Source organism: Roseovarius litoreus (assembly GCF_900142765.1).
GTDB classification, from domain to species: Bacteria; Pseudomonadota; Alphaproteobacteria; order Rhodobacterales; family Rhodobacteraceae; genus Roseovarius; species Roseovarius litoreus.
Genome location: NZ_FRCB01000010.1, coordinates 1 through 115,343, shown reverse-complemented (window position 1 = coordinate 115,343; position 115,343 = coordinate 1). Strand labels below are relative to the sequence as shown.

Genomic DNA, 115,343 nt, shown 5'->3' with positions numbered 1-115,343 from the left:
CGTCTTGAAACCGCACGGCTTGCCCGTGACCTTGCGGATATGGTCCACAACATCCAACAGATCGCCGAACCCGCCGATCTCGCGGTGGCGGTTGGGCGACACACTGTCCTGTCCTTCGGGAATTCCCCGGATCGCGGCGATCTCGGCATTGATCTTTTCAGCGGGCAGGATCCCGCCCTTGCCGGGCTTGGCGCCCTGCGCCAGCTTCAGCTCGAACATCTTCACATGCGGGTTGGCACCGACCTCGCGCAGCTTTTCATCGTCCAGATTGCCATGCGCATCGCGCACGCCATATTTCGCCGTGCCGATCTGATAGACAAGATCACACCCGCCCTTGAGGTGAAACGGCGACAGCCCGCCCTCGCCGGTGTTCAGCCAGATGCCCGCCTTGGCCGCCCCCCGGCTCAGCGCCTCGACCGCCGGACGCGAGATCGCGCCATAGCTCATGCCCGAGATGTTGAAGATCGACTTCGCCCTGTAGGGCACCGCGGCGGTCGGTCCGATCTCCATCGGGGCGGTGGCGGCAAACTGATCGTCCAGCGGCGGGAAACAGGCATTGACGAAAATCGGAGTGCCCGCGATCGACAGGTTGCGGGTCGATCCGAAGGCGACCGTGTTCCCCTTGCCCTTGCCGGCGTGATAGACCCAATCGCGCTGCGCCCGGTTGAACGGCATCTCCTCGCGGTCCATCGCAAAGAAGTACTGACGGAAGAATTCGCCCAGCTTGGTGAAGAGCCCCCTGAACCGCCCGATCACCGGATAATTCCGGCGGATGGCGTCTCCGGTCTGTGTGCGGTCCAGAATGTAGAAGGCCAGCGCCAAGGCCACCAGCACACCAAGGACAAGAACGAACAGCAGAGCCACGATCTGCAGGGCGTTCATCGCAAAACTCATTTCACCGACACTCCGTCAAAAGACTGCGCCCCGATCAAGGGCATAATTTGGCGGGAAAATGCGCCTTATTTGACAGGTTCACAACCGGAAATAGAGAATACTTGGGTATGCAGAAATCAGGTCCGCAGATCCCCGGCATCCTGGCTGTCCAGAAACCACCGGTATGTCTCCTCCAGCCCCCGCTCCAGCGGGATCTGCGCCCGCCAGCCCATGTCCGACAAACGGCTGACATCCATCAGCTTGCGCGGCGTGCCGTCGGGCTTTGACGCATCGCAACTGATCCGCCCGTCAAAGCCCGTCACCCCGGCGATCATGCCGGCCAGTTCCCGGATGCTGACATCCTCGCCGCAGCCCACGTTGATATGACTGAGCATCGGCTCGGTATTCGCCTGATAGATCGCCTGATCCAGATCGAGCACGAAGAGCGATGCCTCGGCCATGTCGTCCACATGCAGGAATTCTCGGCGCGGTGCGCCCGTCCCCCAGATCACCACCTCGTCGCGCCCCTCTTGGGCCGCCTCGTGGAAGCGGCGCATCAGCGCTGGCAGCACATGCGAGTTCTCGGGATGAAAATTGTCGCCGGGACCATACAGATTGGTCGGCATCACGCTGCGATAATCCACGCCATATTGCCGGTTGTAGCTTTCGCACAGCTTGATCCCGGCGATCTTGGCGATGGCATAAGGCTCGTTCGTCGGCTCCAGCGGACCGGTCAGAAGCGCCGCTTCGGCCATCGGCTGCGCGGCCTCTCGCGGATAGATACAGGACGACCCAAGCTGCAACAGCCGCTTGACCCCAGCCGCATGGGCCTGATGGATCACATTGCATTCGATCATCAGGTTGTCATGGATGAACTCGGCCGGATAGGTGTTGTTGGCATGGATGCCGCCCACCTTTGCCGCCGCAAGGATCACCACATCGGGCCGTTCCGCCTGCATGAAGGCCCGCACCGCCGCCTGATCGGTCAGGTCAAGCTCGGCATGGGTGCGGGTCACGATCTCGAGCGCCTCACCCTGCGCCGCCCGCGCTTTCAGCCGGCGCAGGATCGCGCCGCCCACCATGCCGCGGTGGCCTGCGACGTAATATTTCATGCCATACCCCCGCGCTTCAGTTTTCCAGGCTCACCGGCAGGTCATAGCCGTTCGCCTTGAGGAAGGCGTGCCGCCGGGCCGTGGCCAGATCCTCGGCCACCATCTCGGCGCACATCTCGCGCGCGGTGATCTCGGGCTCCCAGCCAAGCTTGGCCTTGGCCCGGCTCGGATCGCCCAGCAGGGTCTCCACCTCGGCGGGGCGGAAATACTTGGGGTCGATCCGCATGATGACATCGCCGGGTTTGACCGACGGCGCGCGGTCGCCCTCGACTGCGGTCACTGTTGCGATCTCCTCAACGCCCTCGCCGGAAAACTCTACCGTCAGGCCCAGATCCTCGGCCGACCAGCGGATGAACTCGCGCACCGAATATTGCTTGCCCGTGGCGATAACGAAATCCTCGGGCTCGTCCTGCTGCAGCATCATCCACTGCATCCGCACGTAATCCTTGGCATGGCCCCAGTCGCGCAGCGCATCGATATTGCCCATGTAAAGGCACTGCTCCAGCCCCTGCGCGATATTGGCCAGACCCCGGGTGATCTTGCGGGTCACGAAGGTCTCGCCTCGGCGCGGGCTCTCGTGGTTGAACAGGATCCCGTTGCAGGCATAAAGCCCATAAGCCTCGCGGTAATTGACCGTGATCCAATAGGCATAGAGCTTGGCCACCGCATAGGGGCTGCGCGGATGAAACGGCGTCGTCTCGCGTTGCGGGGTTTCGGCCACCTTGCCATAGAGCTCCGAGGTCGAGGCCTGATAGAACCGGGTCTTCGTCTCGAGCCCCAGAAAGCGGATCGCCTCCAGCATTCTCAGCGTGCCGATCGCATCCACATCCGCGGTGTATTCCGGCGCCTCGAAACTGACCGCCACATGGGATTGCGCCCCAAGGTTATAGACCTCGTCCGGTTCCACCGCGCGCAGGATCCGCGTCAGGTTCGATGTGTCGGTCAGATCGCCGTAATGCAGCATCATCTGCGGGTTCGGCTCGTGCGGGTCCTGATAGATCGCGTCGATGCGCTGCGTGTTGAACGACGACGCCCGCCGCTTGATCCCGTGCACCTCATAGCCCTTCGCCAGCAGGAACTCCGCCAGATACGACCCGTCCTGCCCCGTAATTCCCGTAATCAGCGCCCGTTTGGTCATGAAACCCAAGTCTCCCCTTACCCCGATCGTTATGTCAGGCCGACGCGTTTTCGCGCTTGCGCCACAGACCGCCCGCCCATGTATCACCCTTTGCAGAACCACTCGTGAAAACGGGGCAATGAAAGGAAAATCATGGTTTTTATGCAGTGTCCGAAGGGGCTATGCAAGCGCAGCCTCGGAAAGCCGTGCGGCAGTAAAGACGCCGGAACAGCCATCTGTTGATTTGAATCAACGGGCAAGGCAGGGTCCTGCCCTAAGATGAGCGGCGGAATGACAAGCCGCGCGCTTGCAAACGACAACAAAAGGACGCCGCCATGAAACGCTCGACTCTCGCCGCCGCCCTCATCCTTGCCGCGCACACCGCGAGCGCACAGGACATCGTGACCTACACCACCGATCAATCCTTCGAGGATGTGGCCTTTGGTCTTGAGACCGCCATCCTGAACGAAGGGCTTGTGATCGACCATGTCAGCCATGTCGGCGAAATGCTGGCTCGAACCCGGCAGGATGTCGGCTCGGACGTGGAGTTGTTCGTCGAAGCCGACGCCTACAGCTTTTGCTCGGCCACCGTGTCGCGCGAGGTGATGGAGGCCAATCCGATGAACATCGCCTATTGCCCCTATGATATCTTCGTGGCCGAAATGGCCAATGATCCGGGCAAGGTCATGGTCGGCTACCGCGCCTTCCCCGAAGGTGAGATGCAGAAGGTTCAGGCGCTTCTGGACGGGATCGCGCGGGCCGCTGTCGGCATGGAATAACTCACGCGACACTCGCGCGATTTCACAAGATATTGACTGGAACCGACCAAACCGCGCGGCTTAGTCCGCGCGGTTTTTCCGTCAACCGGCATCGGCGGATTCCCCCGCTGAACCAGATGCGTTTTGGCTGCGTAATGGTCAGCGATGCCGAGAACGGCATTGCACCTGTATGACATGCATAGGAGGAACGACCATGTTTCGCAGAACCTATCTGGCACTGACCGCCGCCGCCCTGATGACCGGCCCCGCATTTGCCGGCAGCACCGACATGAAAAAAGACATCGTCGACACCGCCGTCGAGGCTGGCAGCTTCGCGACGCTGGTCGCCGCCGTTCAGGCCGCAGGGCTGGTCGAGACGCTCAAGGGCGATGGCCCCTTCACCGTCTTCGCCCCCACCGACGAGGCCTTCGCCGCCCTGCCCGCGGGCACGGTCGAAGATCTGCTCAAGCCCGAGAACAAGGATAAGCTGACCGCGATCCTCACCTACCACGTTGTCCCCGGCAAGGTGATGTCGGGTGATCTGAGCAACAACATGATGGCCGCCACCGTTCAGGGCGGCGAAGTCACCATCATGACCGAAGGCGGTGTGACCGTGGATGGCGCCAATGTGGTGCAGCCCGATATCGAAACCTCGAACGGGGTGATCCATGTCATCGACGGCGTGATCATGCCCAAGTAATCCGACCTTCGGTCGATACCCCGGGGCGCACATGACGCGCGCCCCGGGCGTCATTTCCCCGGCGCGCGGGAATTGAAACTGGCCTTGCCGCCGCAAACCCTGCATAAATGTCTCGGATCGTACACGCGGTCCAAGGGTTGGGTTTGCAGGTGGGGCCAAGATGCTCTGGATTCACATCGGAATGCCCAAGACGGGCACCACGGCGCTGCAGGGGTTTTTACATTCCAATCCGGATTTTCTGGCCTCTCACGGCATTCGTTACCTGGCAAGTGGTCGCGACCGCGGCACCGGCGTTGGGCAACTGATCTGCCATAATGCCATGGCCGTGGATATGTCCCGCAACTGGAGCCATACCCCGGACAGTCAGCCGCAGGCGTTTCGCGCCGAATATGACCGGCATCGCGACGAGCACTGCATCATTTCAAGCGAGATGTTCTTTGGCCGCGATCTCTCGTCGCTCTACGAACGGGTCATTGCGCCGATGCAGACCGAGGTCACGATCCTCGTCTATCTGCGCCGCTTCGACGACTTCATCGAAGCCGATTACAAGCAACGCGCCAAGAATGGCAGGCTGATCGGCGGTCAGGTCGATGCATTCGTTCGCGAACGGATCGAGCGGATCGAGACAGACCCCGAGTACCTGAACTTCGGGACGCTGTTCGACCGCATTCGGGACACGATCCCAGATGTCCGCATCCTGCCCCGGCTCTACCTGCGAGAAGAGATGACCGGCGGCAACGTCATCACCGACGTCATGTCGGTTCTGGGGGTGCCCTCCGATACCGTCCCCCTGCCCGAGACCAATGCAAACCGCTCCCTCTCGCGCTTGGCCAGCGAAGCGATCGGTCTCTTCGACCCGACACTCGGCTTTGACAAGAAACGCCGCCGCCGGCTGGCCCGCGCCCTGCAGGCCATGGAAGACCCCCGGCTTTTTCGTCGCAACGACGTGCTGACCACATCCGAACGCAAGTCCATCTGCGACCTTCTGGAAAAGCGCAACGCCGATATGCGCAAGGCATTCTTCCCCACCCGTCGCAAGCTTTTTCCCACAAGCGGCCGCAAGCCCACCGGCCCCGAACGCGGCCATCCCGATGAACTGGCGGAATTCCAGTATGTGATGCAAGCCGCCCTGCGTGTCATCTCCGAAGGTCGCTGAAGCGTCTCTTGCGTCAGGCCTGCTTCTTGAGCAGCCGTTCGCGCCGGTTGCGATAGCGTTGTTGATTGGGCGCGATCTCGGCCGCCCGGTCCAGCGCGGCCACGGCACCCTCTTCATCGCCCATCTCTCGGCACAGATCGGCCAGCTGCGCGTGCAGCTCGGCGGTGCTGGCATCCATCGCGCAGGCCGCCTCGAACCAGGTGCGGGCCTGCGCAGCATCACCGGCCGCACGATGGATCAGACCGGTCAGAAAATGCCAGAAGGCATGATCGGGCGCGATAGCGCGGCAGATCTCGGCCTCGGACAGTGCGGCGGCATGATCGCCCGTCATCAACAGGATCTCGGCCTGCCGCTTGCGCACCATGGCATCCTCGGGCGCCGCCTCGACCGCCTTGGTATTCATCTCAAGCGCCTCTTTCAGCCGTCCCATGCGCGCCTCGAGCAGCGCGCAGTAACTATAGGGACCAGCCCCCGGCGTGCCGCCATGATGCGCGGCCAGCCTGTCGCGCATCCGCTCCAACTCGCGTGGCGCGTTGAGCAACCGGTCGGTCTTGCCATCCATCGCGAACCACGGCCATTCGATCGCGATGCTCGACAGATCCGAGGCCCGACGCCGCAGGATCCGGCTTTGCTGCACCACGATATTGGTCTGCAGATAGCGCACGGGCAACACCAGCAATGTATCGCGGTCAAAGGGCAGCGTGGCACCGGGGCGCAGCCGCCCGCGTTTGATCATGAAGGTACCGATCACCGTGATGTCGGGAAGCATCGGCTTTTGCCAGAACGCCTGCAGGAACGATTGCCGCGCGCCCTTGCGCCGCCCGAGCGCGCCAAGCACATGCGCACGCACCGCCAACCCGGTGATGTAATTCTCCTGCCACTGATGCGGATCGGACAGCGCGATATCGATATAGCGCAGCGCCTCGTCCCATTTGCTCAGATACATGCCGTTGATCGCGTGAAACAGCGGCATAAAGGCATTGTCCGCGCCGGCATCCAGAATGGCCTGCCCGATGGTCCATGCCTCCTGCTCGCGCCCCGCCTCCTGCAGGCGTCGCGCCAGCTTGACAAAGACATGCGCCGCCTCGCTTGGCGTGATGAACTCGCCCGGCCCCTTCACGAACCGATCATACACCCGCTCATAGGCCAGATCGCGTTCGGCAACGGTCATCACCTCGTGGAAACACTTGCGCTCCTGCCCGCTCAACCGGGCGGCGGCACGGCTGAAGGCGCTGATCGGCGGCGCCACGATTTCCGAGGCGCGCGACATCGCGAACAGTTCCAGAAAGTCGCGCTGCACCGGCTTGCAGCCCGACAGATCCACCAGATCCTCGATACTGCCCACTTGCGGATGCGCCTTCGTGAACCGCGCGATGCTTTCCGGCTGGTCCGAGAACACCAGCGCCCCCGCGCCCTTGTTCTTCTCCAGATGGGCAGAATAAAGCTCGTCCGGTTCGATCTTGGCGGGCCATTCCTTGTGCTTCCACGGGTCCTCGTTCAGGATATCGCCACGCCGGATGTGATAGGCGATCGTGCGGCCGCCATTCCTGGACATGGCCTTTTCGATCTCGGCGATATGCCCTTCGACCACCGGGTTGAACCCGATCCTCGAGATGAACCCCCGGAACCGCCCGCGCAGATCCTCGCCATCCTCCCAGGCGAATTCGACGATCTCGAACCCCTCGTCCAGCACCACATGCCCGCCACTCGCCAGATGCGCCTGCAACCGGTCCGGCCGGTCATCCTTCAGAAAGACCCAGATCGGCGTCGGCGCCGGGGTCAGCGCCTCGAACGTGTCGTTGTCCATGAAATGCCGGTCGATGAACGCCGGAGTGAACAGATCCGTCGGCGTATCCAGTTTCGGCGCCATCGCACCGCGCGGGAACCAGTTGATGCGGAAATCCGTGTCATAATCCTCAGCGAGGCGGATCGCGTTCAACATCATCAGCAGACGCGCGCCCAACTGGTCTTTCCGCAATCCGATGAAGCATCCACGACCTTGGTCACCACGTACCGACATAAATCCGCCTTTCCCGACTGCCCAAAAGCTTATACACTGACGAAAAGTTGTCGCAAGCGTCCCCGCCGCAAGGCAGATGCTCAGGAATAGTCGAGTAGATGGCAGCCAATCCGAAACTGTTTCTCAGTTCCTTTGTTCTTAATGAAAGCTCGGATTTGCTGGAATGGATTTCCTATCATAAATCCATTGGCGCCAGTGACATTCATATTTTCGTCGGCAGCAAGTCGGATGGCGAACGGCCCCTTCTGGACGCCTTGGCAGATGCCGGGGTGGTCACGCTGCAACCCGTACCCGTCGATCCCGAAACCTCCGAGGAAATGCGCAATTCGGCCCTGCGCGCCGCCACGCTCGAAGCCCGGCAAAGCGGCGGTTACGGCCTGTTCCTTGCCCCCGATGAATATCTGCGCATCACCGCCAAGGGCGGCACCGTTCAGGCGCTGATGAAAGCGTGCAAGGATGCCGATGTGCTCTGCGCCCCGGTGTTGGAGTTCGGCACCGGCGGGCGGCACAAGCATATGCCCGGCCCGGTTCTGAGCACCGCCACGCACCGCGCGCCCCTGCCCGACGCCGTGCCCGAGTGCAGCTTTCGCAGCATCGTGCGCCTTGGCCTTTACCCCTCCCGCACTCCGGACATGCCCACAGGTCCCGCCCAGAAGCCCGATCCGAAATGGGTCAACGGCAGCGGCAAGGCCATGCCGCGCCCCTATAGCCGCGCGGCATGGAGCGACGCAAAAGGCGTGATCGGCACCGACAAGGCCACGATCCTGAAATTGTCCGCGCCCTCGGTCGAAACCTACCTGCTGCGCATGAACGCCCTGCCCGAGAAGAACAGACCGGATGCCGCAACCGTCGCGGCCCGCCTGCAGGGCTTCGCCGCCATGACCGAGCCTGACCCCGGTCTTGCCAGCCACAGCGCCACCATCGACACGCAGATCGCCGCTCTTCTTGCCCTGCCCGGCATCGCCGCCGCGCAAGAGACGGTTTGCGCCCGGGAACGCGCCGCGCTGGAAAACCTGCGCATGTCGGAGCCGGTCATCCTCGCGCCGGCACCGGCCAAACAGACCACAAGCCCGGACGAGGCCATGCCCGATGACACAGAGGCTGATGACGGTCTGGGAGAGACGCCCGACAGCACGCCTGCCCAGGGCCCGGGCCTTCCCGCATGGTTCGCCGAAATCCACACCAGCGGCGACCGGCAAGGATTCTACACACGGCTGGCCAATCACGCGCTTGTCTGTATCCGCCGCGACGATGCCCGCCTCGTGGTGACCTTCGACAATCTCTCGAACGTCAATGACCTGTCCTTCACCCGCGAACCCTGGGCCTACAAATTCGTGCGCGACAACAACTGTTCGCACCTGTCCGTCATGGCCCGGCGCAAGGACTGGTTCCGCGATCCGCAACTGATCGAGCATCTGCAGACCCTCGCCGCCAACGGCTTCTTCCGCGAGTTCGGCAAGGTCTTCATGACAGGCACCTCCATGGGGGGCTTTGCCGCCCTCGCCTTCGCATCGCTGGCCCCCGGCGCCACCATCATCAGCTTCAACCCCCAGACCACGCTGGACGAAACGCTGGTGCCTTGGGAAAAACGCTTTCGCATGGGCCGCCAGCGCGACTGGTCCCTGCCCTTCAGTGACAGCGCCTACGAGATAGACGACATCGAAAAGGCCTTCGTGCTTTACGACCCGTTTTTCGAACCCGACCGCCGCCATGTGGAACGGCTCGAAGGCGACAACGTGCATCTTCTCAAAAGCTGGTGCACCGGGCATTTCACGCCGGTGTTCCTGCGCCGCGCCAACCTTCTCAAGCCGATCATGCAGCACGCCATCGACAACACATTGACACCGGAATTGTTCTACAGCCTTTACCGCGCGCGTCGCGGATTGCCCTGGTATCGCAAATCGCTCGAGTCCTACCTTCAGGATCGTGGACGCCCCGAACTGGCTCTACGGGCAAGGTCAGCCTTCCGGAAACTCAGAAAGCAGGCCGCCGAATGACGACTCGCCTTCCGGACTTTCCCATTGCACCCGCCAATGGCGGGCCGCGGGTCATCATGACCACCATGAAGAACGAGGGACCGTTTCTTCTGGAATGGATCGCCCATAACCTCACCCTCGGCTTCACCGGGTTCGTGATTTTCACCAATGATTGCGAAGACGGCACCGACCTGCTCGCACAAAGGCTGGACGAACTGGGATATTGCAGCCACCGCCCCAACCCCGTGGGCGACGGCTCTCCGCCTCAGCACAAGGCACTGCGCCGGTCGGCGGCGCACCCTTGGGTCAGACAAGCAAACTGGCTGATGTGCCTCGATGTGGACGAATTCATCAACCTGCGCGCCGGGCTGACCACGCTGGACGAGTTTCACGACCAGATCGGCGATTGCGACGCGGTGTCGTTCACCTGGAAGCTCTTCGGCTGCGGCGGCATCGAGGCCTACAGCGACGCGCCCGTGACCCGCCAGTTCCTTCTGGGCGATGCCGAGGACGATCCCGCCAATGGCCGCGCCACCGGGTTCAAGACGCTGTTTCGCAACAACGGGCTGTTCCGCAAGTACAACCCCCACCGCCCCAAGGCCGTGCCCGACGGGCTCGAGGATGATGTCCGCTGGTCCGATTGCGGCGGCAACCTTCGCCCGATGCAACAGGTCAGCTGGCGGGCCTGGCCCGGCTTCAGCCACCGCTATGCACGGCTGCATCACTATTCGGTCCGCTCGCTCGACAGTTTTCTGGTCAAGCGCGATCGCGGTCGCACCAATCACGTGGCACGCGAACAGTCCGAGCATTACTGGTCCGACATGAACGTCAATCGCACACAGGATAACAGCATCCTGCCCCATGCCGAACGCGCCCGCCCGATGCTCGATGCGCTGCTCGCCGATCCGGTGCTCAAGATGCTCCATACCCGCGCCTGCGACTGGCACCGCGCCAAGATAGCCGAGCTGAAATCGCGCCCAGACTGGACCGATTTCCGCCGCTGGCTGCACGACAACAAACTCGAGACCAAAAGCCAGATCATGCAAAAAGATTACTGAGCGCGCGTCCCGCATCGCCGCTTTCCAATAAGGACCGGAATGTCGTCATGTCAAAGTTCGTCTCTGTTACCCCGATGAAAAACGAAGGCCCCTTCATCGTCGAATGGGTCGCCCATAACCTGGCCATCGGCGTGGACGAGATCACGATCTTCTCGAATGACTGCACGGACGGATCGGATGCCTTGCTTGACCGGCTGGATGCGATGGGCAAGGTCCGACATTTCGACAACACCGCCCGCAACGCCGCCCCGCAGCGCCGCGCCTATCGGCGGTTTCTCAAGATGAAGCTGGCAGCAGACGACGATTGGGTCATTCCGATCGACGCCGACGAATTCATCAACGTCAAGACCGGCGACAACACCCTGCGCGCCCTGTGCGACGCGATCCCGCCAGCCCGCACCATCTCGATGACGTGGCGGCTCTTCGGCAATGCCGGCGTGCAGGACTATGCCGACGGGTTCCTGACCGATCAGTTCCGCATGGCGGCCCCCGAAAACACCCGCAACCCGCCACAGGCCTGGGGTCTCAAGACGATGTTCCACCGGGGGCTCTGGGGGCATATCGGCGTGCACCGGCCCAAACGCCCGACGGTCGAGGCGTTTGCCGATCTGCACTGGTATAACGGATCGGGTGACTTGATGCCGGACCGCTACCTCAAAGGCAGCTGGCGATCGGGACCGGATTCACTGGGCTACGATCTGGTGCAGATCAACCATTACGCCCTGAAATCCTGCGAATCCTACCTTGTCAAAAAGGCTCGCGGCCGGGCGCATCACGACGGAGAGTCGCTCGGGCTGGAATACTGGACCACGATGAACCACAACGATGTCGAGGACCGCAGCATCGACGCGATCCGCCCGGCCAAATCCGCCATCTACGACGAGCTTCTGTCCGACCCCGAACTGCGCCGCCTGCATGACGCCTGCTGCGAGAGCCACCGCGCCGCGATCAAGGACCTGCACGCCAAGCCCGAAACCAACGCCCTGTTTAAAGAGATGGTGGCGGTGTCCTGAGGCGCGCTTGCGCCGCCGTCACTCCGCCGCCAGCTTGATGTCGCGCAGCTCGGTCACCTTGGCCAGAACCTCCGAGGCGCGGGCATCGAAACTGTGCGTCTCGCGCATCTTTCGGGCAAACGCATCCCTCGCGGCGCGCTGCTCCTTGGTTTCGGCACGAATGGCCCGTACGGCTTCGGTGAACTCCTCCGGCGTCGACACTTCGGTCACGAAGGGCCGAAAATCCTCGGGCAGGCCACCCGTCGGGGTGGTGACCACCGGCGCACCGCAGGCCAGCGCATCGAAAATCCGGTTCGAGACAAGTCCCGCCTTGCGCATGATCCGGGTCTGGTCGTTCAGCACGATCTCGGCGCCGGTATAAAGCCCGCCCAGGTCGTCATTGTCGATCCGGTCTGCGACAACGTATTTCGCTGCCTCCGTTTCGCGCCAGCCATTTCCCCAAAGCTTCAGGCTATAGCGGGTCTGCATCGCGATCTGCACGATCGGCCGCATCTTGCGGGCGATCCCCACAAACACGATCCCAGTGCGCTTGACACGCTCGGGGGGCATCGGCATCCGCGTGGCATCGAAGGCCTGCCACATGACCGAAACCTTGTCGGCGCCCACCTGCCGCGACCACCGGTCCGCCAGCGCTTTACCTGCCACGAAAATATGGTCCGCCTGTTCGAGTTCCGGGCGCGGCACATGCTCACCGCCGGATATCACCCAATAAAGCGTCGGCGTGCTGCCGCGCCGCGCATAGTCGGCCCGCCCGCGCAGCACGATGTCGATCTCGCCCGGCGCTTCGCTCACGTTCCAGCGGTTTCGCGCCTGGATGCGGGCCTTGTGGCCCTGCCGTTCCAGCGCCTCGGCAAGACCCTTGGCAAAGAAATAATCGCCCCAGTTCGGCATCACCCGCGCATTGGGCGCGGCGGTCTGGATCACGAAGGACAACGGCCCGTCGCCCTTGGGAAAGACCGGCGCAGCCGCCACGGAAGATGCAGACGTCACCGCAGTCAGGGCCGGCGCAGGCAGCGCCATGCGGCGCGGCGCGCTTGTCTTGGCCGCTGCCCCGCCCTTCCATGGGCTGCGGTCGGTCGACACCACCTCGAAGGCCCGGACCTGCGTGGTGACATCTGTGATCTGGTCGTATTTCGCGATGATCTCGTCATAGCGATCGCGCAGCACCGTGTTGCCGGGATCGAGATTGCGGATGATCGTAAGCCCGGTGGGCGCGGCATCATACACGGTGATCTCCAGATCGGGCCGGTACTCGCGCAGGATCGGGATCACCTTCCACACATCCCCGGTCCATGCCCGGGTCTTGGCGTTGCGCCTGTCGCGCTCGGCCATCGACGGCTCGAATGGCAGGCAGTCATGCATCACCACCGTGCCGCCCTTGGTCATGTAGCCCTCGGCATTCATGAAATCGCGCAGCAGGTATTCATACAGATGCATCCCGTCGAGGAACGCCAGATCGAAGCGCACCCCCAGCCGGTCCAGAAAACCACTCTCGAAAAAGCGGTCGCTGGTGTCCTGAAACAGCATCAGGCCGGGCTTGGCGCCCATGATCTCGTGCTTGAGGGTGAATTCCGGATCGACCGAGACACAGGCACAATCCGCCGCCAGCAGGCTTTTGCCCGTCTGCGTGCCCACTTCCAGATACCAGTCCGGGCCAATGGCGCCGTGCATATCGGCGAGAAACTCAAGATATGCCTGCCCTTTGGCGCGCTTGCCCGCAAGCGGATTGGCCCGCTCGTCGCCTGTTGCGTTGGTCACCACCGCCACCTCACTCATTGCCTTAACGCGCAATCATTTGCGCACCATTGTCACCGGATCGGCCGGAAAATCAATTCATCATTGCAGAAAACCCATGCAATGCAGCCCTCGATAATGCGGCCCCGCCTATTCTGCAGCCCCAAGCCACCGCTCGGGTACCGGAAGCGCGGGCCGGCGCGGGTTGTGCTTGCGATCCAGCGAATGGGGCAAATCCTGTGCCATGATCGGGCGCAGGCCGCTTGCCCGGTCACGGCGCAACAGCGTCGCCTCCACCACCCTCGGGATCGCTTGGCCATCGATCTCGACACTGCCCGAGACGTTGTTGGGGTGCAGATGGACGGTCACGAAATCGTCCCGAAGCTTTTCCACCACCTCCAGAGCAGGCCCCAGAAACCGCGGCTTGCTCAGAACCGAGGGCAGGTGATGCAACTCGATCACGATCATCCGGAACCGCCGCAGCAGATCGCGCGGCGCCGCCGCCAGCGTGATGTATTCCGCCCCCTCGATATCCATCTGCAACAGCAGGTCTTCGCCCGGCGCGGGGTCCGTATCGCGCACCCAAGTCTCAAGGGTCATGGTGTTGCCCTTGTCCTTGTTGCCCAGAAACTTCGGCACGAACTGCGCGCCCGGCACATCCAGCGGCGGCTTCTCGACCGAAGCATCGGCCATGAAGGACATGATCCCGCGCTTGGCCAGATCCATCTCGAAGGTCGCCTGTTCCGAGACACCGGGCGAATAGCAGGCCGCGATCCCGCGCAGATCGTCCGGCACCAGATAGCCCCCGTCCCCGAACTCGCCCAGCCGGATCAGCGGCGTATCGATGGCTTGTGGCCGCAGAAAGCGGTCGATGACCTCGACGCCATCAAGCGTATGGATCGTTCGGGCGGCGGAACTCGTATTCGACATGGGTACTCAATCTTTGCGTTTGGGGCATTGTTACCGGATCGGGCGCAAAATCAACCGATGAGTGCGCCCCGCCGCAAAACAAAACGGCCCCCGGATGGTCCGGGGGCCGCTTCAATTGCGTATGCAACCCGTCAGTGAACCACCGCATCCTGCGGCGGCTGGCGGTCCGATGTGCCGACCCGATCACCGATGATCAGCCCCTCTGCCCCGGCACTGACCGGAACCGTGGCGCCATCCTTGATCTCGCCGCTCAGGATCGCCTCGGCCAGCGGGTCCTGCAACGCCTTCTGGATCACCCGCTTGAGCGGGCGCGCGCCATAGACCGGATCATAGCCCTGATCGGCCAGCCACTTATGCGCAGCCTCGTCCAGATCCAGCGTGATCTTGCGGCTGGCCAGACGCTTGAGCAACCGGCGCATCTGGATATCCACGATGCCCCCCATCTGGTCGCGCGTCAGACGGTCGAAGATCACGATCTCGTCGAGACGGTTCAGGAATTCGGGCCGGAAATGCGACCGGACCGCATCCATCACGTCGCGCTTGGCCTCCGCGGCATCCGCGCCCTCGGGCATCTGGCTCAGCGCCTGACTGCCAAGGTTCGAGGTCAGGATGATCAGCGTCTGCTTGAAATCCACCGTCCGGCCCTGCCCGTCGGTCAGCACACCATCATCGAGCACCTGCAAGAGCACGTTGAACACCTCGGGATGCGCCTTTTCGACCTCGTCGAACAGCACCACCTGATAGGGCCGGCGCCGCACCGCTTCGGTCAACACCCCGCCCTCGTCATACCCGACATAGCCCGGAGGCGCGCCGATCAGACGCGAAACCGAGTGTTTCTCCATGAACTCGCTCATGTCGATCCGCACCATCGCCTGATCGTCGTCGAACAGGAATTCGGCGACCGCCTTGGTCAGCTCGGTCTTCCCGACACCCGTCGGACCAAGGAACAGGAACGACCCAAGCGGGCGGTTCTCGTCGTTCAGCCCGGCGCGCGCCCGGCGCACGGCATTGGCAACGGCCTTGACGGCCTGATCCTGCCCGATCACTCGGCGATGCAGGTTGTCCTCCATCGACAAGAGCTTCTCGCGCTCGCCTTCCAGCATCTTGGCGGTGGGGATACCCGTCCAGCGTTCGACCACCTGGGCGATCTGTTCCGGGCGCACCGCCTCTTCGACCATGACACCGTCCTCTTCGGCCTGCTCGGCCTCGGCCAGCTGCTTTTCAAGCTGCGGGATCACGCCATAGGACAGCTCGCCCGCGCGGGCCAGATTGCCCTCGCGCTTGGCATGGTCCAGCTCGATACGGGCGCGGTCCAACTGCTCCTTGAGATCGCGGGCACCAGCCAGCTTGTCGCGCTCGGCCTGCCATTGCGCAGTCATCTCGGCGGATTTCTCCTGCAGCTCGGACAGCTCCTTTTCCAGCTTTTCCAGACGGTCCTTGCTGGCGGCGTCATCCTCTTTCTTGAGCGCCTCGGCCTCGATCTGCTTTTGCAGGATCTCGCGGTCCAGCGCGTCCAGTTCCTCGGGCTTGCTGTCCACTTCCATCCGCAGCCGGCTCGCGGCCTCGTCCATCAGGTCGATCGCCTTGTCCGGCAGGAACCGGTCGGTGATATACCGATGGCTCAGCGTCGCCGCCGCCACCAACGCGGCATCCGAAATGCGCACCCCGTGGTGCAGCTCGTATTTCTCCTTGATGCCCCGCAGGATCGAGATCGTGTCCTCGACCGTCGGCTCCTCGACCATCAGAGGCTGGAACCGCCGCGCCAATGCCGCGTCCTTTTCCACATGCTTGCGGTATTCATCCAGCGTGGTGGCCCCGATGCAGTGCAGCTCGCCGCGCGCCAGCGCGGGCTTGATCAGGTTGGCTGCATCCATCGCGCCATCCGCCTTGCCCGCGCCCACCAGCGTATGCATCTCGTCGATGAACAGGATGATCTCACCGGCCGCCGACGTCACTTCGTTCAGGATCGCCTTCAGACGCTCCTCGAACTCGCCGCGGTATTTCGCACCGGCGATCAGCGCGCCCATATCCAGCGCCAGAAGCCGCTTGTTCTGCAGGCTTTCGGGCACGTCGCCATTGACGATGCGCAGCGCCAGGCCTTCGGCGATGGCGGTCTTGCCGACACCCGGCTCACCGATCAGAACCGGGTTGTTCTTGGTCCGGCGGCTCAGAACCTGCATGGCGCGGCGGATCTCGTCGTCGCGGCCGATGATCGGGTCGATCTTGCCTTCGCTCGCCGCCTTGGTCAGGTCATGGGCGTATTTCTCAAGCGCCTCATAGGTATCTTCCGCCGAGGCGCTGTCGGCCTTGCGCCCCTTGCGCAGGTCATTGATCGCCTCGTTGAGGCTCTGCGCACTGACGCCACCCTGATCCAGCGCATCCTTGGCGGGGGATTTCACGATGGCCAGCGCGGTCAGCATCCGTTCGACGGGAACGAAACTGTCCCCGGCCTTGCCCGCCAGCTTTTCGGCCTCGGCCAGAACCTTGCCGGTCTGCTGATCCATATAGGTCTGTCCGGCATCGCCGCTCACCTGCGGGATCTTGCCCAGCGCCAGATCAAGCGCCTGCACCACGCGTTCGGGCGTCCCGCCCGCGCGCCGGATCAGGTTCGAGGCAAGCCCCTCGCTGTCGTCCATCAATGCCTTGAGAAGGTGCTCGGGCGCCAGTTTCTGATGGCTTTCCCGCATCGCAATCGTCTGTGCCGCCTGGATGAATCCGCGCGACCGCTCCGTGAACTTGTTCAAGTCCATGGTCTGTCTCCTTTGTCACAAGCGTTACCCCGGTCGCGCACCCTGCACGAGGCATGCGGCGGTCGGGAACCTCGCTTATGAAAATGGGTAACGCGCCCGTGATGTTCAAGACGGGCCGCGCAAAACCTTGCGGATTATCCGCCCACCCGACAGACACCCGGACCAGCCTCGGATCAGTCGCGCTTTTTCGCCTTGAGCAAGGTCTTGGGGCGGATCGCCTCGGCGGCCTTGAACAGACCGAATGTCTGGTTCACGTAATTCACCACACCAGACAAGCTGTCCATATACTCTTGCAATTCGGGCGTGCGGTCCGCCTCGATCATCTGGATCGGGCGCTCGGGACCGGAGGCCTCGAACTGGCAGTAGAACAACGGCTCCCCACGACGCAGCACGATATCCTTCTTGGGGTCGTGCCATTCAAAGGCCCACATCAACGGGCGCGGCCAGATGTTGATCGGAAAACGCCCGCCAAAGATCGTGCCGGGCAACGGATCGGGACGGTAATGCGCAAATGGCCCAAGCTGGGTCATGTACAGCGTCTCATCCGCGACAAAGCAATACGGAAGCATGATCTGGATGGTCGGCCGGTCCGGATAGCGCCATTCCTCCTCGTTCACCAACGTGATCAAATCAGGCAGCTTGGCGCGTCGCACCGCACCCGAGGCCCCCGCGCGGTTGACCAGCACGGCACGGCCATCGTCCTTGCGATTGAACCCGATATGCAGGTCGTAAGGGCATTTGACCACGAAATACCGGCTTTCCATCTGGATCACGCTCGGACAGCGCGATGCCGACTTCGCGTGTCCGGTATTGGTCTGCCGCGAGGTCAGACGCTCGGGCGGATCGAACAGCACGCCAGCTTTGTTAGATGTCAGAAACCAACCGACCTGCACGGGGCCACGTTCGGGGCCGTTTCCCTGATGATCCAAGGTGATATTGATCTGCATAAATCGCTCATACTCTGTACCAGGGGCGACAATGCCGAACCAGCCTGCCCCGGTCAACTCGGAGTTGACGCACCCATCCAAAGACAGAACGCAAGCTCTCCTTGGTCCCCCGACGCCTCTCGGTGCCGCGCCCTGCAGGCTTGACGCCGCCGCCCGCTGCCGCGACAAGGACAACCGATCCCTGACCCCGCCAATCACCAAAGGCAGCACCCCATGTCCGATGACCGCCTGATCGTCGCCCTCGATGTTCCCAACGCGCTCGATGCGCTGTCGTTGACGGCCCGTCTGGGCGATGCCGTCTCGTTCTACAAGATCGGCCTTGGCATGTTGACCGGCGGCGGGCTCGCGGTGGCCAACGAGCTCAAGCAAGAGCACGGCAAGCGCATCTTTCTCGACCTCAAGCTCTTCGACATCGGCGCCACCGTGGAAAAGGCCGTGCGCGGGCTGGTGCAATACGATCTGGATTTCCTGACCGTTCATGGCGACCCGCATGTCGTGCGCGCCGCCTGCGAGGGCGCATCGGGCAGCGCCACCAAGATCCTTGCCGTCACGATCCTGACCTCTCTGGACCGGGCCGATCTGGATGCCAGCCTGATCCGTCCCGGCGCGGTGCCCGATCTGGTGGCCGAACGCGCCGCCCGCGCCTTCGACGCCGGCGCCCATGGCGTGATCGCCTCGCCACAGGAAGCCTCCATGATCCGCGCCCTGCCCGAAGCGGCGGGCCGGCTGATCGTCACGCCGGGCGTGCGCCCCGCCGGGTCGGATCTCGGCGATCAGAAACGCGTGGCCACCCCCGCTCAGGCCATCGCCGACGGTGCCGATCATATCGTCGTGGGCCGCCCGATCTGGGCCGCATCCGATCCGGTGGCCGCCGCACGATCCATCCTGACGGAACTCGCTGGCTGATTTTCGTACGAAACCGCGGTACAAACCGTCCATGTCGTACGCAACCCCGAGGCCCGGATGCCAGCCCTTTGCCGCGATTGCCTGACCCGGTTCGACGCCGGACCGCGCTGCCCCTCCTGTCGCAGCCCCCGTGTGACCTCGCACCCGGAACTGTTCGACCTGTCGATCGCGCATATGGATTGCGACGCCTTCTATGCCAGCGTCGAAAAACGCGAAGACCCAAGCCTTGCGGACAAACCCGTGATCATCGGCGGCGGGCGGCGCGGTGTGGTCTCAACTGCTTGTTATATCGCGCGAATTCGCGGCGTCCGCTCGGCGATGCCGATGTTCAAGGCGCTGGCGCTCTGCCCTGATGCGGTGGTCCTGAAACCCCGCATGGACCTCTACGTTCAGGTCTCCCGCCAGATCCGCGCGATGATGGAAGAACTCACACCTGCGGTCGAACCTCTGTCGCTGGACGAGGCGTTTCTCGACCTCACCGGCACCGCCCGCCTGCATGGCGCGCCGCCTGCGGTGATGCTGGCCCGTCTGGTCCGTCGGATGCGCAGCGAACTGGGCGTCACCGGCTCTATCGGCTTGTCGCACAACAAGTTTCTGGCCAAGGTCGCCTCCGATCTGGACAAACCGCATGGCTTTGCGGTGATCGGCGCCACCGAAACCGACGATTTCCTGCGCGACAAGCCCGTCGGCCTAATCTGGGGAGTGGGACAGGCCACGCGCACCGCGCTCGATGCGGCGGGCATCCGCACGTTCGCTGATCTTCTCAGATGGGAGCGTCAGGATCTCATTGCGCGCTTCGGCTCAATGGGCAACCGGCTGTGGCATCTGGCCCGTGGTCAGGACGCGCGCCGCGTCTCGGCCAATGCGCCGGTCAAATCGATCTCGAACGAAACCACCTTTTCCGAAGACACCGGCGCCACCGACATCCTCGATGGCCATCTGTGGCGGCTGGCCGAAAAAGTCTCGGATCGTGCCAAGGCCAAGCGGCTTGCGGGCCGGGTCGTCACCCTCAAGCTCAAGCGCGCCGATCATGCCGGGCTGACCCGGCGCATCGCCCTGCGCGACGCCACCCAACTGGCCGACACGATCTACCGCACCGCGCGCGCCCTTCTGGATCAGGTCGAAGGTCAGGCCCCGTACCGGCTGATCGGTGTGGGCCTGTCCGAACTGGTGCCCGAGGAAGGCGCGGATCTCTCGGGCGATCTTCTCGATCCTAATGCCGCCCGCCGCAGCGGGGCCGAGCGCGCAACCGATCTCATCCGCGCCCGCTTCGGCCCTGGTGCGATCCTCAAAGGTCGTTCGCTACGGTAAATCTGGCCCCGGTCACTCGGCCGCAAGCGGCTGTTCAGCGGCGCGTCCGATCCGGGCGATCTCCGCGATCACCCCGTCCAGAAGCTGCTGAAACGCCTCGAAATGCCCATTGGGGCGAATAAGCTGCTCGTTCATGTAAAGCGCGCGATCGATCTCGATCTGGACCGCGTGACGCCCGCGTGACGGTCGCCCGTAATGCTGCGTGACATAGGCCCCCGCGAACGGCGTGTTGCGCGTCACCACAAGCCCCGCCGCCGTAAACGCCTCTTCGATGCGGTCCACGATCTCGGGCGCAGAAGCCGCGCCGAACCGATCCCCCAGCACCACTTCCGGACGGCGCACGCCGGTGCGCGCCATCGCATCCATCGCCTCATGCGGCATCGAGTGGCAATCGATCAGAATCGCCTGACCGAACATCACATGCGCCTGCGACAGCTGCGTTTCCAGCGCCTCGTGATAGGGCCGCCAATAGGTCTCGATGCGCCGCTGCGCCTCGGCCAGTGGTATCTTGCCGGAATAGATCGCCTGCCCATTGGCCACCACGCGCGGAATCACCCCCAACCCCGAGGCGATCCGCGGATTGTGCCCCGACCGCCGCACCCCTTCGATCAGCGCGGGATCAAGCTCGTCCTCGCTGCGGTTGAGATCGACAAAGGCGCGCGGCGCCCCGGCGCGGATCAACGGCGCGCCATGGCGCGGTGCGCTTTCGAACAGCTGATCGACAAAGGCATCTTCCGAACTGCGCACCGAATGCTCGTTCAGCGCGGTGCGCCGCAGGAAGGACCACGGATAATCCCGCCCCGAATGAGGCGATGCGAACACCACCGAGGTGGTGCGCCGCTGTGGATGTGTCAGATAATAGGCGGCTTTCGGCATCGTCTCTCCTGTTGTCGCCATCATAGACCGAAATTAGCGTTCTAAAAGCCCTTGATCCCTATTCCGACTCCTTTTATAGACCGCTCTCACCGGCGCGGCTTTCCGCGCCCCTATTGTTTGGGGCAGGGTCCGTATCGGTATTCATGGGCGATTAGCTCAGTGGTAGAGCACTTCGTTGACATCGAAGGGGTCACAAGTTCGAACCTTGTATCGCCCACCATGAATTCCTCGCCCCGCGCCCCGGCGCTAGGCACCCGCAACCCCAGGCGCTGGCCCGCGCCGCGACAGAGACAGGAGACGACCATGAAGGTTCGCAACTCGCTTCGTTCGCTCAAGAACCGGCACCGTGATTGCCGTGTCGTGCGCCGCAAAGGCCGCGTCTACGTCATCAACAAGACACAGCGCCGTTTCAAGGCCCGTCAGGGCTGAACCCCGTCACAGGGTTCGAACGCGACAAGGCCCCGCCAATCGGCGGGGCCTTTTCTTTTCAATCCTTCGCGCGCAGCCCCTCAGCCGCCCATGATCCGCTTGCGCCGCTCCTTCATGCGCGCATCCGCCCGCGCGGTGCCATCGTGGAACGACCCGAACAGCTTGTCCCACGGCACCTCGAGCGAGCCGTAATTGCATTCGAAATACCGGTGATGCATCTGGTGATGGAACGTGCCCAGCTTGAGCCGGTTCTCATCCCTGATCGCCACCCCCTCGAACCCGCAATGCGTGGTGGCCGCCGTCAGCGTCAGATATTGCATATGATAGAGGATATGCACCGGATGCGCGGCAACGACCCAGTGAATCAGCACCGATCCAAGGAAGATCGCGTGCTCCACCGGGTGCATCGACAGCCCTGACCATGGCCCGACATTGATATTGCGATGATGCAGCGCATGCACGTGCCGATACAGCACCGGCACATGCAACAGGCGATGAATCCAGTAGAAATAGAAACTCTCCCAGACCGGGATCAGAAAGAACAGCGCCACGAACCACACCGGATGCGCGGCCCATGTCAGAACCGGCGCATACCCGTTGGCCATCGCCCAGAACATCAGCACCTCATAGGCGGTCCAGAAAAAGACGCCGCTGCCCAGGGTCCAGAACATGTTGTCGCGAATCTGGCCACCAAGCGTGAACTGCTTGCCGTTCACCATCAAAGGGCGCGGATCGTATTTGAGTTTCTGGCCCTGCGCGGTGAACGTGTAGAAATAAAGGTGCAGCCCGCCCGCAACCAACGTCATCAGACACAGGTTGCGGATATAGAGCTCGGCGATCCAGCCCACCGCCAGCGTCCTGGTCTCCTCGAGCGGCGGCTGAAACCAGTAGAACGACGCAAAGGCAATCCCCACAAGGATCAGCTTTTCCGAAATCAGGAACCACGAATTCCACACCCACCGCAGCATCTCGAGCGGGCGCAGGGGCCATGTGAAAAACGGGGATACGGTCAATGGCACGGCAGGGTGATGGTTCCAGCCTTTCACGGGGTCGTCCGACATCCTGGCCTCCTTCGCGTGTGGATCGATGGGTTGCGGCCAAGTATCGCCCGGCGTCGTTTATGTGAAAAACAGAAAATACTTTGCATTTTCCCCGAAAATTCCGAGGATACTCCCGGACCGGAGGGCCAGCATGACCGTCAGCTTGAAAGCCATGCGCTATTTCACAGTCGCCCTGCGGCACGGCAACATTTCGCGCGCCGCAACCGAGCTTCGGATCGCCGCCTCGGCGGTGTCGGCCGCCATCGACCAGATCGAGGCGCATTTCCAACTCAAGCTGGTGACGCGGCAACGCTCGCGCGGGATCACACCCACCGCCGACGGTCAGGTTATGCTGCGCAAGTTCGCGACGCTGCTGGAAGAGTTCGATACGGTTCTCAAGGATGGCGCGGAATTGAAACGGTCCTTCACCGGGGCTTTGCGCGTCGGGTATTATTCGCCCGTCGCCCCAGCGTTTCTGCCGGGAATCCTGTCCAACCTGATGCAGCCCCGCCACGACCTGACCCTGCACCTGCACGAAGGCGACAACGACGCGGTGCAGCTTGGCCTGCACCGGGGCGAATATGATGCGATCCTCTTCGTCTCCGACGCGGCAGCACCCTGGATCGACCATGACCCGTTGATCGAGGCGCCCGCCTATTGCCTTCTGGCGGCGGATCACCCTCTGGCCGCGCAGCCGGCGATCCATCTTGCCGATCTGCTGGAGGAACCGGTCATCACCCTGGACCGGCCTGTGGTCACTGACTATTACAGCCGGCTCTTCGACATGGCAGGACAGCGCCCAACCATTGTCGCCCACGCCAATTCCACCGAAATGGTCCGCAGCCTTGTGGGCAGCGGCGCGGGCTGCGCGATCCTCAACATGCTGCCGCTGACCGATATCAGCTATGCGGGCAATCGCGTTGTCGCGCGTCCGATCCTCGATCCTCTGCCCACCCTCACCTTGTCGGTCGGCTACAACAAGCAGGCGCCGCGCCGGGCCGTCAGCGAATTCGTCGCCCGCTGTCAGTCCTATTTCGCCAATCCCGGCGCGATCATTTCCCGGGCCTGACCGCGCGGCGCGTTAACCCTCGCCTGCACCGTCCTCGATACCGACGCGATACCGACGTGATACCGACGCGATACCGAGGCCGGTTTGGCCTGTTAACCAAGGGCTTTGGTGGTGATTCGCGCCTCGCGCGCGAAAACACCCGCTTGCCCCGGTCCAAAACCTCGGATTAGGTGCCTTCAGCACAACATTCGGACCCCACCATGACCACACCCAGAAAGATCATCGTGATCGGCGCCGGCATCTGCGGCCTCAGCTCCGCGATCTGGCTCCGCCGCGCCGGCCATGACGTCACGCTGGTCGACCGGGACGGACCGGGCGCGGGGGCGTCCTATGGGAACGCGGGCTTGCTGGCGCAATGGGCCATGGTGCCGGTGAACACCCCTGATCTTCTGACTACAGGCTTGAAATACCTTGTAAATCCCAACTCACCGCTGTTCATGCAATGGGGCTATCTGCCCCGGCTCGCGCCCTGGCTGGCGCGTTTCGTGGGCAATGCCAACCCCCGCGATTGCCGCCGCATGATCGACGCGCTGATCCCCATTGTCACCGACAGCGTCGATCAGCATATCGCCCTGACACGCGGCACCCGCGCTGCGAAATGGGTGATTTCCAGTGATTTCGGCTATGCATACCCCTCGCGCAAGGCCTTTGACGCAGATGCCTTTGCATGGGGCATCAAGCGCGAAGTGGGCATGATCCCCACGCTCCATGAAGGACCACAGGTGCAGGAGATCGAGCCGATGCTCGGCCCCTCCGTCGGCTGTCTGGCGGTGCTCAAGGGGCATGGCCATATCGCCGATCCCGGCGCATACATGGCCGATCTGGCCGAGGTTCTGCGCGATGAAGGTGGCCAGTATTTACAACGCGAGATCAAGGACATAACCCTGACCGACGGGCGCATCACCGGGGTCGAGACCGATCAGGGACCGATGCCGTGCGACCATGCGGTTCTGGCCGCTGGCATCTGGTCGAAACCGCTGATGCGCAAGCTGGGGATCAAGGTTCATCTCGAGGCCGAGCGTGGCTATCACCTGCATTTCGTCAACCCCTCGCAGATGCCCCGGCACCCGCTGATGATCTCGGCCGGCAAGTTCGCCGTGAACCCCATGGCTACCGGCCTGCGTTGCGCCGGCACGGTCGAGCTTGGGGGGATCGAAAAAGGCCCCTCCGCCGCCCCTCTCAAGCTGATCCGGAGCCATGTAAACAAGGTGTTTCCGGACCTTCGCGCCGATCATGTCGAGGAATGGATGGGCTTTCGCCCCTCGACGCCGGACAGCCTTCCTTTGGTCGGCGAATTGGGCGGAACGGGGGTCTTTGCCGCCTTCGGTCATCAGCATGTCGGCCTGACTGCCGGTCCCAAGACAGGCCGGATCATCGCCGGGCTGATCGACGGGCAGCGCCCCAACATGGACCTGGCCCCATACGACGCCAACCGCTTTCACGCATCAGCGCGGTAGCGTTTCACGAAATTCCTCAAGATCCGCTCGGGTGCATGCACCTCGGCGGCGCGGCACATGGCGATCAGATCCTCGGCGGTATCGGGCGGAAAATATCCCCTGTACCGATAGATTTTTATCCTTGTTTCAAAGCCTTGCGCGTCCGCCTCGGGATGAAACTGCGTGGCATAGACATGCCGCCCATAGCGCACCATCTGGAACGGACAGGCCGGGGAATGCACCAGATGCGCGCAGCCCTCGGGCAAGGCCTCGAGCGCCTCCTTGTGGCCGACGAACGCCTGAAACCGATCGGGCATATCCGCCAGAAGGGGATCGGCGCGCCCCGCGTCCGTAAGGCTGCAATCCGATGTTCCCACAGGCTCGCCATAGCGCCCTTTGCCGACCTCGCCATCAAGATGCTTGCCAAGGATCCCGATCCCGTAACAGCACCCCAGAAAAGGAAAATCCCGCTCGGTGATCTGCGGCATCAGGGACAGCACATCGGCTTCGATCCGCGCCTCGATCGGAGATTTTTCCTCGGGCGCATCGCTGACGCAGCCCGGCCCGCCCCCCACGATGACACCGGCATGATCATCGAGCGACAGATCACTTGGCAGCCGCTGCTGATCAAGGCGGATGCGATGCGCCTCGTCCGGGGTCAGTCCCGCCTTGCACAGGATTGCCGCGAATTCATCGTCGGCGGCCTCGGCCTCGGGGCGCAACTGCAGGATAAGAAAGGGTTTCGGCATGGTTTTGTCCGCATAAGGAGCCTGTCTGGTGGCCCGTTTTACCGCCTGCGTCAAGACTGCGGGGGCGGCGAGGGCCATGCGCTTGACGCTGCGCGGCAATAGAATACCCTGCATCTGAACACAAAATCGACAAGGACATTCCCGATGGCCCATAGCTTCGATCCGGCCTGCGGCAGAACGCTGCTGGACCACGGGTGCGGTGCGTTCGGGCCTTTGGAAAGACTTGATTTTCCTTGCAGATATCGCGCCCGCGACCGGGTCTCCGGCAGGGGGAAAACGGCCCCTTCGGCGCGCACGGAGCGCGGGTAGACCCCATGCGGCGATCGCTCAGCCTTGCGGCGTATCTGGCCTATTCCCGTCGGTCTTCTCAGGATATCACCCGCCCCGAGATCGAGCGCCCCGAGGGAGAGCTGATCTGGGCCTATGCTGTAGAGCCGCAGCATGTCGACGCTCTTCAACAACTTGCCGGACGACTGGCAGCACAGCGACCGGGGCTTGTCATGCTGCTGACAACCCCGGACGAGCCGATCGGGCAAACGCGCTCGAAAAACGTTCTGAGACAAAGGCTTCCGGCGGATACGATCGCCAATGCAAAAGCGTTTCTCGACCATTGGAAGCCGGATATATGCCTTTGGGCCGGGGGCAACCTGCACCCTGCGTTCATTAGCGTGGCGGATGAAAACGAGGTGCCGCTTTATTTGGTGGACGCGACCGAAGCCTTGCTTGACCATTCGGCTTGGCGCTGGTTTCCCGACCTGCCCCGCGCGCTGCTGGAACGGTTCGCGCTGATCATGGCGCGATCGGGTACGACTGTCCGCTTTCTCAATCGTATTGGCGTGAAGGACACCGAGGTTTTGGTCACCGGCCCGTTTCAGGAAGGCGCCATTGCCCTGAATTACAACGAGTCCGACCGCGAAGAGATGGCTTCGCTGCTGCGCGGGCGGCCAGTATGGCTGGCCGCGATGATCCAGCCGGGCGAATTGGACACGATCATGGAAACGCACCGGGTGGTCAGCCGCCTCGCGCACCGGACTTTGCTGGTGGTCGTGCCGGACGATCCGGCTGACGGGCCGGGTTTCAAGACCCGCCTGCAGGAGAAGGGCTGGCGGGTTGCGGTGTGGTCGGAAGGAGCCATGCCCGAGGAAACGACACAGATTTTGCTGGCGGATACCTTTGGTGAAATGGGGTTGTGGTATCGGCTTGCGCCGATCACCTTCATGGGCAGCTCGCTGGAAAGCGGGCAATGGGGGCGCGATCCGAATGAGCCGGCGGCGCATGGATCGGCGATCCTGTATGGGCCGAACGTGCGGCGGTACCTGTCGAGCTACTCACGGTTCGCCGAGGCCGGAGCAGCGAGAATCGTCAAGGATTCCGAGACGTTGGCGGCGGCGGTGCAGCGGTTGATCGCGCCGGACCAATCGGCAGCGATGGCGCATGCGGCATGGGACGTGGCCTCGCAAGGCTCTGAAGTCACTGACAAAATCATGGATCTCGTGCAGGATACGCTTGATGTGATGGGGGCAAGGTGATGCGCGCGCCGGATTTCTGGTTCACGGACCCCGACACACCGGCGCTGAAAGCGCGGGTCCTGGCGCCCCTGGGCGCGCTTTACGCCACCGCAACGGCCCGGAGGGTTGCCGCGAAACCGAAATATTTCCCAGCAATTCCAGTTATTTGCGTGGGTAACATCAATGCAGGCGGCACCGGGAAGACCCCAACGGTCATCGCGCTTGTCCAACATCTGCAGGCGATGGGCAAAACGGTGCATGTGATCTCGCGCGGGCATGGCGGAACGCTGGATGGACCCGTGGAGGTGGACGAAAAAACTCATACGTCCCAAGAGGTTGGAGATGAACCACTGCTGATTTCGGCCTTTACGCGGATTTGGGTCGGGAAGGACCGGGCGGCGGCGGCCAAGGCGGCGGAACTGGCCGGGGCGGATGTGATCGTGATGGATGACGGGCACCAGAACCCGTTGATAAGAAAGGATATATCCCTCATCGTGGTGGACGCGGTGCAGGGTTTCGGCAATGGGCGCTGCATTCCGGCGGGGCCATTGCGCGAACCGGTGGCCAAGGGGCTGGCGCGGGCGGATGCCGTCTTGTCGATCGGGCCGAAGGCGGCGCAGGAGAGCTTTGTCGACAGATGGGGCAAGGCGATCGCTGTGCCGCATGTCAAAGGCCGTCTGGCACCGCTGCAAACCGGGATGGACTGGACCGGGACGCGCTTTCTGGCCTTTGCGGGCATCGGCAATCCCGCGAAGTTCTTTGCGACTTTACAAGGGCTTGGAGGAGAGGTCGCCCGCGCGGAGGCGCTGGAGGACCATCAGCCGCTGACCCAGGCGCTGATGATGCGGCTGGAGGCCGAAGCCAAGCTGATCCATGCCCAACTGGTCACCACCGAGAAGGATGCGGTGCGGCTTCCGGCGGAGTTTCGCAAGAAGGTTCTGACCCTTCCGGTGCGGCTGGAGCTGGAGGACTGGACCCCGCTGGAGGAGGTGCTGGCGCGGGTCGGGCTGCGGCGGGAGTAGATGTGTAGGTTTCGTACGAAACCTACACGCGTTCAGGACGACCTGCGGAGAGATTTCCGGAATTTGTGTCCATCCCGTACACAAATCACCCGGCTCAGCCCTCGCCGGGGTGGCGCGACATGCCGCGTTCGATCGCCATCACGAGGGCCAGACCGGCGCGGGTGCGGGCCGTGAGTTCGATCGCACCGAACATGCAGACATCTGCGCAAAGACCGCAATGCCCGCAACGGTCAGCCCCCCGCAGAACCGGGTAGCCATCGGGATCGAGCGACAGGATCGAGGCCGGGCACACCGAGACGCAATCGCCGCATCCGGTGCAGCGGGCTGCAAGGCCGTCTTCGGAACGCGCACCGGGAGGGCGCGGCGGACGGCGACGGGCAGTCGGAAGGGGATCGGGGGGAGTGTGATCGTCGGTTGTGTGATCGTCGGTATGCAGCATGGTGCCCTCATCTCAGGACGGACGCCGGAACCGGATCAGGTTGCACACGGGGAGGAGACGGGACGCTATCCGAAACAGGCGCAATGACCCAAGGTAAACCGAATCGGCACCGCCACTCTTGATCTGAATCAATGCGGCGTCGGCAGTGCCGCGGTGTCAGCCGTCTTCGTCAAGCCGGGGCGAGGGGCGGACAAGCGCCAGCTCGGCGCCGGAAAACCGGAACGGCGAGCGCACACCGGGCACGCCGTCAAGCTCGACCTTCATGCCGCGTGCCTTGATCTGCGGGTCTTCGAAGACCTCGGCCAGATCGTTGATCGGGCCTGCGGGCACGCCCTGTTCCTCGCAGGCGGCCAGAAGATCGGCCTTGGAAAAGCGTTTCGTGCGTTCCGTTAGCAAATCATCAAGCTTTTTGCGGTTGGATACACGGGCGGGATTGGTCGCGTAGTCCGGGTCATCGGCCAGATCGGGACAGCCCAAAAGCGCACAGAAACGGGTGAATTGCGCGTCGTTGCCCACGGCGATGATGATGAACCCATCGGCGCAGTCGAAGACCTGATAGGGAGAGAGATTGGGATGAAAATTGCCAAGACGGCCCGGCGGCGTGCCGGTGGACAGGTAGTTCATCGCCTGATTGGCGGTGATCGATACCGCCACGTCCAGCAATGCCATGTCGATATGCTGCCCCTTGCCAGTGGCGCCGCGCTGGTGCAGCGCGGCAAGGATCGCGGTGGTGGCATAGACCCCGGTGAAGACATCCGTGACGGCGACGCCCACCTTGGTGGGCTGGCCATCGGGATGGCCGGTGATCGACATGAGGCCCGACATGCCCTGAATGATGTAATCGTAGCCGGCGCGATGCGCGTAGGGCCCATCCTGACCGAAGCCGGTGATCGAGCAATAGATCAGGCCGGGATTGATCGCGGCGAGGCTGTCGTAATCAAGGCCATATTTCGCCAGACCGCCGACCTTGAAATTCTCGATCAAGATATCGGCGTCGCGGATGATGTCGCGCAGATGCGCCTGCCCTTCGGGCGTGCGGAAATCCACCGCGACACTGGCCTTGCCGCGATTGGTGGAATGGAAATAGGCGGCGGAGCGATCACCATCGCGTTCGATGAAGGGCGGGCCCCATTGGCGGGTGTCATCGCCTGCGGGGCTTTCGATCTTGATCACCTCGGCGCCCAGATCGGCAAGGGTCTGGCCGGCCCAGGGACCGGCCAGAATACGGGCGAGTTCGACAACCTTGAGGCCGGCGAGTGGTGCACTCATCAGTTGCCCAGCTTCTCGTCGATGATCGCCTTGAGGTCGGCATAGGCCATGTTGGAGTATTTCTGGCCATTGATGACAAGTGTCGGCGTCGAGGTGACATCATCGGCTTCGGCGTTCTTCTGGTACCATGCCACCAGCGTTTTGGCCTTGTCCTGATCGGCGAGACATTCCTCGATGCGGTCCTCTTGCAGACCGGCGACCTTGCCGATGCGGCGCAATTCATTGGCGATGCCCACCGGATCACCCTTGCCGACCCAGTCCTTCTGCTTTTCGTAGAGCATTGCGGTCAGGCCGAAGAACCGCTCTTGCCCGCCGCAGCGCGCGAGCATCGACGCCCAGAGACCGAAGCGGTCGAAATAGACATCGCGGTAGATGAAGTTGATCTTGCCGGTGTCGATATAGTCGGACTTGAGCTGCTTGAACTGACCGCCGTGAAAATCGGCGCAATGCGGGCAGGTGAACGAGGCGTATTCGATCACGGTGACCGCCGCATCTGGATTGCCGATCGACATTTCGGTGATCGAGGAGGTGTCGATCTGGGAGGCTTCCTGCGCATTGGCGGCGAAGGTGAGATCGGGCGGAGTGGTGCTGCCGGAGGTCAGCCACCAGCCGGCGCCGGCGACGAGTGCGAGACAGAGGGCCGCGATTGCGGTCAGTCGGGTCATGCGTGATCCCTTTCGGTTTTGTCAGCGTTTGGATCTGGATAGAACGTTCCGCCCCAGGGCTTCAAGCGCCGATCTGAGACCGGCATCGCCGATCGGAGCGGCCAGATCGGCGGCGCGGGCCTGCGTTTGCGGATCGGGGGCGGCTTGTTCCGGTTCGGCGGGCCGGTGTTGGAAGCTGGCCTGCCCTTCGGCGAAGCCGGTGGGCGCGGTCTGGGTCACCCGGATACGGGCGATGGCGTTATAGCCGTAAACGGCGTTGACCTTTTCGCGCAGGGTTTCCTTCTGCATCTCGAGCATGGGGGCCTGCGCGCCGGTGGTCAGCACCGTCAGGGTCGCCCCGAACCCCTGCCGGGTGTAGGAGATGTTGACGGGCCGGGCGATGGCGGCGATATCCTCGCCCACGATTTCGGGCCAATGGGTGAGCAGCCGGGTCTGTGCGAAGCCGCGGCTTTCCGAGGCATGGCGGATGCGCCCCTGCACAAGCTGTGCGGTGCGCTTGAAACCCCGTGTCGTGCTTTCGCGCCTTGTCATGCTGGCTTCCTCGACTTGTCCGCTATCTTAAGGCATGTGTCGGCTCTTGCCAGCCGGAAAGCCGAAGGTGGAGATAAAGAATGCGTGACAGCGATGGGTGACGGGCCGGATCCCGCCGATCTTCTGGCGTGGTATGACGCGCATGCGCGCGATCTTCCGTGGCGCGTGGCGCCGGCGGCGCGATTGGCGGGCGCGCGGCCCGATCCCTATCGGGTGTGGCTGTCCGAGGTGATGCTGCAACAGACGACGGTGGCGGCGGTGCGCGCCTATTTCGAGCGGTTCACGGCGCTCTGGCCCACTGTCGAGGCGCTGGCGGCCGCGCCCGATGCGCAGGTGATGGGCGAATGGGCGGGGCTTGGATATTACGCGCGGGCGCGCAACCTTCTGAAATGCGCGCGCGTGGTGGCCGAGGATCATGGCGGGCGCTTTCCCGAGACACGCGAGGCGCTGATGGCGCTGCCGGGGATCGGCCCCTATACCGGGGCCGCGATCGCGGCCATCGCCTTTGACGCGCCCGAGGTGGTGGTGGACGGCAATGTGGAGCGGGTGATGGCGCGGGTGCATGACATCCGCACGCCGCTGCCCGCCGCCAAGCCCGAACTGGTCCGCGCCGCCGCTGCGCTGACGCCCGAACGCCGGCCGGGATGCCATGCGCAGGCGGTGATGGACCTGGGCGCCACGATCTGCACGCCGCGCGCGCCGGCCTGCGGGATCTGCCCCTGGTGGGGGGCCTGTGCGGCGCGCAAGGCCGGGGTGCAGGCCGAGTTGCCGCGCAAGACCCCGAAAAAGCCCAAACCCCTGCGCTTCGGCATCGCCTATGTGGCGCGGCGTGCCGATGGCGCCTGGCTGCTGGAAACCCGCCCCGACAAGGGGCTTCTGGGCGGGATGCTGGGCTGGCCCGGCAGCGACTGGACCGAAAGCGCGCCGATCCCCGCCCCACCGATCGAGGCGGATTGGACCGATCTCGGCGAAGAGGCGCGCCATACCTTCACGCATTTCCATCTGCGGCTGGCGATCAAGGTGGCGCATGTCCCGCAGGACGCCGCCCCTCTGAGAGGCGCCTTCACCCCTGCCACCGCGTTCCGCCCTTCGGATCTGCCCACCGTGATGCGCAAGGTGTTTGATCTTGCCCGGTCAAGTCTGAGACACTAATTGATCCCCGTGCCGTTCGAGTATCTCATGCCATGACGGGAGCCTATGCATGACCACGTTGCGAACCCTTCCAGCCGACAAGGTGGCACAGATCCGGCGCGCCCTGCCGTTCTGGCTGTCGCTGGTGCTGGTGCCGCTGGCCGTTATCGGCGCGCTGCATGGCGGCTGGACGGTGCTTTTGCTGCCGCTCGTGACCTGGTATTTCTTTTCGATCCTCGATGCGGTCCTGGGCCTCAACCTCGACAATGCCGATCCTGCCACCGAAGAGCACAAGCTCACATGGTACCGGGCGATCACCCTGATCTGGGCGCCGCTGCAATTCGGCCTGCTGTTCTGGATGATCTGGTATGTGACCGGGCCCGGTGGTGCGCATCTGTCGGTGGTGGAAACCCTGCTGCTGTTCTTCGGCATGGGGGTGATTTCCGGCACGGTCGGCATCAATTATTCCCATGAGCTCATGCATCAGAAGGACCGCCGCGAACGGTTGCTGGGCGATCTGCTGCTGTCCATGGTGCTTTATTCCCATTTCAGGTCCGAGCATCTGCGGGTGCATCACATTCACGTGGGCACACCAAGCGATCCGGTGACCGCGCGCTACAACGAGGGGTTCTATCGCTTCTTTCCCCGGGTTCTTCGGCAATCGTTGCTGTCGGCCTTCCGGGCCGAGCGGGCGTTTCTGGCGCGCAAGGGGCTGCCCTGGCATGATCGGCGCAACCCGTTCTGGCGCTACTGGGCGCTGCAGGGGGTGATGCTGACGCTGGCCGCGCTGCTTGGCGGATGGGTCGGGCTGGGGCTGTTCCTTTGGCAGGCCTTCGTCGCGATCTGGCAGCTGGAACTGGTCAACTACATCGAGCATTACGGGCTGACGCGGCGGCATCTGGGAGGCGGCAAATACGAGCATGTGAAACCGCATCACAGCTGGAACGCGTCGCAGAAGGCGTCGAACTGGCTGCTCATCAACCTGCAGCGCCATTCGGACCATCACTACAAGCCCGACCGCCGCTTTCCGCTGCTCCAGACCTATGCCGAGGACGAGGCGCCGCAACTGCCCTATGGCTATCCGATCATGACCATGGCCGCGATGGTGCCGGCGATCTGGCGGCGGGTGATGAACCCACGGGTGCGCCAGTGGCGCAAGACCTATTACCCCGAGATCACCGACTGGGCGCCCTACAACAAGGCGCTCAACCCCGCGCCACGCTGATCAGCGCACCAGCACCGGTGCGGCGTGCAGATGGCTGCCCTGCTCGATCGCGGTCAGGATGAAATCCGCCACATCGGCGCGCGGGATAATGCCGTTGCGCCAGCTATCCGGCGACACCAGCACGCGGTAGCGCCCGGTGCCGCGGTTCGAGGTCAGAATACCCGGACGCACGATGGTCCAGTCCAGATCGCTCGCCTCGATCATCGCCTCCTGCCGGGACTTGTCGTCATAGGCCCGCCCCATGATCGCCTTGAAGGGCAGCTTTTCCAGCGCGCTCAGGGCGGCGCGGCTGCGCCCTGCGCCAAACCCCGTCACCGCCACAAGACGGCGCGGCCCGTGCGCCTGCATCAGCGGCAAGAGCGCCTCGGTAGCACTGGAAAACAGGCTCACGGGCCCCAGCACGAAGCGGAAATCCTTGGCCACGCCAAGGGCCAGAACCACCGCATCGACCCCGTCGAGCGCAGGCTCGAGATCGCGCGCATCGGTGGCGTCGCCCGGCCTCTTCTCAAGGCCCGGATCGTCGATGGCGATGGCCTCGGCCCCGCGCGCCATCGCACGGATGCGGTGGCCACGTTCGAGCCCCTGCCGAACCACCTCGAGCCCGATCCCACGGCTTGCCCCGATCACCAGAATATGCGCCATGTGATGCCCTCCTGCAGGATGCTTCCATGGACCACATAGAGCAGGATGGTGCGATGTCCCGTGGCGGGGCTGTCGGTTTCTTCTGGCCTCAAATATCCCGGGGAGCGCGAGGGGCTGGCCCCTCGCCCCGCGCTGACAGCGCGCGCCACGCCGGCCCATCCGGGCGCTCACGAAAAAAGCCCCGCCACAAGGGCGGGGCACGAGGTAGATGCCCGTGATGTCAGGCCACAGGCACCGGCGGTGTTGGAAAAATCAGTTGGGGCGATCCGCCATTTCGGCGCGGATCTGCTGGCGCAGGATGTCGATCGGCACGGTCTTGCCATCGCGCTTGAAGCACCAGTAAGTCCAGCCGTTGCAGCTTGGCGCGCCTTCGAGGGCGGCGCCGACCTGATGGATCGAGCCCTTGACGTCGTCGCCGATCAGCGTGCCGTCGGCGCGCACCTTGGCCTTGTGACGCCCGTTCATGCTCAGCAGTTCCTCGCCCGGGCGCAGCATGCCGCGCTCGACCAGCTGGCCGAAGGGCACGCGCGGTTCGGCACGTTTCGAGGTCGAGACCTCAAGCGCCGCGCGGTCGAATTTGCGGATGCCGGCGAGCCGCTTTTCGGCCACCTTGCGATAGGCGGCCTCGCGTTCGATGCCGATATAGTCGCGGCCCAGCATCTTGGCGACAGCGCCCGTGGTGCCGGTGCCGAAGAACGGATCGAGCACCACATCGCCGGGATTGGTCGAGCCGACCAGCACGCGGTGCAGCAGGCTTTCGGGTTTCTGGGTGGGGTGGGCCTTGTCGCCGTGTTCGTCCTTGAGCCGCTCATGACCGGTGCAGATCGGCAGCACCCAGTCCGAGCGCATCTGCACGCCGTCGTTCAGCGATTTGAGCGCCTCGTAATTGAAGGTGTATTTCGCGCCTTCCTGCTTGCTGGCCCAGATCATCGTCTCATGCGCGTTGGTCAGCCGCTTGCCACGGAAATTGGGCATCGGGTTGGATTTGCGCCAGACCACGTCATTGAGGATCCAGAACCCGGCATTCTGCAGGGCGGCGCCCACCCGGAAGATGTTGTGATAGGACCCGATCACCCAGATCGCGCCATTCGGCTTGAGCAGGCGGCGCGCGGCCTTGAGCCAGTCATTGGTGAAGCGGTCATAGACTTCGAAACTGGCGAACTGGTCCCAGGCGTCATCGACCGCGTCGACGGCGCTGTTGTCGGGGCGGTGAAGATCGCCACGCAATTGCAGGTTATAGGGGGGATCGGCAAAGATCAGGTCGATGGAGCCTTCGGGAAGGCTGTTCATCACCTCGATGCAATCGCCGTCGAGAATCGTGTTGAGTGGAAGCGCGGCTGCGCCTTGCGACTTGGTCTTCGTTTTCATCATCTGCCTCTGGTCCCCGGCGCTTATGCGCTCTGGTTCGTTGGGACCAAGATGAGTCAAAGCCGAATCGCCGTCAAATTCTTTTTTGAATCAGTTACTTACAGTTTTGTCTTGATACAAGATATTGTGGACGGGTTTGAACGAACGTCTATGGTGAGGGGTCAGCCCAATATTTTGAAGCGCCGCGATGTGGCTTTTTGACGGGTATCCGGCGTTCGTCTCCCAGCCATAGCCGGGGAACTGTTGCGCCAAATCCCACATGATCCGATCGCGGGTGATTTTCGCCACGATCGAGGCCGCCGCGATGGACAGGGATTTGCCGTCGCCCTTGACCACGGCCTGCGCCGGGATCTGCAGGCCACGGGGGATCAGGTTGCCGTCGATCAGCGCCATGTCGGGCGGTGTGGCCAGCCCCGCGATCGCCCGTTCCATCGCCAGATGCGAGGCGCGCAGGATGTTGAGGCTGTCGATCTCCTCGACCGAGGCATGGGCGATGGAGACCTCGGCCATGGCGAGGATCGCGTCATGCAGAACGGCGCGGCGTTTCGCGGTCAGGCGTTTGGAATCGTTCAGACCCTCGGGGATGCGCGAGATGTCCAGCACCACCGCCGCCGCCGTGACCGGCCCGGCCAGGGGTCCGCGGCCCACCTCGTCCACGCCGGCGACGCGCAGATGGCCTGCGGCATGGGCGGCGGTTTCGAGGGTGAAATCGGGAAGGGTGCTCATGGCCTTCCATGCCACCGCGCCGCGGAAAATGCAAAAGGGAAGGGCATGGGCGCCCTTCCCTTCCGACTGCTTCTGTTTTTGACTGCTCGGGTCGGGTCTGCCTCAGTAGCCCATGCGCTTGAGGCAGCGGGCGCTATAGACGGCGCGGTTATAGCCATCGCGGATCAGGCAGGCCTGGGGCAGGACAACGCGGTTGCCGGCGCCGTGCCGCTTGCCGTGACCGTAATAGCCGTGGCGCTGCTGTTGATGGACATTCCGATGGGGAATGACCCCGGCATGATTGTAGCGGTTCTGCGCGACATAGGGTTTGTAGCCCTTGTGGTGCGGCTTGGCGTGGCCGTAGCCATACACCTTGCCACGGTCGTTCTTGTGGGAATCGGCCACGGCGGCACCGATGATGGCCAGCGCCGCGACACCGGCGATGATCTTGGCGGCATCATTGTCGGCGCGGGCGGGCGCGGCGGTGAAGCTGGTCACCGCCAGAGAGGCGGCGAGGATGGTGGCGATGAAATGACGGTGCAGCATGCTGGGTTCCTTTCGGGATGCAGAAGGCGTCTTGCGGTCGGCAACAGCGCCGATCCGTTCATGACCCAAAGCTGGGCCAACCTGCCGCGCACAGGCAATAACAGCGTCCTGTTATCGGATAACCGCCCTGCGCGGCGCGGCTTTGGCGCGTTGGATATTGAATAGCCGGGGGGCTTGGCGCATCGTGACGCCATGACACCGCAAAAGCGCATCCCCTTGAGCCTTCTTGGCGCCGCCACCGGCCTGATCCTTGCGAGCCTTGCCACGGGCGCGCAGGCGGCCTGCTATGTCGAGTTCAAGGCCAAGAAGGACAACCCCCTGCAACTGTTTCACGAGGTGGTGCGGATCGAGGGGCCGTGCACGCAGGCCAATGCCCGCGCACAATTGCAACAGCGGCTTGCGCGACAGGGCATCACATTGTTGAAGGTGATGTCGGTGAGGGACGAGTGAAAGGGGACGCAGCGTGAGGACCAGCAACGGCACCGCCGCGGAAGCGCGACGTTCGGGCAACCGGGTCGTGGTGTTCGGGATCATCGCCATCGTGGCGATCCTGTCACTGGCGGCGCTTTTTCTGTTCCTGAACCTGCCGGATGCCAATGCCTTCAACGCGCGGGTCGAGCGGATTTTCGTGGAGAACGACGCGCTGACCGCCGAGGCGGATATCAAGCTGCTGGAAATCCTTGCGCTGTCGGGCACGGCGTTTTCCGAGACGCTGAAATCCTATCGCATGGTGATGTTCGTGCTGCTGGTCTTTGCCGCGGCGCTGCTGGTGGCGTCGCTGGTGTTTCTGGTGATGCTGGTGGCGATGAACCGGCGCATGGCGCAGATCGAACGCTCGGGCATTCAGGTGAGTTCGTTGCTGATCAGCCGCGAGGAAAACACCGTCTATCTGAACAACATGGGGTTCAAGCTGACCGATGCGGCGATGGAGACGCTGGCGGTGCTGGCCGAGGCGCGGATGGATGACGACGTGCTGACCGGGGCCGAGATCGAGGCGGTGATCTCGGGGCGGCAGGCGGCGGATTGCGACGAGGCGGCGGGGGCCACGCGCATCAAGCGGCTGCGCGACACGCTTGGCAACCAGATGGTGAGCGAATTGCTGGTCAAGAACATCGCGCGGCGCGGCTATATGCTGGCCATCGACAAGGACGTGATCCAGGTGTTGTGAGCGCCGGGCGTGCCGGCGCCCTGCGATGCAGGTCTAGCTGTCGGGTCGAAGGATGATCTTGGGCGCGTCGGTCACACCCTTGCGGATATCCGAAAACGCCCCCTGCCCTTCGGAGAGACCACGGGTTTCGACCCAGTCGAGCGCACCGAGGCGGCCATCGAACATGGCTTGGGCCGTCTGGCGGAAATCCTCGGCGGTGTAGGTGTAGGTGCCGATGAAGGTGATTTCCTGCAGGGTCATGCGCCGGATATCCAGCCCGCCTGTCGCCTGCCCCAGCCCGATATGCAGGATGATGCCACCGGGGCGGGCAGAGGCCGACGCCTGCGCGCGGGTCGCTTCATAGCCGACGCCATCGATCACGATATCGAAGAGCTGCCCCTCAAGCGCGGCCGGCTCCAGAGCGTGCTGACCGCAATTGAGCGACAGGTAGCGCCGCCGCACCACGTTGGGTTCCACCACGGTCACATCCGTGATCCCCTGCGCCGTAAGGCTGAGTGCGGCGCCCAGACCGATGGCGCCGCCGCCGATTACCAGAGCGCGGGGTGTGTGGCCGGTATCGAGCGAGGCCAGCCCAAGCCGCACGGCATGCCAGCCGCACGCGATGGGTTCGGCCAGTGCCGCCTGATCGGTGGTGACATGATCGGGCAGCACCACGAGATTGCCTTCGGGCATGGCGAGATGCTGGGCGAAGGCGCCTTCGCGCGGCGGCATCGAGATGATCTGACGGTCGGGACACAGGTTGTCGCGCCCGGCAAGGCAGGCCGGGCATGTGCCACAGGTGACCAGCGGGTTGACGGTGACGCGGGTCCCGGCGCGGGGGCCGGTTTCGATCACGCCCGCCGCCTCGTGACCGAGGATGAGGGGAGCGGGGCGCCGCTCGTCATGGCCGAGAAAGGCGTGCATGTCCGAGCCGCAGATGCCGACGCTTTCGACGCGGATCAGCACCTCGCCATCGCGCGGCGTGGGATCGGGGGCGTCGCGATAGGCCATCGCCTCGGGTCCGGTGTAGATCAGGGCCTTCATTTCGCGGTGAACCCCCCATCGACCATGAGCACCTGTCCGGTCACGTAATCCGAGGCCGGGGCGCAGAGAAACAGAAGCGGGCCGTCCATGTCGGCCATCGTGCCATTGCGCCCGATGCAGGTGGTGGCCGCGTTGCGCGCGGCAAGCTCGGGATCGGCAAAGACCGGCGCGGTGAGTTCGGTGGGGAAAAAGCCCGGTCCGATGGCGTTGGCGGTGATGCCGTGGGGCGACCATGCTTCGGCCATGGCGCGGGTCAGTTGCGCCACGCCAGCCTTGCTGGCGCCATAGGCGATGCCGCCGGGAAAGGCGCGGAAGGTCTGGAGCGAGGCGAAATTGACGATCCGGCCCCAGCCCTTGGCCTTCATCGCCGGGACCAGTTGCTGTGACAGGAAAAACGGCGCCGACAGGTTGAGCGCGATGGTGGTGTCCCAGCCTTCGGGGGTGACATCGTCGGCCCGCTGGCGGGTGTTGATGCCGGCGGCATGGACCACGATATCGGGGGCGCCGAAGGGGGCTGCGACGGCGCGGGCGAGATCGGGCAGGCTGTCGCGGTCGGCCACGTCATGCGCGACGCAAGCGGCGCGCGGGCCGGTTTCGGCCTGCCACTCGGCCAGGGCCTCGGCGCGGCGCGCCACGCCGACCACCTGCGCGCCGGCACGGGCGAGCAGGCTGGCGGCGTGACGGCCAAGACCGGAGCTGGCGCCGGTGACGCAGGCCACCTTGCCGGTCAGATCGAACAGCGCAGAGAGGTCAGCCATTTGCGGAGAGGTCGAAGTTCTGGCCGGGGAAGTATTTGCGCAGCCGGATGTCGGCGGTGCGGGCGTGGCCCTCCATGCCTTCGAGCCGCGAGATGCGCGCGGTGGCTTCGGCCACGGGTTTGCAGCCTTCGCGGGTGGCGCGCTGCCATGTGACGATCTTCATGTATTTGTGCACGCTGAGCCCGCCGGTATAGCGCGCAGCGCCCGAGGTGGGCAGAACGTGGTTGGTGCCGGACGCCTTGTCGCCGAAGGCCACGGTGGTTTCCTCGCCCAGGAACAAAGAGCCATAGCAGCTGAGCCGTGACAGCCACCAATCCAGATCTTCGGCCTGCACGGTGAGGTGTTCGGGGGCATAATCATCGGAGGTGGCGGCCATTTCCTCGCGGTCGGCGCAGAGGATCACCTCGGCGTAGTCGCGCCATGCGGCGGCGGCGTTGTCGCGGTTCACCTCGGGCAGATCGTCGATCAGGCGGGGAACAAGCTCCATCACCTGCTCGGCGAGCGCGCGATCATCGGTGACCAGCCAGACGGGCGAGTTGTAGCCATGCTCGGCCTGCCCCACGAGATCGGTGGCGACCACTTCGGCGTCGGCGGTGGCATCGGCGAGGATCAGGCTGTCGGTGGGTCCGGCGATCATGTCGATGCCCACACGGCCGAAGAGGATGCGCTTGGCTTCGGCGACGAACTGGTTGCCGGGGCCGACGAGGATGTTGGCGCGCGGCAGGCCGAAGAGACCGAAGGTCATCGCGGCAACGCCCTGCACGCCGCCCATGGCGAGGATCGTGTCGGCGCCGCACAGATCGGCAGCATAGATGATGGCGGGGTTGATGCCCACACCGGGGCGCGGCGGAGAGCAGGCGACGATATGCTTGCAGCCCGCGACCTTGGCGGTGGTCACGGTCATGATGGCGGAGGCGATGTGGCTGTAGCGCCCGCCCGGCACGTAGCAGCCGGCGCCGTGGACGGGGATGCTTTTCTGTCCTGCGATCAGGCCGGGCACCACCTCGATCTCGATGTCGCGGAGGGTTTCCTTCTGGGCCTCGGCGAAGGCGCGGACATTGGCATGGGCGAACTGGATGTCCTGCCGCAGTTTTTCAGGCACGAGCGCCTTGGCGGCTTCGATCTCGTCGCGGGTGAGGACCACGTTGCCGTCGTACTGATCGAACTTGGCAGCGTAGTCGAGTGCCGCCTGATCGCCGCCCTTTTCGATATCATCGAGGATGGTCTGCACCGTCTGGTGCACGTCGGAGGCGCCGGATTGCGCGGTCAGGGCAGCTTTCTTGAGATACTCTCGGGCCATTGAATGTGAGTCCTATTTGTAGATGTCAGGCAGGAGCGACGTGGACAATGCGGGCACATAGGCGATCAGCAGAACCACGATCAGCATGAAGAACACGAACGGCACGGCCCGCACGGCGATCCTGAGGATGGATTCGCCGGTGAGGCCGGACACAACGAACAGGTTGAGACCAAGCGGCGGGGTGATGAAGCCCACGCCAAGCGCGGTGATCATCATCACGCAGAACTGGATCTCGTTCATCCCGATATTGTCGGCCAGCGGCTTGAGGATCGGGGCGAGGATCACGATGTTGGGCGTCGTCTCCATCACGCAGCCGGCAGCGATCAGGATGAAGATCATCAGCAGGATCAGGATGGCCGGTTCATCTGTGATCGAGGTCACGCCCTGAACGAAGCCCTGCGGCACGCCGAGGATCGCCAGTGCCTGAGCGAGCGGCAGCGAAAAGGCGATGATCGGAAGGATCACGCCATTGACCTTGGCGGAACTGACCAGCATCGCCGGGAAATCCGCCAGCTTAAGCGTGCCCAGAACGAAGCCCAGGAAGATCGTGACGATCACGGCGGTGGCGCCGGCCTCGGTCGGGGTGAACTTGCCCGAGAAGATGCCGCCGAAGATGATGACCGGCACGATGAAGGCATACCAGCCACGCGCCAGCGCACCGCCCAGATTGCGCAGCCATTCACCGAAGCCGATGCCGCCACCGCCTTCGTAATTGTAGATGCGGTTGACCACGATATTGGTGATGAGGATCGACACGAGGATCGCGATGCCGGGGATCACGGCGGCCAGAAAGAGGGTCGAGGCGGAAATGCCCAGAACAAGGCCGATGATGATATAGGCGATGGAGGGCGGAATGAGGATGCCGGTACAGGCGCCCGCGGCCACCAGCGCACAGGCATAGGGGCGCGGATAGCCGGATTCCACCAGCCGGTCGATCGTCATGCGGCCCACGGCGGCAGCACCTGCCGCATCCGAGCCGGAGATTGCCGAGAACATCCCGCAGACCAGCACCGTGGCCGAGCCGAACCCGCCCTTGGCAAAGCAGGTCAGCGCCTCGGCCACATCCAGAAACTTGCGTGACAGGCCGGTGCGCACCAGCACGTCGCCGGTGAGGATGAAAAGCGGGACGGCGGTCAGGGCAAAGGCGTCGATGCCGTCGAACAGGCTTTCGCCCACCAGCGAGAGCGGCAAGGCGCCGGACATCAGGAGCATGACAATGGCCGAGGCGCCGATGGCCGCCCAGACGGGGATGGCCAGCGCGCAGAGCACGACGAAAAGGATCACCGGAACGTAGAAATCCCAGCCCAGTTCGACCGATGTGTTGAGGGTCTGCCACATGTTACGCGCCCCCTCAGTCGAACAGCTTGTCGCCTTCGTAAACGGGCGTGCCGTCACGAAGGGCGCGCAGATCGCGCAGGAAGGATTGGGCGAGGCGCAGCAGCATCAGGCTGAACCCGATGGGCACCGCCAGCAGGAACCAGATCATCGACACGCGCAGACCGTGGCTGACCGATCCGAACTTGGCCGAGACCATGACGGTTTCCCAGGACCAGTAGACCGCGATCACGGCAACGGCGGCCATCACCATGTCCCCGAAGATATAGAGCAGCGCCTTGGCGCGCGGGGGCAGGTAATGCATGATCACGTCGATGCGGATATGGCCGCGTTCCTTTACGGCGGCGGCAGCCCCAATCCACGCGAGATAGATGAAGGAATAGCGCACGATCTCTTCGCCCCAGATCGAGGAATAGGAGAAGAGTTCGCGGCGCAGCACCTCGACCGCCATGGTCACCACGAGCATCACGTAGAACACCAGCAGCGCCCATCGTTCCGCGTTTTTGTCCAGTGCCTGAAGCATGTCGTCCTTTCCCGTCCGGACGCCGTGACGCGGACCCGGTGCATTGATCGACTGTTATGGCAACGCCGGGCGCAGAACGCGCCCGGCGGCGATGGGGATCAGGCGTCGTGCACGTAGTACTTGCCTTGTGTGCCCGCGGCTTCGGCCAGCTTGTCGAAGGTCTCCATCGAGCCGGCCAGCTCGGTCTTGAAGGGATCCCATTCGGAGCGCTGGAAGCCTGCGGTTTCCTTCCATTCGGTCAGCTGATCGGCGCTGAGCGAGTGGAATTCGACCCCGGACTTGGCCATTTCGGCCATTGCGAAGGCGCGCGAGGACGGCACCTTGGCGAGGTTCTGGTGGAAGGTCATCTCGGACGCCCATGCCAGCCCGTCCTGCACGTCGCCGGGCAGGGAGTTGAACCATTCGAGGTTGCAGGCGTAGCACTGGCTGTCGGGAACGGCCTGCGTGAAGGTCACGTGGCTGAGGATGTCCTTGAAGCCGAAGGCATAGAGCGCGCCCACCGAAGGATCGAGAGCATCGGCCACGCCCTGCTTGATCGCCGAGGGGGTTTCGCCCCATGCGACCGGCGTGGGGTTGGCACCCGCCATGCGGTAGAACTGCTGGAGCATCTGCGAGCCGGGCACGCGGAACTTGACGCCGGCAAGGTCGCCCGGTGTCATGATCGGGCCGCCGCCGCCCTTGCGCACGGCCATCACGCGCGGGTCGATGCAGAAGTAGAAGAGCGGCTTGAAGCCACGCTGCTCGACCATGGCGTTGACCTCGGCGTTCCAGATGTCGGACGTCACGAGGTTCACGAAGCGCTGATTGGCGCCGCAGAAATAGGGCATGTTGATCAGGTCGACCGCCGGGGCGAAGGGGGCGAAGTTGGACAGCGAGAACTGACCGGCATTGACCGTGCCGCCCTGCACCTTCTGGGCCAGGGCCGAGCCGACGCCCAGCTGACCGCCGGGGGCCAGTTTCACATAGACCTTGCCGTTGGTGGCGTTCTGGATGTTCTCTTTGAAGTCCAGCTGCATCATCGGATAGCTGCGCGTTGTGCCGATGACATATTCGGTGGCCAGCGTCATGACGTGATCGGCGGCCTGTTCACGCTCGCGCTCTTCGTTTGCGGTCTGGGCCGTGGCCGCGGATGACCACAGCACACCGCTTGCACCTGCCACGAGAGCCGCCGTGAAGCTGCCGGTGGCGGCGAGCTTCATGAAATTGCGGCGCTCTTGCGAGGCAAGTTCCTTTTGTTCTTTATTCATTGTCGTTCCTCCCTTGGATGTCCTGTGCGTGTCTTTTGCGGTTGCGGGCGGCTTCGCTGCGCAGGACGGCCACAACGAAGGATGCCACTGCTGCGAACAGCATGAGCATTTCCCCCACATCGTTCAGGAAAACCACGCCGCGGGCCGAGCCGATCGCCACATTGGTCGCGAAGACGCCGAAGAAGACGGCCGCCAGCAGCAAAAACATGAAGTACCTCCCTCTCACCGGTCAGGACCGATGATTCGAGAATAATGTAAGCGCTTACAAAATTGCATGCAAGCGCTTACATAATGTGCTATCACTCAGTCTCGGTTGCCCCTATGCAGCGACGGACGCGCGACACGGGATGCGCCCGAACCAACGGACACGAATGAACGACGACAAGAGCGATACCCTACCCGGCCTGCCGACGCTGGCCGATGTGGCCGAGCGGGCGAATGTGTCGACCGCGACGGTCTCGCGCTGCCTGAATTCGCCTGACAGGGTGGTGGAGGCGACGCGCGAACGCGTTCTCAAGGCGGTGCAGGAATTGGGCTATTCGCCGAATTTCGGCGCGCGGGCGCTGGCGGCGCGGCGCACAGGTACCGTGGGTGCGATCATTCCGACGATGGAAAACGCGATTTTCGCCCGCGCGATGCAGGCCTTTCAGGAAGAGTTGCGCGACAATGGGCTGACGCTTCTGGTGGCGTCCTCGGCCTACAGGCCGCAGGTGGAGGATGAGCAGATCCACGCGCTGGTGGCACGGGGGGCGGATGCGCTGTTGCTGATCGGGCATGACCGCAGCGAGGCGCTGTATCAGTTTCTGGAGCGACGGGGCGTGCCGGTTCTGGCGGCCTGGGTGCATGATGCGGACAATCCGCGCCCGTCGATCGGTTTCGACAATCGCAAGGCGATGCGGATGCTGGCCGAAGAGGTGATCCGGGCGGGGCACCGGGATCTGGCGATGATCAGCGCGGACATCAACGGCAATGACCGCGCCCGAGAGCGGGTGGCGGGGCTGCGCGAGGCGATGGCGGCGCGTGGTCTGGATGCCGAGGCGCTGCCGCTGATCCAGACGCGCTATTCGATCGAGCATGGGCGGCAGGCCTTTGCCAAGCTGATGCGGCGGGTGCCGCGCCCCACGGCGGTTATCTGCGGCAATGACGTGCTGGCGGTGGGCGCCTTGCAGATGGCGCGCGAGATGGGGCTGCATGTGCCCGGAGACGTGTCGATCACCGGCTTCGACGATATCGAGATCGCGACGCTTGTGGAGCCGCCGCTGACCACGGTGCATGTGCCGCATCGGGCCATGGGGCGGCAGGCGGCGCAAATGCTGATCGAGGCGCTGCGCAGTGGCGTCCCCGTGGCTGAAAGCGTGGAATTGCAGACCGATCTACGGCTGCGCGGCACGCTTGGGCCGCCGCCCGCCTGAACGGCGGCGGGGCGGCTCAGGCCGGCGCGGTGGCGGTGGCAGCGGCGTGGCGCTGGCGCATGGTGTCGGCGGAACGGCGGACGATTTCGGCGATGTCCATCAACTGACCGGCCAGGGGGCTGGTCTTGCGCCAGATCATGCCGACGGTGCGGGTGGGGCGCGGATCACCCAGATCGGCCACCGACACATCTGCGGAGCGGGTTTCGACAGGCACCGCCATTTCCGGAACCAGCGTGACGCCCATGCCCGCGCCGACCATTTGCACCAGGGTGGACAAGGAACTGCCATCCAGACCGTCGCGGGGCACCGCCGATTGCAGGCTGCAGAAAGACAGCGCCTGATCGCGGAAGCAATGCCCCTCTTCGAGCAGAAGAAGGCGCATTTCACGCAGGGCGTCGCGGCAGGGCACGGGCTTGTCCGCGTCCGATCCGGGGCGCACCAGCATCATGGTCTCGGTGAACAGCGTCACCTCGGTGAAGGATGGCTCGGACACCGGCAAGGCGACGATGGCGCAGTCGATACGGCCCTCGGACAACTCGCGGATAAGCCGGGGGGTCAGGGTTTCGCGGACATGCACATCGAGCCCGGCATGGGCGGTGGTGAGATCGCGCAGGATCGTGGGCAGAAGATAGGGTGCGATGGTCGGGATGACGCCGATGCGCAAACGGCCGATCATACCGTCCCGAGAGGCGCGGGCCAGATCACCCAGTTCATCGACCGAGCGAAGGATGCCGCGCACATGCCGCGCGATCTGATCGCCGAAGGCGGTCAGCCGCACCTGCCGCGCACCGCGTTCGAAAAGCGTGGTGCCAAGCGACTCCTCGAGATCGCGGATCTGCACCGACAGGGCGGGTTGCGAGATGGCACAGGCCTCGGCGGCGCGGCCGAAATGGCCATGCCGGGCGAGCGCCTCGAAATAGCGGAGCTGTTTGAGGGTCAGGTTCTTCATAATATAAAATTATCGTAACAATCACTAAATGCAACTTAAACCAATGGCCGCGATTTGCTAGAAGCACCTTCATAGCCCTTGGGGAGATCGTCTGCCGGATCGCTGCGCATCATCAGTGCAAGGGGATCGAAGGCGAATCATACTCCTCGGGGACACAAGCCCGGTCCCTGACCGAAGCCAAGCAAGATGGAGAGAGAATATGGACGGAAACGACGTGAACACCTCGGGCAAATGCCCGGTCATGCACGGTGGCCTGACCGCTACCGGCACCTCGAACATGGAATGGTGGCCCAAATCCCTGAACCTCGACATCCTGCACCAGCATGACACCAAGACCAATCCGCTGGCCGAGGTGAATTATCGCGAGGCGGTCAAGGAGCTGGATTTCGACGCGCTGAAGGAAGACATGAAGGCGCTGCTGACCGACAGCCAGGACTGGTGGCCGGCTGACTGGGGCCATTACGGCGGTCTGATGATCCGTCTGGCGTGGCACTCGGCAGGATCCTACCGTCTGGCCGATGGCCGGGGCGGCGGGGCTGCGGGCAATATCCGTTTCGCGCCGCTGAACTCGTGGCCAGATAACGGCAACCTCGACAAGGCACGCCGCATCCTGTGGCCGCTGAAGAAGAAATACGGCAACAAGCTGTCCTGGGCGGACCTGATCCTGCTGGCGGGCACCGTGTCCTATGAGGCGATGGGCCTGAAGACCTATGGTTTCTCGTTCGGACGCGAGGATATCTGGCATCCCGAGAAGGACACCTATTGGGGCGCCGAGAAGGAATGGCTGGCGCCGTCCGACAGCCGCTATGGCGATGTCGAAAAGCCCGACACGATGGAAAACCCGCTGGCCGCCGTGCAGATGGGTCTGATCTATGTGAACCCCGAAGGCGTCAACGGCCAGCCCGATCCGCTCAAGACCGCAGGCCAGGTGCGCGAGACGTTTGCCCGGATGGCGATGGACGACGTGGAAACCGCCGCGCTGACCTGTGGCGGTCACACCGTGGGCAAGGCGCATGGCAATGGCGATGCGGCAACGCTTGGCGCCGAGCCCGAAGCGTCCGACATCGAGAACCAGGGCCTTGGCTGGATGAACCCCAATCTGGGCGGCAAGGCGACGAATGCCGTCACCTCGGGGATCGAGGGCGCGTGGACCACGCATCCGACCCAGTGGGACATGGGCTATTTCGATCTGCTGTTCGGCTATGAGTGGGAGCTGACCAAGTCGCCCGCAGGCGCGTGGCAGTGGCGTCCGATCGACATCAAGGAAGAGGACATGCCGGTCGACACGACCGATCCGACCAAGCGTGTCATGCCGATGATGACCGATGCCGACATGGCGATGAAGATGGACCCGGTCTATAACGAGATCTGCCAGAAGTTCATGGCCGATCCCGAGTATTTCGCCGATGCCTTTGCCCGCGCCTGGTTCAAGCTGACCCATCGCGACATGGGCCCGCGCACGCGCTATATCGGGCCGGACGCGCCGCAAGAGGATCTGATCTGGCAGGATCCGATCCCGGCCGGTTCGACCGGATACGATGTGGCTGCCGTGAAGGCGAAGATCGCCGATAGCGGTTTGTCGATCGGGGATATGGTTGCCACCGCATGGGACAGCGCGCGCACCTTCCGCGGCTCGGACCTGCGCGGCGGTGCCAATGGCGCCCGCATCCGCCTTGCCCCGCAGAAAGACTGGGAAGGCAACGAGCCCGAGCGTCTGGCACGTGTGCTGGGTGTGCTGGAAGGCATCGCCGCCGAGACCGGCGCGAGCGTGGCTGACGTGATCGTTCTGGCGGGCAATGTCGGTGTCGAGCATGCGGCCAAGGCCGCGGGCGTCGATATCGAGGTGCCGTTCACGCCGGGCCGTGGCGACGCGACCGACGAGATGACCGATGCCGCATCCTTCGACGTGCTGGAGCCGCTGGCGGACGGGTTCCGCAACTGGCTGAAGAAGGATTACATCGTCACGCCGGAAGAGATGATGCTGGACCGCGCGCAGCTGTTGGGGCTGACCGCACCCGAAATGACCGCCCTGATCGGCGGGATGCGGGTGATCGGCACCAATCACGGTGGCACGGCGCATGGCGTCTTCACCGACACGCCCGGCGCGCTGAGCACGGATTTCTTCGTGAACCTGACCGACATGTCCTATCGCTGGCAGCCGGTTGGCGAGAACCTCTATGAAATCCGCGACCGCAAGACCGATCAGGTCAAGTGGACAGCGACGCGGGTCGATCTGGTGTTCGGCTCCAACTCGATCCTGCGGGCCTATGCCGAGGTCTATGCGCAGGACGACAACAAGGAGAAGTTCGTCAAGGACTTCGTCGCGGCCTGGACCAAGGTGATGAACGCGGACCGGTTCGACATCGCATGATCGCCACGTTTGGATGATCAAGGGGGCGGCGCTGCGATGCGCCGCCCTTTTTCTTTGTGCCCGAGGGTGTCCCCCATGCAAAAGGGCCGGCGCATGACGGCGCCGGCCCTTTGGCTTTCGTGACGGATCGCGGTGACGATCAGCCGATGATCCCGTTCAGCGTCGCCGAGGGGCGCATCACCGCTGCGGTCTTGTCGGCGTCGGTATGGTAGTAGCCGCCCAGATCGGCAGGTGCGCCCTGAACCGCCAGCAATTCTGCGAGGATCGCGGATTCGTTTTCGGCCAGCGCCGATGCGATGGGCGCGAAATGCGCGGCGATGTCGGCATCTTCGGTTTGCGCGGCCAGAGCCTCGGCCCAGTAGCGGGCGAACCAGTAATGGCTGTCGCGGTTATCGGGCTGGCCGACCTTGCGCGAGGGCGAGCGGCCATGATCGAGCACGCCCTGCGTGGCCTCTTCGACCGCCTTGCCCAGAACGCGGGCCTTTTCGTTGCTGCGCACATCGGCGAGGAACTTGAGGCTTTCGCCAAGGGCGCAGAATTCCCCGAGACTGTCCCACCGCAGGTGGTTTTCCTCGACCAGCTGCTGGACGTGCTTGGGCGCCGAGCCGCCAGCGCCCGTCTCGAAGAGACCGCCGCCCTGCATCAGCTTGACGATCGACAGCATCTTGGCCGAGGTGCCCAGCTCGAGGATCGGGAAGAGATCGGTCAGGTAGTCGCGCAGCACGTTGCCGGTGATGGCGATGGAATCCTTGCCCTCGCGGATGGTTTCCAGCGTCTTGCGCGTGGCGGCACGCGGGGCGAGGATCTGGAACTTGTCGGCCACGCCATGCGCCTCGAGGATCGGTTTGACATAGGCGATGAGCTGCGCGTCATGGGCGCGGTTTTCGTCCAGCCAGAAGATCGCCTCGCAGCCTTCGGCCTTCTGGCGCTCGATGGCCAGTTTGACCCAGTCCTCGATCGGCGCCTTGCGGGCCGAGGCCGCACGCCAGATATCGCCCGCTTCGACATTGTGCTCGTGCAGGACGTCGCCATTGGCGGCGATCAGGCGCACGGTGCCGTCGGCGGGGATTTCGAAGGTGGTGGGGTGGCTGCCGTATTCTTCGGCCTTCTGAGCCATCAGGCCGATATTCTGCACAGCACCCGATGTGCTTGGGTCCAGAGCGCCGGTCTGTTTGAAATATTCGATCGTCTCGTCATAGACGGGCGCGTAGGAGCTGTCGGGGATCACGCAATTGGTGTCGTGCTGCTTGTTGTCCGGTCCCCAGCCCTTGCCGCCGGCCCGGATCAGAGCGGGCATCGAGGCGTCGATGATGACGTCCGAGGGCACGTGCAGGTTGGTGATGCCACGGTCGCTGTCGACCATGTACATCGGCGGACGGTCGGCCATCACCTTTTCGATGGCGGCAACGATCTCGGGGCTGTCCTTGACGCGCTGCATCATGTCGCCGATGCCGGAATTGGGGTTCACGCCAAGCGCCGTGAGCTTGTCGCCATAGGTCTCGAAGACCGGCTTGAGGAATTCACGCACCGCATGGCCGAAGATGATCGGGTCCGAGACCTTCATCATCGTCGCCTTCATGTGCAGCGAGAAAAGCGTGCCTTCACGTGCGGTCGCCTCGATCTGTTCAGCGAGGAAGGCATCGAGGGCCTTGGCGCTCATGAAGGTGGCATCGACCACGGTGCCGGGGTGATATTCGACACCGTCCTTGAGCACGATTTCGGTGCCGTCCTGTTGTGTCAGTACGATGCGGGCGGGGCCGGCCTGTGCCTCGGTCAGGGTGGTGGAGCGTTCGTTGGAATAAAAGTCGTTCGCCTGCATGGTGGCGACGCGGGTCTTGCTGTCTGCGGACCATGTGCCCATCGAATGGGGATTGGCCTGAGCGAATTTCTTGACGGCGACGGCGGCGCGGCGATCCGAGTTGCCTTCACGAAGGACCGGATTGACTGCCGAGCCCTTGATCGCGTCATAGCGCGCGCGTGCGTCTTTTTCGGCGTCGGTCTGCGGCGCTTCGGGGTAGTCGGGCAGCGCATAGCCTTGCGATTGCAGTTCCTTGACAGCCGCGACAAGCTGCGGGACCGAGGCCGAGATGTTCGGCAGCTTGATCACGTTGGCTTCCGGAGTTTTGACCAGCTGGCCCAGTTCGGCCAGATCGTCGGGCTGGCGCTGCGCGTCGGTCAGATGATCGGGAAAGGCCGCGATGATGCGACCGGCCAGCGATATGTCCTTGGTGCCGATGGACACGCCTGCGGCCTGCGCAAAGGTCCGGATGATCGGAAGCAGCGAGGCCGAGGCCAGCTCGGGCGCTTCGTCGACCTTGGTGTAGATGATATCGGGAGTGTTGTTGTCTCGCATGGGTCAGCCACCTTTGTTCTGTCCCGCGCGTCATACGGCAAGACGGGCGAAACGGCAACGGTATACGCGGGTATACCGAAAAGAATTTTCATGACCGGTCGCGATTGGCTTGGCAGGCGCGCGCCAAGGGGGGCACGCCCGCGAATCAGGATGAAGGGGCCGGAACGGCGGTGCGTTTCCAATATGGAGACAATACGCGCCGAGTCGCAGGAATAGAGATTGATGCCGGTTAAGAGATTCATCTTAGGGGCGTGAATTTCTACCCAAGCGGGCGCAGGGCAGAGGTTTTTGGCCTTTGGCACAAAGGACTCCAAACTAAGGCGAAAATGTGGCAAGTTCGGCAATCGAGGGATGCTGTCCGTGGCGAGTTTGCTTTGCCCGGTCCCTTTTAAAGTAAAGATTCCCATTGTTATCCCGACATTGCACGTGGCCTTGGGCATTCTGCCATTTCCCAGAACACAGCCCTGTCCGCCTGAGCCAGACATATCTGGCACAACGATTTCAAAAGGGGGTGAACGATGTTCAGCCTGAATTTCAAAAACGCGATGCCGATTGCGATCATGGCCGTGGCTGGATTGATCTCATTCAGCACCCACGCAGAAGCAGTTACTGCGACTTACACATCCAACCTTTCCTGCAACGTTGTGGATGTGACCGGAGGTGGAAGCAATTCCAGCGATTGCTTTGGAACAGTTAGTGGCAATCCTTCGCAGATCGGCGCAAGCGCATTCGAAACAGCTACTTTTGTCGGTTATTTTTCCGATAATTCTCTATCTACGACAGGATTATTCGGCAAGACCGATTGGAACCTGATCGCAAAGAGAGACTTCGACCCGGTCCAGGTTGACGGGTTAAACGGCACAGAAGGCACCACACCCACAACCGGCTCTGATCCGGGAACATGGTCGCTGATCGATACCACGGCGTTGAACGCCTATGGCTATTCGGCCGTGATGTTGAAGCAGGGCAGCTTCTTTGCCGCATATCTTTTCGATGGCTCCCCGCTTCCGACCTCGGGCGAATGGTATACCGCATGGTGGACCAATAATCCCGGAGACGTGAGCAACATAAGCGTTTGGGCCGGTGGCAAGAGTGTGAACGGTCAAATCCCGGTTCCCGCAGGCTTGCCGCTGCTGCTGACGGCGATGGGTCTGGGTGGCTTCATGAACTGGCGGAAGCGGAAAACGGTCTGACCCGAAAACCATGAACGGATTGGCTGGGGCGCCCTTGTCGGGCGCCCCTTCGCAGTCTGGGGTGTTCCCGACGAGGTCAGCTTGCCCCCCCCCGGCAGAGACTGGCACTAGCCTGCGGCGGATCGGCATCCGGCCCTGAACGTTGGCAAGACAGGTCAAGAACCAAAGAGTTTCCCTAGGCCGAACAATGGCGGCGGGCGTGGACGCGCTTGCGCGGCGGATGTGCCAAGCGCCTGATAAAGCGTTGAAAATCATAGGCCTTCCGACACCCTGAGCCCCTGACAGGCGATACCGCAGCTGGACGGGTTCGCCCCAAGATCATCACAGACGCGTCAAACCACGGGATTTATTTGGTTTTCGGTCAAGAATCCGGTAACACTATGGCAGATTAATCCATGGTTTTTTTGCGCATTTCCGCGCCTCGCATTACAGGGCCTTTTTCGACCCATGACCGATATTCCCTCTGTTTCTCGCCGCACCGATATATTCGGACATTTCTTCCATTGGGGTACCTTCTGGCTGATTGTCGGCACCGTTGCCGCCGGGCTGTTCTTCTGGGAAGGGATCGCCGAGCTGCTGAAGGCATGGAAGATGCCCGAATACAGCCACGGCCCGTTGATCCCGGTGTTGTCGGGGCTGTTGTTCCTGCGCCAATTGAAAACCGTGCCAGTCAATGACGGCCCGGTGACCGACCGCTGGCCCGGTGTCGCGCTCTTGATCGTGGCGGTGCTGATGGGGGCTGCCGGCAAGATGATCGAGATCCGCGACATCGTGGCTTATGCGCTGATCCTGTGGGTGGGCGCGGTGCTGCTGATCAGTTTCGGCTGGAACACGGGCAAGCATTTCTGGCCGCCTGTGGTGCATCTGGTCTTCATGCTGCCGCTGCCGGGGGCGCTCTATTACGGGTTGTCGACCTATCTGCAGGGGATTTCGTCGGAGCTGGGTGTGTATTTCCTGCAGATGCTGCGGGTGCCAGTGTACCTCGAAGGGAACATCATCGATCTGGGCGTCTTCAAGCTGCAGGTGGCCGAGGCCTGTTCAGGGCTGCGGTATCTGTTCCCGATCCTCAGCTTTTCCTACATCTTCGCGGTGCTCTATCAGGGGCCGATGTGGCACAAGACCTTGCTGCTGATTTCGGCCGCACCGATCACGGTTTTCATGAACTCGGTCCGGATCGCGATCGCGGGTTATATCGTGAACAATTACGGGCTGGAATGGGTGGACGGCTTTACCCATTTCTTCGAAGGCTGGGTGATCTTCATTTCCTGCGTGCTGATCCTCTTTGCCTTTGCCTGGGTGCTGGTCAAGCTGCGCCGTGACCGGATTGGCCTGATCGAGGCACTGGATCTGGACACCGAGGGCCTCGGCACACAGGCCAAGCGCATCGGGCTGGTGCAGCCGTCGGTGGCGATGATCTTCTCGGCCCTTCTGGTGGGGGGGCTTGCCGCCAGCTGGCAGGCCATTCCGACACGTGAGGCGGCACAGATCAACCGCGAGCCTTTCCTTTTGTTCCCCTCCCAAGTCGGCGAGTGGCGCGCAGGCCCGCACCAGCCGCTGGAACAGCAGGTGGAACGCATTCTGGCCGCCGACGATTACCTGTCGGTGTCCCTGGTGAACGCCGCCAGCGCGGCACCGGTGGATGTGTTCATGGCCTGGTACAAGGATCAATCCGGCGGCGGCGTGCATTCGCCCGAAGTCTGCCTTCCGGGAGCGGGCTGGGAGATCGCCAAGCTGGACCAGATCGAGGCATCAGGCCTTGCGGGCGAGACGTTCACACTGAACCGCGCGATCATCCAGAAGGGCGTGGACCGGATGCTGGTCTATTACTGGTACGATCAGCGCGGCGTCAGGACCGCGTCGATGTATCAGGCCAAGCTGCAGCTGATGCTGGGGCGCCTTGTGAACGGCCGCGACGACAGCGCCATCGTGCGCCTGATCACCCCGATTGGCCCGAAAGAGGACATCTCGGTCGCCGAAGCGCGTCTGGTGGACAGCATGAACGCCCTTCTGACGCCCCTGCCCCGGTTCGTGCCGGGAGGGTGAGCGGGATATATTCACGTAGCTTGATCAGCTGTTTGCAGAGTTGAGGCCAGGAAATCTTCACGTAAACGGTGCATGCTGGCGTGCGAACGGCCACGCACCGCCGCCAATGTGTTCATAGCAAGCGAGCGTCGAAGGTCGGCAGAGGTGCTGAAAGCTTGGATCTGTTGTGCCAAGTCTTGGGCATTCTCCACATCAAATAGTAGCGCATCCTGCCCCTCGTGTACGATATCGCACACCCCTGACGTGGCGCTGGAGATTACCGGGACTCCCTGGCTGAAAGCATCAAAAATCACACGAGGCTGTTCCTGTTGGCGATTGGCCAAAAGAACCGCATGATATTCCCGAAGGAGATTCAAGAAGGGTGCGCCATAAGGCAGCGGGGGCCTAAATCCGACTTTGATAATGCCACGATGGCTTTCGGCAAAACGGCGACAAACATCAGCTAGCGGGCCAGAGCCAATTATATCAAGTGTGATCCGTTTGCCCTCGGCCAATGGGTTATCGATCAATAACTCCTCCGCGTACTCAATAGCATCAAGCACGATGTCTATTCCTTTGTCTTTCACCAATCTGGCAGGGAAGAGAATGCGGATGTCATCGTCCGGCAATTCGGCAAGGCGCAAGAGCTGTTCACGGTTCGAAATTATATTGTCTTCGTCAACCCACACTGCGGGAGCAATTAGGCTTCTTTCCGTTTCAATATCAAAGTAACGCCGATAAGCTTCTTGTGTGAATATTCGGGCGTCCGCACGGCGCAGACAAGCTCGGAGCAGCACTGAGTGAACATGGTGCGTCAGCCACTCGCGAATGGAAGGTCGACGAGCAACAGGCTTCATCCAAAAAGACGACTCGATGACCATAACCCATTGGAACCGGAAAATGAGAGAAAGTGGCAGAATGTAAAAAGACAGAGGGAAAGCCCACCCTGCACCTCCGGAATGGACTACGCGGCTCAGGCGAACAGCTGCAAAAACAGTGCGAAAATTCGGAAAAAAGTTCGACAGTGTAGACTTCAGCCCACCATCCTGCCGCAACGAAACAACCTGATTTGATGTGAGGCTTCGAACCTCGATTGCATCCTCTGGTGCCGCAGTGAGCGGTAAGACCGGACAGCAAAGCGCAAAAGGCGCTATATATTCGGTATGCAGTTCAAGATCCTTGCACCACAACTGATCCGCGAACAGACGTCCATCATCAGAAAGATAAACAGGAATACGCGTAAATAGGGTGTACGGACCTCGTATCATATTATTGTGCTAGTCTTATGAATCTAGCATATTCCATAGTCTGGTGCTCCTTGCTCTGTAATTATTTACTTTTCAATAAGTTAGTCTCATATCGCTGAGCTAATCGCTTCTAGGAGGTGAGTTGGATACGACTTCCTCCAATTTAACTTGTGAACCGGTGATCCAAGACTGTAGCCCTTCAGTTTTGCGCGATGAAGGGATGGTAGGATACTCAGAACAAGAGATCTGATTGGCTGCTCGTTTCGCAAAAAATACCATTGCATGGCTGTCGCAGGGCCGATTGCAATCTTATTCATCCGTTGCCAAGATCTTTTAAATTCAGGATCTGTCTGGACCAATTCGGCAAAAAGGTAGTGCGACCAGAAGTACTGATATCGACCTTCCAAGCTTCCACCTTTCCGCGTCGCCTCAAGGGTCTGGATAGCATCATTACAGACCGCCTCTTCGGCGCCCAACATTCTTCTCTCGCAACTCCAATACTCGAGGACGGCGGCGAACCACCGCTCCATTACCAGAGACCCCGGTCGCGCCACAAGAAACCAGTTGTCCAACAACCGATCCTCATCAGGAAAGGAAAATGTAAAAAAGTCAGAGCCATCAATTGCGCTAGGCAACCAATCACTCAACGGACGAACTGGAAAAACTGTTGCGTCCACCCAAATACCGCCAAATGTCTTGAGAAGGTGATATCGTAAGATATCGGAGTAAGTTTGGGGAATTAAATTCTGAAGATGCTCAGGCAAGTCAGCGAGAGTATTCTTTGCAGCCTCGCCATCTAGTACAATAAGTTGGTAATCTGGATTCAATTGACGCCAACAACGCCAATTGAATTGAACTATCTCTGGCGCCTGATCAGCACCTTGCAGCCAAAAGCTGTAAATACGCTTTGGAACTTCTTTAGACATGAATTAATTCTACTGATCCCAGCAACTACAACTACGTTGCAAGTATTTAACTGCTACTACAGGTGCCAGAGAGACTTTCTTTTTTCAACTTTTTTCGCTGAGTTATCCAGTAACAGCTCAGCAATTCATCTAAAGATTTTTCAATCCGAAAAAATGAAATCGTCGCTTTGCAGAATGGTCTGGACGCCATTTTCCGGAGAGGGGCGTTTGGGTGTATCGACCAGCCGCATCGGCTCGGGCCGCGCCGACGGCGCCGGACGCGACGGTGTGTCGACTGCGGCGTTCAGCATATGGAAAAGGCCCTGGCGCGTGCCGCGAAGGTGCTCGGGGACAGGTTGTGCCGCTTTCAGAAACTGCTCTTTTTGCATTCGATCCTCTGACATCAAGTCGAGTGATTTCCCATTTTGATTACATTACGCGGAAAATTGTTGAAAAGAAGGCGAAGATGCAGAGCTATGCGGGTTTTGGCCTAAAGCGTTCCGCCTTTAACCTGAGGCATCAGCTAAAGGCGGAACGCGTGCAACGATGGAACGGGGCACTGCATTTCGCGAAATCTGTGAGCCAGGTTTTTCGCGAAACGCTTTAATCCTGCCGGGTCATGCGCGCGCGACGGGCCGACCAGAAGAGCCCCGGCAGGATCGCGAAGCACTGTGCGTAGCGTTTGGTCAGCCGCACCGGATTGGTGGCCATGCGCCAGAACCATTCCATCGCGATCCGACGCACCCAGACGGGCGCGCGCTGTTGCGTGCCGGCGATGAAATCGAGCCCGGCGCCGATCGACACGAACCCGCAGCGAGGCAGCTTCTCCGCGCCCCTTATCGCGAGGATTTCCTGTTTCGGCGCGCCAAGCGCCAGAAAACACAGCCGCGCACCACTTGCGTCAAGTTCGGACAGGATGCGGTCCGCCTCGGCGCCTGAAGGATCAAAGCCGAAGGGTGGTGCGATCCGCGCCACGATCCGAAGGCCAGGGAGATCCGCCTGCATACGCTCCGCGGCAAGGGCAAGGGTGGCGTCGGTCGCGCCAAGAAGGGCGACGGGAACATCCGCCTGCCGCGCCAGATCGGCCAGCGGCATCACCAGTTCGGAGCCGGGCACAAGCTCGTCTGGCTGCCCCATGACACGTCGCAGCCAGACGATCGGGTTGCCATCGGCCACGACATGCGAATGCCTGGCATAGGCGTCGCGAAAGGCGGGGTGCTGGCGGAGCTTCACGATATGGTCGAGGTTGAGAGTGGCGACGGTGAAGCCCGTGCCCTCATCCAGCCGCTGTTTCAGGGCGGCGAGCAGCGTGCTGCGGTCAGGCGTGTTGACCAGCGACAGGACGTAAGGGTTCGCCAATGGCTCGGGTGGGAGTGTCATGCCGTCTTGTCTATCTGGCGTCGCCGATTTTTCCAGAGAAAAGTCGCTTGGTTGGGCCTGCAGGCGCATCGCCACGCGGAAAGCTAGAGTGGCTGATAACCGAAGACGGGAATAGCTCGGGCGTGGCGGTGATTATCAATGTATCAATATCCGCAAAAGCGGGGCCGGTCTTGTCTTTCCAACCCTTCCACTTGTCATCCGCCCTACCGCACGTTCGGCAATTTATCCATTGCCGAGCAATTGGGTTCGTTTCGGTAAATCGGGTTTCTGGCGTTATCATGGATCGGGCCGGCGTGGTTCATGGGTCTTTATACCTGCAATGCTGGCAGGGCTTTGGGGCCCTGTGGGTGAAGGGCGTTGAGCGGTCATCCATGGGCATGTGTTTGCCATGATAGACTGCGACTTACAACTCTGGTGCAAGATTGGTCTCGAGCCAGGCCACCCAGGCGCGGAAGGCACGGTTTCGGGCGGATATCGCCTCCTTGGTATAGCGCTTATGCAGCCGCGCCATGCGAGCAATGCTCTGCTTGTGCTCACGCATACGGAGCCTGACAAGGTACCGCACGGCCTCCTTGGGAAAGCTGAAATGCGCGCAGTCATCCTCGAGCAGCTCGACCCATTTGTAGATAGGATCCGGCTCCTCGGCCTCTGCAAGCCGACGTACGTTTTGCACACTGAGATGCCTGAGATGCGCCTCTGCCATGGCGAGGTTGAGCGCGAGGCGCCCCCGTTCGGTCTTCTTCAAATCGATCAGTGGCGGCGCCTCGGTGGTGTCAAGGATCACCCTCAGCCATGCCCGCACCAAGTCCAGCGGCGGCGCAGAGGTCAGCCCGTGGCGGCGGGCATTGCCCGCCGCCCTGGTCTTGCCGGTCTGCGTGCGCGGGCCCGTGCTTTTTTGAGCATTCGCCCGGTTCGCCGTGATCTGCCTGGCAGAGGTCATTCGACAATCTCCGCATCCTCGATCGCCTCCATGGCCGCGCGGATCGGAGATGCCTTTTGCAGCGCATCGAATTCCGCCTTGATTTCTCGACGGCGTTTCTCGAGGTTCCGAATTTGGATGCCAAGATTTTGAGCGGTGACTGTGACATGGATATGCACTTGTGCCATCAAGTACACCACATCAACTCCCATCGCCGCCAGCTTGGCCTCGAGTTTGGCAAGCTCATCCGGATCGGTTGACAGCGCCTGGCGCGCAAGCTCCAGGGCGTCTGCCGTCGCATCACTTTCATCGAACGGCTCGCCTTCCCACTCATCCCGATCGTTGCCTGCGGAAACCCACTCGTGAAACTCTGCATCCAACTTGTCTTCATGCGCCTGCTCCAGCGCGAGATATGCAGGCTTCTTGATCGAACTTGCCAGTCGATGGGCTGTCTCACGATCCAACATGCGTCGAAGTTGCTGCAACTCCCACTCATTGGCGATCAGGTTTTCCGCCACTGTGGTCTGAAGAGCTGTCGTGGGGTGCAAGTCCCGCAGATGCGCAAGCTTGAAGCGCTCATAGGAGGTTACGCATTGCCCCAGCAGGGGTGTGCGCTGTGGCAGAAGGTCGAGGAACGAGGCAAGCCCGAACTGGGCAGCATCGGTCGGTGTCGGGGGTGTCGTTGCTATTTGATTCATGGGTCAGTCTTCCTTTTGTTGTCAGTCATGCAGGCCACGAGCGGCCAGCGGTGAGGTTGCTCAATGATCGACACCAGAGGATCAGGAAGAGTGTCCGGCCGCTGGCGCCATAAAGGTCAAATCCGCAGCGCCGATCGGGGCCTCGGATCAAGCGTGATACTTTTGTCTCGTGCGGTAATCGCCTTCGCCAGGCGCGGGATGTCCTCCAGCCGGTCAAAGGTCACCAAGGCAAGCCGTGGCGTGCAGGGATGTTCCACAAAACTCAGCCCGAACTCGGGCACGTGCCACCCGCAGAGCGACCCTGTGCCCTCCTCGAACAGCCCGATCAGCGCCTCATAAGCCTCCGAGGTCGGTTTGTGACAGGCGTGCCACATGTGAAACGCCGCGTCCTGCTCCGACGGGGTATAGAGCGCCTCCCCTGAAAACATGCCCGTCTCGATCATGCGCCAGTGGTCGGGCTGCGTCAGGCTGTCGTTGGTGCCCTCACCGAAAACGCTATCGACCGCCTCGGGCCGTATAAGCGGCTGAAGGCAGGGCGGCGCGTCGCTCGCGATGATCAGGCGGCCTTGCGGGTCAGCATGCAGCCCGAGCCGCAGAGGGCGCCGGGTGTCCCTCAATGGCTGCAGTGGACGGGACAACGCGGGCAAGCCCGTCATCGTCCCGAGACCGGTCAGACTGGCCGCGACGGCCAGGAACACACGTCGTGTCAACATAGCGATCTCCTATCGAGACCGGCATGTGGAAGACCGAAGAGTGGGAAATGATCCCCTTGGTTGCCGTCATGGCCACATCTCCTTGTTCGGACACCACCTTGCCGGGATTAGCAGGTTGGTAGAGGCACAGGCCTCGTTCTTGATGTGCCATCACATTACCACAGGCTGCAGGGCCGTGAAAACGACAATTTTATCTTAGAGCCAATTTTTGAAATCTAGGCTAAGAAGTCGGCTTTTATTGCTGCCAATGACTGCCTTTCAATTCCGACGCGGCTTCACACGCGCGGGCACGCCAACCGCGATGCTGTGCGGGGGCACATCTTTTGTGACAACGGCATTCGCACCGATCAGGGAATGCTCGCCTATGCGGACATTACCCAGGATGCGCGCGCCGGCGCCGATATCGACATGGCCCTGAATACTGGGCAAGCCGCCTCCACCTTCACGCGTTCCGATCGTGACTTGCTGCATGATCAGGCAATTGGAGCCGATCCTGGCCTCGGGATGAATGACAACACCGTTGGGATGCGGAAGCATCAGACCGCCCTCGATCCGACAATTCAACGGGATCTCGGCCTGCGTGATGACAGACCAGAACTTGTGCTGCAGGACCCACCATTTTTGCTTGATCCGGGACAGCGGCGACGAATGGGCGCCCAAAGCCTGATATCCGCGGATTGACCGCAGCAATTTTCGAGAGGGATCCCAGAATCTGCGTGGCTTTTCCCTCGACCAGTCCGGTGTTTGTGCTGAAATCTCTGAATCATCAGTATTGGACATAGGACCTTTTCCGCCTGCATTTTCGCGCGTCATCCTATTCAAGCCGCGTTCACTCAATCCAAAAACAATTTTAACCTTATAAAATTCCAATAAACACCAGTAATTGCCCGCCGCCATTCAAGTCCATTACGCTGCGCAGAGCGCTCGGTGGGCAGGGTTCGTCCTTTGTCAGCGCGGCCCAGTCAATCAGAGCAAACGTATTTGTATCGCAACACCGGCTACATTGGCATGCGTTCTCGCCTTCGGAGCAAGTCCCAATCGGGCCAAGGGTATTTACCGGTTCCGGACAAGGTATTCGACACTCCGGGCATTTTAGACGAACAGCTTCCGCAGCCAGCGATAAAACGTCTGCTCCGTAACACCGATCTGGCGCGCCGCATCCGCGATCGTCATGCCTTGCCCTTGCAGAACTTCGATCTGACGCAGTTTCGATAAGATGTCTTCCGGCTTCTATCGCTTTCCAGCCATTCTCTAGTTCTCCAAATTGCGGAATAATCCTATCCCGGTTGGTGGACCACTTCACTGGGGCATTCCAATCTACGAGCCGGAACCGCTCTTCAACCTAGTTGAAACTGCGTATTCTCCGACGAAGACCATCAACTTTCCACATTACAAATCGCGCGGCGGGCTTGATCCTACCAAACCATAGAATGGAAAAAAATGTGTTGAACAAGCAAGTTTGCACAATAGGATTCACCAACTCTGAATAATGCTTTCCGTAAAGTTTTTCATGTTTGTTGTGGCCGCCGTGTATTGAATAAGCTATGCCAAAATCTTCATATGCGATAAATCGATGACGATGGTTTTTTATAATTGGATTTATCGCCAAAGTATAAGCTATTGGGCCGGATAATCTTAAAACGGCCGCCTTGCCAACTCCGCACTTAAAAGGCTGATATGAATTAATATTATCGCACACGCGGCTTATCACCGCCTTTAAAAACTCGTGTTTAGGCTCGGCAGCTATAAGCCAATTGACGAATTCCCCTCCACGGATGCTATTCAACTCTGGAGCGTCCTGTGTCCCAGCGGGCTTGTCACGATACGGGGGCCATTGTGCCAGCAAATATTGATCTCCTTCCATTAACATGTCGCTCAATGGCATTACCGACGTGGATTTAATGTCCAGGTAAATTCCTCCGAATTGGTAGAGAATAAGATACCTGAGCAAATCAGCACGACACGCATAGTAATTTGGATTAATTTTCAAATATGCCGAAACAACCTGATCGCTAAAATTCGCTAGAATAAAGCCTTGGGCCGCATCAGCATCATAAAATCTATATTCCCAATCTGGATTCCTGTATCGCAGCTGCGAAATTGATTTCTGTGTGACTTGCGGCAACGAACTCCATCCTTCAAGGTAAATTTGGTGTATTACTTTGGGTATGTTCATTCAGGGATCCTTCTTAAACTCTTTAAAATCCTTCAAGCCATAGGTTTGGTACAGTCGAGTTCTTTTCGAGTTCACAGCATGTTTTCCTTCTGGAAGAGAAAACATCAAATTTTTTACGTGGGCTGCAAACACGCCAGAAACCTTTTTGCAGCGTCTGTCCATTGATAGCCCTCAACCGCCTGAAACGCTGCAAGTGACATGGCCTTCCAAGCGCAGTTATCGAGGCACAAAACATCAACGATAGCCTCCGCCATGGACTCGGGATCGTCCACGTCTACTAAATAACCAGATTTGCCATGCAGGATAAAGTCCGGGGCGCAGCCGGCACGCGTGGCGACGACTGGGCAGCGACAAGCCATCGCCTCAAGTACCGGAAGACCAAAGCCCTCAAAGCGACTGCCGAAGAGATAGAGGTCGGAAGCAGCATAGATATCGCGAAGTGAAGTTTGTGGGGGGCTAAAATAAAATGTGGTATCAGGAGGTAAGGGCAGATCAGGGCTTGGCCTTTGCGAGCCAAATGCCAAAAGATGTATGTCAGGAAGCACTTGGCGAGCCAAATTCACCGCTTTCAGGCTGGTATCTGTGCCTTTAAATGATGTTTTAGAATACATCATGCTGACTGTTGGCCTAGTTCGTTTATCTCGGGATGCTGCGAAAAAAAGTGATGGATCTACCGCGTTCGGAACGAGCGAGACGTCGTGATCACCATAAAGATCCCGCATAGCGGACACTAACCAGCCGGAAACAGCTATTTTTTTTAGTGGCAGATAGTATGAACCAGCGCTGAAATGCGACAGGTTCGGGCTATGCACCTCGTGATGCTGGACGAAATAAAATTTCCGGCCTTTCGCATCGGACAGACCCGCCACCATATAGGCTGTCTCCCACAGCGTCGCGATGACGGCGTCGCCATCGGGGATGTCCTTATCTGTCAGCGGCATGTCCGTTTCCACCAGATGCAGCCGTGCTTTGAGGCCGTCGTAATGGCTTGCGCCGCGTTTTCGGGGAAGGCGTCCCTTGATCAACCCTTTGGCGACAGCTTTGGCGCCCGGCCTTGGCGGCACGCGCGCCACGACGGTCACGTCATGGCCCATCTCGGTCAGCAGATCCGCATAGATCGCAATCACGCGGATACCCCCGGACAGGTTGGGCGCCGGGCTGACGAAGGTGATTTTCATCGCGTACTGCCTCCGCGTGGTTGACCGGATACCTGTTTCGCGGCAGCGAAACAGGTGGCGAGGGTTCGGGCGTTGGTGTCGATGTCATGCGCGCTCTGCACGCGGGCGCGGCCAGTGGCGCCCTTGTCGGCAAGCGCCTGCGACGGGGTTTCGAGGCAGTCCGTCAATGCCCGAGCAATATGGTCGACCGACCCGGCCGGTATGATCCAGCCACAGCTTTCATCCACAAGCTCGGGGATGCCCGCGATATAGGTCGAGATGGCGGGACGGCCGAGGGCCAGGGCCTCCATGATGACCACAGGCAGCCCCTCGGCAAAGCTGGGCAAGAGAAGCGCGCGGGCGCGGCCCAGTTCCGCCCGCACCACATCGTTAGCCTGCCAGCCCATAAGCTCGATATTGCCCTCGAGCCCATGCCTGGCAATCGCCGCCTCTACATTGGCACGGCTTTCGCCATCGCCGATCAGACGGACCTTCACTTTGGGGTGGGAGAGAACGACGCGAGCGGTCGCCTCGACGATGAGCACCTGCGCCTTTTGCGGACAGAGCCGGCCCACGCAGACAAACGGCGCCGAGGCGTCAAAGCCTGCCTTGCTTGGCGGAAACTCGGACAGGTCCAGCCCGCAGCGCACGATATGGATCTTGTCCCAATGCTCCATCCCGGCGGCAAGCGTCAGCTGCACCCGGCAATAATGCGAGATCGCGGCGACGAACCGGGCCTCGGCCACTTTCAGCGCCAGAGACGAGCGACCCCAGTCGATGAATTCATCGGGGCCATGCGCGGTGAAGCTATAGCTCGGCCCGCCCAAGCGATAGCAAAGCAGCGCCACCGCAGCGGCATTGGTCGAGAAATGAGCATGGATATGCTCGATCCGGTCCGCCTTGGCCTGCCGCCTGAGCGAGACCGCTTCGAGCAGATAAGCCGCGTGCCGCACCACACCGCCGCCTGCATTGCGCACCAGCCTGCCCCAGGTGCCGATGGCGCGCGCAAGGCCAATCGGGTTGGTCACCGCCTCGGCCATGGCTCGGGTGAGCAGGCGCGGAACCTGCCCGGTGAGAAGATAGCGGGTCTTGGACTGTTCCTCGCGATCAAGCGGGTCCACCAGCGCATCCGCCCAACGCCGGACCGCATAGCGCATCACGGTGACCCCCTGCCCTTCCAGCGCCCGGATTTCCCGGCGGATGAAAGTGGAACTGGTCACCGGATATGTATTCAACAAATAGCCGATCTTCATAAAATGTCCTGCGGCAGGTTGCCTGCCTGATCTTGGCGTGTCTGCCGGTTTGTGCAGAAAGGTGGAGGTCGGGAAATCCTGTTTTTGCGTTCGATGGATAAAGCATAAATAACGGTAGGGTTACGTTTTGAGAACTCGGGAAAAGACATGAGTGTCAAAGGAAGAGGTTTCGTGACATTTATTCAAGTATCAAGAATTTCCACGGTCGAGTATTTTTGAGCGCCCCATTTGTCAGATCACGAGCACGCCATGACTGTCAGTCAAGAACACGACCCGAATTTGCTGAGCGTCATTATCGCCGCCAGAAACGAGGCGGGGTATATTGGCGACTGTCTGAACAGTCTATTGGGGCAGGATGATGAGGCCGGAGATGTCGAGGTCATAGTGGTGGCCAATGCCTGCACTGACGACACGGTGGGCGCGGCGTTGGCGACGCGCGGCGGCATTGAGGCGCGAGGATGGGACTTGCGCGTCATCGAAGAACCCAAACCGGGCAAGATCCATGCGCTCAATACCGGGGATCAGGCCGCAAAGGGCCAGTTTATGGTTTATCTTGATGCCGACGTCGTCTGTGACACAGACATGTTCGCGGCGTTGCGCGAGGTCCTCGCGCGAGATGAGCCGCTTTATGCAACCGGAACATTGAAAGTGACCGAGGCCCAAACTTGGGTAACTCGGCAGTATGCGAGGTTTTGGCAAAAACTTCCTTTCGTTCAGGGTGGTGCGGTTGGCGCAGGGCTTTTCGCGGTCAACCGTCCGGGCCGGGAACGTTGGCAGGCGTTTCCGGATATCATCTCGGACGATACATATGTCAGGCTGAACTTCGCCCCAGAGGAACGGATCGAGGTCTTGCCCAAGTATCATTGGCCGATGGTTGAGGGTTTTGGCAATCTGATCAAGGTGCGCCGGCGGCAAGACGATGGGGTTGCTGAAATTGTGAACTTGTATCCGGAATTGGTGAGACATGACGACAAGAAGCGTTTGAGGAAGACCGATATCATCGGACTTTTTTTGCGGGACCCAGTCGGGTTTTGCGTCTATGGAGGCGTTTCAGTAGCCGTGCGTCTGTCGCCCGCAAGAAGGCAGTGGGCACGGGGGCGATAGTTCTTTACCGTGCATCCTATTGGCAAAGACTTAATTCAATTCGGACCAGGCACCTAGACCGGAACAATTTTTGCGAGTTTGGCTTCGTTGCATATCAAGAGCTATTTGTATCAAACCGTATAACGCCTTCGCCTTCAAAACTTCAAAAACACGTCGCCGCTGGATAGTTGAAAGAGCAAGTTTATAAGGGTGGTGCGGTAGATAAAACCTATTCCTCTTCTACAGCGTTGCTGGTAGAGATCAATCTAAGTTTGCCCCAATACGACTGGTGTAAAACCCGCAATCGGGCCTTCGGACACTGAAGCTTTTTATAGCCCCCGCTCCGAAGCTCAATCTTGGACATCTTGGAGAGAAATCCGGAGACCAAGCTAGGTCTTTGCGCCTTACCAGGGGTCCAAAACCTGCCCAAGAATGTATTTAAAAATAAATTTTCAACACGGATCGGACGTACATCACGAATTGAACCAGACGCATTACTTTTAGATCCAGGGTTGTGGCTCCCAATTTGGATTGCTGCCGCAGCGAACCTATCCTTTTCTTCAAAAAGATGGCGGGTCGTTAATGCGTTTTTCTTTAGAACGTCAAAATCTAGGTAACGGATATCTGTCAATCCAGCCGCTATAAGCTTGTGCTCAAGGAAGTCATAATCATAGCATCGGGCGGCGTTTCCACGACAAAAGGCCCGATAGCTCCACTGCTCATGGAAAGGAAGCGAGTGGAACACTTCTTGATAGAGCGAAGGAAGAGCAGATTGAGGATCACGCAGAGTGACCAATACCGTAACGGAAAGTCCGGAGAGAAGTTTACCAAGGGATCCAATCTTTTCAATCCAACAGACGCCATCGGATGTCACAGTAAAAAATTCTTCAGACACCAAGATAATGCTACCATCTTGAAGGGCGCGTTGCAGGTGCCCTTTCAGCGTCACATCCGTTTCAACCGTAGATATATGCTGAGAGAGTATCCATTCGTGCATACTTTCTGCCAGACTGCCAGCGTTACGGCTGCGTGGCTGATATGCACCACCGTAAACCAAACCGGCACCTGCAAATTCCTCAAATGCCAGCTGGAGACTAGTGGTTCCCGTTTTCGGCGGACCAATAAGAACAAAAAAATGACCCTGATTCAAGGCAACAGCCCGTTCCATGGCTTGCTTTTTGCTACAAGTGGTTTGCAGGCCGCGGACCCTAGTTTTCTGTAAAAATATCGCAAGGCGCACCTTGGTTTAAGAAAAAAATTCACATTGTCATACGTTGGAGGACAATAAGTGGCATGCCTAACCCTGATTATTAACCAGCACCTACAGAACTCCCAAAAACTCAGTTTTTGCGATTTCCTAGCTAGTTTTAACTCACGCAACAGTGCTCTCACATGAGACTTTAAATTCAGTGGGTCTAGCCCTCTTTCAGCCCAACTATCGCCTGAGGCTCGCGTAAGGTAAAGCACGGTTCGCGCTGTAGAATATGCAACGTCACCAAGAATTGCAGCGCGCATTGGGAGAATTCTATCCTCTGTTTGGCACTCGTCGGGGATTGCAGCGGGCCAGTGGAAGCAGTCCCGGCGGTAAGCATACGTTGCCCCATTTCCCGTACCTCCACCTAGGAATGCATGTTGAGACAACGTGATCGTCCTCAGGAATACTGGGAGTTCCATAGGAGATAAAAGAGTTTCATCAACATCAGTTAACCTCATGTCGAAAAATCCAGTATAAAGTGCAAAAATATTAGGATAGTCGGTGAAGACTTTAGCCACATGTTCAGCCCGATAAGGCAATGAGACATCATCTCCTGCAGCCATAACAATTATTTCGCCAGATGAGACCCCAGCGACGTCGTTTATATGGCGGATCAACCCTTTATTTTTGTCACTTCTGCGCACCTTGACGAAGTGGGGGCCATCATATGATGCGGCCATTTCGCACATTATTTCAAAAGTTCTGTCGCTTGAGCCGTCATCTGATAAAATGATCTCTAATGGACTATACGCCTGAGAAAACGCTCCTTTGACCGCTTCGCGCACAGATTGTTGCTGATTGAAGGCAAATAATGCAATTGTAATTAAAGGCCTTTCCACTGCGTCACCCCATTTTTCAAATTCGCTCCCAAAAAAGGGAAAAACAGAGAATACTCGTACCAACCAATAGTCTGCATTTGAGAACCTAAGGACAATCGAGCGCGCCTGATGGTCGCTTTATGCGTAGCTTTAGCTTTAGCTTTTTAAGCGGCTTAGACATTCTGAAAAGGCGCATCTTTATTACTAACGGTTAATTTTATTGAATAATGTGCGATACCAATGCGCCGCTTGGGCAAATCCGGGCATTACGTCATACCACTTGTTGCAGTGTATATCAGTCCGCGAGGCCCGTTGCACAGCGATCTCGGGCTCGAAGTAGTAAGCGCCTAAGTTCGGATTGCTTTTTCTGAACCAAGAATATGCTCCATCTACATGCATCGGTCCGCCTTCCGGATGGCCAGGGGGGCGAGATGCGATTGTCTTGAGATATGCGGCGGCAGACCCAATCGCGGGAGCAGCGAGGCCGATGAAATGTGTCTGCGTCAAACCAGTCTCAGGCGAAAGCGGCCGAAGGACCGGTCCTGCGTTTCTGGCATTCGACGACCTAAGACCGCCATGAACAAAATGCCAAGTTTTACGGTCCAGTTCCTCCAGTGCGTTCACGCCAGCATGAATGAATCTGGATGTCCAGTCCATGTCGTCTTCCAATATCAAAACACGGTCCAAGCCGGTTTCCAACGCCAAATCAAGCACACCGAGATGGCTCATGAAGCAACCTTGGGCACCGACGGACGGCCAACCACCCGCTTCGGATGGCTTGACAGCATTGAAAAACGATATCGAAGGATGCCCGGTGCTGAGACCTACCCGCGCCAATTGGCCTTCTATTTCACGGCGCCGATCGGCGCGGTCGGAAAGATTGATGATATAAATATGCTGGAAAACGTCCAGAATCTTCTCTCCAACACTCTCATTTTTATAGCGCTTTTGAAACATAATTTTCCAAAAAAGAGTTTAGACATAATTTAGCTAAAATCCCAACAGATGCCTAGGTGGTTCAAATTTCAACTTTTATCAACTATTGAGCGAGCACCATTTGAAATAGCTGTAAGGAAAGTTGCGGTTTTAATTTTAATTTTCGACACAATCTTATTTCAGTCTCTGAACGCTTTGCGCGCCGGACATTGGATCTACGTTGACATACAACGCTCAAGCGTTTTCACGAATGGTTAAAGCGAGGGCCCGTTAAAGCCATTGAAGATTGATGCCAGTATTTAGGCACATTCAGAAATGCAATCAGTTCAACCAAACTGGATAAGAAATTCGAGTCACTTATGATCTAGAAACAACGATTTAAAATGCTTCTCATGCCGCAAGACCACAATAAAGGGCGTTCACGATTCAGCTTTTGATTAAAAATCCTTTCTTAATACGCTTCATATCCACCTATCCAACCCACTCGTAAGTTATAGAACCGATTTGAGCTGCCATATGCCCAAACCCGGAATTTTTTGTAAGGATCAAATGACAACAGCGAGACAACAGCAATAGGTCATACATCGCGTCTCGCACACCATCACCTTTATCGCGTCTAGTACTTTCAGAGAAAACACATCTATCTCCAAAATACTCCAAGAAAGGTTCAAGCTCCATGCGGCTGGCGTCGGACGCCAAATAAATCCCCGCATCGGACCGCCTCTGTAAAGCCAATTCTGCAGCTTCGATATAGCGTTCAATTGGAACGGCCATTCGGAACTTTACGAAATCACCGCGACGCACTTGCACACCGATCATTGGGCGTGCCCATGATGAAACCGCGTGCCCTACTCGTGTCAAAATATCGCTTCGCACTGTCAAGCTGGTTTCGAATAATTCAACGAATGCGCCTTCACCGCCAATGCGATCAATCATGTTCCTCATGTAAATATACTGCCAATCAAGATCGAGCACGAGAAGGTCACATTGTTCGTGCTTAAGGGTGTCCAGATCTTCGCTGGCCTTGTCAGTCTTTGCTTTATATCCAAGCACCTTCAGGGTTTCGAAAGACCACTCAGGCTGAATGTTGGAAAATAAATCACTGAATTCAGCGGCGCATTCGGGAGTTTTCTGCCAAACTGGAACCAGTGTCCGACCCAAGCATTTAGCATAATGGGCCGCTACAATATGCGCCTTGATCCGGTTGGTCATACCTTGCATCACAAGATATGTGAGGTACTTCTTGCCATCGGCTCCATTTTTGAACTGGCCTTCCAGTGCCTGAATGATTTTACGTCGTCGCAGGGTAGTGCGGCCTAAGTTATAAAAGTCCAGCACAGGCACTGGAGCAACGCTTTTCAACGCTTCACGAACCGAAAAGGCCATTAAATAGCTTCCTAAAAACGTTCAATGCGAATCTAAAATCGAGAATCTTCTTTAAACATCGGACTTAGGCGCAGTAGTGAGACTTGAGAATCTTTTCATAAGTGCAACATTGTAATCAAGAGCACACTTCGTCACCCATCATGTTTATATTCAATGATGTTCGGGGTTTGGCCTAACATTACACCAATGTGAAACTGCAACACCCCCAACGCCTCGGCAAACTTCCCCAACACCATGAAAAACGCCTGTGGCCAATCAAGGGGCGGGCCGGATTTGAGGCCGATCCGTACGATTTGCAGCGGGTAAAGGACCAACCCCAGTAGCGCCCAGGGGCTTATCAGCACAGCCGCCAGGAACAGCACCAAGGGCAGCACTGCCCCCCAGATCAGAGCGCGGCGGGTTTCCCTGACCCAGTGGTGTTCGGGAGGGGCGCCATGGAGCGAGGCGCCCAAGGCAAAGGCATAGCCGCCACGGCGGGTGCGGGTCCACCATTGCGAGAATCGCATCATCGCGGCGTCGTGCCATGTCATTTCGTGATCCAGCCGCCAGACCTCCCATCCGGCGGCACGAAGGCGGACGCAAAGCTCTGGCTCTTCGCCGGCGATGAGGCCTGGGTTGAAGCCGCCCACGGCCTCGAACGCCTGCATGCGCATCAGAGCGTCCCCGCCGCAGGCCTTGGCGCGACCCACCGGCGTGTTCCACTCGGCGTCACACAGGCGGTTGTAGAGGGATGCTTCGGGGAACCTTTCGCGCCTGCGGCCGCAAGCAACGGCGGCCGTGGGATTTTCCACAAGGAAGGCTGCGGCATGGGCAATCCAGCCGTCGCGCAATTCGCAATCACCATCCATGAACTGGATCGCATCGGGCAAGCCCGACTGTCGCAACCGATCGACGCCTGCGTTGCGGGCGCGAGCCGCGGTGAAGGGCTGTGTCATGTCGAGCGTCACCACCTCGGCACCCGCCGCACGGGCCGCGTCGACGCTGCCATCGGTCGACCCGGAGTCGACATAGACGATGCGGTCCACCCCGTCAGGCACCGACGCCAGAGCACGGATCAGCCGCGCGCCTTCGTTCCGGCCGATGATAACCAGCCCTATGGTCAGCCCGGCGATCATGAGGCCACGAACGGGTAGCAGATATCGAGATCGGGGCGGTCGGGGAAAAGCCTGCGCAGCTCTGCATAGTCCTTGGTGAAGACCTGTTGCAGCCGTGCGACGTTTTCAGGCGACAGGCTTGGCCTTTCGGTCATCTGGCGGCTTTTCCTGATCCGGTCCCGCAGAGCTTGCGGGATCAGCGCCCGGCGCAGGGCTTGGGCGATCACGTTGTCGATCAGAAGCCCATGCAGCGGGAAGCGGCGGATACGCTCGGATGAGGCGTTGGTGCGGGCCTTTTCCTCGATCCAGACGGGCGGGGCGGTGTAGCCGATGAAGTCGCAGACGCGCTGCAAGCTGTGCTGTGGCGCGCGGTGCATATCCTCGAGCGAGAGGATCAGGATATTGTCCGCGCCGAAATGGTCCGCATAAGGGGCGATCTGGCGGGCATAGCAGCCATAGGAGATCAGTTCCGGGTGGCTGTCCAACGCGGCATCCAAGGGATCGGTGATGACGCCCATGGTCCATTCATGGATATAGTGGCTGACCGCGCGGGCCAGCGGATCGCGGATCATGTAGATCAGCTTAGGCGCCTCAAGCACCTGCGACATGCGGGAAAGGGTTTCGGGATAGGTGGGCAGTTTGGTGTAATGCGTGCTGGCCTCGCCCTTCAGGTCTCCCGGGGCGGCATCGGCAAAAAGGCTTTGATACCAGCCCATCCCCTTGGCGAAGACGGGATCGTCGGAAAAGAAATTCGGCTCTTTCGGGTCGGTCATGAACAGGCCCGCCTGCGCGCCCAATTGCGCCGCCATGGTGCTGGTGCCGCATTTCATCGCGCCAAGGATGATGAAATCGGGCAGAGTGTCCTGCGATCTAGCTGTCACGGCGATCCCCCAACGGCGTCAGGACGTTGATCCAGATATCGCGGAACTCTTGTGCGGTGGCGGGTGGGACGGGCTTGCCGACCAAACGCCGCAGTTGCGCGATGCCACGGCCCAGATGCCACATGAGATTGGCCATCAGCAGGCCCGCACGGCCATGCATCTGGTAAAGCACGCGGGTTCGGGAGGCATAGTAATAGGCCGGCAGGCGCTTGCGGGCGGCTTGCGACGCCTTGACCGGCCCGCTTCCGCCACGGAAATGCACCGCGCAAGCCTCGGGCGCCAGGCAGATGCGCCAACCCGCCTGACGCGCGCGCCACGAATATTCGACATCCTCGAAATAGAGAAAATAGCCTTCGTCCATCGGGCCGATCTGTCGGATCATCTCATCGCGCAGAAGGATGCAGGCGAAACTGGCCCACTCGACCTGTGAGGGGTTCGGGGGATTGTCCAGCGGCACGTCGCGGGACCGAAACAGCCGGGTGACCGGCCCGGTCGCGGCCCCGCGGATCAGCTCGCTTTTGGGCGAGGGAAAACGGAAACAGCTGATCTGGCGGGTGCCGTCGTCATACTCGATCCGCGGTGCGAAAAGCCCGCATTCGGGATGCGCCTCGGCCGTGGCGAGGATCGCATCGAGGAACCCGGGCTTGAGGACCGCATCGGAGTTCAGGACAAGATGATAGGCCGCCTCGCAGGCCGCGATCCCCTGATTATGCCCGCCGGAAAACCCGGAATTGGTTTCTGAGGCGACCAGTTGAACGCGGGCAGGCTCGGGCAGCGAGGCGATGAAGCCGCGCAGTTTGTCCACCGAGCCGTCGCCCGAGGCGTTGTCGACGATCGTGATCATGTATTGAGCCTGCGAGCCATCCTCGAGAACCGAGCGCACGCATTGCAGCGTCAGCTCCGCCGTGCGGTAGTTGATGATCGACACGTTTATCTGGACACTAGGGGTGGTCGATTTGTCAGGCGAGGTCACAAATTGCTCCGTTCCGGCATGGTATCAGCGCGTCCAGGCCGTAAAATTCACATCAGTATTTTCAATTCTTGGAATAAAGCGTTTCACGAAAAAACTTAATCACAGATTTTCGCGAAATGCAGTGCCTTGTTCAATCGTTGCACGCGGTCCGACTATAGCTGATGCCTCAGGTTAAAGGCGGAGCGCTTTAGTTACGTCCATTTTCAGGCCATTATAAAGGCTGTGATGCGGACAGGAAACGCTTCGTTCGGGCATTCGAACTTTCGAAGACTGCGCCGGGGTGCTATTTTGATCCATATTTCTGCCAAGGTATGTGGTTTTACATGCCGTAAGCCAATCGGACGATTTAAGTACGAAGCATGTCAAATTCCTTTGCAGACATAGTCCTTTATTCATGGCCCATCGTGGTCTACATCCTGTTCCAGCGCTTGCCTTTGCGTGAGGCACTGGTCTGGTCGATCGTGGCGGGATATCTGTTGCTGCCGCTGTGGACCGGGTTCGACCTTCCTGCGTTACCCGCAGTCGACAAGAACTTGGTGCCCGCACTAACGGCGGCCTTTATGTGTTATCTGGTGACACGGCAGGCTAAAACCGCACATGCAGTCTCTCAACGGGCCGGGTCAGGCGGTGTCGCGCGCAAGATTACCGTTGCTCCGCCGATCTCTTTCGAGCCTGTCCGGGGGCAATGGCTGTTCCGGGGCTTGGTGATCCTGCTTTTTGTGCCACCGTTTTTCACGGCCCTCACAAATGCGGAGCCGATCATTCAGGGCGCGCGCTTCATAAGCGGGCTGTCGCTTTATGATGCGCTGTCGATGAATTCGGAGATCCTGTTTTCCTTGATCCCCTTCTTTCTTGCCAGACGATTTCTGGCCTCGGATGAAGCGCACAAGACTGTGCTGAGGGTCATTGTCTTGGCAGCGATAGGGTACTCATTTCTTGTGTTGTACGAAGTCAGAATGAGTCCACAGCTCAACAGAATCTTCTACGGTTTTTTCCCACACTCTTTCGGCCAACATATGCGTGGCGATGGGTTCAGACCGCTTGTCTTCATGAACCACGGTTTGTGGCTTGCGATCTTTATGGCGATGTCGGTGATTGCCGCTTTCGCCCTGTTCAAAGCCACCGAGAAAGATCATCGCAAAATATGGTTTTTCATCGGTCTTTGGCTGTTTGCCGTTCTTTTCCTGGTCAAATCACTTGGGGCCTTTGCACTGACGTTGCTAATTGTTCCGACATTGCTGTTGCTTGGCCGGAAAACCCAATTGCTGCTCACGGCATGTTTGGCGGTTTTTGTTCTGTTGTTTCCCTTCGCCAGAAGCGCAGGCTGGGTTCCTGTGAATTCGATCTACAACCTCGCCGAAAGCATTGATCCCGCACGCGCACAGTCTCTGGATTTCCGCTTCAAGAACGAGGATATCTTGCTTGAGAAAGCCAGCCAGAAGCCACTTTTTGGCTGGGGGGGCTGGGGGCGCGGGCGTGTCTACAACGAGAGTGGCAGAGACATCAGTACGACCGATGGCTACTGGATCATCGTAAAAGGCACCTATGGTTGGCTAGGTTATCTGGCAAGGTTTGGAATGTTATGCCTGCCTCTGGTTATCCTGGGCTTCATGCGGCGCCGGCTTGAGCTGTCATATGCAACATCCGGCCTTGCGATGACTCTAAGCATCGGGATTATCGACCTCATACCGAACGGAACCATAAGCCCCGTCCTTTGGCTTGTAGCCGGCGCTATGATGGGGCGATATCAGACAGCTCAAAAGACTGTGACCTGCGAAGCCAAGAGACCATCAAAGCGCGCTGAACCATTCGGACACCCCGTGATCTCTGCTACAGCGGAACCGAAGGCACCATATCCGCCTCATAAAAGGCGGCCACGTACAAGCTAACCGCTCCTGAGCCGCGATATGGAATCAGGCAAACGCGCGTCAATTCTCCGGCTCGAGCGCATTGCGCATGACAAGAATTGGGCGCCCATCCTCGAGTTCAAGCTGGTGTAGCGGAGCGGGAACACCGGATCTGGCCCCCTCTCCTTGAATGACGATGGTCTCATCTGGAAAAAGTCGCTGCCATCGCGTTATCGCGCCATTGGACCCATACGTGAATTCGTCTTTCCAATTCGCGGTCCAGTGCAACAGCGGATCAACATATTTCAGGTTTTCGCGATTTGAATAATCCACCGATACCAAGCGCATCGTCTTTGGGTCCCCAATCGGTTGATATTGGCGGATTTGATGCAGCGGGAAGCTGACCGATACAAAGCCCGGAGCACTGTAGTGCAAACCGTTCCATGCAAATATGCCGATATCCACACGGTCAGTGGTGCGCATTTCACCGGGAGCGATACGTCGGCTATCGTGCCAATCGATGCTGATCGTTGCCTTCGAGCCCGAGGCGGTCAAAGGGGAGATACGGACCTTGTCAGGATCACCGCGCAAGAGCACCCATTTGAAGTTGAGTGCATGTCCATTGGGATCTTCGGTTTTCTCGGCGGAAACGGTCATGGTCCGGCTGTAGGCGTCGGACCGCCAGACACGGGCGATGGCCGATGAAGTCTGAAACAGCCGCTCGGACATACCGGCAAGCCCCGCCGCATCGCTGAAATCCTCGGCTTCGATGTCGATGTGAACCATCGGGGGAATTTCATCAGGTTTCAGTGCCGCCGCCATCGCCACCATGCGTTCCGGCGCAAGACGGTTTGCCTCATACACGGTTGGATGCGCCGCCGGAGACAAGTATTGCTCGGGCGTATAGAGCCCTTTCTGATTGCGGCGGAAAATCATCTGCAAAGTCGGGCCGACGAGCCTTTCTGCTTCGAGAAAGTCGCGCGTCTCCCTGGAGAACGCGGCCACGGTCATCACCAATGCCTTCACGAAGGGCATATCTGAATGTGACGACCCTTGGCTAATCAGCGTATAAGGCCAATTTGCCGGAAACAGATCCGCATCATCATGATCACGATGCTCAGGGTAAACATAAAGGTGGTTATTGGCGTAGGTCAGAAAAGCCCGCTCCGCCCCCCCGGGCGTCGTCATCGCAAAGCGCGCCTGGCTGCGTTCCGATGGTCGCTGCGTCAAGGCTGTTGACGAGTTTCCGATGACCGTGGTGGGCAGGATGATCCGGCCAGCCAGGCCGTAGTCCAAACCCTGTTCGCGAAGCGCAGGCCCATAGCTCAGATGCGTGAGTTGCGGGAAGGCCGCCTGCGGTAGCTTGGAATGATCGCGGTCTCGATTGTCATAGACCACGCCCGTCAAGCCGCCCGCAATTCCACGTGCCTCGTAGCGTCGCAAGAGCGAGGCAGCCGGGCTTGAGTCCTTGGGATCGACAATAGGGAGATTGGCTTCGGCTTGGGGTATCTCAAGCTGAGGCGCGATCCATCCCAGCAGCCCGATACTTTGAAGCTGATCTTGCCGCAGTTCAACCTGATCCGCCTGCGCACGATGTCCAGCAAAGAAGATCACGGAACTGCAAATGATCGCAAAAAGGCTTTTGAAACGTGTCATGGGTTCAGAATGGTAGCCTTATGAACGTTGAGACGTTAGGTCTTGAGCAATTCAGATTAAAATCGATCTATACGCTATGAGGAATTTGGTCTTTAATATCTTATATTGTGGAACTGCGCAGGCGTGAAGGCCGCTTATGAAATCAAGCGGCCAATAAGACGCCGCTGACATCGGATTTCAACTTGTTGTCACAATGGCGCCTTGTCCTTGTCGCGCCACAAAGGCATGGTCCTGCCAAGTATAAAATCAGGCCAAATTCATGCTGGATGTTTTCAAGAAAATGTTTTCGCTTCTCAGCGAAAGGGAACGGCGCCGCTTCTACGTGCTTTTGGTCGTCATGATTGTCATGAGCGCCGCAGAGGTCATCGGCGTTTCAACAGTGTTGGTTCTCCTGAACGTACTTGCCGATCCAAACATGATCCACAAGCAGGCTCCGCTTCAGTGGCTCTATCAAACATTCGGATTTACATCTGACGGGAATTTCCAGTTTTTCCTGACTATAGCGGTTTTCTTTGCCATCTTGACCAGCCTCGCCATCAAGGCGCTCGGGAGTTACGCGATCGTCAGGTACTCAGCGATGCGTGGCTATACGCTATCCAGCAGATTGCTGGAAGCGTATCTGAAACAACCCTATGTGTGGTTTCTTGAACGCAACAGTTCGGAAATCAGCAAATCCGTTCTGCAAGAGGTCGGGCGCCTCGTAACCAGTGTTCTGATCCCGTCTTTGAGCCTCTTGGCAAATGCCCTGATGGCCGTGTCACTGTTGACCTTGCTTCTTTTGATCGAACCGGTAATCGCCACAACGGCAGCGGTCATTATTGGGGGAGGATATGCGTTGATCTACCTCACGCTTCGACAGCTTCTTTCAAAATACGGTCGAGACCTCATGGACGCGAATGCGTTGCGGTTTCGCCTTACCCAGGAAGCCACCGGTGGGTTCAAAGAGGTGAAACTTCTTGGAATGGAGAAACACTACGTCGATCGGTTCGTGGCGCCGGCTCAAAGGATCGCGGCGCTGACCGCCGTTGTTCAGATGTTTCGCGACCTGCCGCGGTTCGGACTGGAAGCGCTTACTTTTGGCGTCATGCTAGGAGCGATCCTGTTTCTGCAAATTCGAAACGATGGGGACCTTACTGCAGCCATTCCCATCCTCGGCACCTTCGCGTTTGCCGTCATGCGGCTCTTGCCAGCCGCTCAAAACGTCTATCACAGCGCTGCATCTATCCGGAACGGCGCGCCTTTACTCGATGACATTTTCAACGACTATTGGGACGCTCAAAAGCGCATTGCCGAGACCAGCCTTGGAGCGTCTGGGGGCCAACGTCTGCAGCTTCAAGACAAACTGCAAATTCGGGATGCGACTTTCGCGTATCCGAATACCGACAAAGCCGCGCTTCGTGGTCTCAACATGATCATCCCGGCCAAGACGACAATCGGTATAGTTGGTGGCACCGGCGCTGGCAAGACCACGCTTGTGGATGCCATCCTTGGCCTGCTGACACTAGAACGCGGCGAGATCATCGTGGATGGCACGGTCATAAATCGCGACAACATGCAAGCCTGGCGCAACGCCCTTGGCTATGTTCCCCAATCTATCTATCTGACCGACAGCACGCTCGCCGAAAACATCGCCTTCGGGATCGATCCTGACAAGATCGACATGGCTGCGGTCGAACGCGCCGCCAAGACCGCAGCCCTGCATAGTTTTGTGATCAATGAATTGAAAGACGGCTACCATACGATGGTGGGTGAGCGCGGTGTCCGGCTGTCAGGCGGACAAAGGCAGCGTATCGGCATTGCAAGAGCGCTCTATCATGATCCGGATGTCCTTGTGTTTGACGAGGCCACATCCGCTTTGGACAATCTCACCGAGCGCGCCGTGGTTGAGGCCATACATAACATCGGACATCAAAAGACGGTTATCATGATTGCGCACAGGCTGAGCACTGTCAGGAACTGTGACAGGATTTTCCTGCTTGAGCATGGGAAAACTGTAGCTTCCGGAACATTCGAGGAGCTTGTGAATAGCAACGAAACGTTCCGCGACATGGCCTCCAGCGCATGAGATTTGGTAGTCGCCATGTGGTCACGACGATGATTTTGCACGCAAAAGTTTTGACGCCACTCTAAGCAGACTAACAGGGAGGTATCATTGGACGGTTCTGTAAACGTCCATCATTGTATCAATTTTTTTCTCCCAGTCGAAGTCGTTGACAATCCTGCGACGCCCCTGCTTGCCCATTTCACTGCATTTGCTCGGATTTGTGGCCAACTCGAAAATCGCATCGCAAATACGTGCCGCGTAAGTGTCTTTGGGTTCCGGGTGTACCAGAATACCGCACTCTTCATTGATGTAATCTGCGGGTCCACCCCATTCTGGACCAATGACCGGCAGGCCCGCACTCATTGCTTCAAGAACCACGGCTCCGCCGCATTCTCGAACACAGTTCAGTATAAGTGCATCAGATTCTTTTAGAATCTCCGCGCATTGGCTTTGAGACAAAAAGCCACGAAACTCGATAAGGTCGTCAATGCCAAGCTCCTTGCTCAAACCACGTAACCGGGTCAATTCCGGTCCATCGCCAACAATATCCAGATAGACATCGACACCGCGCGCCTGCGCTTGGGCAACGGCTGACAGAGTAAAATCAAGCGCCTTGAGATCAACCAAGCGTCCAACAAAAACCAACCGGAAGGGCTCATTAGGTTTTCTTATCACCCTCTCCGAGGGCTGCCAAAGATCAAGATCGACGCCGTTCTCGACCAGTTGGACAATGTTCGGATGATTGGGAAACGGCAGGGCCATGCGTGTTCTTTCATTGGCCACCAGCAACGCAGCTGCATGTTTCTTTCCGGGAATGACCCTGTTCAACGCCAAGGCTACCAGACGCGCGCCAAACACGAAGTTTCGGGCGAAAAGGCTTTCGTACTCTTCGTATCCCTTCGGGAAATTCATACCACCGTTCATCGGGCCAATCACAACGGGCACTGCAAACCCATAAATCCAGGATGGCGCCAAAGGCGATACCGGGATCGGTTGATGTATGATGTCCACTAGTCCCGCCCTGACACACTCACGGATAAATTTAGTCTGATAGCGTTGGTCGATCCACGCCATCATCGAGCCAAAAACGGCATCCTGAATCGCATGTGGGAATGGCTTTCCGGCTTTCCAAATCATCCGGTGCCATTTGCTATCGGGCACATACATGATCCTGTCGGCATCGTCGCCAACGCGTTCCTCAAGATCACGCTGGTTTCGGGCATGTGCGATCAGCCTTACATCCACGTCCCGCTTTCGCAGCAGTTCGAAATATTTCAGCGGCAAGATCGCCTCGCCGCCAAACCGCGCCGTCGCGTTCGGCGCGCAAATCAGTATCTTCTTGGAAAATTGCGAAGCCATAAAGTGCCGCCCCCGACCTAAAGGCAAGAGGCTGCAATCAAGCCCTGCCCGAAACCATCACTCATTCCCCATCCCCTCCAGAACCTCCCGCGCCCGGTCGAATTGCGGCAGGGGTTCGTCGCCTGCCAGTTCCAGAGCACGGGTCAGGGTTGCGCGGGCCTCGGAGGTGCGGTTGAGCGCATGGTAGGTCATGCCCAGGTGATACTGCACCAGCGCATGTTCCGGCAGGCCCGCGGCTGCGGGTTCGAGATGTTCGAGCGCCTCTTCGTAATTGCCGCGGCGATATGCGATCCAGCCATAGGTGTCCTGAAGGGCCGGGATGTCGGCGCTGCTCAGGCGGCGGGCGATGTTGTAGGCGCGTTCCAAATCCTCGGCGCTGTCGCGATGTGTGGTGATCAGGCTGGCGAGGTTGTTGGCAACGAGCAGGTTGTTGCTGTTTTGCGCATAAAGGTCTTCATAGATCGCGATGGCGCCTTCGAAATCCCTGTCACGCTCAAGGATTTCGGCCTTGAGCAGCAAGGCGGCGATCGGTTCGGGCGCGGCTTCGATCTGCGCGTCGACCATGGCGCGCGCCTCGTCCTGACGACCCTCGGCCATCAGGATCGCGAACAGCGTGCGCATCACGCGGGGATGTCCCGGCACCTCGTCGAGAAGGGCCGAATAGATCTCGGCCGCCGCATCGCGATCCCCATCGAGCATGTGCAGACCGGCACGCAGATAGCGCAAGATGCGGCTGTCGGGATTTTCGGCCAACCGCCGTTCCACGAGACCGCGCGCGTCATCGATCTGCCCGGCGCGAACCCGCGTCTGAACCAGTGCCGCCAGGGCCGCTTCCGAGGAAGAACCATCCTCCTGCGCCAGACCTTCGAGGAACTGGATCGTGTCATCCACGCGTTCCTGGCGCAGCATCACATCCGCTTCAAGCCCGTTGGCGATGGCGGTGGCGCGCTCGTCTTCCAAAGCGCGCAGACGCCAGACAAGGCGGGTCACCTCGTTCCAGTCTTCGGTCTGGACATGCAGGATGGCAAGGTTCTGCAAAAGGTCGATATTGTTCGGCGCCCGGTTCAACGCCTCGGTCAGCACGGCCTTGGCTGCCGGGACACGCTCTTCCTGAACGAGATACTGGGCATAGCGCAGCGACTCGGCGGGGGCCTGCATCGACACCTCGACCGCCATGGCATAACGCTCGCCCGCCAGATCACGCGACCCCGCCCGCTCATGCGCGCTGGCCATCAGGGTCATGATATCGGCATCGCGCGGCTGTTCAGCCAGCGCGGCGCGCAGATCAAGGATCGCATCGTCGGGCTTGTCTTCGTCGATCAGCCATGCGGCACGCATCTTGAGAGCATCGACATTGGTCGGGTCATCCTGAAGAATTTCCTCGACCTGAGCACGTGCGCCCACCGTGTTGCCGGTTTCCAGCAACATACGCGCAAGAACCACCCTCGCCCTGAGGCGATCCTGTTTGGTCTCGCTTTCGGCAGCGTCTTCGGCCTCTGCCTCGTCGGCGGCTGCTGTCGCGTCAAGCAACGCTTCCATGTCGGAAATCGCTTTTGCCCGGTCACCCTCTTCGAATGCGATCGAGGCCAGCAAGGCACGATAGGCAATGTCGTCTTCTTCGGTGTCGACAAGCCGCTCGAGTTCCGTCCGGGCGGCCACAAGCCCCTTTGTCTCACGCAGGAAACGCACCACGGTCAGCTTTTCGTCCTTGCCGGCATTTTCCGCAGCGGCGAGTTCGCGCAGATACGCCTCGGCGCTGTCCAGATCGTCGCGCTCGATGTAATAGGCGATCAGCATCCGGCGGGTATCTTCATTGGCCGGGAAGCGATCCACCATCGTCCGCAACGTGCCACCGATGGCGTCCATGTCCTGGCGGTTGGCCTGAATCTGAAGCTTGGTGGAATGAAGCTCGAACACGTCGGGATGAATTTCCAGCCCGGTTTCCACGGCCGCCATGGCCGCATCCAGATCTCCGCTGCGCAGGTATTGATCGATGACCACCTGTCGCGCGATCAGGCTTTCGGGATTTTCCTCCAGAAGGTCGCGCGCCTTGAGGGCCTCATCTGCGGCGGCCACGGGGTTGTCGTCCCGAAACGCCTTGGCATAGTCCAAAGCGGTGATGACGATCCGGGCGCGCGGATTGTCGGCATCCAGCTCGGCAGCGGCGCGGCCATGGCGTTCGGCCTCTTCCCAATTGCGGGCGTTGATGGCCATCTCGGCCAGCTCGATCCGGGCCTCGAACGTGTCGGGGAACTGTTCGACCACCCTGAGATATTGCGAATAGGCGTCGCCATATGCTTCGTTTTCAAGCTGGGTGCGCGCATAGGTCAGGCGCGCTTCCTTGTGGAGCGGGTCCAACTTGAAGACGTTGCGGAATTCCACCAGCGCGCGGGCCACATCGCCCTGTTCCAGAAGGGCCATACCGGATTCGAAATGCTCCTGCGCCCTCTCTTCCGAGGTTTGGCAGGCGGCAAGGACAAGCGTGGCAGACAACATCAAAGCGGCCAGTCGGCCAGACTTCCGGGACAACTTCATTTCAGTTCCTTCAAAACCATTTTCGGCAAATTTTTACGAACAATGTCATCGCATGATTTCATCGTATCATAACTTGTCCTTGTGTCCCGGACTTTGACCCCTTGGAACTTCGTTTTCTGCTGCGATCAGCAACCTGTCCCTCTCATCACGACCGACAGGGTCTTGAGGATCACCCAGGCATCCGTCGAAAAAGACAGCCGCCTGTTGTACATCTCGTCGTAATCGGCGCGTGCCGCAAAGGAGCTGTTGTTACGGTCCGAGATCTGCCAGAAGCCCGACACGCCGGGGCGCAGATAGAAATACGCGCGGCCGGGATACAGCGTCGCCTGTTCCGGCATCATCGGCCGGGGGCCGACAAGGCTCATGTCGCCCTTCAGCACGTTCCAAAGCTGCGGAAGCTCGTCCATCGACGTTTTCCGAATGGCATGGCCAAAGGTGGTGATGCGCGGGTCTTCGGTCAGCTTCTGCTTGACCTCCCATTCCTCGCGGGCCTTCTCACAGGCATCGAGGTGATCTTGCAGTTTCTGATCCGCGTTCGGCACCATTGTCCGCAGCTTCCACATGGTGAAGATGCGGCCATTGCGGCCAACGCGCTTTTGCCGGAAAAACGGATTGCATCCATCGCTGGCCACAAATGCCGCGAGGATCAGAACGGTCGGCAGCACGATCGGCGCTGCCAACATGACAAGAAACACGTCCAGAACGCGCTTGCCTATTTTTCGATAGAGACTGTGTTTGCGAGTGCCAACTCTGGAGCGGAGTAAATCAATTGGCGCGCTTTCACGACGGAGAAAATTCTCATTTTGAACAGTCACTTTAAATATCTCCAAATTAAAAACTTTAACACGACCCTTTAAAACACGGGCCAGAATAACAGACTGCTCCGATGAGATTATTGTCCGGTGATAACGTTCCGAAACTTTATATTGTCCAGCTATCAAAATTACTGGTGCCTGTGACGAAAGCTTAACTCCAAGCCAGCTTTTCAACAACAGTAAATAAAGCGTTAACAACCCTCGGGTGAGATCTCTGCCGTAAAACGTAGCGTAGGCCGCTACATTGTGTTTGATTGTGAGGTGAATATTGTCTCATTTTGCCGATTGTTTCCAAATCGGACCAACTTGCGGCCACTAAGGTTGCGCAATCCGGGCGAATCGACGCCATAATCGAATTGTCTAATGTCGTGAGGTGGATGTTTACAAAGTATTAACGGGCCTGCCATGTATGGGTACGCATTTGCCGGGATTGTTTGAATTTTAGTGCCGGTACGTTTGGTTAAAGTAACAGAGCCTTTGTGATCAGGTGCGGGGAGGATATCCCGGCACGGACCCGGGGGGCGAATGAATGAGTTTCGACAGGATGAACCAATCACCCCGATTCAGATTGTTCGGCGCGGCGTCAGCAGCGTCCGACCGTCGCGGTGCGCGCAGCGACGCCGACGATGTCTCGGGGGCCACAGGCAGTGTCCTGGTTCTCGACAACCCGATTGTTCCGCCTGAAGCGCAGAGCGAAACTCAGGCCACGGACACGGTGCAGACGGGCAAAACGGCAAACGCCGAAAATATTTCGAGCCGCATTGATCGGTACGTTGGACAGCATGAGGCGTCTTCTAGAGACAAGGGTGAAGGTGGAGCCGATGTTCATATGAGCAATTCCGATAATACGTTCGATATTTACACCGAGCATTTCGGCCTGCACTCGCGCCCGTTTTCCCTTGTGCCGGACCCTGATTTCATTTTCTGGTCCCCCGCTCACCGGCGGGCCTACACGATGCTGGAATACGGCCTGCTGACCCGCGCTCCGATCACGCTGATCACCGGCGAGGTGGGGTCGGGCAAGACCACGCTTCTGCACCACCTTCTGAAGTCGCTCGACAGCTTTACCAAGGTCGGTCTTGTCTCAAACGCCCATGGCACGCGCGGCGAATTGCTGCGGTGGGTGTTGATGTCTCTCGATCAACCGGCCGGTCCGAACGCGACCTATGTCGATCTGTTCGATGCGTTCCAGAAATACCTGATCACCGAATATGCCCGCGGCAACCGGGTGGTGGTGATCTTCGACGAAGCCCAGAACCTCAGCCGCGAGTCGCTTGAAGAATTGCGGATGTTCACCAACATCAATTCCAACAAGGACGAGCTGTTGCAGCTGGTCCTTGTCGGGCAGCCCGAGTTGCGTGACATCATCCGCAAACCGGACCTGAGGCAATTCGCCCAGCGCGTGGCCTCGAGCTTTCATCTGGGGCCGATGGATGTGGACACCGTTCAGGCCTATATCGGGCATCGTCTGATCAAGGCCGGCGCGCGCAAGAACCTCTTCACCCGCCGCGCCTGCGAGCTGGTCCACGAACAGACCGGCGGCGTTCCCAGGCTGGTCAACCAGTTGGCCGACCTTTCCATGGTCTATGCTTTTACAAATAACCAAAGAACCGTCACGGATCGAACGGTCCAACAGGTTCTGGATGATGGCACCTTTTTCGGTGCGGGCGCTTTCGAGCAAACGGATGATTTTGATTGATGCTTGATGATATGAAGTTCTTCCTGTCTCTGTTCATGAGACGTATTCACTATTTTCTTCTGGTGTTCGTCGCGGTAGCGGGCGTTGGTCTGACGATGGCCTACACACTTCCGCCGGTCTACGAGGCAGAAGCGCAATTGCTGGTCGAATCGCCGCAGATTCCCGGAAATCTCGCGGCATCGACGGTCGAGGTTTCGGCCCCCGAAATTCTTCAGATCATCCGCCAGCGCCTGCTGACGCGCGCCACTCTTCTGGATATCTCGCGCGAATTCAACGTCCATGCGGACCGGCCCGGCATGTCGCCGGATGCCATCGTGGCAGACATGCGCAAACGGATATCCATGGGCCTGCCGCGCAGTCGCGACGCCGCTGCGTTCGTGTCGCTGTCCTTCAAAGCGTCAAACGGCGCGCTTTCGGCGCGTGTCACCAACGAGCTTGTGACCCGCGTACTTGAAGAGAACGTATCGATGCGCAAGGCCGCATCGGGCCAGACGCTGGAATTCTTCGTTCAGGAAGTCGCGCGGCTGGATCAGGAATTGGCCGATCAGGGCCAGCGCATTCTGGAATTCAAGCTCAGAAACCAGAATGCCCTGCCCGAAAGCGTCGATTTCCGTCGCAACCGTCAGGCTTCCTTGCAGGAACGCATCCTTCAGATCGAACGCGATCTGAGCAGCTTGCGGGACCGCCGCGATCGGCTGACGGAAATGTACGAGCGCACGGGCAGCATCACCATGTCCGAGGAGGAGATGACGCCGGAAGAACGCCGGCTGATCCAGCTTCAGGACGATCTGACCACCGCGCTGACGGTCTATTCCGAGCAAAACCCCCGCATCCAGAACCTGCAACGGCGCGTCGAAGTGCTTGAGAACAAGGTCGCCGAACAGCGCGCCGCCGAGGGCCAGGGCAGCGAAGATCTCTCGCCGTATGAAATCCAGATTGCCGATATCGAAGGTCAGATGGAGTTCCTGATCGAACAGCGCACTACGATCGAAGAGGATCTGGCCGAACTCAACGCGTCTCTCGAAGCGACCCCGGCAAATGCCATCACCCTTGGCACGCTGGAACGCGATTACGAGAACCTGCGCGTTCAGTACAATCAGGCCACGGCCGATCTGGCCGCCGCCCGCACAGGCGATCAGATCGAGGCGCAATCGCGCGGACAGCGCATCACGGTGATCGAACAAGCCGTGGCCCCGCGCGAGCCTACTGCCCCCGATCGCCGCAAGATCGCGATCATGGGCATCGGCGGCGGGATCATCATGGGCGCAGGGCTGGTGGCACTGCTGGAGCTGTTGAACAGCTCGATCCGCAGGCCCGCGGATCTGACCAACCGGCTTGGCATCACCCCTTTCATGACCATCCCCTATATCCGCACGAAACGTCAGAGGGTCGCGCGCCGAACGCTGATTGGCCTTGCGATTGCGCTTGTCGCCATAGGCATTCCGCTCACTCTTTACCTGTTGCACACCTATTACCTCCCGATGGACCTGCTGATCGAACGGGCACTGGACAAAACAGGTTTGTCCGGCGTTCTCGAACAGCTTGGCCTGTCCTTGTGAAGAAGGGACGCTGATCATGGAACGAATCCAATCCGCCATCGAAAAGGCACGGCAGGCCCGCCAGCAAGGCACACGCCCCGAGCCGAAGCAGGCACCATCGGCAGCGCTGCGCGACACAACCGTGACCGCGCCGCAAGTCTCGGTCGTCGAAAAGGAAGCAGACACAAAGCGTGATGCGCTTTGGAAAACCGTCCGGACATTTCAGCCGAAACCCGCAAAGCTGACGCATAACCGCATTCTGGCCTATCAGGCCTGCCCCGAGGCCGCACCCTATGACATGATGCGCACCAAGCTTATGCAGAAGATGCGCAAGCAGGGCTGGCGGCGGGTCGGGATCACATCACCGGGCGCGGGCAGCGGCAAGACGATGACATGCCTCAACCTGGCCTTCAGCCTTGCGCGGCAAAGCGATCTCAAGATCATGGTGGTCGAGCTCGACATGCGCCGCCCTTCGATCGCCAAGGTGCTGGGCCTGAAGGAGCCTGTGCAATTCTCCGAAGCCCTCGCCGAAAAGGAGCCGCCCGAGGATCACCTTTTGCGCTATGGCACCAACCTGATCTTCGCGGTGAACCAATCCTCGAAACGTCATTCGGCGGAACTCCTGCAGGGCAGCAGTGCGGCTGGTGTGCTGGACCGGCTCGAAGCCGCTTATGCGCCCGATGTGATGATCTTCGACACGCCACCGCTGCTGGTCAGCGATGATACGCTGGCGTTTCTCGATCAGATCGACTGCGCGCTTCTCGTGGCCGAGGCCGAGCGCACGCGCCCCGCAGAAGTCGACAAATGCGAGCAGGAACTTGCCGCGCGGACCAATGTTCTTGGCGTCGTTCTGAACAAATGCCGCTACATGGATCGCAGCGACAGCTATGGGTACTACGGGTACTGACACCCTGACCCGGTTGCCCCTATCCGTACGGCGCACGCCTGCGGGCCTGAGACACTGGCACATTGTCGCCGATGCCGCCTGACGGGGATTCTACAGGTCTGCGCCTTCTGATAATGTGAAGCTAGGCAGGGTGAGTGCAGGCTCACAATTAATAAAGGCCGAACGCGTCATGAGACCGAGGCTTCTTTTCGAAGTTTTGCTCGTTTTGATAGTGTTGTTTGCTCTGCCGTCCAATGGTCACGCGATGACCCAAAAAATATTGGAAAAAGGCATGAACGCAGGCACGCAATTCACTCTCGGCGAGTTTTTCCCATCTGTGGCCAAAACCGGGCAAGCCCCTGTTATTCTGCCACAATCAAGCCAAACTGACACCACGAACGCATTCTATGCCGACAGTTCATATTTTAGACTGTTGGAGATTGCAGAGATGTCGATTTTTCAAAGGATGGCTTCTTCACGGCTGACGACAAGCAATGGCAACTCATGGGACGCCAGTGTCACCGAAACCCATCAAGAGGTCGGCCCGTTTCAGGATATCACTCCAGTCGCCTGGACAATGCCAGTCTTCAGCATGTCGTGGTTCTCGTGGCCTGTAATGGCCCCTGCCGCAGTTCCGGTTGTCAATGTCAGTGTCAGTCCCGCGGCGTATTCCTGGAGCGACCCCTGGACCAGGGTCGACACCTCTGCCACCGATCCATACATGTCGGGAAGCGCCCTCTACGGAACCTCCTCGTCAGGCTCCTGGAGCGGGGCTTCCACCTCATCTTGGGACACGAGCACACGCGGTGGGGTCGAGACCGGCGCAGGTCAGGGGATTTTCGCAAGCCTTTACCAGCCATTTTACGCCTTTGATTTCTGGAACGGAATCTTCGGGAATACGGCACGCCCAGCAGCGCCCAAGGAAACCCCGGTCAGTCAGCCCTCTTCCCCGCCCGCAGCCGAGGAAGAGACCCCCTCCCCCGAGGCCCCGGCGCAGGATGATACGCAAACGGATGTCGATCCTTCTCCGGATATGCCGGCAATGGGCGACGACACGGGCGACCATATGTCGGGCGGCGACACAACCGATCATGGCTCTCACGACATGAGCGATGACCACACCGATCATTCCGGTCATGACATGGGAGACGGGACAACCGATCAACCCTCCACCGATATGGGCGGCGACATGACCGATCATTCGGGCCATGACCACACCGATCATTCCGGCCATGACATGGGAGATGGGACAACCGATCAACCCTCCACCGATATGGGTGGCGACATGACCGATCATTCGGGCCATGACATGGGCGATGACCACACCGATCATTCCGGCCATGACATGGGAGACGGGACAACCGATCAACCCTCCACCGATATGGGCGGCGACATGACGGATCATTCGGGCCATGACATGGGCGGCCATCATGATCACGGCGACATGTCACAGACCGGTGGCGGCCTGCCCCATGACGCGACACAGGCCGAGATAGACGCCTTCGTGCAAATGGTCATCACGGCGCCTGATATGGATCACTCCATGCATATGGATGACATGGGCAAGATGATGGAGCATAGCGAATTGCTCGATCTCGTGCCCCGTGCCGAGGCGACCCATATCGCGATCCGCAATGGCGACTGGTTCGACCCGGCCACATGGCACAATGGCCTGATCCCTGGTGAAGATGCCAAGGTGCTGATCCCGAAGGACATTTCCATCCGCTACAATGGCGAAAGCGACGCGTCCCTCTTTACCCTGCGCGTCGATGGCGATCTGAGCTTTGCAACCGATATGAACACCAAGATGCTGATCGACACCTTCGTGGTGGATAGCAGCGGGCGGCTGGAAATCGGCACCAAGGACAATCCCGTTCAAAGCGGTTTCGACACGAAAATCATTTTCGCCAATAACGGCGATATCGATGTCGGCTGGGATCCCACACTCCTGTCGCGCGGCCTGATCTCGCATGGTCAGGTGGAGATCCACGGCGAGGAAAAGACCGAGTTCCTCAAGGTCGCCGATGCCCCGATGGCCGGCGATACGCAGATCGTCCTGTCCGAGATCCCCGAAAACTGGTCCGTCGGCGATACGATCGTCATCACCGGCACGCACAAGGAAGGCTGGCGTTGGGACGGCGCGAAGATGGCGCATTTCGAAAGCCAGGACGAAGAGGTGACGATCACCGCGATCGACGGCAACACGATCACGATCGGCGAGCCTCTGCAATTCGACCACGACACACCGCGCGCCGATCTGGCCGCTTATGTCGCCAACATGACGCGCAACATCACCTTCACCAGCGAAGACGGCGAGGCCTCGGCCCTGCATCACCGCGGTCACGTGATGTTCATGCATAACGACGATGTCGACGTCCGCTATGCCGCCTTCGACGATCTGGGACGCACGGACAAGTCGCGCCCCGCCGGGGATTTGGCATTCTTCGACACGATCGAGGCGGATACGAATATCAAGAGCCGGTATTCCTTCCACTTCCACAAGACCGGCACCGAAATCGACAACGAGCCGGCCTATGCCATCGGCAACACTGTGAGCGGCTCGCCCGGCTGGGGCTTCGTGCACCATTCAAGCCACGCCGACTTCGTGAGCAACGTCGCCTTCGACGTCTTCGGCGCCGCCTTCGCGGCCGAAGATGGCGACGAGACGGGGATCTGGCGTGAGAATTTGGCTATTCGATCGGTGGGTGCATACCCTGGCGGTGATGCTGCGGTCAAAGTGGGTGAGGACGTTAAGAGAGACGATAATGGTCGAACAGGTGACGGATTTTTCTTTGCCGGTCGTCTTATAGAAAGCATGGACAATGTCGCGGCGAATACCACTCATGGCTTTGTCTGGCTCACTCGGGGCCAGCGCACAGAAAACTTAACTGATACCTTAGAGCACAGCGAGATGGCTCTCGGTCAGGAGAGCGTTCGGCCTAGTCAATCCCCAATTCAGGAATTCTCTGGCAATGAAGCCTTCGGGACGGAGCATGGATTAATCGTGGTCAAATCTTCGCCCAATCAAGGTCATGATTTCCGAACAATGATTGAGGATTTTGTAAATTGGGAAACTAAAAGCGGTGTCAGCCTCACATATACCAGTCACTATACTCTAAAGGACGTGGATATTCTCGCCACCCAAACTGATGAGTGGTATGGGCGACCGAAAACTGGTCTAGTTCTAGGAACAAACACAATCGATCTAGTCATCAGCAACTCTTCAATTAATGGCTTTGAAACTGGCCTCAAGCTTAGCAACCATTTCACAATGCCCGTAGAAGATAGCGATGTAGGTCACGTTTTTATTGATCTTGATCTGACAAATAACGCTGTTGATATGTCCGGTTTCAATCCGGTTCAGCACACCATCATATCGTCAGAACAGTTAATTAGCGGCGCTCTGGGCTTCGCGCTGGACCAATCAGAGCCCATGGAAGTGCACAATGTCTTGTACTTGTCGGGGATCAAAACAGACTCTATCGGCGCAACTGAGCGAGGCGGTGGGGTGGATGAACACAGATTGTATTTGCGTGACTTTATCGAGCAAGAGGGTTTTTGGGAAACCACAGACGGACGCACTGTGATCATTGTGCCTGATGCCGTCACTGATCGTGTAACAGGTGAAATCGCTAAAATTCAACATGTTATCGAAATTTCCAATGAAAGGTCCTGGCTTGAGGCAAACTATGTCAACAATGGCACCTTGCCATTGGAAAACTCAACTCCGACGGCTAATGATGATTTTGCTTCATCCTCGAGCAACACCAGCATACTCATCGATGTACTTGCGAATGATCGTGACCTAGATGGGGATATTCTGACGATCGACAGTACCGAGAACCCCGCCAATGGGCGCGCTACTATCCTTGACAACGGTCTGCTTGAATACACGCCGGATCATGACTTCGTTGGCACTGATAGCTTTACGTATTGGGCAACCGACGAATATGGCTTCCGCTCAGCCGCTACAATAACTGTCGACATCTGGGATATGTGATACTGATGATTGGTAACACATAAAAAATAAACGTAAGCCCAAAGCGCGTCAGCGCTACCACGCTGCGTAACTGATCAGTAGTTATTAGCAACGCTAAAAATGGTAATTGAGCACTAGGGCACCAAGCTAAAGTTGGCAATTCGGGTGCAAATTGTCCCGTCTGTAAAAAATGGGAGAAGTGACACAGCGCCCTAATTAGACCCACCCACATAACTTCTTGCACTGATCACGCATAGTCTTATCGGCGGCTGAAAGTCTTCAACTTTAAGAGCGTGAGTCACTAATAAAGCCCTCTCGCTATCAGCGAGAGGGCTTTATTTAGTTTTCAAACCCAATTAGCTTGCTCGACATCCCCTAAATCACGTTTCAAGAATGTCGAACTGTCTTTAATCCACTTCACTTAACAGCGGATTTCTTTTTACGGCGTAGCGCAGCAAGCCCTCCAACGCCTGCCAAGAGCAACCAGCCCGCTGCAGGCAGAGGTACAGGTGTAAATTCTCCACCACCGGTAATTTGCAAGCGAACAGCTATATCGTCGTGGTTATCGTCTGTATCGTTATCGTCGTCAAACCAGAGATCAAGAGTTTGACTATTCACCAAGACACTAAACCAATTTATACCACCGGACGCCGGAAGAACGTTTGCCCCGTTAGCCACCGTTCCGCGGGTAGGGTTGGAAAACGCAAAGTCGAGAAGCCCAGAAGCTACGTTGCTGAAAGTTGCGGATGCAAATCCAACAGCGCTCCAAGCATTATTGCTGAAGTCAGAGTTCTGAAATTCGACAGCGCCACCGCCGAAATTGAAGCTATTATCGTCTGCAGCCTCGCGACCCAACATCGTAACGGTAATTTCTGCAGGACCGCCAATCAGCCACCAGTTAGACCCGAAAGTTCCAGTCTCTCCAGATGGGTAGATAGTGCTGAAGCCATCGTTGTCCACGATATCACCGGTTGCGGTTGATGCGTACGCAGACCCAGCCATCAGAGCACCAACGCTTGCGGCCACGATTATCTTTTTAATTCCCATTTCAATTCCCCCTTCAAAGGTCAATACGAACAAAAATAAATTTCACACCCAAGGGTACACACAGAATTGCCTTATTCAAAGAAGAATTGGGCCGTTTTGGCCGAGAAAGGCCTTAATTACGCCATTTTTCATGAAAATTAGCGGGAGCGCATGCCCATCGGCGCCGCAAGCCGCGTGGGATAAGACGTCAGACCGTATAAAATACGGGCCAAATCGTCTCATTGTTTCCAATTCGTGGATATAAATTCGTCAGAAGTGACGCGAATCGGCGTCAGGGCCGGACGCAGCCAGATGTCAGGGGCGTCTGCCGGCGCGGCTGGACGCGGTCACGCCGCCTTCCATAGCGGTTTCGCGGCCGTCTTGCGGGGTTTCGAGCATCGCCTGCGCAATAAGCCCCATGAGGACCAGAACACCCGTTCCGGCGTAAATGCCCATGGCCGCCAGCACACCATGGCCCATGACCATTGCACCGACCCCGGTCACCAATCCCGTCATAACGGCGAGGACGACAAATCCGATCATCATGAGCGCTACCTCCTGGCTTGTGCCGGGCCGCCTGCAGCGGCTGGCGTGTCCTGTGTCATGGTCATCTTTTCGGGCCTTTAAGGCAGCAGTAAGGCCGACAGATGTTAAATGTCCCTCATTATTGCCCCATTTTCGCCAAAAAGCTTGACGTGATGGCTTGCCCCTACGCGTTCGCGTGAAAACCCTCGAAATTGTTGCATCAATGGCACGCGTGTTTTAACAGTGGCTCCAAGCCCTTACCAAATTGTGATATTTCTTGGGTTGTCCGGTCCACGCGGGTATTTTCAGGACTGGGGGTAATAAGACGGAAACGGGAAGAGAATTTGACATGAAACGCATTATTGCACTGCTTTCCGCCCTGGTCATCGTGCCTTTCATGGCCGTGCAGACCTCGGCCCAGGAAAGCTACCGGATCAAACCCGGGGACGTTCTTCGCATCGAGGTTCTCGAGGACAGCAGCATCAACCGGGACACGCTTGTGCTGCCTGACGGGCGGATCTCTGTTCCTCTCGCAGGCACGGTGCCCGCAGCCGGACGCACTTTGACACAGGTTCGCGAGAACGTGACACAGGCGCTTGCACCCAATTTCTCCAGCGGGCCGACCGTGTTTATGTCCATGGCGCGGCTGGCGCAGGATGACCTGCAACTGCCCGCTCAGGCGGATGAAGACACGGTGCCGATCTACGTGATGGGGGAGGTGGCCAATCCCGGCAAGGTCCAGGTAGCGGAAGGCACGACGATGCTGCAGCTTCTTGCTGAAATCGGCGGCTTCTCGCGCTTCGCGGCAACGCAGCGGGTTCAATTGCGGCGTGTCGGCAAGGACGGCAAGGAACGTGTCTATAACGTCAATTACAAGGACATCCTTGCCGGCAAATCCGGCATCGGGATGACAGTCATGGCACCCGGCGACGTCATCATTGTTCCGGAGCGCCGCCTGTTCGAATAACAAAAAACTCTACTGATAGGCGAGAAAGCAGTTTTGAAAAGCAGGCATTTCATACCGATCACCTTGGCAGGGGCTTCGGCCCTTGCGGTGTATCCGCTGTTTGCTCAGGAACAGGACGAGAGTGCGCTCAACGCATCGCTCTCGGTCAGCCAGAGATTCGAGGCGGGCGACAATATCGCGCTGGACATCCCATCCTCCGGCAGCACGCAGCTTGCGACCACATCGCTGCGCTTCAATCTGAATTCAGAAACGCGCACCCAAACCCTGTCGCTGTCACTTGGCGGCGTGTTCCGTGAAGGCAATGTGCCATCCCGCTCCGAGATCTCGACCGGATTCGCGGATCCCGACATTCGCCTGTCCTACAGCCGGGAAGGCGCCAATGCGCTGTTCAGCATCGATGGGCGCTTCAGCCAGTCGGACGTGGGCTTTGTGCGGTCGATCGAGGACTTCATCGATCAGGATGGCGAGATCGTCCTGCCCGACGATTTCGACGAGCTCGATGGCCGCGGCAAGCGCAACAATTACAACCTGTCCACCCAGCTGCAAACCGGGCGCAACGCGCCGATCGGCTTTGTCTTCGATGCGGGCGTCAGCGGACTGTACTACACCGACAACGCACGCGCCGGCCTGACCGATTCCGAGCGCAGCCGCGCAGGTGTGACCGCACTGCTTCGGTTTTCGCCGGTGACCACCGGACGCGTGGCGCTGAATTACGACCGGTACGATTCCGACGACACGCGGCAGACCAAGCGCGACACCTACTCGGTGAGTTTCGGCGTCGAGAACCAGCTCTTCGATGGCACCGTCGTGGACGCCTCTCTTGGCTATACCGAGATCGACACGCGCGAAACCATCGGATCGACAACGAGATCGGGCATGATCGGTCAGATCGGGCTTCAACGCCCGATGACCAACGGCGAGATCACCGCAAGCCTTGCCACAACGGTGGATCAGGCCGGGGACCGTGTGACCCTGCGCTTTGGGCGCAACCTGCAATTGCCCAACGGGTCGCTCTCGGCCAGCCTTGGCGCCACCAGCTTCGAAGGCCGCAGCCCCGATCTTGTCGGGTCGCTCAACTGGCAATACCAGCTGGCCAGAAGCGCCCTCAGCGTTCGCCTGAACCGGACCGTCAGCACCAACGACGAAGACGAAGAGCGTCTGGCGACCAGCGCCGTGGTCAATTACAGCTACGACATCAATACCCTGTCCAGCCTTGGCCTCAGCATGGATTACGGTCTGACCGACGGCACCGGCACCACCAATGAAACCGAACGCGCAGGCATCTCGCTCAGCTACAACCGGTCGCTCACCCGCGACTGGACGCTCAGCACAGGTGTCAGCCACCGCATCCGCGACGAAGAGCGTCTCGGGAATGCTGACTCGACCTCGGTTTTCGTGAGCCTGAGCCGCAGTTTCGACCTGTTGCCTTGATCCGCTGACCGGTTCCATGGCTTGCCAAGCCGCGTCCAAGCTGCTTTTGGGCATGTGATGAACGCGTTCTTGCCCTCCGAGCGCCGGGCGCGCCTTGTGCTCCTTGCGCTGCTTGCGGTCTCGGTGCTTCCCGAGGCGGTCTTGCTTGGTGCCGATTGGGGCATCTGGGGCAGCCCGCGCTGGCGGCGTTTCACCTATGAACACTTCGCATTCTGGACGGGGCTTCTGCGGGGCTGGACACCGAACTATCCGCTGCAGCCCTGGCTCATGTTCGTCACCTATGCCGGTCTTCATGCCGGGCCGGGGCATCTGCTGGTCAACATGGTCACGCTTGTTTCGGTCGCCCGGGCCGAGCTTGACCGGGTCGGAGCCTGGCGCTTTGCCACGATCTATGCGCTGTCGGTTCTTGGCGGGGCCGCAGGCTTTGCCCTGCTCAGCGACAAGCTGCAACCGATGGTCGGGGCCTCGGGTGCGCTGTTCGGTCTGGTCGGCGCCTGGGTGATCTGGGACATCTCCGATACGCTGCGCGCGCGGCCCGGCTTCACGACGCTGGCCTATGCGATCCTGTGGCCGGTCACGCTGCTTGGCGTTCTGAACCTGCTGATGTTCTGGGCCACCTCGGGGCATCTTGCGTGGGAAACCCATCTGGGCGGGTTCATCGCAGGTGCGCTTGCCGCACCGTTTCTCGACCGTCGGCGAAATCAGGCCTGAACCCCGCGCCCACCCGCCACGCGGCATAATCGGTAATGCACGGGGGTGCGGCTTGCGCTATGCTTGCCCCTATCGCTTGCAGATAACCCAAAAGCACATTTCCTTGCCCCACGCGTTCCCTTCCCCCCGATCCAAAGGACACCCGCAATGCTCCGGCTGATCGGTCGACTTGTTGTCTTTGTGCTGGTTGCAGGCGTTCTGGCTGGGTCGGCGATCTATGTCATGGTGCTCGACGATCATCCGCTGATCGCCGAAAGCAGCGCCCCCAAGCCGCAGGATGTGGTGGTCGCCCGCAGCTTTGTGCACAGCATCCGCAGCGCCGCCGGAAACGGCACGACGCCGACCGAACCGCTGGTCATGTCCGAGACCGAGCTCAACAGCCTGCTGCGCCTCGGTGCGCGGTTCCTGCCGGGTTTGCGGAGCGATCTGCGCATTGCCGGGGACAGCGCCGTTCTGCGCGCCGCGATCCCGGTGCCCTACATGCGGGCGGTGAAATTCCTGAATATCTCGGCCCGTATCCCCGAGTTCGAAGGGCAGGTCATGCCCACCGATATCCGCGTGGGGCCGGTCCCGATCCCGCCGGGGCTTGCGCTTGAAATCGCACGTGTCGGCGCGAATACCGCCATCGGCAACGGGGTCGGCGACACAGTGCTCGGCGCCGTCACCCGGATGACGATTGACGACCAGAACCTGTCTTTCGATCTTGCCATGGACGACATGGGCAAGAACGGGATCATGCGCGGCCTGTTCGGCACGATGCGCGGCGCCGACATGCCGATGGCCTCGCAGATCGACCGCTATTACCTGATGATCCGCGATGCGATGGACCGGGGCGACCTGCCGACGACGGGCAGCTACCTGCCCTATCTGCACTTCACCCTGCAGGCCGCACTTGAAGGCAGCACGCCCGAAACCCTGCCCAATGCCTATACCGCCGCCATGTTCGCGCTCACCCGGGTCTGCGGCGCGCGGGACTTTCCGCTGATCGTCGGACGGCTGATCGGTGGAGAACTGGTGGCCGACCGCGACTGGCGCAGCGATTGCGACGAGGTCACGCTGAACGGCCGGATCGACAGTCGCCGGCATTTCACAACCGCCGCCGCGTTGCAGGCGGCCTCGAACCGGGGGTTCGCGGTGTCGGTCGGTGAATTCAAGGAGCTTTACGACACCCTGCAATCAGGCGGGTTCGACTTTACCGACCTTGCCGCCAACAATTCCGGCATACGGATGTCCAACCGCCTGATGACCGCGCCGCCGCAGGATTGGCCCGCTCTTCTGGCCCGCCTTCAGACCGAGAATGACGTGATCGTGCCTTTCGACGATATCCCGCAGATCATGTCGCAAGCCGAATTCGACAGCCGCTACGGATCGGTGGACAGCGCCGAATATGCCGCCGTTCTGGACGCCATCGAAGCCAGGATCGACACGCTTGCTCTCCATGCCGCGCGCGATTGAGAACGCCGCGCCAAAGCGTTTCTTTATTGGAACGACATCAGGTCCACCGACAGTTCATCCCGGCTCGACACGGTCGCGGCATCCTGATTGATCGGCATCCGGTCAACCGTCAGCGGATGGCCCCGGCCAAGTGCGACGTAAAGCTGAATGAAGGCCGAAGCGACATCGCGGGTGTTCTGCGCCAGCGCCGTGCGCGATGAAGACAGCGCGCGTTCACGGTCCAGCACATCCAGCACGGTGATATTCCCGCCGCTGCTCAGCAACTCACGCGACAGATCGAGCGCCTGACGGTTCAGGGTCACCGCTTCGCGCGCCGCCGCAACCGACTTGCGGGCCGACGTCAGAAGGGTCTGGGCGTTCTCGACCTCCTCGACCGCTTGCAGAACCGCGATCCGCCACTGCAGATATGTCTGTTCGACCCGTGCCGCCGCGGCATCTTTCTCGGCCAGAAGGGCCGGCTGATTGAAAACCGGCATCACAAGCCCGGCCAGCAGAGTTTCGGTCCGCGATCCGCCATTCGTGGGCGCCGATATCAGCCCCGAGAGGTTCAGACTGGGATAGCGGGCCGCGTCGGCCGCGCCCACCTCCGACACCGCCGCCGCATATAATTGCTCGGCGCGCCGAATGTCCGGGCGCGCGCGCAGCAGATCCGCCGGCACACCCGCATCGATCGTTCCCTTCGGCATCGGTTGCTGCCCGCGATAGCCCAGATCCATGCCAAGGCTGCCCACAGGCACGCCCAGCAATGTCGACAGACGGTTCCGCGTCTGGATGATCCGGGCATCGAGCTGGGGAATTTCGGCGCGGGTCTCGGCCAGCAGGGATTGCGCCCGCAGCAAGTCAAGCCGCGTTGCGGCCCCGGCCCCAAGCTGGGTTTCGATATCCGTCAGCGTGCGCTGCCGCGAGCGCAGGTCCTGCGCCCTGAATGCGCGGCTGCTCTGGAAGAACCGCAGATCGGCATAGGCTTGCGCCACTTCCGAAAGCACGGTGCGGCGCGCCTCGATCGTGTTGAACTCCGCCGCCTCGAGCCGGGCCTGCGCGGCACGGCTCCGAAAGCCCGTCTCGCCTGCAAGATTGATCTGGCCGTTGATCGAGAATTCACCGCTTTCCGAGACATTCGACGGCGCCCTGACGCTGGCATTCGCGTTTCCGCTCACCGGCACATTCGCACCACGCGCGTCGGCCTCGGCCTCGCGCAGGCGGGCGCGGGCCTCCGCGACACTCAGATTGTCGCTCATGCCGCGCACGACAAGCTGATCCAGAACCGGGTCGTTGAAATTGCGCCACCATTCCGTGTCTTCACGGGTCGGTGCCTTGACGGGGGCCAACACGGAATACCTGTCGGGCAAATCCGCCTCGAGCGGGCGATGGGCCATGCCGATCTCGGCACAGCCTGCCAATAGGATCCCGAGCGGGATCATCATGATAATCCGCATGTTGAGCACTGCTCTCGACTGCCTCTTGATCGGCCTTGCCACATCTGACGGTGGTTTGTGACCGTTCTTATTAAGTCAACCTAACATGGATCGCCGCGCATTTCCATATTGCAGCCACTTTGTTGCAATCTTGTCTGATATGTGGCTTTTCTGCCAAGCGAGAGCAGCGTCATTCCCGGAAGGCGCGGTTGAAAAAGCCCAGCATCGGCTCGGCCAGATACGCGATGGGCGAGCGTTCCCCGGTCTGGATGAACGCCTCGACCGGCATGCCGGGCAGCAGCCTTTCATCGCCCAGCTTGGCCAGTTCCGTCTCATAGGGCATGATCTCGGCCGCATAATAGTTCATGCCAGTGGCTTCATCCTGCACCACATCGGCCGAAACCTTGGTCACCTGACCGAAAAGTTCGGGCGTTTTCTTCTGATCGAAGCCGGGAAAGCGCAAGGCAGCCTGCTGCCCGACATAGATGTCGTTCACATTCAGCGACTCGACACGCGCCGCCACGACAAGCGCCTGATCCTGCGGAATGATATAAAGAAGCGGATCGGCGGGGCGCACGACGGATTGTTCGGCGAAAACCTGCAGGTTGTAGACCAGACCGCTGACCGGCGCCCGGATGTCCAGCCGCGACAAGGTATCCTCCAGATCCAGCTTGCGCTCGGCCAGTTCGATCTCCCGGAATTGCAGATCGCGCAGGGTGCTGACCGCCTCTTCCCGGCGACGGGTCTCAAGCTGCAGCAGGGAAATGTCGTTGCTCGCCGCCTGCCCGCGCAGCTCGGCCATCTGTGCCTCAAGCCGCCCGATCTGCCCCAGCAGGTTGGCCTCTTCGCGCTTGAGCTCATTGACCCGCGCCACCTGCGTCAACTGGTTGGCCAGCAGTCTTTGCTGATCGCGCAATTCCTCTCCCACCAGATCGGCCTGGGTCTCCAGCGCCCGCAATTGCGCATCGATGCCGGTGATCCGCTGATCGATCTGCTTGTTCTGCTCGCGCAGCAGACGGGCCTCCTGCCGAAGCGAGTCGCGCCGGGCCTCGAACAGGGTCCGTTCGCCCTTGACCATCGCAGCGACCTCGGGGCTGGTGGCGGCCTCGGTCAGAAGCTGGTCACTGTAATTTATGGTGTCCGCACCGTCGCGTTCGGCCACAAGACGCGCCTTGCGGGCCGCGATCTCGCGCAGCTGCCCCTCGACAATCGCCAGTTCCGAGCGCTGTTTGCGCCCGTCAAGCCGGATCAGCACGTCGCCTTTCGCCACGGTGTCGCTTTCATCGACCAGGATTTCGCCCACCACGCCGCCATCGGGATGCTGCACGACCTGCCGGTTGGACTCCACGGTGACCGTCCCCGACGTCACGACCGCACCCGAGATCCGGGCCATCACACTCCAGACGCCAAGCCCCCCGACCAGCACGATCAACGCCAGCACGCCGGCCAGAACCGGCTTGGTCGCGGCCCATTTGGGGATGCTGTCCTGCCTGTCGTCGGTCAAAACGCCACCTTGTTCTTGCCTTGCAGCGATGTGCGCACAGGCTCCACATTCTTCAGCGTTTTCTGCATGACCTCGTCGCGCGGGCCAAAGGCCGTCGCCATGCCCTTTTCCACCACCATCAGCAGATCGCATTCCGCGATCGCCGCAGGCCTGTGCGTCATCACGATGACGGACCGCCCCGAGCGCTTGAACCCGCTCACCGTCCTGTTGAGCGCCTCCGAGCCTTCGGCATCCAGCATCGAATTCGGCTCATCGAGGATCAGCAGCACCGGATCGCCATAAAGCGCCCTGGCCAGCGCGATGCGCTGGCGCTGACCGCCCGAAAGCTGGTTCTCGTTGCCGTCAAGGAAGGTGTCATAGCCCTTTGGCAGCTGCATGATCATGTCATGCGCATTTGCCTGTTTGGCCGCCTTGACCACGGCTTCCGATGACGGATCACTTTCCATGCGCGCGATATTCTCGGCGACTGTGCCCTGAAACAGCGACACGGTCTGCGGCAGGTAGCCGATATGCTGGCCCAGGCGGTCGGGATTGTATTGGTCCAGCGTGGCCCCGCCAAGACGCACCTCACCAGCCGCCAGCGGCCAGTATCCCGCCAGCGCGCGCGCCAGCGTCGATTTGCCGGAGCCGCTGCGCCCGATCACGCCCAGCGCCTGCCCCGGCTTGATCTCGAAGGTGATGTTGCGCAGCGTCGGCTTGCGCTGCCCCGGCGGCACCACCGTCATCGCCTTGGCCACCAGATGCGCCTCGGGCTTGGGCAGCTCGATCAGCTTGGGCCGGGGTGGCACGGTCTGCAGATACCGGCCAAGCGATTGCCAGCCCGAACGCGCCCTTTGCAGGATCGGCCAGTTGCCCATCGCCTGCTCCACCGGCGCCAGCGCCCGGCCAAGAAGGATCGATCCCGCGATCATCGATCCCGGGGTCAGCTCGCCCTGGATCACGAAATAGGCGCCAGCGCCAAGCATCGCCGATTGCAGCAACAGCCGGAACGATTTCGTGAAGGCGGTAAAGCTTCCCGTCCAGTCATTGGAATGTACCGTCTGGTCAAGTGCTATGTTGCGCAGCCGCATGAACCGTTTGCGCATATTGCCCGCAAGCCCCTGCGACAGCACCACTTCGCTGCCTGCGCGGGCGTGATCGGCGAAGGTATGCGCCTGCTGGCTGGCCGCCTGCGATTTGCGCACCCGGTATCCGGTCAGATACTGGTTGAGCAGCGCCACCACCACGATGATCAGCCCGCCCGCAACAGCCATCCAGCCAAGGATCGGGTGAAAGATGAAGATCGCCGCGATGAAAACCGGCGTCCACGGCATGTCGAACAGCGCCAGAAGAACCGGCGACACGAAAAGCGCCTGCACCGAATCCAGATCGCGCAGCGCCGCACCCGACGCCGCATGCTCGCGCGGGTCCGAAGACCGATACAGCGTCGCCTCGAACAATCGCCCATCGAGCGCCGATTGAAACCGCGCACCCACCCGCGCCATCACCCGGCCCCTTGCATAATCCAGAACCGCCATCAGCGCATAAAGCCCCAGCACCAGAACCGACAGCGCCACAAGCGTCTCGACCGACCGCGACGCCAGCACCCGGTCATAGACCTGCAGCATGTACAAAGGCCCGGTCAGCATCAGGAGGTTGACGAAGATGGAAAACACGAAGGCCCAGAAAAACAGAACCAGTCCCTTGCGGCGCGCAGCACGCATTTCCGGAAAACCGGGCTTGGCCTGTCCTGTCATGATCCTGCACTGCTCCAGGGTCGAATGAGTATCGTCATGCTATTCTTTGCCGGAAAAACGGAAACAGTTTCTAAATATACGCTATGTTTGTTTTCATTTACGCGATTACGCCGCTGCGCGCCACCATTAACCATGTGCCGCGGCCCTTTGAGCGGAGCATGGCTTGATTTTGCGCGCGATGTGACCGAGACAGATGGGAATGACTGGTTTGAGCAGCCTTTTGCACCGCCTTGGCCTTGGCCGGCCCGGCTTTGATGCGCCCCTGGCCCCTGACCGCGCCTTCGTTGCGGTGGGCGATATCCATGGCATGCACGACCTGCTCGACGCGCTTATCGCCAAGCTCGCGACCGAGGCGCCGGACCTGCCGCTGGTCTTTGTCGGCGACTATGTCGATCGCGGCCCCGACAGCGCCGGCGTCCTGCGCCGCCTGATGGAGCTGGACCCCGATGCCACCGGCGGCGGCTGTCTTCTGGGCAATCACGAAGCGATGATGCTCGAATTTCTCGACACGCCCGACAGCGCCGGCCGCCTGTGGATGGCCAATGGCGGCGCGGAAACGCTGCGCAGCTTCGGCATCGCCGACCCCGAGGATCACCCCTTCGAGACGCTGCGCGACAGGCTCCGCGCTGCGGCGGGCGACGCCCTGCTGGATTGGCTCGCGCAGCGCCCGTTGATCTGGCAAAGCGGCAATGTCGTGGTCAGCCACGCGGGCGGCGATCCGAACCTGCCCATTGAGCCGCGCCGTGGCCATGGCCTTCTGTGGGGGCATCCTCATCTGTTCGATACACCCCGCAAGGACGGGCTATGGATGGTGCACGGTCATTTCATCCTCGATGCCCCCGTGATGAAGGCAGGCCGGATCGGCATCGATACGGGCGCCTTTCAAACCGGGCGCCTGACCGCCGCGATCATCGAACCGGGCTATGTGCGCTTCATCCACAGCTGATCGCGCTCAGGCCATTGCGGCCTGATCCGCCATCAGGAAATCCTCCAGCATTGCGTGAAACAGCCCCGGCTTTTCAAGATGCACCGCATGGGCCGTGCCGGGGATCACCGCCAGCGCCGCGTTGGGCAGACCCTTCCACAGCGTCTCGATCTGCGGCCAGCGATAGGACCTGTCGCCATCCCCCCACAGGATCAGCGTCGGCATGGTCAGGCGCTGCATCTGCTGGCGTCCGTCCCAATGGGCCATCGCATCCAGCCCCGCAAGCGCCGCCGCTTCACTGGCCTGCGCCCCGAGGCTCGAGACCACCTCGAAGCCCTTGGCATGTTCGCCCTCGCGGAACCATGTCGCCCCGATCCTGCGGACAGTATGCCCCACCCCCTCCGCGCGGATACGCTCGCGCGAGGTTTCGATCGGCTCGAACCTGTCCGGCATCAGCCCCAAGGGCCCGGTGCCATAAAGCACCAGCCTCTCGATCCGCTGCGGATGACGCGCGGCCAATTCCTGCACGATCATGCCGCCCATGGAATGCCCCAGCAGCAGGATCCGCCCCAGCCCCAGATCATCCATCAGATCGATGATCGCCTCGGCAAAGGTGCCGATCCGGTCCGCAGCCGGCAGATGGGCGGCTCCCGCGAAGCCCGGCAGATCCGGCGCGATCACGTCGAACCGCTTCGAGAACCGGGCGATCTCGGCCTGCCATTGGCGCGATCCGCCAAGATAACCGTGCACCAGCACCAGCGGCGTGCCGGACCCGGCCCGCCGATAGGTCAGACCCCGGCGGCTGGTCAGCGCATCTGTTCGGGCAGCCACAGCGCGGTCTCCGGAAATAGAATAAGGATCACGATCAGCAGCACCAGCGCCGCGATGAACGGCAAGCACCCCGAGATCACGTCCCCGATGCTCACCTTGCCGCGCCCGATCCCCTGGATCACATAGAGGTTCAACCCCACAGGCGGCGTCAGAACGGCGATCTCCATGGTGATCGTATAGACCACCCCGAACCAGATCAGGTCGAACCCGGCGGCCGCCATCAGCGGATAGATCGTCGGCAGCGTGATGAAGGTCATCGACACCGGCTCGAGGAACATGCCCAGCAGGATGTAGAAGGCCAGCACGATCATCAGCACCACGTAAGGCGACAGATCAAAGCTCAGGAACAGCTCGGTGAACTGGTGCGGCACGCGGTAATAGGTCAGCACGAAGCCAAACAGCACCCCCGCCGACAGCAAAAGCCCCAGATAGCCCATCGTCCGCATCGTCGCGAACAGCGCATCCTTGAAGCCCTGCCATGTCAGCCCCCCCACGCCGAAGGCAAGGATCACCGTCAGCAGGGCCGCAACGGCCGCCGCTTCGGTCGGGGTGGCGATACCGGCATAGATCGCAACGGTGATCACCAGCCCGATGGCCGCGATCGGCCCGATCGTGGCGGCGATCTGGATCAGGCCCATCTTGGCCGAACTTTCGTTGCCCGGAATGTCCTCGGGCCGCACGATCCCCCAGATCAGCACGACCATGCAGAACGCCGTCACGAGGATCAGGCCCGGGATCACGCCGGCAATGAACAGATCACCGATGCTCTGATCGGTCACAATGCCATAGAACAGCAGGATCAGGCTGGGGGGCAGAAGCACGCTCAGCGTGCCGCCCGCCGCCAGAACGCCGGAAGACAATTTCTTGCCATAGCCAAGCCGCAGCATCTCGGGCAGCGCCACGCCCCCGATGGTCAACGACCCCACCATCGACGAGCCGCAGACGGCGCCGAAGCCCGCGCAGGCCCCGATTGAGCCATAGGCCGCAGAGCCACGGACGCGTACCCCCTGATGCAGGAATTGATAAAGGTTCGGCCCGATCCGCGACCGGCCGATCAACTCGCCCAGGAACACGAAAAGCGGCACCGCCAGCAGGATATAATCGATCCAAACCCCCCAAAGTTTCAGCTCCGCCGACACGATCGAGGTGTCGAAACTCTGGATTTGCCACAGGAACGGCAGCGATGCGGCCGCCAGTGCGAACGGGATCGGCAGGCCAAGCCCGATCAGCAGCATCAACAGCCCCAGAAGGCCAAGTCCGACTTCATACCATTCCATCGCTCAGACCTCCTCGGCCGGGGTGCGGATCAGCTTGATGAGCCGCAATGTCGCGTAGATCGAGAACACCACCAGCGCCAACGCCCCCGGCGCCCAGAAGGCATAGCGTGGCCACAGCAGGATCTCGGAGGATGCGCCGGAATTGAACGATCGGATCGTCGCATTGACGCCCGCCAGCGAAAAGAACAGCCCCACCCCCAGCATGATCGCAAGATTGAGGATGGCCACCACCTTGCGCCCCGCCGCGGGCAGCCGGTCGGTCAGCATGGTGACCTTGGGATAGGCATCCTCGCGCATCGCATAGGCCAGCCCTGCAAAGGCCACCGGAAACAGCAACAGCGCCGTGGCTTCGGTCACCATCCGGTCCGGCGCATTCAGCGCGTAACGGGTAAAGACACCATAGCTGATCCACAGCATCTGCACGAGAACCACGATCGCACCGCCAGCCGCCAGCCAGACGACAGCGTGCTCGAACCGCGTGATCAACCGATCCAGTCCGGTCTGCATGACGACCTCCATATTTCGGGGGGGTGACGCAAGCACCGTCGGCCGGACCTCTGCCCGCCCGACGGCATGAGCGCGTCAACTCAGGGAGCGTGCTGGGCGAACAGATCGCGGATCTGACCGGCAAGCTCGGGGCCGCAGGCTTCGTCCACGGTTTCGTTCCATTTTCCCTGAACGCTGGCGATCAGCTCCATCCGCTTGTCCTGACTGATGGACACGGCAGCACCACCGCCTTTCATCACGGCATTGCCCACGCGCTGGTCAACCCAGTCCTCGTAGCGCGGCTTCAGCCATTCCTCGGTTTCCTTGGCAGCGGCCATCACGGCAGCCTGCTCGTCCGCGGTCATCGAGTCGAACTTTTCCTTGTTCATCATGTACTGGATATTGCCATAGAACAGGTTGGCGTTGACCATGTAGGGCATCACGTCCCACAGCTTCCAGCTGGAATAGGTGGCAACACCCATGTTGATCCCGTCCACGACGCCGCGCTCGGCGGACTGGAACACTTCCTTGGGCGCCACGAAGACCGGCGCGCCGCCCCAAGTCTCGATCATCATGCTGACCAGCGGTCCGATCGACCGCACCTGCTTGCCCTGCAGATCGCCCAGATCGGCGATCGCTTCCTCGAACCACCATTCCTGATCGTAGGAATAGTTCGAGTTGAACACCGGCACCAGATTGACGTTCGCCGCCTCGTCACGGACTAGATCGGCATAGGCCGCATCCATCTCGATCTGCTTTTCCAGATCCACAGCCACCGGATAAAGCGAGGTCACACGATAGCAGGGCAGACGGTCATCGGCGGGAATCCAGCTCATTTCCGACACGCCGCCCTGTACGGCGTCAACGCCCTCGGACCAGCCGTGCAGCGTGGCTGACGGGAAAATCTGCACCTCGACGCTGCCGCCGGTCTTTTCCTCGACCAGCTTGGCGAAATGGACAAAGCCGTCATAGCGGATATCGGCCTCGTTCACATAGGTGGACAGGCGGATCGTCGTCTCGGCCAGTGCGGGCACCGTCGCCGCAACGCTCAGGGCCGTGGCCGATGCAAGGCATTTCCAGGTAAGTGTCATGTCGTTCTCCTTGTTGTGTGCGATGCGGAACCGTTCATGCGGTCCTCGTCGTTTTATCCTCATGCTGGTGCAATGCCTCGGCAGCAGGGGATTATGACTTGAATGCTAGGTCAGGGTGACACGTATTGGCCAATTCAAACATATCATCAAACCATTCCGATCTTGCATGATTTTGCCCCATGGCGCATCCTTACCGGAAATTTCTGGGAAAGCGTCATGGATATCAATTGGTTGCGGGATTTCGTCTGTCTTGGCCGCACGCTCAACTTCACCCGCGCCGCCGAGGAACGCAATATCACCCAATCCGCGTTCAGCCGCCGGATCAAATCTCTGGAAAACTGGATCGGCGTGCCGCTGATCGACCGGGCCACCTATCCCGTGCGCCTGTCCGAGGCCGGGCAGCAGTTCCTGCCCGTGGCGCAGGCCACCGTGGCCGAGATCACCGACGCCCGACAGGCGATCCGCGAACAGGCGCGCGGCAATGCCACGTTTCAGCGTTTCGCAGCCCTGCACGCCATTTCCGTCAATTTCCTGCAACCCCGCATGGCCGCCTTCGAGCGCCAGTATCCCGAAGTTCGGACCCGTGTGATTTCCGACAGCCTGACCGCCTGTTGCCAGCTTCTCAACGAGGGCGGCTGCGAGTTTCTTCTCTATTACCGTCATCAGGACGTCTCGCCGATCCTCGACGAGACCCGGTTCGTGCGCAAGGATATCTGCGAGGAACGCCTGATCCCCGTGGCCCAGCACGCCGCCGCCTCTCGGTTCGGCTGGGCCTTGCCCGGCACGCCGGGCCGCGCCGTGCCCTATCTCAGCTATGATCCCAACACCTTTCTGGGCACCGTCGTGGATCAGACCATCGGCAGCCGCAAGACCGCGCTCGATGTGCGCTACATGGATGCTCTGGCCGAAGCGCTCAAGCGCCGCACCCTGGCCGGGGCCGGTGTCGCGTGGCTGCCCGAATTCTCGATCCGCTCGGAACTGGACAGCGGCGATCTGGTCCGGATGGGCGGGCGCGACTGGACGGCGACGATGACCATTTCGCTCTTCTGCTCGCCCGAACGGCTGGACAAGATGGGTCAGATGATCTGGGATCAGTTCTAAAGCGTTTCGCGAAATGCAGTGCTCCGTTCATGCGTTGTACGCGGTCCGCCTGTCGCTGATGCCTCAGGGTAAAGGCGGAACGCTTTGACAGCCACCCACCCTTCAGCCTGCCAACACCGCGCCGATCACCAGATACGCCCCCGTCACGATCAACAATCCGTGGATCAGCTTCATGAAGCCCGCCGGATTGAGCCTGCGAAACAAGAGCTGTCCGATCACCACCCCCGCCCCCGTTGCCGGTGACAGGAACAGCGCCGCCTTGAGCACCTCCAGCGACGAAGACCCCACCACGATCTGCAAAATCAGGCTGATCGAATAGGTCACCAGAAAACACACAAGCGTCGTGCTGCGCAGGACGCTCGGCGTCAGGGTGGTGCCCGCGAAATACACCATCAAGGGCGGCCCCGGCATTCCCAGCCCGGCGGTCAGCGCTCCGGAAAAGCCGCCCGTCATCAGGTCGCGCCGGCGGCTCCGGGTGAAGCGCAGCTTGCGCAGCACCAGCACGCTGAACACCAGCAGCAGCACGCCGATCGCTGCGCGCAACTGATCGGGATTGGCATAGACATAGATCGCGATGCCCACCGGCGCCCCCATCAGACTGCCCAGCATCAGCCGTCCCAGAAGCGGCCGGTCCACATCCGCCACCAGCTTGGGCATCAGAACCAGCGAAATCAGGATCGAAAGCGCGATGTTGATCTGGATCGCGTCCGCCGTGTCATAGACCAGCAGCAGGAACGGCGTCGCCAACACAGAAAAGCCAAACCCCGTGCAGGCGTGAAGGATGGCCGCCAGCATCACGATGGCGCTTGCCGCGATCAGTTCCATGAGTGTCGTCCACCTGCCCGAAGATCGCCCTGACCAAGGGCCGTCAACTCGTCATTCGCACCGGGCGCCGCCCTGCCCCGTCAGACCCCGTCGCTGTCGCTCACCAGCTGCGACAGATCCGCCGCAGCCTCGCGCATCGGCTCCAGAAAGCCAAGCGCCCGCTCGATATCGAAGCGTTGCGTCGGCGCGTGAAACGACAGCGTCGCCATCAGCCGTCCATTCACATCGAGGATCGGCACCGCAAGCGCGATCATGTCCTCCATGAACTCCTCGCGGTCGAGAGCATAGCCATTGCGGCGCACCTGCCGGATCTCGTCGATCAGCGCCCCGGGATCGGTCATGGTGTTCGGCGTGCGCCCGAGCAGATCCGTGGCGGCAAGGTATTTCTTCAGATGGTTGCCCGCCAGCGAGCTCAGATACATCTTGCCGCTGGCCGTGCAATAGAACGGCACTCTCGTGCCGATGGGCAACTGGATGCGCAGCGGCCATTCGGTCTCGATCCGCTCAAGATAGGTCATCGCGTCCCGCTCCGGCAGCGCGATGTTGCAGGTCTCGCCGATCTCCCGGCTCAGCCGGGTCAGGATCGCCTGCCGTGCCGTCCGGATGCGCAGCGAGGACAGGATGCCTCCCGCCATGATGCGCAGCCTTGGTCCGGGCGAATAGGTCCGCCCGTCCATGTCACGTTGCAGGAACCCCTCCTCTTCCAGCGTATGGAACAGGCGATGGATGGTCGGCTTCGGCAATCCGATCTCGTGGTTCACATCCGTCGGTGTCACCGGAACCCCGGCTTTCGCGATCTGTTCGATCACCATCAACAACCTCAGGTTCGTCGGGATCGTCTCCGATTTGCCGTCGTCACCATCCATCTACGCAACATCCTCATCTATGCGGGATCAGCGCCGTCGAAAGAACCGGCACCATCGCCACCACCATCCAGACCGCAATCAGAGCGACCAGATAAAGGAGGGTGTAGCGCAAAAGCCGGAAATAGGGAACGCCGGTGACACCTGACGCCACATAGAGGTTCAGACCATAGGGCGGCGTGATGAATCCGATGGACGCGCCCACAAGGAAGACGACCGCGAATTGCACCGGCTCGATCCCCACCGAATGCGCGATCGGCGCCAGAATGGGGGCCAGAATGATCGTCACCGGCAGGCTTTCCAGAACCATCCCCGCGACAAAGACAATCGCCATCGAGGTGAAGAGAACCGCGTAATAGCCGCCCATCGATGTGACGAAATTGCCGATGATCTCCTGTGCGCCCAGCACCGACAGCATCTGCTGCATCACCACCGACACCGCGATCAGCGGCGCAAGGATGCCGGTGATCTGCGCCGAGCGCATGGTGATCGACGGCAATTCAAGCGGGCTGAACCCCTGAACCACCAACATCGACCCGATGGATTTCTCCGAGATATCCGCGTCCTTGCGCCCGCCCATCACCTTGTGCAACGGAAGACACAGGAAGCCCACGATCACACAGAAGCCCACGGTGACGCCCGCGGCCTCGGTCGGGGAAAACTTGCCGGTATAGATGCCCCACAGCACAAGGCCGATGGCGAAAAAGCCCAGCCATGCGCCCACCGCCGTCTTGATGACCCGCATCGGGCTCAGCTTGATCAGGAACCCCCAGCCGTTCTTCCAGCAGACCAGGAAACAGGCAATCATCATCCCGCCGACCATCATGGCGCCGGGAATGATGCCCGCAACGAACAGGTCCGAGATCGGGAGGTTGAGCAGGAACCCGTAGACGATGAAGATGATGGAAGGCGGGATGATGATGCCCACCGTGCCGCCGGCGGCGGCCGTGGCGGCCGAGAAGCGTTCGTCATAGCCTCCCTTGACCATTTCGGGGTGCAGCATCGAGCCGATCGTCGCCGTGGTCGCCGAATTCGACCCCGAGATCGCGGCAAAGAGACCACAGGCGCCCAGCGATGCCATCGCCAGACCGCCCCGGATCCAGCCCAGGCAGGAATAGGCGAAATCGCTCAGCCTCCGGGCAATCCCCGACCGGTTGATCAGATCGCCGGTCAGGATGAACAGCGGCATCGCCAGCAGCGCGAAGCCGTCGGTGAACACATCCGCGAGCGCGGCGCCGATATTGTCCAGCGGCATCGACAACAGAAAGGACATGCCCAGCACCCAGTAGCCGATCACCAGAAAGACCGGGACGCCCAGCATGAACAGGAATGTCACACCGACTGAAATGAGCGTGATGATGGTTCCGTCGGTCATGTCAGTCGCCTCCGATGACGGCTTGCTGGATCAGGGTCTCGCCGGACCGGAAATTGGCGATGTCCGTCAGCAGGTTTTCAAGCACACGGGCCACCAGCACCGTGAAGGCCAGCGGCACCGAAATCAGGAACCACCACTGCATCACATTGTCGGTGCCCAGCATGATCTGGAAATTCGACGCCGAATTGGCCACCACACGGGTCGAGGTGACGACCACCACCCATGAAAAGCCGATCCACAGCAGCGCATCCATGACGAGACAGGCCATTTGTCCCGCGCGCGGCATGGCGTTGCGGAACTCGGCAAAGGCCAGATGCGTGCGCAGCTTGACGTTATAGCTGCACCCGAACCACGTCATGATGAGAAACAGGAACGGCGGGATCGTCGTCGACCACGGCGCCTGCTCGGACAGCACGAAGCGGCGGAACACCTCGACAAAGATGATGCCCCCGATCGCCAGATACGAGACCACCATGATCGTGGATTCAAAATTGCGCTCGAACCAGCCGCTGACCCTGTAAAGCACAAGGAACACGATCGACACGGTCAGCATCGCGATCAACCCCAGCGGCCAGACCGCAGGTTGCTGCATCGCGCTGCTCAACATCCAGGAATCGCCTGAAGCAACGGCACTCAGGATCTCTCCCGTGCCTTGGAACCAACCGGTCATTCCCCATTCCTCCCTTTGGGTCGCCCGTATGTGATCTTGACCGACCGTGGCCTCTTGCAGCCTCGGTCGGGTGTCCGGGCCGCGTCCTGCGCGGCCCGGTGTCTTGTCAGCCCCGGATCAGGCCGAGCGCCACCAGCGGCGCGGCTCGACATTTTCCGGCAGCGTGTCGACCGGGATCTGCCGTGCGACGTCATAGATACCCTGATAGGTGTCCAGACCGCCCGACCAGTTGTTCAGACGCTCGCGCCACTGTGCCCAAGGCTCGGGGTTGAACTCGGGCGAGCACATTTCCTCGGCCATGCGGATCTGATCCTCGGCAAGGAAAGCCGGACGCACGTTGTTCTCGGCAAAGATCGTGCCGGGCAGCTGCGGATCGCTGAAGCCCACGGTCTTGACCAGCGCGGCCTCGTTGGCGGCCTGCACATGCACCTGCGCCAGATAGGCCGACTCCATGATCGCATCCTGCAGATGCGGCTCCATCGCGTCGAACACCTTGGCCGACATAGACGTGTGCTCGGTGCCGCAGAAGAACTTCAGATCCACCGACTGACTCACGACCGGCGCCATGTTGGCATAGGCCACAGCCGATGCCCATGTCTCGGCCCCGTCGATCAGACCCTGCTTCAGACCATCGAGCGTCTCTTCCCATGCCACCGGCACCGGGTTGAGGTTCAGAAGCTGCATGGCGATCCGGCCAAGCTGCGTGCCCGTCACCCGGTTCTTGGTGCCGAACAGCTCTTCCAGCTTGGTCACCGTGGGCTTGTCGGCAAAGGACTGGCCCAGCTGGATGCCGCGCAATTCGCAATGGCTGAATAGGAACTTCAGACCGTGCCGCTTTTCCAGCGGCTCGCGCAGCAGCGCCATCGATTCCGGGCTGTAGAGGAAGTAATACTGCGCCGCCCGGCTCGGGAACATATAGGCATAGTCCAGCACGTTCAGATACGGCGCGCCACCGGCCGAGTTCTGGGTCGATGCGGAGTACATGTCCACCACGCCCAGCTGGGTTTTCTCGACGCAGTTCAGCTGACCGCAGATCTGGTTGTCGCCGATGAACTCGACGCGGATCTCGCCTTCGGTCCGCTCTTCCAGATCGCGGGCGAATTCCAGAACGCCAGCGCGCTCGATCAACAGGTTGCGCGCGTTGAACCCGGACGCGCCCAGCTTGAGCGTGTGCTTGGGCTCCTTGGCGAAGCGCTTCTCATACGAGCTTTCTGCCGCCCGGGCGAGCGACGTCAGGCTGACCGTGCCGGTCAGTGCGCCCGCGCCCAGAAGAACGGATGACAGGCCGAACTGACCCGACAGACGAAACAGATCCCGACGGGAAATCCCGCTCAGGGCTTTGGATACTTTCATGATCTCCTCCCAGAGTTTTGCAATTTTGATACTTGCAGTCTCAATATTGGTAGATTTATGTTCGATCTGGCAAGGAAAATTTTTCCTCAGTACGCGACTTGGAGGAGGGGGAGCGGAAATGTCGGAGATTTCAGCGGATTACGTCATCGTCGGAGCAGGCTCTGCCGGATGCGTTCTGGCGAATCGTTTGTCGGCCGACCCGTCGATCAAGGTTGTCCTTCTCGAGGCCGGTGGCCGCGACTGGAACCCGTGGATCCACATCCCCGTCGGCTACTTCAAGACCATGCACAACCCGTCGGTCGACTGGTGCTATCGCACCGAACCCGATCCCGGCCTCAATGGCCGACAGCTCGACTGGCCGCGCGGCAAGGTGCTCGGCGGCTCGTCCTCGCTCAATGGCCTGCTCTATGTGCGCGGCCAGCCTCAGGACTATGACCGCTGGCAGCAGATGGGCAATCCCGGCTGGGGCTGGGACGATGTGCTCCCACTCTTCAAACGCTCCGAAAATCAGGAACGCGGCGCCGACGAGTTCCATGGCGAAGATGGCCCGCTTTCGGTCTCCAACATGCGCCTGCAACGTCCGATCTGCGATGCCTGGGTCGCCGCCGCACAAGATGCAGGCTACCCGTTCAACCCCGATTACAACGGCGCCACCCAGGAAGGCGTGGGGTATTTCCAGCTGACCGCGCGCAACGGCCGGCGCTGCTCCAGCGCCGTGGCCTTTCTCAATCCGGCGCGCTCGCGGCCCAACCTCAGGATCGTGACCCATGCTCAGGCCAGCCGCATCACCTTCGAGGGGCGCCGCGCCACCGGCGTCGCCTATCGCGACCGTTCGGGCGCCGAGCATGTCGTCAAGGCGGGGGCCGAGGTGATCCTCTCCTCCGGCGCGATCGGCTCTCCGCAACTGCTCATGGTCTCCGGTCTGGGCGAGGCGGCACAGCTGCAGGAGCACGGCATCGAGGTGCTGCGCGACATGCCTGCCGTGGGCAAGAACATGCAGGACCACCTGCAGGCGCGTCTGGTCTTCAAATGCAACGAACCGACGCTGAACGACGAGGTGCGCAGCCTCTACAATCAGGCGCGCATCGCCCTCAAATACGCGATGTTCCGCGCCGGTCCCATGGCGATGGCCGCCAGCCTTGCCACCGGCTTCATGCGCACCGGCGACCATGTGGACACCCCCGACATCCAGTTCCATGTGCAGCCCTGGTCCGCCGACAGCCCCGGCGAAGGCGTCCACCCGTTCTCGGCCTTTACCATGTCGGTCTGTCAGCTGCGCCCCGAAAGCCGTGGGGAAATCCGGCTGGCCTCGTCGGATGCCGCCGTCTACCCGCGCATCCATCCCAATTACCTGTCCACCGAAACCGATTGCCGCACCATCGTCGAAGGCATAAGGATTGCCCGCAAGATCGCCCGGCACGAACCGCTCAGCCACAAGATATCCGAAGAATTCCGCCCCGACAGCTCGCTGGATCCGGACGATTACGACGGGATGCTCGACTGGGCGCGCAACTACTCCACCACGATCTATCACCCGACCGGCACCTGCAAGATGGGGCCATCGGGGGATGCCGTCGTGGATGCGCGGCTGCGCGTGCACGGCATTGCCGGGCTGCGGGTCGCCGATTGCTCCATCATGCCCGAGATCGTCTCGGGCAATACCAACGCCCCGGCGATCATGATCGGCGAGAAAGCCTCGGACATGATCCTCGAAGACCGCAAGCAAGGCGCGCTGCAAGGCACCGCCTGACCATTTCAGAAAACGCGCAAAAGGACTGAAAACCATGAAGATGACGACCGAAGAGGCCTTTGTCAAAACCCTTCAACGCCACGGGATCGAGCATGCGTTCGGGATCATCGGGTCGGCGATGATGCCGAT

General features: G+C 60.5%; 99 protein-coding genes, 1 tRNA gene, 1 pseudogene and 1 riboswitch (1 of these 102 running past the window's edge). Of the genes and pseudogenes, 36 read left to right on the top strand and 65 right to left on the bottom strand.

Annotation, left to right across the window (positions count from 1 at the left end):
* From F3H35_RS16575 to gmd, 3 genes are all read right to left on the bottom strand, one after another.
* A protein-coding gene (locus tag F3H35_RS16575; protein WP_188130013.1) for an FMN-binding glutamate synthase family protein crosses the window boundary here: on the bottom strand, positions 1 to 894 show its 5' portion. 600 nt of this gene lie to the left of the window's left edge; only the first 894 of its 1,494 coding nucleotides appear in the window; the start codon lies at positions 892 to 894; its stop codon lies beyond the left edge, outside the window.
* 116 nt (positions 895 to 1,010) lie between these two features.
* Positions 1,011 to 1,985, bottom strand: a complete 975-nt coding sequence (fcl, locus tag F3H35_RS16570; protein ID WP_149780654.1) for a GDP-L-fucose synthase — start codon at positions 1,983 to 1,985, stop codon at positions 1,011 to 1,013.
* Between the two features lie 16 nt (positions 1,986 to 2,001).
* Positions 2,002 to 3,123, bottom strand: coding sequence for a GDP-mannose 4,6-dehydratase (gene gmd / locus F3H35_RS16565; protein ID WP_149780653.1), 1,122 nt, complete (start codon positions 3,121 to 3,123; stop codon positions 2,002 to 2,004).
* A gap of 314 nt (positions 3,124 to 3,437) precedes the next feature.
* Here gmd and F3H35_RS16560 point away from each other — a divergent pair, with 314 nt between their 5' ends.
* From F3H35_RS16560 to F3H35_RS16550, 3 genes are all read left to right on the top strand, one after another.
* Positions 3,438 to 3,881, top strand: coding sequence for a DUF302 domain-containing protein (locus tag F3H35_RS16560; protein ID WP_149780652.1), 444 nt, complete (start codon positions 3,438 to 3,440; stop codon positions 3,879 to 3,881).
* 193 nt (positions 3,882 to 4,074) lie between these two features.
* Positions 4,075 to 4,560 (top strand): fasciclin domain-containing protein, encoded by a 486-nt coding sequence (locus F3H35_RS16555; RefSeq protein ID WP_149780651.1) that lies wholly within the window; start codon positions 4,075 to 4,077, stop codon positions 4,558 to 4,560.
* 160 nt (positions 4,561 to 4,720) lie between these two features.
* Positions 4,721 to 5,716, top strand: coding sequence for a hypothetical protein (locus F3H35_RS16550; protein WP_149780650.1), 996 nt, complete (start codon positions 4,721 to 4,723; stop codon positions 5,714 to 5,716).
* Positions 5,717 to 5,729: 13 nt separating this feature from the next.
* Here the strand turns inward: F3H35_RS16550 and F3H35_RS16545 are convergent, their stop codons facing one another.
* Positions 5,730 to 7,679 carry a tetratricopeptide repeat protein gene (locus tag F3H35_RS16545; RefSeq protein ID WP_188130012.1) on the bottom strand — a complete coding sequence of 650 codons (1,950 nt, stop codon included), beginning with the start codon at positions 7,677 to 7,679 and terminating at the stop codon, positions 5,730 to 5,732.
* A gap of 155 nt (positions 7,680 to 7,834) precedes the next feature.
* Between F3H35_RS16545 and F3H35_RS16540 the strand changes: the two genes are divergently transcribed.
* Genes F3H35_RS16540 through F3H35_RS16530 form a run of 3 tightly spaced genes read left to right on the top strand, consistent with a single transcriptional unit; the run spans position 7,835 to position 11,783 of the window.
* Complete coding sequence (locus F3H35_RS16540; RefSeq protein ID WP_149780648.1) at positions 7,835 to 9,733, top strand: glycosyltransferase family 2 protein; 1,899 nt, start codon at positions 7,835 to 7,837, stop codon at positions 9,731 to 9,733.
* The gene (locus F3H35_RS16535; RefSeq protein WP_149780647.1) at positions 9,730 to 10,770 is read left to right on the top strand and encodes a glycosyltransferase family 2 protein; all 1,041 of its coding nucleotides are present in this window, start codon (positions 9,730 to 9,732) and stop codon (positions 10,768 to 10,770) included. The genes F3H35_RS16540 and F3H35_RS16535 overlap by 4 nt, the downstream gene beginning before the upstream one ends.
* 47 nt (positions 10,771 to 10,817) lie before the next feature.
* A complete protein-coding gene (locus F3H35_RS16530; RefSeq protein WP_223228452.1) occupies positions 10,818 to 11,783 on the top strand; it encodes a glycosyltransferase family 2 protein in 966 nt (321 codons plus the stop codon).
* 18 nt (positions 11,784 to 11,801) lie between these two features.
* On the opposite strand, the gene F3H35_RS16525 is transcribed toward F3H35_RS16530, so the two are convergent.
* The 4 genes from F3H35_RS16525 to F3H35_RS16510 all read right to left on the bottom strand — a co-directional run bounded on the left by F3H35_RS16525 (position 11,802) and on the right by F3H35_RS16510 (position 18,144).
* The gene (locus F3H35_RS16525) at positions 11,802 to 13,541 is read right to left on the bottom strand and encodes a glycosyltransferase family protein (RefSeq protein WP_188130011.1); all 1,740 of its coding nucleotides are present in this window, start codon (positions 13,539 to 13,541) and stop codon (positions 11,802 to 11,804) included.
* A 126-nt stretch (positions 13,542 to 13,667) separates the two neighbouring features.
* A complete protein-coding gene (locus tag F3H35_RS16520) occupies positions 13,668 to 14,447 on the bottom strand; it encodes an FkbM family methyltransferase (protein WP_149780645.1) in 780 nt (259 codons plus the stop codon).
* A gap of 131 nt (positions 14,448 to 14,578) precedes the next feature.
* Positions 14,579 to 17,197: an ATP-dependent chaperone ClpB gene (clpB, locus tag F3H35_RS16515; RefSeq protein ID WP_149780644.1), complete on the bottom strand. Its 2,619-nt coding sequence runs from the start codon at positions 17,195 to 17,197 to the stop codon at positions 14,579 to 14,581.
* A gap of 173 nt (positions 17,198 to 17,370) precedes the next feature.
* The gene (locus F3H35_RS16510) at positions 17,371 to 18,144 is read right to left on the bottom strand and encodes a hypothetical protein (RefSeq protein WP_149780643.1); all 774 of its coding nucleotides are present in this window, start codon (positions 18,142 to 18,144) and stop codon (positions 17,371 to 17,373) included.
* A 213-nt stretch (positions 18,145 to 18,357) separates the two neighbouring features.
* Here F3H35_RS16510 and pyrF point away from each other — a divergent pair, with 213 nt between their 5' ends.
* Positions 18,358 to 19,050, top strand: coding sequence for an orotidine-5'-phosphate decarboxylase (gene pyrF / locus F3H35_RS16505; RefSeq protein ID WP_149780642.1), 693 nt, complete (start codon positions 18,358 to 18,360; stop codon positions 19,048 to 19,050).
* 57 nt (positions 19,051 to 19,107) lie between these two features.
* The gene (locus tag F3H35_RS16500) at positions 19,108 to 20,361 is read left to right on the top strand and encodes a DNA polymerase IV (RefSeq protein WP_149780641.1); all 1,254 of its coding nucleotides are present in this window, start codon (positions 19,108 to 19,110) and stop codon (positions 20,359 to 20,361) included.
* A gap of 12 nt (positions 20,362 to 20,373) precedes the next feature.
* On the opposite strand, the gene F3H35_RS16495 is transcribed toward F3H35_RS16500, so the two are convergent.
* Complete coding sequence (locus F3H35_RS16495) at positions 20,374 to 21,237, bottom strand: N-formylglutamate amidohydrolase (protein ID WP_149780640.1); 864 nt, start codon at positions 21,235 to 21,237, stop codon at positions 20,374 to 20,376.
* Positions 21,238 to 21,382: 145 nt separating this feature from the next.
* Between F3H35_RS16495 and F3H35_RS16490 the strand changes: the two genes are divergently transcribed.
* Both F3H35_RS16490 and ykgO read left to right on the top strand, forming a co-directional pair.
* Positions 21,383 to 21,457: transfer RNA gene (locus F3H35_RS16490), tRNA-Val, on the top strand.
* Positions 21,458 to 21,540: 83 nt separating this feature from the next.
* Positions 21,541 to 21,666: a type B 50S ribosomal protein L36 gene (gene ykgO, locus F3H35_RS16485; protein WP_005850168.1), complete on the top strand. Its 126-nt coding sequence runs from the start codon at positions 21,541 to 21,543 to the stop codon at positions 21,664 to 21,666.
* An 80-nt stretch (positions 21,667 to 21,746) separates the two neighbouring features.
* Here the strand turns inward: ykgO and F3H35_RS16480 are convergent, their stop codons facing one another.
* Positions 21,747 to 22,727 carry a sterol desaturase family protein gene (locus tag F3H35_RS16480; RefSeq protein ID WP_149780639.1) on the bottom strand — a complete coding sequence of 327 codons (981 nt, stop codon included), beginning with the start codon at positions 22,725 to 22,727 and terminating at the stop codon, positions 21,747 to 21,749.
* Between the two features lie 130 nt (positions 22,728 to 22,857).
* Between F3H35_RS16480 and F3H35_RS16475 the strand changes: the two genes are divergently transcribed.
* Both F3H35_RS16475 and F3H35_RS16470 read left to right on the top strand, forming a co-directional pair.
* Positions 22,858 to 23,775 (top strand): LysR family transcriptional regulator, encoded by a 918-nt coding sequence (locus F3H35_RS16475; protein WP_149780638.1) that lies wholly within the window; start codon positions 22,858 to 22,860, stop codon positions 23,773 to 23,775.
* A gap of 200 nt (positions 23,776 to 23,975) precedes the next feature.
* The gene (locus tag F3H35_RS16470; protein WP_149780637.1) at positions 23,976 to 25,232 is read left to right on the top strand and encodes an NAD(P)/FAD-dependent oxidoreductase; all 1,257 of its coding nucleotides are present in this window, start codon (positions 23,976 to 23,978) and stop codon (positions 25,230 to 25,232) included.
* On the opposite strand, the gene F3H35_RS16465 is transcribed toward F3H35_RS16470, so the two are convergent.
* Positions 25,214 to 25,960 (bottom strand): glutamine amidotransferase, encoded by a 747-nt coding sequence (locus F3H35_RS16465; RefSeq protein ID WP_149780636.1) that lies wholly within the window; start codon positions 25,958 to 25,960, stop codon positions 25,214 to 25,216. The genes F3H35_RS16470 and F3H35_RS16465 overlap by 19 nt on opposite strands.
* Positions 25,961 to 26,274: 314 nt before the next feature.
* Between F3H35_RS16465 and F3H35_RS16460 the strand changes: the two genes are divergently transcribed.
* Both F3H35_RS16460 and lpxK read left to right on the top strand, forming a co-directional pair.
* Positions 26,275 to 27,489, top strand: a complete 1,215-nt coding sequence (locus F3H35_RS16460) for a 3-deoxy-D-manno-octulosonic acid transferase (protein WP_149780635.1) — start codon at positions 26,275 to 26,277, stop codon at positions 27,487 to 27,489.
* On the top strand, positions 27,489 to 28,490 hold the full coding sequence (gene lpxK / locus F3H35_RS16455) for a tetraacyldisaccharide 4'-kinase (protein ID WP_149780634.1): 1,002 nt from the start codon (positions 27,489 to 27,491) through the stop codon (positions 28,488 to 28,490). The genes F3H35_RS16460 and lpxK overlap by 1 nt, the downstream gene beginning before the upstream one ends.
* 94 nt (positions 28,491 to 28,584) lie before the next feature.
* Here the strand turns inward: lpxK and F3H35_RS16450 are convergent, their stop codons facing one another.
* The 4 genes from F3H35_RS16450 to F3H35_RS16435 form a co-directional block, all read right to left on the bottom strand.
* Positions 28,585 to 28,929 carry an ATP-binding protein gene (locus F3H35_RS16450; protein WP_149780633.1) on the bottom strand — a complete coding sequence of 115 codons (345 nt, stop codon included), beginning with the start codon at positions 28,927 to 28,929 and terminating at the stop codon, positions 28,585 to 28,587.
* Between the two features lie 156 nt (positions 28,930 to 29,085).
* On the bottom strand, positions 29,086 to 30,198 hold the full coding sequence (locus F3H35_RS16445; RefSeq protein ID WP_149780632.1) for a CaiB/BaiF CoA transferase family protein: 1,113 nt from the start codon (positions 30,196 to 30,198) through the stop codon (positions 29,086 to 29,088).
* Positions 30,198 to 30,863: a DsbA family protein gene (locus tag F3H35_RS16440; RefSeq protein ID WP_149780631.1), complete on the bottom strand. Its 666-nt coding sequence runs from the start codon at positions 30,861 to 30,863 to the stop codon at positions 30,198 to 30,200. The genes F3H35_RS16445 and F3H35_RS16440 overlap by 1 nt, the downstream gene beginning before the upstream one ends.
* Positions 30,864 to 30,884: 21 nt before the next feature.
* Positions 30,885 to 31,394 (bottom strand): DUF721 domain-containing protein, encoded by a 510-nt coding sequence (locus tag F3H35_RS16435; RefSeq protein WP_149780630.1) that lies wholly within the window; start codon positions 31,392 to 31,394, stop codon positions 30,885 to 30,887.
* 93 nt (positions 31,395 to 31,487) lie between these two features.
* On the opposite strand from F3H35_RS16435, the gene F3H35_RS16430 reads away from it, so the two are divergent.
* Positions 31,488 to 32,546 carry an A/G-specific adenine glycosylase gene (locus F3H35_RS16430; RefSeq protein WP_149780661.1) on the top strand — a complete coding sequence of 353 codons (1,059 nt, stop codon included), beginning with the start codon at positions 31,488 to 31,490 and terminating at the stop codon, positions 32,544 to 32,546.
* Between the two features lie 49 nt (positions 32,547 to 32,595).
* Positions 32,596 to 33,750 carry an alkane 1-monooxygenase gene (locus F3H35_RS16425; RefSeq protein ID WP_149780629.1) on the top strand — a complete coding sequence of 385 codons (1,155 nt, stop codon included), beginning with the start codon at positions 32,596 to 32,598 and terminating at the stop codon, positions 33,748 to 33,750.
* On the opposite strand, the gene F3H35_RS16420 is transcribed toward F3H35_RS16425, so the two are convergent.
* The 4 genes from F3H35_RS16420 to F3H35_RS16405 form a co-directional block, all read right to left on the bottom strand.
* A complete protein-coding gene (locus F3H35_RS16420; protein ID WP_149780628.1) occupies positions 33,751 to 34,392 on the bottom strand; it encodes an NAD(P)-dependent oxidoreductase in 642 nt (213 codons plus the stop codon).
* Positions 34,393 to 34,644: 252 nt separating this feature from the next.
* Positions 34,645 to 35,760 carry a site-specific DNA-methyltransferase gene (locus F3H35_RS16415; RefSeq protein ID WP_149780660.1) on the bottom strand — a complete coding sequence of 372 codons (1,116 nt, stop codon included), beginning with the start codon at positions 35,758 to 35,760 and terminating at the stop codon, positions 34,645 to 34,647.
* 90 nt (positions 35,761 to 35,850) lie between these two features.
* Positions 35,851 to 36,486 (bottom strand): ribonuclease HII, encoded by a 636-nt coding sequence (locus F3H35_RS16410; RefSeq protein WP_149780627.1) that lies wholly within the window; start codon positions 36,484 to 36,486, stop codon positions 35,851 to 35,853.
* A 102-nt stretch (positions 36,487 to 36,588) separates the two neighbouring features.
* Entirely contained in the window at positions 36,589 to 37,011 is a 423-nt protein-coding gene (locus F3H35_RS16405; protein ID WP_149780626.1) for a hypothetical protein, read from the bottom strand.
* Positions 37,012 to 37,203: 192 nt separating this feature from the next.
* On the opposite strand from F3H35_RS16405, the gene F3H35_RS16400 reads away from it, so the two are divergent.
* Entirely contained in the window at positions 37,204 to 37,461 is a 258-nt protein-coding gene (locus F3H35_RS16400) for a hypothetical protein (RefSeq protein WP_149780625.1), read from the top strand.
* A gap of 13 nt (positions 37,462 to 37,474) precedes the next feature.
* The gene (locus F3H35_RS16395) at positions 37,475 to 38,179 is read left to right on the top strand and encodes a winged helix-turn-helix domain-containing protein (protein ID WP_149780624.1); all 705 of its coding nucleotides are present in this window, start codon (positions 37,475 to 37,477) and stop codon (positions 38,177 to 38,179) included.
* Between the two features lie 33 nt (positions 38,180 to 38,212).
* On the opposite strand, the gene F3H35_RS16390 is transcribed toward F3H35_RS16395, so the two are convergent.
* The 7 genes from F3H35_RS16390 to F3H35_RS16360 form a co-directional block, all read right to left on the bottom strand.
* Positions 38,213 to 39,202: a zinc-dependent alcohol dehydrogenase gene (locus F3H35_RS16390; protein ID WP_149780623.1), complete on the bottom strand. Its 990-nt coding sequence runs from the start codon at positions 39,200 to 39,202 to the stop codon at positions 38,213 to 38,215.
* Positions 39,199 to 39,960, bottom strand: coding sequence for an SDR family NAD(P)-dependent oxidoreductase (locus F3H35_RS16385; RefSeq protein WP_149780622.1), 762 nt, complete (start codon positions 39,958 to 39,960; stop codon positions 39,199 to 39,201). The genes F3H35_RS16390 and F3H35_RS16385 overlap by 4 nt, the downstream gene beginning before the upstream one ends.
* Positions 39,953 to 41,260, bottom strand: coding sequence for a histidinol dehydrogenase (gene hisD / locus F3H35_RS16380; RefSeq protein WP_149780621.1), 1,308 nt, complete (start codon positions 41,258 to 41,260; stop codon positions 39,953 to 39,955). Before hisD ends, F3H35_RS16385 begins: the two co-directional genes overlap by 8 nt.
* A 12-nt stretch (positions 41,261 to 41,272) precedes the next feature.
* On the bottom strand, positions 41,273 to 42,598 hold the full coding sequence (locus tag F3H35_RS16375; protein WP_007811105.1) for a TRAP transporter large permease: 1,326 nt from the start codon (positions 42,596 to 42,598) through the stop codon (positions 41,273 to 41,275).
* Positions 42,599 to 42,611: 13 nt separating this feature from the next.
* Positions 42,612 to 43,118, bottom strand: coding sequence for a TRAP transporter small permease (locus F3H35_RS16370; protein ID WP_149780620.1), 507 nt, complete (start codon positions 43,116 to 43,118; stop codon positions 42,612 to 42,614).
* Positions 43,119 to 43,216: 98 nt separating this feature from the next.
* The gene (locus F3H35_RS16365; RefSeq protein ID WP_149780619.1) at positions 43,217 to 44,365 is read right to left on the bottom strand and encodes a TRAP transporter substrate-binding protein; all 1,149 of its coding nucleotides are present in this window, start codon (positions 44,363 to 44,365) and stop codon (positions 43,217 to 43,219) included.
* The gene (locus tag F3H35_RS16360) at positions 44,358 to 44,573 is read right to left on the bottom strand and encodes a hypothetical protein (RefSeq protein ID WP_007811112.1); all 216 of its coding nucleotides are present in this window, start codon (positions 44,571 to 44,573) and stop codon (positions 44,358 to 44,360) included. The genes F3H35_RS16365 and F3H35_RS16360 overlap by 8 nt, the downstream gene beginning before the upstream one ends.
* A 163-nt stretch (positions 44,574 to 44,736) precedes the next feature.
* On the opposite strand from F3H35_RS16360, the gene F3H35_RS16355 reads away from it, so the two are divergent.
* Entirely contained in the window at positions 44,737 to 45,777 is a 1,041-nt protein-coding gene (locus F3H35_RS16355) for a LacI family DNA-binding transcriptional regulator (protein ID WP_149780618.1), read from the top strand.
* A gap of 16 nt (positions 45,778 to 45,793) precedes the next feature.
* Here the strand turns inward: F3H35_RS16355 and F3H35_RS16350 are convergent, their stop codons facing one another.
* A complete protein-coding gene (locus F3H35_RS16350; protein WP_149780617.1) occupies positions 45,794 to 46,726 on the bottom strand; it encodes a LysR substrate-binding domain-containing protein in 933 nt (310 codons plus the stop codon).
* A gap of 199 nt (positions 46,727 to 46,925) precedes the next feature.
* Here F3H35_RS16350 and katG point away from each other — a divergent pair, with 199 nt between their 5' ends.
* Positions 46,926 to 49,097, top strand: a complete 2,172-nt coding sequence (katG, locus tag F3H35_RS16345; protein WP_149780616.1) for a catalase/peroxidase HPI — start codon at positions 46,926 to 46,928, stop codon at positions 49,095 to 49,097.
* 139 nt (positions 49,098 to 49,236) lie between these two features.
* Here katG and F3H35_RS16340 read toward each other — a convergent pair whose 3' ends face one another.
* Positions 49,237 to 51,450 carry an NADP-dependent isocitrate dehydrogenase gene (locus tag F3H35_RS16340; RefSeq protein WP_149780615.1) on the bottom strand — a complete coding sequence of 738 codons (2,214 nt, stop codon included), beginning with the start codon at positions 51,448 to 51,450 and terminating at the stop codon, positions 49,237 to 49,239.
* Between the two features lie 518 nt (positions 51,451 to 51,968).
* On the opposite strand from F3H35_RS16340, the gene F3H35_RS16335 reads away from it, so the two are divergent.
* Entirely contained in the window at positions 51,969 to 52,643 is a 675-nt protein-coding gene (locus F3H35_RS16335; protein WP_149780614.1) for a PEP-CTERM sorting domain-containing protein, read from the top strand.
* A gap of 447 nt (positions 52,644 to 53,090) precedes the next feature.
* Positions 53,091 to 54,686 (top strand): VPLPA-CTERM-specific exosortase XrtD, encoded by a 1,596-nt coding sequence (gene xrtD, locus F3H35_RS16330; RefSeq protein ID WP_149780613.1) that lies wholly within the window; start codon positions 53,091 to 53,093, stop codon positions 54,684 to 54,686.
* A gap of 11 nt (positions 54,687 to 54,697) precedes the next feature.
* Here xrtD and F3H35_RS16325 read toward each other — a convergent pair whose 3' ends face one another.
* From F3H35_RS16325 to F3H35_RS16275, 12 genes and pseudogenes are all read right to left on the bottom strand, one after another.
* Positions 54,698 to 55,933: a glycosyltransferase family 4 protein gene (locus F3H35_RS16325; RefSeq protein WP_149780612.1), complete on the bottom strand. Its 1,236-nt coding sequence runs from the start codon at positions 55,931 to 55,933 to the stop codon at positions 54,698 to 54,700.
* A gap of 86 nt (positions 55,934 to 56,019) precedes the next feature.
* On the bottom strand, positions 56,020 to 56,838 hold the full coding sequence (locus F3H35_RS16320; protein WP_149780611.1) for a capsular polysaccharide synthesis protein: 819 nt from the start codon (positions 56,836 to 56,838) through the stop codon (positions 56,020 to 56,022).
* 140 nt (positions 56,839 to 56,978) lie between these two features.
* Positions 56,979 to 57,128: a hypothetical protein gene (locus F3H35_RS18935; protein WP_188130010.1), complete on the bottom strand. Its 150-nt coding sequence runs from the start codon at positions 57,126 to 57,128 to the stop codon at positions 56,979 to 56,981.
* Between the two features lie 292 nt (positions 57,129 to 57,420).
* Positions 57,421 to 58,197 carry a WecB/TagA/CpsF family glycosyltransferase gene (locus tag F3H35_RS16315; protein ID WP_149780610.1) on the bottom strand — a complete coding sequence of 259 codons (777 nt, stop codon included), beginning with the start codon at positions 58,195 to 58,197 and terminating at the stop codon, positions 57,421 to 57,423.
* 403 nt (positions 58,198 to 58,600) lie between these two features.
* Positions 58,601 to 59,137 carry an HAD family hydrolase gene (locus F3H35_RS16310; RefSeq protein ID WP_149780609.1) on the bottom strand — a complete coding sequence of 179 codons (537 nt, stop codon included), beginning with the start codon at positions 59,135 to 59,137 and terminating at the stop codon, positions 58,601 to 58,603.
* A complete protein-coding gene (locus F3H35_RS16305; RefSeq protein WP_149780608.1) occupies positions 59,134 to 59,814 on the bottom strand; it encodes a hypothetical protein in 681 nt (226 codons plus the stop codon). The genes F3H35_RS16310 and F3H35_RS16305 overlap by 4 nt, the downstream gene beginning before the upstream one ends.
* A gap of 116 nt (positions 59,815 to 59,930) precedes the next feature.
* Positions 59,931 to 60,527: a hypothetical protein gene (locus tag F3H35_RS16300; protein ID WP_149780607.1), complete on the bottom strand. Its 597-nt coding sequence runs from the start codon at positions 60,525 to 60,527 to the stop codon at positions 59,931 to 59,933.
* A 46-nt stretch (positions 60,528 to 60,573) separates the two neighbouring features.
* A riboswitch (SAM-I-IV-variant riboswitch) is annotated at positions 60,574 to 60,678 on the bottom strand.
* A gap of 107 nt (positions 60,679 to 60,785) precedes the next feature.
* The gene (locus F3H35_RS16295) at positions 60,786 to 61,424 is read right to left on the bottom strand and encodes a serine O-acetyltransferase (protein ID WP_223228451.1); all 639 of its coding nucleotides are present in this window, start codon (positions 61,422 to 61,424) and stop codon (positions 60,786 to 60,788) included.
* Positions 61,425 to 61,631: 207 nt separating this feature from the next.
* Positions 61,632 to 61,745, bottom strand: a pseudogene (locus F3H35_RS19060) (helix-turn-helix domain-containing protein); the annotation flags it as partial.
* A 124-nt stretch (positions 61,746 to 61,869) separates the two neighbouring features.
* Positions 61,870 to 62,703, bottom strand: a complete 834-nt coding sequence (locus tag F3H35_RS16285; protein WP_149780606.1) for a glycosyltransferase family 32 protein — start codon at positions 62,701 to 62,703, stop codon at positions 61,870 to 61,872.
* 113 nt (positions 62,704 to 62,816) lie between these two features.
* The gene (locus tag F3H35_RS16280; RefSeq protein WP_149780605.1) at positions 62,817 to 63,881 is read right to left on the bottom strand and encodes a glycosyltransferase family 4 protein; all 1,065 of its coding nucleotides are present in this window, start codon (positions 63,879 to 63,881) and stop codon (positions 62,817 to 62,819) included.
* Positions 63,878 to 65,113 carry a glycosyltransferase gene (locus tag F3H35_RS16275; protein WP_149780604.1) on the bottom strand — a complete coding sequence of 412 codons (1,236 nt, stop codon included), beginning with the start codon at positions 65,111 to 65,113 and terminating at the stop codon, positions 63,878 to 63,880. Before F3H35_RS16275 ends, F3H35_RS16280 begins: the two co-directional genes overlap by 4 nt.
* A gap of 249 nt (positions 65,114 to 65,362) precedes the next feature.
* Between F3H35_RS16275 and F3H35_RS16270 the strand changes: the two genes are divergently transcribed.
* Positions 65,363 to 66,217, top strand: coding sequence for a glycosyltransferase family 2 protein (locus F3H35_RS16270; protein WP_149780603.1), 855 nt, complete (start codon positions 65,363 to 65,365; stop codon positions 66,215 to 66,217).
* 208 nt (positions 66,218 to 66,425) lie between these two features.
* On the opposite strand, the gene F3H35_RS16265 is transcribed toward F3H35_RS16270, so the two are convergent.
* The 7 genes from F3H35_RS16265 to F3H35_RS16235 form a co-directional block, all read right to left on the bottom strand.
* Positions 66,426 to 67,364, bottom strand: a complete 939-nt coding sequence (locus F3H35_RS16265) for a hypothetical protein (RefSeq protein WP_149780602.1) — start codon at positions 67,362 to 67,364, stop codon at positions 66,426 to 66,428.
* Entirely contained in the window at positions 67,343 to 68,353 is a 1,011-nt protein-coding gene (locus F3H35_RS16260) for a glycosyltransferase family 2 protein (protein ID WP_188130009.1), read from the bottom strand. The genes F3H35_RS16265 and F3H35_RS16260 overlap by 22 nt, the downstream gene beginning before the upstream one ends.
* Positions 68,354 to 68,473: 120 nt before the next feature.
* Positions 68,474 to 69,226 (bottom strand): glycosyltransferase family 25 protein, encoded by a 753-nt coding sequence (locus F3H35_RS16255; protein ID WP_149780600.1) that lies wholly within the window; start codon positions 69,224 to 69,226, stop codon positions 68,474 to 68,476.
* A gap of 450 nt (positions 69,227 to 69,676) precedes the next feature.
* A complete protein-coding gene (locus F3H35_RS16250; RefSeq protein WP_149780599.1) occupies positions 69,677 to 70,591 on the bottom strand; it encodes an O-fucosyltransferase family protein in 915 nt (304 codons plus the stop codon).
* Between the two features lie 131 nt (positions 70,592 to 70,722).
* Entirely contained in the window at positions 70,723 to 71,706 is a 984-nt protein-coding gene (locus F3H35_RS16245; protein WP_149780598.1) for a glycosyltransferase family 2 protein, read from the bottom strand.
* The gene (locus F3H35_RS16240) at positions 71,703 to 72,566 is read right to left on the bottom strand and encodes a sulfotransferase domain-containing protein (protein ID WP_149780597.1); all 864 of its coding nucleotides are present in this window, start codon (positions 72,564 to 72,566) and stop codon (positions 71,703 to 71,705) included. Before F3H35_RS16240 ends, F3H35_RS16245 begins: the two co-directional genes overlap by 4 nt.
* The gene (locus F3H35_RS16235; RefSeq protein WP_223228450.1) at positions 72,556 to 73,494 is read right to left on the bottom strand and encodes a glycosyltransferase family 2 protein; all 939 of its coding nucleotides are present in this window, start codon (positions 73,492 to 73,494) and stop codon (positions 72,556 to 72,558) included. The genes F3H35_RS16240 and F3H35_RS16235 overlap by 11 nt, the downstream gene beginning before the upstream one ends.
* 404 nt (positions 73,495 to 73,898) lie before the next feature.
* On the opposite strand from F3H35_RS16235, the gene F3H35_RS16230 reads away from it, so the two are divergent.
* Positions 73,899 to 75,428, top strand: a complete 1,530-nt coding sequence (locus tag F3H35_RS16230) for a hypothetical protein (RefSeq protein WP_149780595.1) — start codon at positions 73,899 to 73,901, stop codon at positions 75,426 to 75,428.
* Between the two features lie 39 nt (positions 75,429 to 75,467).
* Here the strand turns inward: F3H35_RS16230 and F3H35_RS16225 are convergent, their stop codons facing one another.
* Positions 75,468 to 77,042 carry a hypothetical protein gene (locus F3H35_RS16225; protein ID WP_149780594.1) on the bottom strand — a complete coding sequence of 525 codons (1,575 nt, stop codon included), beginning with the start codon at positions 77,040 to 77,042 and terminating at the stop codon, positions 75,468 to 75,470.
* 259 nt (positions 77,043 to 77,301) lie between these two features.
* Between F3H35_RS16225 and F3H35_RS16220 the strand changes: the two genes are divergently transcribed.
* Positions 77,302 to 79,107, top strand: a complete 1,806-nt coding sequence (locus F3H35_RS16220; RefSeq protein ID WP_149780593.1) for an ABC transporter ATP-binding protein — start codon at positions 77,302 to 77,304, stop codon at positions 79,105 to 79,107.
* A gap of 84 nt (positions 79,108 to 79,191) precedes the next feature.
* Here the strand turns inward: F3H35_RS16220 and F3H35_RS16215 are convergent, their stop codons facing one another.
* From F3H35_RS16215 to F3H35_RS16205, 3 genes are all read right to left on the bottom strand, one after another.
* A complete protein-coding gene (locus tag F3H35_RS16215) occupies positions 79,192 to 80,445 on the bottom strand; it encodes a glycosyltransferase family 4 protein (protein ID WP_149780592.1) in 1,254 nt (417 codons plus the stop codon).
* A 57-nt stretch (positions 80,446 to 80,502) separates the two neighbouring features.
* The gene (locus tag F3H35_RS16210) at positions 80,503 to 82,980 is read right to left on the bottom strand and encodes a tetratricopeptide repeat protein (RefSeq protein ID WP_149780591.1); all 2,478 of its coding nucleotides are present in this window, start codon (positions 82,978 to 82,980) and stop codon (positions 80,503 to 80,505) included.
* 125 nt (positions 82,981 to 83,105) lie between these two features.
* Complete coding sequence (locus F3H35_RS16205; RefSeq protein ID WP_262975139.1) at positions 83,106 to 83,795, bottom strand: sugar transferase; 690 nt, start codon at positions 83,793 to 83,795, stop codon at positions 83,106 to 83,108.
* An 829-nt stretch (positions 83,796 to 84,624) separates the two neighbouring features.
* Here F3H35_RS16205 and F3H35_RS16200 point away from each other — a divergent pair.
* The 4 genes from F3H35_RS16200 (at position 84,625) to F3H35_RS16185 (ending at position 91,918) form a co-directional block, all read left to right on the top strand.
* A complete protein-coding gene (locus F3H35_RS16200; protein WP_223228448.1) occupies positions 84,625 to 85,494 on the top strand; it encodes an ExeA family protein in 870 nt (289 codons plus the stop codon).
* Positions 85,494 to 87,053: a GumC family protein gene (locus F3H35_RS16195; protein ID WP_149780656.1), complete on the top strand. Its 1,560-nt coding sequence runs from the start codon at positions 85,494 to 85,496 to the stop codon at positions 87,051 to 87,053. Before F3H35_RS16200 ends, F3H35_RS16195 begins: the two co-directional genes overlap by 1 nt.
* 16 nt (positions 87,054 to 87,069) lie before the next feature.
* Positions 87,070 to 87,939 (top strand): CpsD/CapB family tyrosine-protein kinase, encoded by an 870-nt coding sequence (locus tag F3H35_RS16190; protein ID WP_149780590.1) that lies wholly within the window; start codon positions 87,070 to 87,072, stop codon positions 87,937 to 87,939.
* Between the two features lie 169 nt (positions 87,940 to 88,108).
* Positions 88,109 to 91,918, top strand: a complete 3,810-nt coding sequence (locus tag F3H35_RS16185) for an Ig-like domain-containing protein (protein ID WP_149780589.1) — start codon at positions 88,109 to 88,111, stop codon at positions 91,916 to 91,918.
* A 396-nt stretch (positions 91,919 to 92,314) separates the two neighbouring features.
* Here the strand turns inward: F3H35_RS16185 and F3H35_RS16180 are convergent, their stop codons facing one another.
* Positions 92,315 to 92,944, bottom strand: coding sequence for a VPLPA-CTERM sorting domain-containing protein (locus F3H35_RS16180; RefSeq protein WP_149780588.1), 630 nt, complete (start codon positions 92,942 to 92,944; stop codon positions 92,315 to 92,317).
* A 294-nt stretch (positions 92,945 to 93,238) separates the two neighbouring features.
* On the bottom strand, positions 93,239 to 93,469 hold the full coding sequence (locus F3H35_RS16175) for a hypothetical protein (RefSeq protein WP_149780587.1): 231 nt from the start codon (positions 93,467 to 93,469) through the stop codon (positions 93,239 to 93,241).
* Positions 93,470 to 93,797: 328 nt separating this feature from the next.
* On the opposite strand from F3H35_RS16175, the gene F3H35_RS16170 reads away from it, so the two are divergent.
* The 4 genes from F3H35_RS16170 to F3H35_RS16155 all read left to right on the top strand — a co-directional run bounded on the left by F3H35_RS16170 (position 93,798) and on the right by F3H35_RS16155 (position 98,012).
* Entirely contained in the window at positions 93,798 to 94,415 is a 618-nt protein-coding gene (locus tag F3H35_RS16170) for a polysaccharide biosynthesis/export family protein (protein WP_149780586.1), read from the top strand.
* A 63-nt stretch (positions 94,416 to 94,478) separates the two neighbouring features.
* Entirely contained in the window at positions 94,479 to 95,846 is a 1,368-nt protein-coding gene (locus F3H35_RS16165) for a hypothetical protein (RefSeq protein WP_149780585.1), read from the top strand.
* A gap of 57 nt (positions 95,847 to 95,903) precedes the next feature.
* On the top strand, positions 95,904 to 96,557 hold the full coding sequence (locus F3H35_RS16160) for a rhomboid family intramembrane serine protease (RefSeq protein WP_149780584.1): 654 nt from the start codon (positions 95,904 to 95,906) through the stop codon (positions 96,555 to 96,557).
* 147 nt (positions 96,558 to 96,704) lie between these two features.
* Entirely contained in the window at positions 96,705 to 98,012 is a 1,308-nt protein-coding gene (locus tag F3H35_RS16155; RefSeq protein ID WP_149780583.1) for a hypothetical protein, read from the top strand.
* 23 nt (positions 98,013 to 98,035) lie between these two features.
* On the opposite strand, the gene F3H35_RS16150 is transcribed toward F3H35_RS16155, so the two are convergent.
* From F3H35_RS16150 to F3H35_RS16140, 3 genes are all read right to left on the bottom strand, one after another.
* The gene (locus F3H35_RS16150) at positions 98,036 to 99,448 is read right to left on the bottom strand and encodes an efflux transporter outer membrane subunit (RefSeq protein WP_149780582.1); all 1,413 of its coding nucleotides are present in this window, start codon (positions 99,446 to 99,448) and stop codon (positions 98,036 to 98,038) included.
* A gap of 169 nt (positions 99,449 to 99,617) precedes the next feature.
* Positions 99,618 to 100,931 carry an HlyD family type I secretion periplasmic adaptor subunit gene (locus F3H35_RS16145; RefSeq protein WP_149780581.1) on the bottom strand — a complete coding sequence of 438 codons (1,314 nt, stop codon included), beginning with the start codon at positions 100,929 to 100,931 and terminating at the stop codon, positions 99,618 to 99,620.
* A complete protein-coding gene (locus F3H35_RS16140; RefSeq protein WP_149780580.1) occupies positions 100,928 to 102,667 on the bottom strand; it encodes a type I secretion system permease/ATPase in 1,740 nt (579 codons plus the stop codon). The genes F3H35_RS16145 and F3H35_RS16140 overlap by 4 nt, the downstream gene beginning before the upstream one ends.
* Before the next feature lie 199 nt (positions 102,668 to 102,866).
* Between F3H35_RS16140 and F3H35_RS16135 the strand changes: the two genes are divergently transcribed.
* On the top strand, positions 102,867 to 103,613 hold the full coding sequence (locus tag F3H35_RS16135; protein ID WP_149780579.1) for a metallophosphoesterase: 747 nt from the start codon (positions 102,867 to 102,869) through the stop codon (positions 103,611 to 103,613).
* 6 nt (positions 103,614 to 103,619) lie between these two features.
* On the opposite strand, the gene F3H35_RS16130 is transcribed toward F3H35_RS16135, so the two are convergent.
* From F3H35_RS16130 to dctP, 4 genes are all read right to left on the bottom strand, one after another.
* On the bottom strand, positions 103,620 to 104,423 hold the full coding sequence (locus F3H35_RS16130; protein ID WP_149780578.1) for an alpha/beta fold hydrolase: 804 nt from the start codon (positions 104,421 to 104,423) through the stop codon (positions 103,620 to 103,622).
* Complete coding sequence (locus tag F3H35_RS16125; protein WP_149780577.1) at positions 104,399 to 105,700, bottom strand: TRAP transporter large permease; 1,302 nt, start codon at positions 105,698 to 105,700, stop codon at positions 104,399 to 104,401. The genes F3H35_RS16130 and F3H35_RS16125 overlap by 25 nt, the downstream gene beginning before the upstream one ends.
* A 3-nt stretch (positions 105,701 to 105,703) precedes the next feature.
* A complete protein-coding gene (locus F3H35_RS16120) occupies positions 105,704 to 106,207 on the bottom strand; it encodes a TRAP transporter small permease (protein ID WP_149780576.1) in 504 nt (167 codons plus the stop codon).
* 80 nt (positions 106,208 to 106,287) lie between these two features.
* Entirely contained in the window at positions 106,288 to 107,277 is a 990-nt protein-coding gene (dctP, locus tag F3H35_RS16115; RefSeq protein WP_149780575.1) for a TRAP transporter substrate-binding protein DctP, read from the bottom strand.
* A gap of 216 nt (positions 107,278 to 107,493) precedes the next feature.
* Between dctP and F3H35_RS16110 the strand changes: the two genes are divergently transcribed.
* Positions 107,494 to 108,378: a LysR family transcriptional regulator gene (locus F3H35_RS16110; protein WP_149780574.1), complete on the top strand. Its 885-nt coding sequence runs from the start codon at positions 107,494 to 107,496 to the stop codon at positions 108,376 to 108,378.
* A gap of 102 nt (positions 108,379 to 108,480) precedes the next feature.
* On the opposite strand, the gene F3H35_RS16105 is transcribed toward F3H35_RS16110, so the two are convergent.
* From F3H35_RS16105 to F3H35_RS16085, 5 genes are all read right to left on the bottom strand, one after another.
* Positions 108,481 to 109,203 (bottom strand): sulfite exporter TauE/SafE family protein, encoded by a 723-nt coding sequence (locus F3H35_RS16105; protein ID WP_149780573.1) that lies wholly within the window; start codon positions 109,201 to 109,203, stop codon positions 108,481 to 108,483.
* Between the two features lie 80 nt (positions 109,204 to 109,283).
* Entirely contained in the window at positions 109,284 to 110,069 is a 786-nt protein-coding gene (locus F3H35_RS16100) for an IclR family transcriptional regulator (RefSeq protein WP_149780572.1), read from the bottom strand.
* Positions 110,070 to 110,082: 13 nt separating this feature from the next.
* On the bottom strand, positions 110,083 to 111,441 hold the full coding sequence (locus F3H35_RS16095) for a TRAP transporter large permease (RefSeq protein WP_149780571.1): 1,359 nt from the start codon (positions 111,439 to 111,441) through the stop codon (positions 110,083 to 110,085).
* Between the two features lies 1 nt (position 111,442).
* Positions 111,443 to 112,111: a TRAP transporter small permease gene (locus F3H35_RS16090; protein WP_149780570.1), complete on the bottom strand. Its 669-nt coding sequence runs from the start codon at positions 112,109 to 112,111 to the stop codon at positions 111,443 to 111,445.
* A gap of 117 nt (positions 112,112 to 112,228) precedes the next feature.
* Positions 112,229 to 113,464 carry a TRAP transporter substrate-binding protein gene (locus F3H35_RS16085; protein ID WP_007811220.1) on the bottom strand — a complete coding sequence of 412 codons (1,236 nt, stop codon included), beginning with the start codon at positions 113,462 to 113,464 and terminating at the stop codon, positions 112,229 to 112,231.
* A 118-nt stretch (positions 113,465 to 113,582) separates the two neighbouring features.
* On the opposite strand from F3H35_RS16085, the gene F3H35_RS16080 reads away from it, so the two are divergent.
* Positions 113,583 to 115,214, top strand: coding sequence for a GMC family oxidoreductase (locus F3H35_RS16080; RefSeq protein ID WP_149780569.1), 1,632 nt, complete (start codon positions 113,583 to 113,585; stop codon positions 115,212 to 115,214).
* Positions 115,215 to 115,343: the final 129 nt, after the last annotated feature.

Coding starts and splice junctions, on each gene's coding strand:
- fcl (WP_149780654.1), bottom strand. CDS start 1,985: ATGAAATATTACGTCGCAGGCCACCGCGGCATGGTGGGCGGCGCGATC.
- gmd (WP_149780653.1), bottom strand. CDS start 3,123: ATGACCAAACGGGCGCTGATTACGGGAATTACGGGGCAGGACGGGTCG.
- F3H35_RS16560 (WP_149780652.1), top strand. CDS start 3,438: ATGAAACGCTCGACTCTCGCCGCCGCCCTCATCCTTGCCGCGCACACC.
- F3H35_RS16555 (WP_149780651.1), top strand. CDS start 4,075: ATGTTTCGCAGAACCTATCTGGCACTGACCGCCGCCGCCCTGATGACC.
- F3H35_RS16550 (WP_149780650.1), top strand. CDS start 4,721: ATGCTCTGGATTCACATCGGAATGCCCAAGACGGGCACCACGGCGCTG.
- F3H35_RS16540 (WP_149780648.1), top strand. CDS start 7,835: ATGGCAGCCAATCCGAAACTGTTTCTCAGTTCCTTTGTTCTTAATGAA.
- F3H35_RS16535 (WP_149780647.1), top strand. CDS start 9,730: ATGACGACTCGCCTTCCGGACTTTCCCATTGCACCCGCCAATGGCGGG.
- F3H35_RS16530 (WP_223228452.1), top strand. CDS start 10,818: ATGTCAAAGTTCGTCTCTGTTACCCCGATGAAAAACGAAGGCCCCTTC.
- F3H35_RS16520 (WP_149780645.1), bottom strand. CDS start 14,447: ATGTCGAATACGAGTTCCGCCGCCCGAACGATCCATACGCTTGATGGC.
- clpB (WP_149780644.1), bottom strand. CDS start 17,197: ATGGACTTGAACAAGTTCACGGAGCGGTCGCGCGGATTCATCCAGGCG.
- F3H35_RS16510 (WP_149780643.1), bottom strand. CDS start 18,144: ATGCAGATCAATATCACCTTGGATCATCAGGGAAACGGCCCCGAACGT.
- pyrF (WP_149780642.1), top strand. CDS start 18,358: ATGTCCGATGACCGCCTGATCGTCGCCCTCGATGTTCCCAACGCGCTC.
- F3H35_RS16500 (WP_149780641.1), top strand. CDS start 19,108: ATGCCAGCCCTTTGCCGCGATTGCCTGACCCGGTTCGACGCCGGACCG.
- F3H35_RS16495 (WP_149780640.1), bottom strand. CDS start 21,237: ATGCCGAAAGCCGCCTATTATCTGACACATCCACAGCGGCGCACCACC.
- ykgO (WP_005850168.1), top strand. CDS start 21,541: ATGAAGGTTCGCAACTCGCTTCGTTCGCTCAAGAACCGGCACCGTGAT.
- F3H35_RS16480 (WP_149780639.1), bottom strand. CDS start 22,727: ATGTCGGACGACCCCGTGAAAGGCTGGAACCATCACCCTGCCGTGCCA.
- F3H35_RS16475 (WP_149780638.1), top strand. CDS start 22,858: ATGACCGTCAGCTTGAAAGCCATGCGCTATTTCACAGTCGCCCTGCGG.
- F3H35_RS16470 (WP_149780637.1), top strand. CDS start 23,976: ATGACCACACCCAGAAAGATCATCGTGATCGGCGCCGGCATCTGCGGC.
- F3H35_RS16465 (WP_149780636.1), bottom strand. CDS start 25,960: ATGCCGAAACCCTTTCTTATCCTGCAGTTGCGCCCCGAGGCCGAGGCC.
- F3H35_RS16460 (WP_149780635.1), top strand. CDS start 26,275: ATGCGGCGATCGCTCAGCCTTGCGGCGTATCTGGCCTATTCCCGTCGG.
- lpxK (WP_149780634.1), top strand. CDS start 27,489: ATGCGCGCGCCGGATTTCTGGTTCACGGACCCCGACACACCGGCGCTG.
- F3H35_RS16450 (WP_149780633.1), bottom strand. CDS start 28,929: ATGCTGCATACCGACGATCACACAACCGACGATCACACTCCCCCCGAT.
- F3H35_RS16445 (WP_149780632.1), bottom strand. CDS start 30,198: ATGAGTGCACCACTCGCCGGCCTCAAGGTTGTCGAACTCGCCCGTATT.
- F3H35_RS16440 (WP_149780631.1), bottom strand. CDS start 30,863: ATGACCCGACTGACCGCAATCGCGGCCCTCTGTCTCGCACTCGTCGCC.
- F3H35_RS16435 (WP_149780630.1), bottom strand. CDS start 31,394: ATGACAAGGCGCGAAAGCACGACACGGGGTTTCAAGCGCACCGCACAG.
- F3H35_RS16430 (WP_149780661.1), top strand. CDS start 31,488: ATGGGTGACGGGCCGGATCCCGCCGATCTTCTGGCGTGGTATGACGCG.
- F3H35_RS16425 (WP_149780629.1), top strand. CDS start 32,596: ATGACCACGTTGCGAACCCTTCCAGCCGACAAGGTGGCACAGATCCGG.
- F3H35_RS16420 (WP_149780628.1), bottom strand. CDS start 34,392: ATGGCGCATATTCTGGTGATCGGGGCAAGCCGTGGGATCGGGCTCGAG.
- F3H35_RS16415 (WP_149780660.1), bottom strand. CDS start 35,760: ATGAAAACGAAGACCAAGTCGCAAGGCGCAGCCGCGCTTCCACTCAAC.
- F3H35_RS16410 (WP_149780627.1), bottom strand. CDS start 36,486: ATGAGCACCCTTCCCGATTTCACCCTCGAAACCGCCGCCCATGCCGCA.
- F3H35_RS16405 (WP_149780626.1), bottom strand. CDS start 37,011: ATGCTGCACCGTCATTTCATCGCCACCATCCTCGCCGCCTCTCTGGCG.
- F3H35_RS16400 (WP_149780625.1), top strand. CDS start 37,204: ATGACACCGCAAAAGCGCATCCCCTTGAGCCTTCTTGGCGCCGCCACC.
- F3H35_RS16390 (WP_149780623.1), bottom strand. CDS start 39,202: ATGAAGGCCCTGATCTACACCGGACCCGAGGCGATGGCCTATCGCGAC.
- F3H35_RS16385 (WP_149780622.1), bottom strand. CDS start 39,960: ATGGCTGACCTCTCTGCGCTGTTCGATCTGACCGGCAAGGTGGCCTGC.
- hisD (WP_149780621.1), bottom strand. CDS start 41,260: ATGGCCCGAGAGTATCTCAAGAAAGCTGCCCTGACCGCGCAATCCGGC.
- F3H35_RS16375 (WP_007811105.1), bottom strand. CDS start 42,598: ATGTGGCAGACCCTCAACACATCGGTCGAACTGGGCTGGGATTTCTAC.
- F3H35_RS16370 (WP_149780620.1), bottom strand. CDS start 43,118: ATGCTTCAGGCACTGGACAAAAACGCGGAACGATGGGCGCTGCTGGTG.
- F3H35_RS16365 (WP_149780619.1), bottom strand. CDS start 44,365: ATGAATAAAGAACAAAAGGAACTTGCCTCGCAAGAGCGCCGCAATTTC.
- F3H35_RS16360 (WP_007811112.1), bottom strand. CDS start 44,573: ATGTTTTTGCTGCTGGCGGCCGTCTTCTTCGGCGTCTTCGCGACCAAT.
- F3H35_RS16355 (WP_149780618.1), top strand. CDS start 44,737: ATGAACGACGACAAGAGCGATACCCTACCCGGCCTGCCGACGCTGGCC.
- F3H35_RS16350 (WP_149780617.1), bottom strand. CDS start 46,726: ATGAAGAACCTGACCCTCAAACAGCTCCGCTATTTCGAGGCGCTCGCC.
- katG (WP_149780616.1), top strand. CDS start 46,926: ATGGACGGAAACGACGTGAACACCTCGGGCAAATGCCCGGTCATGCAC.
- F3H35_RS16340 (WP_149780615.1), bottom strand. CDS start 51,450: ATGCGAGACAACAACACTCCCGATATCATCTACACCAAGGTCGACGAA.
- F3H35_RS16335 (WP_149780614.1), top strand. CDS start 51,969: ATGTTCAGCCTGAATTTCAAAAACGCGATGCCGATTGCGATCATGGCC.
- xrtD (WP_149780613.1), top strand. CDS start 53,091: ATGACCGATATTCCCTCTGTTTCTCGCCGCACCGATATATTCGGACAT.
- F3H35_RS16325 (WP_149780612.1), bottom strand. CDS start 55,933: ATGATACGAGGTCCGTACACCCTATTTACGCGTATTCCTGTTTATCTT.
- F3H35_RS16320 (WP_149780611.1), bottom strand. CDS start 56,838: ATGTCTAAAGAAGTTCCAAAGCGTATTTACAGCTTTTGGCTGCAAGGT.
- F3H35_RS18935 (WP_188130010.1), bottom strand. CDS start 57,128: ATGCTGAACGCCGCAGTCGACACACCGTCGCGTCCGGCGCCGTCGGCG.
- F3H35_RS16315 (WP_149780610.1), bottom strand. CDS start 58,197: ATGACACTCCCACCCGAGCCATTGGCGAACCCTTACGTCCTGTCGCTG.
- F3H35_RS16310 (WP_149780609.1), bottom strand. CDS start 59,137: ATGACCTCTGCCAGGCAGATCACGGCGAACCGGGCGAATGCTCAAAAA.
- F3H35_RS16305 (WP_149780608.1), bottom strand. CDS start 59,814: ATGAATCAAATAGCAACGACACCCCCGACACCGACCGATGCTGCCCAG.
- F3H35_RS16300 (WP_149780607.1), bottom strand. CDS start 60,527: ATGTTGACACGACGTGTGTTCCTGGCCGTCGCGGCCAGTCTGACCGGT.
- F3H35_RS16295 (WP_223228451.1), bottom strand. CDS start 61,424: ATGGCGGCGGGCAATTACTGGTGTTTATTGGAATTTTATAAGGTTAAA.
- F3H35_RS16285 (WP_149780606.1), bottom strand. CDS start 62,703: ATGAACATACCCAAAGTAATACACCAAATTTACCTTGAAGGATGGAGT.
- F3H35_RS16280 (WP_149780605.1), bottom strand. CDS start 63,881: ATGAAAATCACCTTCGTCAGCCCGGCGCCCAACCTGTCCGGGGGTATC.
- F3H35_RS16275 (WP_149780604.1), bottom strand. CDS start 65,113: ATGAAGATCGGCTATTTGTTGAATACATATCCGGTGACCAGTTCCACT.
- F3H35_RS16270 (WP_149780603.1), top strand. CDS start 65,363: ATGACTGTCAGTCAAGAACACGACCCGAATTTGCTGAGCGTCATTATC.
- F3H35_RS16265 (WP_149780602.1), bottom strand. CDS start 67,364: ATGGAACGGGCTGTTGCCTTGAATCAGGGTCATTTTTTTGTTCTTATT.
- F3H35_RS16255 (WP_149780600.1), bottom strand. CDS start 69,226: ATGTTTCAAAAGCGCTATAAAAATGAGAGTGTTGGAGAGAAGATTCTG.
- F3H35_RS16250 (WP_149780599.1), bottom strand. CDS start 70,591: ATGGCCTTTTCGGTTCGTGAAGCGTTGAAAAGCGTTGCTCCAGTGCCT.
- F3H35_RS16245 (WP_149780598.1), bottom strand. CDS start 71,706: ATGATCGCCGGGCTGACCATAGGGCTGGTTATCATCGGCCGGAACGAA.
- F3H35_RS16230 (WP_149780595.1), top strand. CDS start 73,899: ATGTCAAATTCCTTTGCAGACATAGTCCTTTATTCATGGCCCATCGTG.
- F3H35_RS16225 (WP_149780594.1), bottom strand. CDS start 77,042: ATGACACGTTTCAAAAGCCTTTTTGCGATCATTTGCAGTTCCGTGATC.
- F3H35_RS16220 (WP_149780593.1), top strand. CDS start 77,302: ATGCTGGATGTTTTCAAGAAAATGTTTTCGCTTCTCAGCGAAAGGGAA.
- F3H35_RS16215 (WP_149780592.1), bottom strand. CDS start 80,445: ATGGCTTCGCAATTTTCCAAGAAGATACTGATTTGCGCGCCGAACGCG.
- F3H35_RS16210 (WP_149780591.1), bottom strand. CDS start 82,980: ATGAAGTTGTCCCGGAAGTCTGGCCGACTGGCCGCTTTGATGTTGTCT.
- F3H35_RS16200 (WP_223228448.1), top strand. CDS start 84,625: ATGAGCAATTCCGATAATACGTTCGATATTTACACCGAGCATTTCGGC.
- F3H35_RS16195 (WP_149780656.1), top strand. CDS start 85,494: ATGCTTGATGATATGAAGTTCTTCCTGTCTCTGTTCATGAGACGTATT.
- F3H35_RS16190 (WP_149780590.1), top strand. CDS start 87,070: ATGGAACGAATCCAATCCGCCATCGAAAAGGCACGGCAGGCCCGCCAG.
- F3H35_RS16185 (WP_149780589.1), top strand. CDS start 88,109: ATGAGACCGAGGCTTCTTTTCGAAGTTTTGCTCGTTTTGATAGTGTTG.
- F3H35_RS16180 (WP_149780588.1), bottom strand. CDS start 92,944: ATGGGAATTAAAAAGATAATCGTGGCCGCAAGCGTTGGTGCTCTGATG.
- F3H35_RS16175 (WP_149780587.1), bottom strand. CDS start 93,469: ATGATGATCGGATTTGTCGTCCTCGCCGTTATGACGGGATTGGTGACC.
- F3H35_RS16170 (WP_149780586.1), top strand. CDS start 93,798: ATGAAACGCATTATTGCACTGCTTTCCGCCCTGGTCATCGTGCCTTTC.
- F3H35_RS16160 (WP_149780584.1), top strand. CDS start 95,904: ATGAACGCGTTCTTGCCCTCCGAGCGCCGGGCGCGCCTTGTGCTCCTT.
- F3H35_RS16155 (WP_149780583.1), top strand. CDS start 96,705: ATGCTCCGGCTGATCGGTCGACTTGTTGTCTTTGTGCTGGTTGCAGGC.
- F3H35_RS16150 (WP_149780582.1), bottom strand. CDS start 99,448: ATGCGGATTATCATGATGATCCCGCTCGGGATCCTATTGGCAGGCTGT.
- F3H35_RS16140 (WP_149780580.1), bottom strand. CDS start 102,667: ATGACAGGACAGGCCAAGCCCGGTTTTCCGGAAATGCGTGCTGCGCGC.
- F3H35_RS16135 (WP_149780579.1), top strand. CDS start 102,867: ATGACTGGTTTGAGCAGCCTTTTGCACCGCCTTGGCCTTGGCCGGCCC.
- F3H35_RS16125 (WP_149780577.1), bottom strand. CDS start 105,700: ATGGAATGGTATGAAGTCGGACTTGGCCTTCTGGGGCTGTTGATGCTG.
- F3H35_RS16120 (WP_149780576.1), bottom strand. CDS start 106,207: ATGCAGACCGGACTGGATCGGTTGATCACGCGGTTCGAGCACGCTGTC.
- dctP (WP_149780575.1), bottom strand. CDS start 107,277: ATGACACTTACCTGGAAATGCCTTGCATCGGCCACGGCCCTGAGCGTT.
- F3H35_RS16110 (WP_149780574.1), top strand. CDS start 107,494: ATGGATATCAATTGGTTGCGGGATTTCGTCTGTCTTGGCCGCACGCTC.
- F3H35_RS16105 (WP_149780573.1), bottom strand. CDS start 109,203: ATGGAACTGATCGCGGCAAGCGCCATCGTGATGCTGGCGGCCATCCTT.
- F3H35_RS16100 (WP_149780572.1), bottom strand. CDS start 110,069: ATGGATGGTGACGACGGCAAATCGGAGACGATCCCGACGAACCTGAGG.
- F3H35_RS16095 (WP_149780571.1), bottom strand. CDS start 111,441: ATGACCGACGGAACCATCATCACGCTCATTTCAGTCGGTGTGACATTC.
- F3H35_RS16090 (WP_149780570.1), bottom strand. CDS start 112,111: ATGACCGGTTGGTTCCAAGGCACGGGAGAGATCCTGAGTGCCGTTGCT.
- F3H35_RS16085 (WP_007811220.1), bottom strand. CDS start 113,464: ATGAAAGTATCCAAAGCCCTGAGCGGGATTTCCCGTCGGGATCTGTTT.
- F3H35_RS16080 (WP_149780569.1), top strand. CDS start 113,583: ATGTCGGAGATTTCAGCGGATTACGTCATCGTCGGAGCAGGCTCTGCC.